The organism is Desulfosporosinus fructosivorans, assembly GCF_004766045.1.
GTDB classification, from domain to species: domain Bacteria; phylum Bacillota; class Desulfitobacteriia; order Desulfitobacteriales; family Desulfitobacteriaceae; genus Desulfosporosinus; species Desulfosporosinus fructosivorans.
In genome coordinates this window covers 115343-230685 of the sequence record NZ_SPQQ01000001.1, presented here as the reverse complement: position 1 = coordinate 230685, position 115343 = coordinate 115343, and the positions used below count along the sequence as shown (strand labels likewise).

102 protein-coding genes and 2 pseudogenes (1 of these 104 cut by a window edge) are annotated in these 115343 nt (G+C 44.0%); 22 read left to right on the top strand and 82 right to left on the bottom strand.

The annotated features are described in order from the left end of the window. Both E4K67_RS01045 and E4K67_RS01040 read right to left on the bottom strand, forming a co-directional pair. Positions 1-57: the start of an AbiH family protein gene (locus E4K67_RS01045; protein WP_243454292.1), read on the bottom strand. It extends 123 nt beyond the left edge of the window; 57 of the gene's 180 nt are visible here — the first part of the coding sequence; the start codon lies at positions 55-57; the stop codon falls past the left edge of the window. Then, positions 54-242 carry a cytochrome C gene (locus E4K67_RS01040; RefSeq protein WP_135544565.1) on the bottom strand — a complete coding sequence of 63 codons (189 nt, stop codon included), beginning with the start codon at positions 240-242 and terminating at the stop codon, positions 54-56. Before E4K67_RS01040 ends, E4K67_RS01045 begins: the two co-directional genes overlap by 4 nt. Positions 243-476: 234 nt before the next feature. Between E4K67_RS01040 and E4K67_RS01035 the strand changes: the two genes are divergently transcribed. Together E4K67_RS01035 and E4K67_RS01030 are read left to right on the top strand one after the other, a co-directional pair. Next, positions 477-860 (top strand): hypothetical protein, encoded by a 384-nt coding sequence (locus E4K67_RS01035; RefSeq protein ID WP_135544564.1) that lies wholly within the window; start codon positions 477-479, stop codon positions 858-860. 88 nt (positions 861-948) lie between these two features. Beyond that, the gene (locus E4K67_RS01030; RefSeq protein WP_135544563.1) at positions 949-1509 is read left to right on the top strand and encodes a DUF4352 domain-containing protein; all 561 of its coding nucleotides are present in this window, start codon (positions 949-951) and stop codon (positions 1507-1509) included. A 562-nt stretch (positions 1510-2071) separates the two neighbouring features. Here the strand turns inward: E4K67_RS01030 and E4K67_RS01020 are convergent. The 8 genes from E4K67_RS01020 to E4K67_RS00985 form a co-directional block, all read right to left on the bottom strand. Further along, entirely contained in the window at positions 2072-2347 is a 276-nt protein-coding gene (locus E4K67_RS01020) for a hypothetical protein (protein WP_158408363.1), read from the bottom strand. A gap of 676 nt (positions 2348-3023) precedes the next feature. Then, positions 3024-4745 (bottom strand): phosphoenolpyruvate--protein phosphotransferase, encoded by a 1722-nt coding sequence (gene ptsP / locus E4K67_RS01015; protein ID WP_135544560.1) that lies wholly within the window; start codon positions 4743-4745, stop codon positions 3024-3026. Positions 4746-4764: 19 nt separating this feature from the next. Further along, complete coding sequence (locus E4K67_RS01010) at positions 4765-5013, bottom strand: HPr family phosphocarrier protein (protein ID WP_135544559.1); 249 nt, start codon at positions 5011-5013, stop codon at positions 4765-4767. 50 nt (positions 5014-5063) lie between these two features. Beyond that, complete coding sequence (gene ptsG, locus E4K67_RS01005) at positions 5064-7049, bottom strand: glucose-specific PTS transporter subunit IIBC (RefSeq protein WP_135544558.1); 1986 nt, start codon at positions 7047-7049, stop codon at positions 5064-5066. Between the two features lie 133 nt (positions 7050-7182). Beyond that, positions 7183-8076, bottom strand: a complete 894-nt coding sequence (gene hprK, locus E4K67_RS01000; RefSeq protein ID WP_135544557.1) for an HPr(Ser) kinase/phosphatase — start codon at positions 8074-8076, stop codon at positions 7183-7185. A 211-nt stretch (positions 8077-8287) separates the two neighbouring features. Beyond that, positions 8288-10552, bottom strand: coding sequence for a YcdB/YcdC domain-containing protein (locus E4K67_RS30020; RefSeq protein WP_199242426.1), 2265 nt, complete (start codon positions 10550-10552; stop codon positions 8288-8290). Positions 10553-11001: 449 nt separating this feature from the next. Then, positions 11002-12276, bottom strand: a complete 1275-nt coding sequence (locus E4K67_RS00990; protein ID WP_135544555.1) for a permease prefix domain 1-containing protein — start codon at positions 12274-12276, stop codon at positions 11002-11004. Continuing rightward, on the bottom strand, positions 12263-12613 hold the full coding sequence (locus E4K67_RS00985; protein WP_135544554.1) for a PadR family transcriptional regulator: 351 nt from the start codon (positions 12611-12613) through the stop codon (positions 12263-12265). Before E4K67_RS00985 ends, E4K67_RS00990 begins: the two co-directional genes overlap by 14 nt. Positions 12614-13291: 678 nt before the next feature. On the opposite strand from E4K67_RS00985, the gene E4K67_RS00975 reads away from it, so the two are divergent. The 3 genes from E4K67_RS00975 (at position 13292) to E4K67_RS00965 (ending at position 16651) form a co-directional block, all read left to right on the top strand. Next, on the top strand, positions 13292-13789 hold the full coding sequence (locus E4K67_RS00975; RefSeq protein WP_135544552.1) for a hypothetical protein: 498 nt from the start codon (positions 13292-13294) through the stop codon (positions 13787-13789). Positions 13790-14060: 271 nt separating this feature from the next. After that, positions 14061-16046: a hypothetical protein gene (locus E4K67_RS00970; RefSeq protein WP_135544551.1), complete on the top strand. Its 1986-nt coding sequence runs from the start codon at positions 14061-14063 to the stop codon at positions 16044-16046. After that, on the top strand, positions 16043-16651 hold the full coding sequence (locus E4K67_RS00965; protein ID WP_135544550.1) for an ATP-binding cassette domain-containing protein: 609 nt from the start codon (positions 16043-16045) through the stop codon (positions 16649-16651). The genes E4K67_RS00970 and E4K67_RS00965 overlap by 4 nt, the downstream gene beginning before the upstream one ends. 306 nt (positions 16652-16957) lie before the next feature. Here E4K67_RS00965 and E4K67_RS30435 read toward each other — a convergent pair whose 3' ends face one another. From E4K67_RS30435 to E4K67_RS00940, 6 genes are all read right to left on the bottom strand, one after another. Further along, positions 16958-17161 carry a DUF6133 family protein gene (locus tag E4K67_RS30435; RefSeq protein WP_243454291.1) on the bottom strand — a complete coding sequence of 68 codons (204 nt, stop codon included), beginning with the start codon at positions 17159-17161 and terminating at the stop codon, positions 16958-16960. 103 nt (positions 17162-17264) lie between these two features. Continuing rightward, on the bottom strand, positions 17265-17498 hold the full coding sequence (locus E4K67_RS00960; protein WP_135544549.1) for a hypothetical protein: 234 nt from the start codon (positions 17496-17498) through the stop codon (positions 17265-17267). A gap of 43 nt (positions 17499-17541) precedes the next feature. Then, complete coding sequence (locus E4K67_RS00955) at positions 17542-17976, bottom strand: hypothetical protein (RefSeq protein WP_135544548.1); 435 nt, start codon at positions 17974-17976, stop codon at positions 17542-17544. Continuing rightward, the gene (locus E4K67_RS00950; protein WP_135544547.1) at positions 17966-18856 is read right to left on the bottom strand and encodes an ImmA/IrrE family metallo-endopeptidase; all 891 of its coding nucleotides are present in this window, start codon (positions 18854-18856) and stop codon (positions 17966-17968) included. The genes E4K67_RS00955 and E4K67_RS00950 overlap by 11 nt, the downstream gene beginning before the upstream one ends. Continuing rightward, the gene (locus tag E4K67_RS00945; RefSeq protein WP_135544546.1) at positions 18843-19196 is read right to left on the bottom strand and encodes a helix-turn-helix transcriptional regulator; all 354 of its coding nucleotides are present in this window, start codon (positions 19194-19196) and stop codon (positions 18843-18845) included. The genes E4K67_RS00950 and E4K67_RS00945 overlap by 14 nt, the downstream gene beginning before the upstream one ends. 352 nt (positions 19197-19548) lie before the next feature. Then, positions 19549-20847, bottom strand: a complete 1299-nt coding sequence (locus E4K67_RS00940) for an ATP-binding protein (RefSeq protein ID WP_135544545.1) — start codon at positions 20845-20847, stop codon at positions 19549-19551. A gap of 442 nt (positions 20848-21289) precedes the next feature. Between E4K67_RS00940 and E4K67_RS00935 the strand changes: the two genes are divergently transcribed. Then, positions 21290-21658, top strand: a complete 369-nt coding sequence (locus E4K67_RS00935) for a hypothetical protein (protein WP_135544544.1) — start codon at positions 21290-21292, stop codon at positions 21656-21658. A 508-nt stretch (positions 21659-22166) separates the two neighbouring features. Here E4K67_RS00935 and E4K67_RS00930 read toward each other — a convergent pair. The 11 genes and pseudogenes from E4K67_RS00930 to E4K67_RS00880 all read right to left on the bottom strand — a co-directional run bounded on the left by E4K67_RS00930 (position 22167) and on the right by E4K67_RS00880 (position 35804). Beyond that, on the bottom strand, positions 22167-25064 hold the full coding sequence (locus E4K67_RS00930; protein ID WP_135544543.1) for a DUF5301 domain-containing protein: 2898 nt from the start codon (positions 25062-25064) through the stop codon (positions 22167-22169). Further along, positions 25064-25423 carry a BlaI/MecI/CopY family transcriptional regulator gene (locus E4K67_RS00925; RefSeq protein ID WP_135544542.1) on the bottom strand — a complete coding sequence of 120 codons (360 nt, stop codon included), beginning with the start codon at positions 25421-25423 and terminating at the stop codon, positions 25064-25066. Before E4K67_RS00925 ends, E4K67_RS00930 begins: the two co-directional genes overlap by 1 nt. Before the next feature lie 356 nt (positions 25424-25779). Continuing rightward, positions 25780-25890: pseudogene (locus E4K67_RS31280) on the bottom strand (helix-turn-helix domain-containing protein); the annotation flags it as partial. 229 nt (positions 25891-26119) lie between these two features. Further along, positions 26120-27748 (bottom strand): cell wall-binding repeat-containing protein, encoded by a 1629-nt coding sequence (locus E4K67_RS00915; RefSeq protein WP_135544541.1) that lies wholly within the window; start codon positions 27746-27748, stop codon positions 26120-26122. Positions 27749-28027: 279 nt separating this feature from the next. After that, positions 28028-29248, bottom strand: a complete 1221-nt coding sequence (locus E4K67_RS00910) for an ABC transporter permease (RefSeq protein WP_135544540.1) — start codon at positions 29246-29248, stop codon at positions 28028-28030. Beyond that, complete coding sequence (locus E4K67_RS00905; protein ID WP_135544539.1) at positions 29245-29970, bottom strand: ABC transporter ATP-binding protein; 726 nt, start codon at positions 29968-29970, stop codon at positions 29245-29247. Before E4K67_RS00905 ends, E4K67_RS00910 begins: the two co-directional genes overlap by 4 nt. Positions 29971-30073: 103 nt before the next feature. Then, entirely contained in the window at positions 30074-31636 is a 1563-nt protein-coding gene (locus E4K67_RS00900; RefSeq protein ID WP_243454289.1) for an RND family efflux transporter, read from the bottom strand. A gap of 171 nt (positions 31637-31807) precedes the next feature. Further along, positions 31808-33340, bottom strand: a complete 1533-nt coding sequence (locus tag E4K67_RS00895) for a sensor histidine kinase (RefSeq protein ID WP_135544538.1) — start codon at positions 33338-33340, stop codon at positions 31808-31810. Beyond that, positions 33337-34026 carry a response regulator transcription factor gene (locus E4K67_RS00890; protein ID WP_135544537.1) on the bottom strand — a complete coding sequence of 230 codons (690 nt, stop codon included), beginning with the start codon at positions 34024-34026 and terminating at the stop codon, positions 33337-33339. The genes E4K67_RS00895 and E4K67_RS00890 overlap by 4 nt, the downstream gene beginning before the upstream one ends. A gap of 245 nt (positions 34027-34271) precedes the next feature. After that, on the bottom strand, positions 34272-34715 hold the full coding sequence (locus tag E4K67_RS00885; RefSeq protein ID WP_135544536.1) for a MarR family winged helix-turn-helix transcriptional regulator: 444 nt from the start codon (positions 34713-34715) through the stop codon (positions 34272-34274). Positions 34716-35021: 306 nt separating this feature from the next. Further along, positions 35022-35804, bottom strand: a complete 783-nt coding sequence (locus tag E4K67_RS00880) for a GerMN domain-containing protein (protein ID WP_199242425.1) — start codon at positions 35802-35804, stop codon at positions 35022-35024. A 312-nt stretch (positions 35805-36116) separates the two neighbouring features. On the opposite strand from E4K67_RS00880, the gene E4K67_RS00875 reads away from it, so the two are divergent. Both E4K67_RS00875 and E4K67_RS31275 read left to right on the top strand, forming a co-directional pair. After that, positions 36117-36857, top strand: coding sequence for a ZIP family metal transporter (locus tag E4K67_RS00875; RefSeq protein WP_135544535.1), 741 nt, complete (start codon positions 36117-36119; stop codon positions 36855-36857). Between the two features lie 248 nt (positions 36858-37105). Continuing rightward, a pseudogene (locus tag E4K67_RS31275) lies at positions 37106-37285 on the top strand (DUF3102 domain-containing protein); the annotation flags it as partial. A gap of 533 nt (positions 37286-37818) precedes the next feature. Here E4K67_RS31275 and E4K67_RS00860 read toward each other — a convergent pair. From E4K67_RS00860 to E4K67_RS00850, 3 genes are all read right to left on the bottom strand, one after another. After that, positions 37819-38094 (bottom strand): hypothetical protein, encoded by a 276-nt coding sequence (locus E4K67_RS00860; RefSeq protein WP_135544534.1) that lies wholly within the window; start codon positions 38092-38094, stop codon positions 37819-37821. Next, complete coding sequence (locus E4K67_RS00855; RefSeq protein WP_206752164.1) at positions 38069-38227, bottom strand: hypothetical protein; 159 nt, start codon at positions 38225-38227, stop codon at positions 38069-38071. The genes E4K67_RS00860 and E4K67_RS00855 overlap by 26 nt, the downstream gene beginning before the upstream one ends. Positions 38228-38397: 170 nt before the next feature. Then, a complete protein-coding gene (locus tag E4K67_RS00850) occupies positions 38398-39084 on the bottom strand; it encodes a GDSL-type esterase/lipase family protein (protein ID WP_135544532.1) in 687 nt (228 codons plus the stop codon). A 156-nt stretch (positions 39085-39240) separates the two neighbouring features. Here E4K67_RS00850 and E4K67_RS00845 point away from each other — a divergent pair, with 156 nt between their 5' ends. The 3 genes from E4K67_RS00845 to E4K67_RS00835 all read left to right on the top strand — a co-directional run bounded on the left by E4K67_RS00845 (position 39241) and on the right by E4K67_RS00835 (position 40802). Continuing rightward, positions 39241-39723 (top strand): YlbF/YmcA family competence regulator, encoded by a 483-nt coding sequence (locus E4K67_RS00845; RefSeq protein WP_135544531.1) that lies wholly within the window; start codon positions 39241-39243, stop codon positions 39721-39723. A 184-nt stretch (positions 39724-39907) separates the two neighbouring features. Continuing rightward, entirely contained in the window at positions 39908-40519 is a 612-nt protein-coding gene (locus tag E4K67_RS00840; RefSeq protein WP_135544530.1) for a hypothetical protein, read from the top strand. Then, positions 40494-40802 (top strand): hypothetical protein, encoded by a 309-nt coding sequence (locus E4K67_RS00835; RefSeq protein WP_135544529.1) that lies wholly within the window; start codon positions 40494-40496, stop codon positions 40800-40802. The genes E4K67_RS00840 and E4K67_RS00835 overlap by 26 nt, the downstream gene beginning before the upstream one ends. A 152-nt stretch (positions 40803-40954) precedes the next feature. On the opposite strand, the gene E4K67_RS00830 is transcribed toward E4K67_RS00835, so the two are convergent. Further along, positions 40955-41917 (bottom strand): hypothetical protein, encoded by a 963-nt coding sequence (locus tag E4K67_RS00830; protein ID WP_135544528.1) that lies wholly within the window; start codon positions 41915-41917, stop codon positions 40955-40957. A 115-nt stretch (positions 41918-42032) separates the two neighbouring features. On the opposite strand from E4K67_RS00830, the gene E4K67_RS00825 reads away from it, so the two are divergent. Together E4K67_RS00825 and E4K67_RS29575 are read left to right on the top strand one after the other, a co-directional pair. Then, the gene (locus tag E4K67_RS00825) at positions 42033-43013 is read left to right on the top strand and encodes a metallophosphoesterase (protein ID WP_135544527.1); all 981 of its coding nucleotides are present in this window, start codon (positions 42033-42035) and stop codon (positions 43011-43013) included. A 309-nt stretch (positions 43014-43322) separates the two neighbouring features. Continuing rightward, positions 43323-43484, top strand: coding sequence for a hypothetical protein (locus tag E4K67_RS29575; protein WP_158408358.1), 162 nt, complete (start codon positions 43323-43325; stop codon positions 43482-43484). Between the two features lie 98 nt (positions 43485-43582). Here the strand turns inward: E4K67_RS29575 and E4K67_RS00820 are convergent, their stop codons facing one another. The 3 genes from E4K67_RS00820 to E4K67_RS00815 form a co-directional block, all read right to left on the bottom strand. Then, positions 43583-44530 (bottom strand): DNA-directed RNA polymerase subunit alpha, encoded by a 948-nt coding sequence (locus E4K67_RS00820; protein ID WP_135544526.1) that lies wholly within the window; start codon positions 44528-44530, stop codon positions 43583-43585. A 238-nt stretch (positions 44531-44768) separates the two neighbouring features. Further along, complete coding sequence (locus E4K67_RS30995) at positions 44769-44897, bottom strand: hypothetical protein (RefSeq protein ID WP_274594818.1); 129 nt, start codon at positions 44895-44897, stop codon at positions 44769-44771. Between the two features lie 246 nt (positions 44898-45143). Next, on the bottom strand, positions 45144-46055 hold the full coding sequence (locus E4K67_RS00815) for a cell wall hydrolase (RefSeq protein WP_135545128.1): 912 nt from the start codon (positions 46053-46055) through the stop codon (positions 45144-45146). 363 nt (positions 46056-46418) lie between these two features. Here E4K67_RS00815 and E4K67_RS00810 point away from each other — a divergent pair, with 363 nt between their 5' ends. Beyond that, on the top strand, positions 46419-46751 hold the full coding sequence (locus tag E4K67_RS00810) for a hypothetical protein (RefSeq protein ID WP_135544525.1): 333 nt from the start codon (positions 46419-46421) through the stop codon (positions 46749-46751). On the opposite strand, the gene E4K67_RS00805 is transcribed toward E4K67_RS00810, so the two are convergent. The 5 genes from E4K67_RS00805 to E4K67_RS00790 form a co-directional block, all read right to left on the bottom strand. After that, positions 46717-46908 carry a hypothetical protein gene (locus E4K67_RS00805; RefSeq protein ID WP_135544524.1) on the bottom strand — a complete coding sequence of 64 codons (192 nt, stop codon included), beginning with the start codon at positions 46906-46908 and terminating at the stop codon, positions 46717-46719. The genes E4K67_RS00810 and E4K67_RS00805 overlap by 35 nt on opposite strands. Before the next feature lie 138 nt (positions 46909-47046). After that, positions 47047-47217 carry a hypothetical protein gene (locus E4K67_RS29570; RefSeq protein ID WP_158408357.1) on the bottom strand — a complete coding sequence of 57 codons (171 nt, stop codon included), beginning with the start codon at positions 47215-47217 and terminating at the stop codon, positions 47047-47049. Positions 47218-47288: 71 nt separating this feature from the next. Continuing rightward, the gene (locus E4K67_RS00800) at positions 47289-47831 is read right to left on the bottom strand and encodes a TetR/AcrR family transcriptional regulator (RefSeq protein ID WP_274594828.1); all 543 of its coding nucleotides are present in this window, start codon (positions 47829-47831) and stop codon (positions 47289-47291) included. A gap of 97 nt (positions 47832-47928) precedes the next feature. Further along, positions 47929-51057 (bottom strand): efflux RND transporter permease subunit, encoded by a 3129-nt coding sequence (locus E4K67_RS00795; protein WP_135544522.1) that lies wholly within the window; start codon positions 51055-51057, stop codon positions 47929-47931. Then, positions 51054-52313, bottom strand: a complete 1260-nt coding sequence (locus tag E4K67_RS00790) for an efflux RND transporter periplasmic adaptor subunit (protein ID WP_243454286.1) — start codon at positions 52311-52313, stop codon at positions 51054-51056. Before E4K67_RS00790 ends, E4K67_RS00795 begins: the two co-directional genes overlap by 4 nt. Positions 52314-52591: 278 nt before the next feature. Here E4K67_RS00790 and E4K67_RS00785 point away from each other — a divergent pair, with 278 nt between their 5' ends. Continuing rightward, positions 52592-53002: a YtxH domain-containing protein gene (locus E4K67_RS00785; RefSeq protein WP_199242424.1), complete on the top strand. Its 411-nt coding sequence runs from the start codon at positions 52592-52594 to the stop codon at positions 53000-53002. Between the two features lie 104 nt (positions 53003-53106). Here E4K67_RS00785 and E4K67_RS00780 read toward each other — a convergent pair whose 3' ends face one another. The 4 genes from E4K67_RS00780 to E4K67_RS00765 all read right to left on the bottom strand — a co-directional run bounded on the left by E4K67_RS00780 (position 53107) and on the right by E4K67_RS00765 (position 57608). Beyond that, positions 53107-53451: a hypothetical protein gene (locus tag E4K67_RS00780; RefSeq protein WP_135544521.1), complete on the bottom strand. Its 345-nt coding sequence runs from the start codon at positions 53449-53451 to the stop codon at positions 53107-53109. A gap of 333 nt (positions 53452-53784) precedes the next feature. After that, a complete protein-coding gene (locus E4K67_RS00775; RefSeq protein WP_243454285.1) occupies positions 53785-54024 on the bottom strand; it encodes a M domain protein in 240 nt (79 codons plus the stop codon). Between the two features lie 142 nt (positions 54025-54166). Further along, complete coding sequence (gene cshA, locus E4K67_RS00770; RefSeq protein ID WP_135544520.1) at positions 54167-55645, bottom strand: degradosome RNA helicase CshA; 1479 nt, start codon at positions 55643-55645, stop codon at positions 54167-54169. Between the two features lie 289 nt (positions 55646-55934). Further along, entirely contained in the window at positions 55935-57608 is a 1674-nt protein-coding gene (locus E4K67_RS00765; protein ID WP_135544519.1) for a S41 family peptidase, read from the bottom strand. 198 nt (positions 57609-57806) lie between these two features. Between E4K67_RS00765 and E4K67_RS00760 the strand changes: the two genes are divergently transcribed. Next, entirely contained in the window at positions 57807-59717 is a 1911-nt protein-coding gene (locus E4K67_RS00760; protein ID WP_135544518.1) for a cell wall-binding repeat-containing protein, read from the top strand. Positions 59718-59869: 152 nt separating this feature from the next. Here E4K67_RS00760 and E4K67_RS00755 read toward each other — a convergent pair whose 3' ends face one another. The 8 genes from E4K67_RS00755 to E4K67_RS00720 form a co-directional block, all read right to left on the bottom strand. Beyond that, complete coding sequence (locus tag E4K67_RS00755; protein WP_135544517.1) at positions 59870-61075, bottom strand: coiled-coil domain-containing protein; 1206 nt, start codon at positions 61073-61075, stop codon at positions 59870-59872. 110 nt (positions 61076-61185) lie between these two features. Next, complete coding sequence (locus tag E4K67_RS00750) at positions 61186-61404, bottom strand: helix-turn-helix domain-containing protein (protein ID WP_135544516.1); 219 nt, start codon at positions 61402-61404, stop codon at positions 61186-61188. Positions 61405-61544: 140 nt separating this feature from the next. Beyond that, the gene (locus E4K67_RS00745; RefSeq protein ID WP_135544515.1) at positions 61545-61946 is read right to left on the bottom strand and encodes a hypothetical protein; all 402 of its coding nucleotides are present in this window, start codon (positions 61944-61946) and stop codon (positions 61545-61547) included. 341 nt (positions 61947-62287) lie between these two features. Next, complete coding sequence (locus E4K67_RS00740) at positions 62288-63142, bottom strand: SLAP domain-containing protein (protein WP_135544514.1); 855 nt, start codon at positions 63140-63142, stop codon at positions 62288-62290. Positions 63143-63471: 329 nt separating this feature from the next. Beyond that, entirely contained in the window at positions 63472-63753 is a 282-nt protein-coding gene (locus E4K67_RS00735; RefSeq protein WP_135544513.1) for a hypothetical protein, read from the bottom strand. 257 nt (positions 63754-64010) lie between these two features. Beyond that, entirely contained in the window at positions 64011-68222 is a 4212-nt protein-coding gene (locus E4K67_RS00730; RefSeq protein ID WP_135544512.1) for a cell wall-binding repeat-containing protein, read from the bottom strand. Between the two features lie 513 nt (positions 68223-68735). Continuing rightward, positions 68736-70322 (bottom strand): N-acetylmuramoyl-L-alanine amidase, encoded by a 1587-nt coding sequence (locus tag E4K67_RS00725; RefSeq protein ID WP_135544511.1) that lies wholly within the window; start codon positions 70320-70322, stop codon positions 68736-68738. Positions 70323-70413: 91 nt separating this feature from the next. Next, positions 70414-72933, bottom strand: a complete 2520-nt coding sequence (locus E4K67_RS00720) for a S8 family serine peptidase (RefSeq protein ID WP_135544510.1) — start codon at positions 72931-72933, stop codon at positions 70414-70416. A 219-nt stretch (positions 72934-73152) separates the two neighbouring features. Here E4K67_RS00720 and E4K67_RS00715 point away from each other — a divergent pair, with 219 nt between their 5' ends. After that, positions 73153-75150, top strand: a complete 1998-nt coding sequence (locus tag E4K67_RS00715; RefSeq protein WP_135544509.1) for a cell wall-binding repeat-containing protein — start codon at positions 73153-73155, stop codon at positions 75148-75150. A gap of 109 nt (positions 75151-75259) precedes the next feature. Here the strand turns inward: E4K67_RS00715 and E4K67_RS00710 are convergent, their stop codons facing one another. The 3 genes from E4K67_RS00710 to E4K67_RS00700 form a co-directional block, all read right to left on the bottom strand. After that, positions 75260-75748 (bottom strand): PIN domain-containing protein, encoded by a 489-nt coding sequence (locus E4K67_RS00710; protein ID WP_135544508.1) that lies wholly within the window; start codon positions 75746-75748, stop codon positions 75260-75262. Beyond that, the gene (locus E4K67_RS00705) at positions 75732-76025 is read right to left on the bottom strand and encodes a UPF0175 family protein (RefSeq protein ID WP_135544507.1); all 294 of its coding nucleotides are present in this window, start codon (positions 76023-76025) and stop codon (positions 75732-75734) included. The genes E4K67_RS00710 and E4K67_RS00705 overlap by 17 nt, the downstream gene beginning before the upstream one ends. A gap of 188 nt (positions 76026-76213) precedes the next feature. Continuing rightward, positions 76214-77431, bottom strand: coding sequence for an ATP-binding protein (locus E4K67_RS00700; protein ID WP_135544506.1), 1218 nt, complete (start codon positions 77429-77431; stop codon positions 76214-76216). A gap of 442 nt (positions 77432-77873) precedes the next feature. On the opposite strand from E4K67_RS00700, the gene E4K67_RS00695 reads away from it, so the two are divergent. From E4K67_RS00695 to E4K67_RS00675, 5 genes are all read left to right on the top strand, one after another. Continuing rightward, the gene (locus E4K67_RS00695; protein WP_135544505.1) at positions 77874-78218 is read left to right on the top strand and encodes an EamA family transporter; all 345 of its coding nucleotides are present in this window, start codon (positions 77874-77876) and stop codon (positions 78216-78218) included. A 10-nt stretch (positions 78219-78228) separates the two neighbouring features. After that, positions 78229-79350 (top strand): GNAT family N-acetyltransferase, encoded by a 1122-nt coding sequence (locus E4K67_RS00690; protein WP_135544504.1) that lies wholly within the window; start codon positions 78229-78231, stop codon positions 79348-79350. Positions 79351-79728: 378 nt separating this feature from the next. Next, positions 79729-80553 (top strand): XrtA system polysaccharide deacetylase, encoded by an 825-nt coding sequence (locus tag E4K67_RS00685; RefSeq protein ID WP_135545124.1) that lies wholly within the window; start codon positions 79729-79731, stop codon positions 80551-80553. A gap of 155 nt (positions 80554-80708) precedes the next feature. Continuing rightward, the gene (locus E4K67_RS00680; protein WP_135544503.1) at positions 80709-80936 is read left to right on the top strand and encodes a type II toxin-antitoxin system HicB family antitoxin; all 228 of its coding nucleotides are present in this window, start codon (positions 80709-80711) and stop codon (positions 80934-80936) included. Positions 80937-80938: 2 nt separating this feature from the next. Further along, on the top strand, positions 80939-81169 hold the full coding sequence (locus tag E4K67_RS00675; protein ID WP_135544502.1) for a type II toxin-antitoxin system HicA family toxin: 231 nt from the start codon (positions 80939-80941) through the stop codon (positions 81167-81169). 158 nt (positions 81170-81327) lie between these two features. Here the strand turns inward: E4K67_RS00675 and E4K67_RS00670 are convergent, their stop codons facing one another. The 28 genes from E4K67_RS00670 to E4K67_RS00530 all read right to left on the bottom strand — a co-directional run bounded on the left by E4K67_RS00670 (position 81328) and on the right by E4K67_RS00530 (position 115272). Beyond that, the gene (locus tag E4K67_RS00670) at positions 81328-81831 is read right to left on the bottom strand and encodes a DUF16 domain-containing protein (protein ID WP_158408356.1); all 504 of its coding nucleotides are present in this window, start codon (positions 81829-81831) and stop codon (positions 81328-81330) included. A 306-nt stretch (positions 81832-82137) separates the two neighbouring features. Beyond that, positions 82138-83271 carry an ATP-binding protein gene (locus tag E4K67_RS00660; protein WP_199242423.1) on the bottom strand — a complete coding sequence of 378 codons (1134 nt, stop codon included), beginning with the start codon at positions 83269-83271 and terminating at the stop codon, positions 82138-82140. Between the two features lie 988 nt (positions 83272-84259). Continuing rightward, the gene (locus E4K67_RS00655; RefSeq protein WP_135544499.1) at positions 84260-84967 is read right to left on the bottom strand and encodes a glycosyltransferase family 2 protein; all 708 of its coding nucleotides are present in this window, start codon (positions 84965-84967) and stop codon (positions 84260-84262) included. A gap of 50 nt (positions 84968-85017) precedes the next feature. Further along, positions 85018-85428, bottom strand: a complete 411-nt coding sequence (locus tag E4K67_RS00650; protein WP_135544498.1) for a DUF2304 domain-containing protein — start codon at positions 85426-85428, stop codon at positions 85018-85020. Then, on the bottom strand, positions 85429-86739 hold the full coding sequence (locus E4K67_RS00645) for an ArnT family glycosyltransferase (protein WP_135544497.1): 1311 nt from the start codon (positions 86737-86739) through the stop codon (positions 85429-85431). It abuts the gene before it with no gap. 28 nt (positions 86740-86767) lie between these two features. Further along, on the bottom strand, positions 86768-89104 hold the full coding sequence (locus tag E4K67_RS00640) for a cell wall-binding repeat-containing protein (RefSeq protein ID WP_135545123.1): 2337 nt from the start codon (positions 89102-89104) through the stop codon (positions 86768-86770). A gap of 296 nt (positions 89105-89400) precedes the next feature. After that, on the bottom strand, positions 89401-90405 hold the full coding sequence (locus E4K67_RS00635; RefSeq protein WP_135544496.1) for an acyltransferase family protein: 1005 nt from the start codon (positions 90403-90405) through the stop codon (positions 89401-89403). Beyond that, positions 90402-91574, bottom strand: coding sequence for a D-alanyl-lipoteichoic acid biosynthesis protein DltB (dltB, locus tag E4K67_RS00630; RefSeq protein WP_135544495.1), 1173 nt, complete (start codon positions 91572-91574; stop codon positions 90402-90404). Before dltB ends, E4K67_RS00635 begins: the two co-directional genes overlap by 4 nt. Then, entirely contained in the window at positions 91574-93166 is a 1593-nt protein-coding gene (gene dltA, locus E4K67_RS00625; RefSeq protein WP_135544494.1) for a D-alanine--poly(phosphoribitol) ligase subunit DltA, read from the bottom strand. Before dltA ends, dltB begins: the two co-directional genes overlap by 1 nt. 21 nt (positions 93167-93187) lie before the next feature. Beyond that, on the bottom strand, positions 93188-93355 hold the full coding sequence (locus E4K67_RS31415) for a teichoic acid D-Ala incorporation-associated protein DltX (RefSeq protein WP_158408355.1): 168 nt from the start codon (positions 93353-93355) through the stop codon (positions 93188-93190). Further along, the gene (gene dltD / locus E4K67_RS00615; RefSeq protein WP_135544492.1) at positions 93318-94535 is read right to left on the bottom strand and encodes a D-alanyl-lipoteichoic acid biosynthesis protein DltD; all 1218 of its coding nucleotides are present in this window, start codon (positions 94533-94535) and stop codon (positions 93318-93320) included. Before dltD ends, E4K67_RS31415 begins: the two co-directional genes overlap by 38 nt. Continuing rightward, entirely contained in the window at positions 94532-94771 is a 240-nt protein-coding gene (dltC, locus tag E4K67_RS00610; RefSeq protein ID WP_135544491.1) for a D-alanine--poly(phosphoribitol) ligase subunit DltC, read from the bottom strand. The genes dltD and dltC overlap by 4 nt, the downstream gene beginning before the upstream one ends. A gap of 295 nt (positions 94772-95066) precedes the next feature. Continuing rightward, positions 95067-95732 (bottom strand): sugar transferase, encoded by a 666-nt coding sequence (locus tag E4K67_RS00605; RefSeq protein WP_135545122.1) that lies wholly within the window; start codon positions 95730-95732, stop codon positions 95067-95069. A gap of 601 nt (positions 95733-96333) precedes the next feature. After that, complete coding sequence (locus tag E4K67_RS00600) at positions 96334-97494, bottom strand: DegT/DnrJ/EryC1/StrS family aminotransferase (RefSeq protein WP_135544490.1); 1161 nt, start codon at positions 97492-97494, stop codon at positions 96334-96336. Positions 97495-97554: 60 nt separating this feature from the next. Next, positions 97555-98646 carry a glycosyltransferase gene (locus E4K67_RS00595; RefSeq protein WP_135544489.1) on the bottom strand — a complete coding sequence of 364 codons (1092 nt, stop codon included), beginning with the start codon at positions 98644-98646 and terminating at the stop codon, positions 97555-97557. Beyond that, complete coding sequence (locus E4K67_RS00590) at positions 98639-99883, bottom strand: O-antigen ligase family protein (RefSeq protein ID WP_135544488.1); 1245 nt, start codon at positions 99881-99883, stop codon at positions 98639-98641. Before E4K67_RS00590 ends, E4K67_RS00595 begins: the two co-directional genes overlap by 8 nt. A gap of 54 nt (positions 99884-99937) precedes the next feature. Beyond that, the gene (locus E4K67_RS00585) at positions 99938-101146 is read right to left on the bottom strand and encodes a glycosyltransferase family 4 protein (protein WP_135544487.1); all 1209 of its coding nucleotides are present in this window, start codon (positions 101144-101146) and stop codon (positions 99938-99940) included. Positions 101147-101189: 43 nt separating this feature from the next. Next, a complete protein-coding gene (gene wecB, locus E4K67_RS00580; protein WP_135544486.1) occupies positions 101190-102245 on the bottom strand; it encodes a non-hydrolyzing UDP-N-acetylglucosamine 2-epimerase in 1056 nt (351 codons plus the stop codon). Continuing rightward, the gene (locus E4K67_RS00575; RefSeq protein ID WP_135544485.1) at positions 102242-103738 is read right to left on the bottom strand and encodes an O-antigen ligase family protein; all 1497 of its coding nucleotides are present in this window, start codon (positions 103736-103738) and stop codon (positions 102242-102244) included. Before E4K67_RS00575 ends, wecB begins: the two co-directional genes overlap by 4 nt. Continuing rightward, positions 103725-105065, bottom strand: coding sequence for a flippase (locus E4K67_RS00570; RefSeq protein WP_135544484.1), 1341 nt, complete (start codon positions 105063-105065; stop codon positions 103725-103727). Before E4K67_RS00570 ends, E4K67_RS00575 begins: the two co-directional genes overlap by 14 nt. Continuing rightward, the gene (locus E4K67_RS00565; RefSeq protein WP_135544483.1) at positions 105062-105949 is read right to left on the bottom strand and encodes a hypothetical protein; all 888 of its coding nucleotides are present in this window, start codon (positions 105947-105949) and stop codon (positions 105062-105064) included. Before E4K67_RS00565 ends, E4K67_RS00570 begins: the two co-directional genes overlap by 4 nt. Next, positions 105939-107045 carry a DegT/DnrJ/EryC1/StrS family aminotransferase gene (locus E4K67_RS00560; protein WP_135544482.1) on the bottom strand — a complete coding sequence of 369 codons (1107 nt, stop codon included), beginning with the start codon at positions 107043-107045 and terminating at the stop codon, positions 105939-105941. Before E4K67_RS00560 ends, E4K67_RS00565 begins: the two co-directional genes overlap by 11 nt. A 68-nt stretch (positions 107046-107113) precedes the next feature. After that, complete coding sequence (locus E4K67_RS00555) at positions 107114-107971, bottom strand: N-acetyltransferase (RefSeq protein ID WP_135544481.1); 858 nt, start codon at positions 107969-107971, stop codon at positions 107114-107116. Between the two features lie 278 nt (positions 107972-108249). After that, complete coding sequence (locus E4K67_RS00550; RefSeq protein ID WP_135544480.1) at positions 108250-109293, bottom strand: Gfo/Idh/MocA family protein; 1044 nt, start codon at positions 109291-109293, stop codon at positions 108250-108252. A gap of 199 nt (positions 109294-109492) precedes the next feature. Next, positions 109493-110848 carry a nucleotide sugar dehydrogenase gene (locus tag E4K67_RS00545; RefSeq protein ID WP_135544479.1) on the bottom strand — a complete coding sequence of 452 codons (1356 nt, stop codon included), beginning with the start codon at positions 110846-110848 and terminating at the stop codon, positions 109493-109495. A gap of 16 nt (positions 110849-110864) precedes the next feature. Continuing rightward, positions 110865-112748: a polysaccharide biosynthesis protein gene (locus E4K67_RS00540; protein WP_135544478.1), complete on the bottom strand. Its 1884-nt coding sequence runs from the start codon at positions 112746-112748 to the stop codon at positions 110865-110867. Between the two features lie 119 nt (positions 112749-112867). After that, positions 112868-114004, bottom strand: a complete 1137-nt coding sequence (locus E4K67_RS00535; RefSeq protein WP_135544477.1) for an acyltransferase — start codon at positions 114002-114004, stop codon at positions 112868-112870. Between the two features lie 614 nt (positions 114005-114618). Continuing rightward, a complete protein-coding gene (locus tag E4K67_RS00530; protein ID WP_135544476.1) occupies positions 114619-115272 on the bottom strand; it encodes a hypothetical protein in 654 nt (217 codons plus the stop codon). Between the last annotated feature and the right edge of the window lie 71 nt (positions 115273-115343).

Genomic DNA, 115343 nt, shown 5'->3' with positions numbered 1-115343 from the left:
TCCTGTTGGAAGGCCATGACCAATATCAAATCCGTTCCCGATAATAAAGAGTTTCATTGATAGCTCTCCTTTGGGCAAACCTTCGGCAACACATCAAGAAAGTGCTTTCCAATAGCTTCTGCGTCATAATTATTTGCCTCACATATAAAACGCAGGCCGTCTAGGGTTAAACCGCGGCCATTATTTCTATCGTGACAAAACTGCTGATAATCAGCCATCTGGTTTTTTGTTAATTGAGCCACTTTTTTGCCCTACCTTTCGTCGAGATAAGCTATTGTCTGGTATTTTCTGTTTATAAGCTCGATAATGATTTCTTTGATGCCATGAACAATTTCAATAATCACCGCATCGCTCAGCCCTTAATGTCGAAGATGCCTTTTTTAATACTAATATTCCCTATTTCGCGCAATTTCGCAAGGTATTTATGAGATAATCAAGTTAACGATATATTAATATTTTGGAGGTTAAATGTTGAAATGAAAAGAAGTACAGCTTTGTTAGTCAGTTGGATTCTCGGTTTAGTATACGCGATATACATACTGCAATACTGCTTCTCGTCCGCTGCAAGTGCTACGACCCAGTCAGCTGCGACGGCTATAGGTGTTGGATTTGGTATCGCACTATTATTACCTCATGTTTTGATTGTTGTTCTTGCGGTATTTTTCAATATTTTAGGATGGGCTATAAACTTAAGATGGGCTGCTTTAACAGGAGGAATTCTTTATTGTGTTTCAGCACTGGCAATGATTATATATACTCCATTTGTGTTATTGCAAATTATTTTAAGTTTTATTGGCTTCGTAAAACTAAAGAATATCAATGAAAATAATGTTCAGGTTGTCAATACTGTTAACCACTAGCTATCTATAAGAACAAATTTTAAGTAAATACAAATATTTATTTTGTTACACTGTTTGCTATAATTTAGAAATATGAGGAGCGTGGATTATGAGAAAGTTAATAGTCGGGCTATTGATAATGGTAATGATTCTTGTAGTAGGTTGTGGTAGTCAAAGCAGTTCAAGTAATGTGAAGCAAAGTGATAGTCCACAAGTACAGGAAAAAAAGAATGATGAAAGTAAAAATGTTTCAGCTAAGAATTTAGCAATCGGCGAAAAGTTTAAATTAAAAGACTGGGATGTGACTCTAGAGTCATTTGAATTTAATAAAACTGTTACAAACAAAAGAGAAAGCATGTCTTCATCTACCGAAGATGGAAATAAATATTTAATACTTAGACTTAATGTAACTAACAACGGAACAAAAGCAGATGGCTTCATTAAAACAATAGATGGTGTATCTATTAAGGTTGTTTATAATGATAAATATGAATACAAAAATACTAAGACTTTATTTGATGGAGATTTAGCTAATGATTGGATACAACCATTGGCTAGTAACAAAGGGTTTACAGTTATTAAGGTTCCTGATAAAGTAGCTGATGATTCAGCGGGAATAAATGTGATTTTCCAGTTAAATGATCAAACTGCTCAAGTAAAAATACGATAGAAAATAAGCACCCCGAACGGGGTGCTTATTGATTCCCTCAAAGATGATAAGGAAAGAATCTGATTTTACTATGACGAAAGGCCCATCAACAAAACCATTCGATATAGTAGCCTTGTTGAATTTAGAATGCGGATGCAATATTGAACTTTTTTATCTGCTCAACTACCTGACACCAGATTTCCGAACCATAGTAGACCTCCGTAAGAATAATGCCAAATGTCTTAAACAATCTTTAAGAAATTTACGAAATATGTATGGGGCTGCAGCTGTATGAACGGGAACTAATTGCTATTGACAGCTCTAAATTCCAGGCGGTTAACTGACGAAAGAAAACGTATAACGAAGTAATTTTATAGAAAAAGCTAGTAATAATCGAAGAAACCATAAGCAATAATCTGGCTGGAGAACCCTTCAGTTGTTGATTATCCTTCAGTAAATCACTAAATCAATGCCCTCACCAAGCTTAGAGGGTCCCTCCGGCGAAATAGTCCCCGGCTTGGAACAATCCAAAACCGGTGACTATTCTTTTGTAAAGTTATTCTTTAATTAGCAGACCGGGACCTCATTCTACTTTGAAGCTCTTAGTCTGCAATAGCAGATCCTTATCATCGTAGGCAGTGATACTAACTGTATTTGACCCCTCTGGGCTGTCTAGATCAACATTCGTGTAGGTTATCTCTACAACAAACCTTGCATTCTCATAACTAAGTTCTTCTCTCCACTGTTGATAGTTATCCCACCAGTCCCCCAAACCTGAAAAGAAACCTGTACTATTACCCATTGGATAAGGATTCCCCCCCACCCATAACGGTAAACTTTGTCCTATTAGTTGCTCCATCAGCTTTACTCGTCCCCTGAGTATCGTAGTAAGTAAGACCAGAATTAACTATATGATTGATATCACTAACTAGTTTTGATATTTGCGATGATGGCGAAGGTCGTTGAACCGTAGTGTTATCTGAGCTCTGGTTATTTCCAAATAGCATACTACTTATTGTATTAACAACGCTTGATAAAAACCCACTATTACCTGCAGTACTATTATTGGAAGAACTTCCATTTCCCGAGGAACTACTACTAGAATTGCTTTTACCTTTATTACTCTTACTAGCTGACCCTATAGCTCGCACGACACTCTTCCCTACTGAAATAATAGTACTTAACCAAGAATGTCCTGTAGGGTCACTGTACATTATCGGTTCATTATGGCAGTACGTATACAAAATTTTTTATTGACTAGAGTACCAGTTAGCTGCCCAGGGTCCACAGTAGCTGTTTTACCACTTAATAAATCTGTTGCAGTTGCGTTTCCATAAGTAATCCTAGCCTTGACATTCTTATACACCTGCTTTTACGTTTTCTTTCTACATATATTTCCCCATTATTTCCTTCTTCAAATGGCAAAAAACAGTCTAAAACTTGCATTTTAGACTGTTTTTCTTAGCCGTGTTTTCACACAGCCCATTTTCGCGTTCCTTTCAAATTCTCTACTTAATCTTAGTAAAAAATTACTTTTAACACTGCATTTCTTGCTTCACAAAGTTCTCAATCTCAAGAGGGTTATCCATCTCCAAAACAGCCTCAGCAATTGAGCGTGCTTTTTTCATCGTCAGTTGACGAACTAAGGCGCGTGCCAGTAAAACCGAGCTGGCACTCATGCTGAATTCGTCCAGACCCAGACCGAGCAAAATTGGGAGTGCGGTTAAATCTCCCGCCATCTCCCCACACATAGCCACCCGTTTTCCTTCCTTATGCGCTGATTCAATTACGCTCCTAATCAACCTCAGTACGGCTAGATTAAAGGGCTGATACAGATAAGAAACCGTTTCATTCATACGATCGGCAGCCATGGTGTACTGAATCAAGTCATTGGTTCCAATGCTAAAGAAATCGACTTCCCGAGCGAAACGGTCAGCCATTACCGCCACTGCCGGGATTTCCACCATAATCCCGACTTCCATGCCCTTGTTAAATGGAATTGCTTCGGCAAGAAGTTCTTGCTTCACTGTTTCCAACACTTTATTGGCTTTCCTGAGTTCTTCCAGTGTAGCAATCATCGGGTACATCAACTTAATATTCCCATAGGCACTGGCACGCAAAATCGCTCTAAGCTGAGTACGGAAGATGTCTGTCCGGTCGAGGCAGAGTCGGATTGCTCGGTAGCCCAGAAAAGGATTCATTTCTTTAGGCATATCAAGATAAGGAAGCTCTTTGTCTCCACCAATATCTAGGGAACGAATGACCACAGGATGTTCCCTGCCAAACATCTCGGTCACTGATTTATACGCCTCAAACTGCTCTTCTTCCGAGGGAAGTGCTTCTCTGCCCATATACAAAAACTCAGTTCGGTACAGCCCGATCCCTTCGGCACCATTTTCAACAGCGGCCAATCCATCCTTAGGATTCCCAATGTTCGCTATAAGTTCAACCTGAATTCCGTCTGGGGTCATCGAAGGTAGCTGAACTAATTTCTTAAGTTCTTCCCGCTGTGCTTCATAACTAAGCTGCTTTTCCTTGTAGAGTTGGATCAAATCCTCTGTAGGGTTGACAATTATTTTCCCCTCACTTCCGTCTACAATGACGAACTCTCCAGACTTAATCTTCTCCATAATATCCTGCACACCCACAACAGCAGGAATCTCCATTGAACGGGCCATGATTGCCGAGTGGGACGTTCTCCCTCCGATATTGGTTACAATGCCGACTACCTTGTCCCTATCTAACTGGGCTGTATCCGAAGGGGTTAAATCATAGGCTACTAAAATCACCTTTTCTGTGATCTCAGACAAAGACTGGGTACTTATTCCCAGTAGATGCCGCAGCAACCGGCTGGAAACGTCCCGCAAATCGGCTGCCCGTTCCCGAATATAATCATTATCCATGCTGGCAAAAAGTTCGAGGAACTGATCCGTTACCGCTTGTACTGCCCATTCCACATTCCGTGCCTCTGAACGGATCATGTCCTTGATTGCTCCACTATATTCGGGATCTTGGAGCACCAAGATATGCGCTGTAAAAATCTCCGCTTCTTCAGACCCGATCGTTTGGCGGGCTCTTTCCTTGATCTCCTCAAGGTCCTGGGCAGCTTTCCTCAGTGCTTCTTCAAAGCGCAGTATTTCCGAGTCCAGGTTTTCTTTAGTAACCTCGGATTTTAAGACTTGAATTTGTCGATCCTGTAATAGAAAGGCTGGCCCCAAGGCATAGCCTGAAGCTGCGCTGATTCCAGTGTACTCCATCTCTACCCCTCCTTTTATGTTAGATTTCCAAAAGTTCGCCAATCGCTTGCATAGCTTCAGCTTCCTTTTCCCCTTGAGTTATGACAACGATTTCTTCCTTCGCTTCGATCCCTAAAGCGAGTATACTCATGATACTTTTAGCGTTCACTTTTTTATCCCCTTTAACCAAAGAAATATCACAAGGAAATGAATTGGCCTTTTGCACGAGCAGCGCGGCCGGCCTAGCGTGTAATCCCGAAGGACTATTAATAATAAATGTTTTTTTCATTGTTCAGCATCCTCTCCAAACTAATATTATACTTGACTGGGATCTAATTACTAGGTTCCCGGTTGAACGACACAAACTAAAGTTTTCCCCGCTTCAGCTAGACCTTTTTTGATTTCCAAAGTTCGGCCTTCTAAATTTGTAAACACAATCGGAGTAATAGAAGACTTGGCATTAGCCTCAATATAGGGTAAGTCCACCTTTAATAACGGAGTTCCTACGCTAACCAAGTCCCCTTCCGTCACCAACATTTCAAAGCCTTGGCCCTTCAGATTCACCGTATCTAGCCCGACATGAATGAGTATTTCCAGACCCTCTTCGCTCACTAAACCTAACGCATGTTTCGTCGGGAATGTATTATGGACTTTCCCTTTCACTGGAGATAACACCAGACCGTCAGAAGGCTTAATTCCAAATCCGTCGCCCATCATCTTCTCTGCAAAAACAGGATCAGGCACTTCGGCAAGGTCGATAATTTCTCCAGCAAGGGGTGCATAGATTGATATGGCTTTGTCCATTGTGGGCTTCGGAGGGACAGGTTCTGGTTTTTGTGGATTAGGTAGAAGCGAAGTTCCTGATATTTTTGCATCTTCCTTATCTCCCGTCCCCCCTGTACGGATTATTTCTTTCATTTCTTCCTTTAAGGAATCTGATTGGGTGCCGAAAATGGCTTGGAAATTTTCCCCCACCTCCAAGACCCCAGAAGCTCCTAAATTTTTGAGTTCTGCGATATTTACCAGCCCTGGATCTTTAACCGTAATCCGCAGACGAGTAATACAGGCATCAAGGGCAGTTAAGTTATCCTTCCCTCCAAACGCCTTAAGGATATTTGCTGCCTTACTCCCGGCAGAAACAGACTGGGCGTTCGTTTGGATTTCCTCCAGTTCTGAGTCTGATTCGCGACCAGGCGTCTTGAGATCCCATTTGCGAATCGCAAACCTGAAGATGAAGTAATATAGTACCCCCAGTAACAAGCCAAAGGGGACAACCATCCACCCATTGGTTGACAGCCCATAGTTTAAAACATAGTCAATTCCCCCACCCGAAAAAGTATAGCCATGTTTAACCTGAAGCAGATCCATAACGGTGAAGGAAAAGCCTGCTAATAAGGCATGCACTAGAAATAAGGGAGGAGCGAGAAACAAGAAGACGAACTCGATCGGTTCTGTAATTCCTGTCAACATGGAGGTTAACGCAGCTGAAATCAGCAACCCAGATATTGCTTTACGCCGATCAGCCCGGGCTTCATGAATCATAGCTAACGCTGCTGCTGGTAGTCCAAAGATCATGTACGGGAACAGCCCCACCATAAAGCGTCCTGCGGTTTTGTCTCCAGCGAAATAACGCGCCATCTCTCCATGAACCACCTGTCCAGTTGTGGGGTCCATAAAGCTTCCCATGGTAAAGTAAAACGGGGTTTGGAAGATGTGATGAAGTCCAAAGGGTATCAACAGGCGCTGGATAAATCCGAAAAAGAACGGACCAGACGCTGCATTCATAACCCAATTACTTGCAGCGTCAATCCCCTGTTGAATAGGCGGCCAAACATAGGCAAACACCACTCCCAGGATTACGGCGGCTACGGCAGTAATAATAGGCACAAAGCGTTTTCCTGCAAAGAATCCCAGCACAGGGTGTAGCTTTATGTTATAAAACCTTTTGTACAAAAGGGCGGCCACCAAACCAATAATAATCCCGCCAAACACACCCATATCGATAAAATGAGTCGCGCCTTGATACGGAAGAGCCGACTGAAAAGATTCTCCCATGTTGTCTAGGGTCTTAGTCAAGATGAGATAACCAATGACCGCAGCTAACCCCGCAACCCCTTCCCCTCCGGCCAATCCTATCGCTACCCCTACAGCAAAGACCAGAGGCAGATTTTCAAAGATGACTCCGCCCGCCGACTTAATCACCGGCATATTAAGCAAATCTGGGCTTCCGAAGCGGAGCAACAAGCCTGCGGCAGGTAGAACGGCAACCGGGGTCATTAAGGCTCGACCAATTTGCTGAAGCACTTGAAATGATTTTTTAAACATAAACCAAACTCCCTTTATCCAATTCTAAGATTCTCACTTCTATTAGTAGGAGAAGTGTTCCCTTTGGGATAGGCGTCTTTCGTCACCGAAGTCCCAATGTTCAACATTAATTGAAAAGGCCTACTTGTCCCCTCTAAGCGAGGCCTAAAACCTTGAGTGAGCGTATCTTTTCGTGCCTCAACCTGTTCTGCATCACAGCAACTTCAATAATAGATGCAATCGTGCGCCCCGGACGTACTGGAACGATAATCTTAGGAAGATAAATTCCTAAGATTTCCTCCGTTGCAGGAGGGTCAATCCCTAGACGATCATATTCCTTCCCTTCCTGCCATTCCTCAAGGTGCACAATCAGGTGGATATCTTTCTCATCCCGGACCGCACCTGCCCCAAACAAGGTGGTGACATCGAGAATTCCTAAACCGCGGACCTCCAGTAAATGCTTGATTCGCTCAGGAGCCTTCCCCCTTATGTGTTCTTCATCGACGCGACGTACTTCTACTGCATCATCCGCCACCAACAAATGACCGTTTTTAATCAATTCTAGGGCAACCTCACTTTTACCGATTCCACTGTCACCGGTAATTAAAACACCCACCCCATAGACATCCACCAATCCGCCGTGCAAAAGTGTGCTAGGTGCCAGGTGATTTGCGAGATAGCGAATAAGTAAGTAAAACAATCGGGTCGTTGAGCGTTCAGTGGTTAACAGAGGAATCCGCCTCTCACTGGCCAACTCGATCAATTCCCCTGGCACAGGTAATCCACGAGTCACAATAATACAGGGAACTTCTTTATCCATAACATTAGAGATATTGACACGCCGCGCGGACTCTTCCATTTGTTTAATCAGACCCAACTCGGTTCTCCCGTAGATCTGAATTCGCTTCGGGGTTAAATACGTTAAATAGCCAACTAATTCTGCACTTGGGCGTTTGATACTGTAATCTTCGATTTTCTTGGCTAACCCTTCATGTCCGGCTAGAATCTCAAAGCTGAATTCTTCCACCAATTCACGAACCGTGAGCATGCTTATAAATACCTCATCTTCCTCAGATCTTTAGACCTTTAGGCTTAGTTTTTACTGTTATGTCTAAAGAAATGTATATCTTTTAGTATATACCCTCCACTGCAATCTTCCGGAATATTCGGAATATTTACACATAAACATAAAAAAAGTAGGTAATTTAGCTAAATAGCCAAATTACCTACTTATCTTGTATCAATCCTCTGAAAGACAATTATTTCATATTAGAACTTTGCGGTTCCAATGCATAGGCATGGACCAGAGCATAGGCAGCTTCTGCTCTTGTAACACTTTGGTTGGGCTGTACAACATTCCCATCGATTTTCAGAATGCCCAATCCCCAGCTAAGCGCAATATAACCCAATGAATCAGGTTCAATCGTTGCTGCATCTGTAAATGGCAGAACATAAATTCCTTTAACTCGCGCCGATGGATCCATATCTATGAGGCGAATCATGATTTTTGACAGATCCATTCTACTCAATTCAGACTCTAGTTTCAAATCATCCTTGATCCAATCACGCTCTTTGGCAATTTTTAAAACATCCTCATCGCTCAAAACGCGATCTCGGTTATTACCTTCCGCCGTAAGCATCGCCCGCAAAAGCGATCCAGCGGTTATTTTTTCATCTGGACGGAAGGTCTCTCCGTATTCTCCAAAAGCTCCCGTCAGACCCATTATACCTATTTCCTTTTCCGCATAATTCCCTTGAATATCCGTATACTTATGGGATTTAGACCACTGGGACTGCGATTTGCCATACCAATCCATAGCGTCACCAGTTTTAGCATCAAGTATTGAAGGAATGTACATGTTATAGTCTATATTCGGTTGATAAACTAAGCGAGCTTCCTGCTCCCCATTCTGTTTGAAAATCGAGGTGTAGTTCAACGCCAATGGACGCATTTTCAAGAACTGTTCAGTTGCTTTGCTCAGAGGAAGTACATCAGTGGAACTTGGAAACTCTGAGTTAGTCCAGTTCATATTGTAATTGTTTACCTGTTTAGCAACCGTATCAACGGTTATGTTCATTCCGTTCCGTGAAACTGGAATACCGTTGACAACTCTAACATAGCTAAAGCTCTGGGTATTGAGAGGCATTTTACCTCTATAGAAGTCTTCTGAGTCCATCTTAACGAGCTTAAAACGCTCAGGCTGTATTTGTTCGAGAAAGTTATCTGCTATTTTTTGGGCCTCTTTACGAGTAACGGGCTTAGACTTGTCATCTGAGTTTGCCTCATTGGACATATAAAAACTGATTAGATCCCCAGTCTTAGCATTCACTTGAGCACTAACGAAACGGTTTTCTCCCATACTAGGAGACTGACTACTCCAATTTAAATCCCATAATTGTTCACTAGGGTTCTGCCAGTCTGTATTCAGGCCGGAATTTTGGAGAGTGAGTCCCTTAGGAATTTTAACCGCTTTCTTGACAATCTCAGCCGCTTCTGCCTGGCTGATTTGTTGGGAACTCTCCGTAGTGTCCTGACTAGCTGAAGCTTCTATAGCTGGAGAAGCGGCCTCCGTCGCTGTTGCTGTTACTCTTGTTGCTGTTGTTGCTGTTGTTGCTGTTGTTGCTGTTGTTGCTGTTGTTGCCGCCCACAATGTTGTAGATACAAACGAAGTCCCTGAGACACCACCAACTGAGCTAATGGATGTGTTAATTCCTACAGTATTAGGAATCACAGGCTCCCCATTTAGCGCATCGATCGCTCCTCCGTAGTATTTATCTTTCAACTGATACACGAGAAGCACACGTTGCGGTTCCCCCGTTTGAGGATTCGTGATTTGAGGAATAAAGTACTGCAATTCGAGCATCGGAGTATCTGTAAACACCTGAAGCGCCTTTTCCGGAGTGATAACCTTTGACGCCTCTGGAAACACAAGATCTGGTGTCCAATTATTGTTATAGTTATTAATTAACCCATTGTCTCCACTAACACTCACATTCACTCCGTTTCCAGGAAACGGAATACCGTTTACCATACGGATCCAGCGGAAATTGTAGGAAAAAGGTTGAGAGTTATTTAATGAGAAAGTCTCTTGGTTATCTTTTACAAGTTGCATTTCCGCTTGATGTTTACTTGCTAATTTCGAGACTAAATCAGTGGCTATTTTCTCCGCATCGCCTATGGATAGAACAGGTAGCTTAAAAGACGGCTTCAACGATTCCTGCCATTGATTAATGTTGATAATTTCTCCGGTCTTTACGTCGACCATTGCATGGAAACTTCCACCTGGTGCTTCGGGTGAATGCCAGTTTAGGGAATAAGTAGCCTGGTTGTTATACTCATTGTATCCCGTAGACATTCGTGAATATTTCTCTGGGATACTGAAATTATCCTTAACTATCTGCACAGCCTGCTCGACCGTAATGCCCGCTTTCTCACTTCCAAGGGAATTTACCGGATAAACTGCTAATTGTAAAAAGAGCATAAAAATCACCATAAAGTTTAAAGGTCGAATCCTTCTTAACAAATTTTCATCAATCCTTTCTTACCTTGCATTAGTGAAACGTTCTTTCCCCCTTTACCAATCACATTAAATAAGAATATTCCCGTTATTTGAATTATAGAATTATATATTCCACGCTTTCCAATATTCTCCTGCAATTTTTGGGAATATTCCCCTCATATATTTTGAAATCAATCAAAAGCCTAATTGATTTTTTGGAGTTATAAAGTATCTTCCTTCAAAGCCGCTATTACCTAAATGGCTTCCTGACGGTTTTACCTTTAAGTATGCCGAGAAATTTGCCCGGTTGGATAACACTAATGTTTTACCAGTACTTAGGTTTTTCGACTGAAAGCTTAGGCTTTTTAAATTAAAGTGTGCAATTTCCATAATTAGGACCATGGGAACATATGTTCTTTATAAAATGATTAAGAGGTTTTCCTCTAATTAATTGAGTGGGGGCGATTTTTTACTTAGGCTATTGGCGGATCATAAGGATTATCAAATCTAAGTGCTCCTGTCCTAAATACCGAAAGCATAAGTCCGATTAGCGCCATATTCACCACCGTCGCCGTCTTCCCATAGGCGATGAAAGGTAACGTAATGGCGGAGAAGAACGGAAAACCCAGATTAGATATAATGTAGATAATGGTCTGAAAGGTGAAGGTGAGCAACACAGCAGTGGAGATAAACAACCCAAGTATACTTGTCTGTTTGAAACTAAGGTAAAAGCCGCGAACAATGAAGGCGCTCAGCACGGTAACAATTGCGAAAAAGGCTATCCAGCCAAACCTGTATGTCAGATAGGCAAGCAAATATCTCTCGTCATAACTGAACGGGAGGACATTGTAAAGCGCGGAATCACCTTGTCCAAACAGCTTTGAACCGCGAAGAAGCGCCTTTATCAAGTTCGGGAGATAGTAGTACCCTATGCCGAGATGGTGTGTGATGCCCTCGATATATGTAAATATCAATGCCAATACTCCAGCCAATGCCGGCAAATTTGCAAGTATAAACCCCAATGCGGGTTTGGAACAAAACCAATCTTTAGCGATCGCAAGGTTCAACATGATCAGGCAGGATAGGAACACCAGAAATGTTTCTGACATAAGTGATCCCGCAAAGGGGATACTAGAGAGAATAAATGCAGCGATCAAACTTAACCCGATTCCCCAATAGCCCTTTTTCCTCTGAATATAAACAAAGGCGGCATACGCGATTGGCAGCAGCAAAACAACGTAATACAGATATTGGGGTGCGCCCTTAACGCGAGGTGATAAAACAAAAACGACCAGGGTCGAAAAAATTATTAAGACTTGGGTGAGTTTGGGGTATTTCCCAATTAACGAAAAATCAAAAAAGTAGACAACCGTCATACAGACCACGCCAATAGCAACCGCCAACAGAGAGCCGGGCAGCAGGGGGTGGCCAAATTCATTTACGGAAGAGACAAACATGCGGATGGCAAGACCGATCAAAAGGGCAACAGTCATGAGTATCAGCATGCTCCACTCAGGTTTGGGACGATGCGTGCGGTCAAGCGCCGAGCCGGTCTCCATTGGGTCGCCCATCTGAATAAGCGCTTTTTCAGTTGCTTCGTCGGGCTCCATGCCGCTGGATAGGTAGCTTTGAATCTGATCGTCAATGTGGTTTTCCAGTTCTCTGGCGATGACCGGACGGACCCTTTTCCATCTGATCTGGTTGCAGACCTTGTTAATATATTCGCTTACATTTTCACGAGAAGGCATAGCCCGCGCCTCCTCTCTGCAATACCTTTTCTACCGCTCCGGAATAGGCATTCCACTCGGCCTGCTTCTCGCGTAAAAGTTGTCGGCCTTTTGAGGTCAAATTATAATACTTTCTCACCCGCGCGCTGTCGGCGGTCTCTTCGTAAGAGCTTACCATTCCTTGTTTTTCAAGGCCGTGCAGGATAGGATAGAGAGTTCCTGCTTTTAGGCTGAAGGTATTGTCCGACCGCTTTGCAAGCACTTCGATCATCAGGTAGCCGTACATGTCCTTTTCTTCAAGCAGTTTCAAGACCAGCATAGTTGTACTGCTAGCAAGCAGGCTTTTGTTGACTTGCATATGACTCACTCCTATATATAGATTATCTATATAACATTATATATCGACGTCCTATACATGACAAGTGTTTTTTTCTGTTATAAATTAATGTTAAATTCACCCCGCGCAATCGGCGGCCCTGGTTGCCAAAGAGGGTCCCCCTGTTCTCTCGTTCGACCGAAACGACGCTTCACCTCGACGATGAAGAAAAGTCTTATCCGGCTGGTTCCCGTATAAAGTGATAAAGTCAGCCCGAAAATGACCGACAGGAAATAGGAGCGGATAACCTGTATAACCGAAGGACCTGTATAACGTGGAAGGGGTTTGCCGGTCCTTTCGCTTTTAGAATTTTTTTTAAAAAGGGCTGTGATTTTAGTGGATAAATGTAATGTATATGTATGAAGGGACAAATTCATGTGGCGTTCACCGCCCCCGGCAATGGATAGCAAAAGCTTGATCAGTCTTATCTGCCGGTTTATCAATCCTTCAAACTGCATTACAAGGAGGTTATCGGCTATGTAATAAACAAAATTTGTTAGGAAAAGGGTGAGTAATTTTTAAAAATTAAAAGGAGCAGTTTGAGCTATTTTGGGGGTATGCCTTATCCTAGCTACGTCGTAAACGGTGAAGCTAATGGAGTATTTGCATAGTCTAAATGCAGGAAATCTTTTTTACAATATCTAGAGGAGGGGTAGTCAGATGAAAAAGAAGATGATTAATTGTTCTTTGCTTTTAGTAATGGTTATTATATTATCAATTATACAGTTCACTGGATGTAGCCAAGAGAAATCTAGTGCGAATCAAATTGCACTATTAGATAAAAATAAAATATCAGTTATGTCGATTAGCCACGGCAATTCGGTCACAAAAGAATTTTCCGATAAAGAACAAATTGAAATCTTGCTCGATCATTTGGATGGCATTAAGTTTAGCAAGATGAGCATTAAGCAAGAGGAAGAAGTATTAGATAAAGGGAAGGTATTTAACATGGATACGACCTATGTAATACAGCTAATGGAAAATAAACAGGGTATTTCGAAAGCTGACATTGCAGTAATTTCTGAGAAGGAACTGATTTTAGCTGATAGTGAAACTATGGAGAGTACAAGAACAGTATCGTATATGAATCAAAGTGATGACTCTTCATTGAATGCAGTAAAAGAAATATATTCGTTAGCAAAGAAAGCAATGGAGTAAAAGGGTTGCCATCCGTGGCAACTTCTGAACAGGAGTGCCACACTTTATAGAAGTACAACATTCCGAAACAACAGTGAATTATTATAGTACTGCACAATAAGCTTCGTATTTGAATAATATATGAGCTTTCAATTCAATCAGATTGAAAGCTCATGTACTTTAGTTATAATATAAGTGAGTTTGAAGGTTCGGTTACGATATGTCGATATGGAGGCATTCTTTAGTTCAGTATTTGCCACAATTAATTTAATATAGAAGGGTTTTCTGTATTATGAAGAAATTAAAACTTATAGTCATATACTGGTTAATCACTATAGGCTTTATTTTTAACGGGGAATTGTTCATTCTTTATCTGGACGGCTTTCAAGAATCATATTACCAGTCAGGATTTGATTTTGTAAATCGGGAAGCTGTAATCGAGGAAAAAGAAGTCATCCAGGATTTTCTCAATGCAGGAAAGACGTACGATGTCGATTTCTTCTTTGTGGACAGTACGATTGTCTCGGCCTACAATAAACAGATAACCATATTCGGCACGCCCAACGCCTTAAAAAACCTGGAAGACAATGGTATTTTTGAAGGAAAGCATAACAGCCTTTTTATGGGAGAAACACAAGTTAGATACGCGGATTTCAGTAATATTAAGACGATGGAAAAGTTCAAAGACTGTTATTACATCGGCGATCAATCCCAACAGGAAACCATGCGCTTATTCAAAGCGAGCCTGGTAGGTAAATACGGAGGCGGCCTCCCTAAATTGTTTCGTTCCGATAAAGAGACTTGGCTGAATCTATTGGCGGTTTGGTCTATCGTTTTTGGCTTGATCTTGCTGCTAACGATTTATGAAATCATCAGCCTAAAGAAGGAGATCATGGTGCGGATAACCCTTGGGGAGGATGTCAGAGCCGTTTTCGGCAAAAATGCATTGGCCGATATCGGTATCCTGGTAAGTGCATTCCTTAGCGTGCCGTTCATATTAAGCCTATTATCCAATTCCAATGTACTTTTTAAAATTAAAGCCCTTGCCCTGTCCTTTCTGGTGTTCATGATTGCCAATACCCTGATCAACGCGGCCGTTTTGCGCGTTAACTTTAAAAAAGATATAGCGGCCAGACGCTCCGGCGGCGGACTGCTTACAGCCAACTATATCTTGAAAACCATGACCACCATACTCACCCTCATTGTTCTGTCCAGCAATTTCACGATACTGGCGCAAGGGTATCTTATGTATAAGCAAGGTGATTTTTTCTCCGAACATAAGGATTATAGTTACTATCAATTGAACTACAGAGTGGATAATCACTTAGGCAAAACAATATCAGACGACGACATGATTAATCAAGAATTCTATAAACGATTTCAAAACTATTCATTGCAATACAACGATTTGACCGCTAATTTCAGCAGCCCTTACCCTATTATCCTAATCAATAGAAATTCGTTCGAAGAAATATCAAGAGTGAGCAATGCCTTGTCAGAGGCGGTCAAAAGCGCCGATGATGATTATTATATACTGATCCCGTCCGGTATATCGGAGGATTCTCAGGAATATGCGATCGCGGAAGAAATATTCACCGTTTTTCTGGGACGAAATATTGATTCAAGTACTAAAATCAAAACCAAAGTATATGACGGCGATATAAGTCTAGTGGGCATTCATAATATGGGGAAGTATGTAAGCCGGCCAATGGTGAACCCTATCATATTATTCAATAATACGCTTCAACAAATTGATGAATCTCAGGCGGGAAACGATATGTACTATGCCTACAGTACGATGTACGATATCCCCGAACAGGACTTCAATAATTTCATCGCGGAGTATCAGCTGTCTGATCAAATCATGGTCAAATCCAATGCCCTGGATGTCTATGAACATAATTGGGCGATTATCGCACGCAATATGAAATTAGTCGTTATTTTATCGATCTTCTTGCTGGCGCTGGAAATCGCGCTGATCAGTTTTATTATCAAACTGGAGTATCAGTTCAACGCGATGGAACTGGCACTGAAAAAAGTACTTGGCTACTCGCTTTTTGCTAGGAATAGCCGGTTGATGCGCCTCACTTTCGTCGTTTTTCTGGTGAGCGTAATGCTGGCATTTTTGCTTAGAGGACTTTTGGGGATTGCCGAGGGGGCGGATCTCATCTGGGGAGGGCTTATTTTACTGGCACTTGAGTCAGTATTTATCGCTAAGAAGGCAGGTACTATGGAAAAAGCCAATGTACCTGCCATTCTAAAAGGAAGGGTATTATGATTGAAGGAATTAATATCACCAAAGAGTTTGATGGTCTGACTCTATTTCAAAACTATAATTTTCTCATCGAGGATCAGGAATTCGTATGCTTTTCCGGTGCCAGCGGAACGGGCAAGACCACATTATTAAACATGATTGGCTTAATCGAGCCGATTGACGCCGGCACGTTGAGAATCAACGGAATCGAGTACACGACGAATAAGCAAAAAATGGAGTATTTTCGCTCTATCGTCGGTTTTCTATTTCAAAATTTTGCGCTGATTGAGAGTAAAACCGTTGAACAGAACCTTGAGTTGATCAGGCGGGACAGCCGCACGAATTATACTATTGAAGAAGTGTTGGAAAGAGTCGGGTTAGAAAGCAAACTGAATAGTAAGGTTTATACACTGTCCGGTGGAGAGCAACAGCGAGTGGCGTTGGCTCGTTTATTTCTTAAAAAATGTGATATCATTTTAGCGGATGAACCAACAGGATCGCTGGACGCCAAAAACGCTCAAATAATTATGGATACTCTACTTTCGCTGAATGCCGAAGGTAAAACCGTCATTATAGTGACACATGATCAAAAAATTAAAGATAAGGCCCGAAGGGTTATCGAACTATAAATTTCGATTTGAACGTATGAAGAAAGGAGGTAGCATCACAAAGTAAGCAGAACACTGTGGATTATCAAGTGAAGAAGGTGAAGGTGGGGTGATTAGCTTGACCAGTTTTATTTCCAAACGGATTGTCTTGATGCTTATCGTAGTGATAGCCGTAGCAACTGCGGGAATACAAAGGGTACAGGCCTTGGTTTAGCTATTTCCCGTACAATTCTGGAACTATATCACTTTTCCTATGGGGCTTAAAATAGTGATCAGGGGGTAATATTCTGGTTCGAATTTGTTTAAATTAATAAAGCATCTGCTGGATCAAGGCGGGTGCTTTTTACAGTGCGCCCAACGTGTGGAACCAGCTTTTATTAAGAACAGCGCATAGAGTCCTGCAAGCAGCAAAGCTCTTAAGACGAAAGCCAATAAAATCTTAATGGCTTTCGTGTCCTTTGGCTGGACACGATATAATTCCAACCTCCTTAATAAGAGGTAGATTTTTTTGTTTACACACTGTAAAATCATTGTTTTACCACCTTTGTTTATGATTTTTGTGTATAAAAAAACACGACCAAACATTTCTGTTTAATCGTGTTAATTATCGAGTCATTATATTTGATTATTTCAGTTAGAAAAGTATGCCTCCATACATTGAATCCATAGCTTCGATAAACTTACCCCACTCAAGATTTATATTTTTTTCATGTTTTGTTAGATGATATTGAATTTTATAAATTGCTTTTAAGTATTTCCTATTGCTTTTACCTTTTTTATAAAGAAAATATAATAACTCATACATGTGTATTGCTTTTTGTTCATCCAGCGAAGTTTTTAATTCTTCGCAGTTTTTGATCAATTTCAAGGCATTGTCATCATGAGAGGCAAAATAAATTAAATTTTTGGTGCTAATATAGAGCAAGAGTTTTTACTTCGCCTCGATCGTCCTTATTGTCAAGTTCCGGGATGTACTTGGTATTTTGAGCAATTAGCGCTTCTTTAGTATTTCTAATGATCAATTCTTCTGGAGAAAGCTGACTGTCTTTGTGTAAAAAAAGCGTAGGCGGGATGGAAGTTAATTTTGCATGGACATAATCTCCAGCTTGTCCACTGAAAATTTCATCATTAACTGCCTCATGTATAGCTAAATTTTGAAAACAAGAAAAGAGGGGATCAAGCCAATTTGTTATCCAAAAAACCATGGGCATGTCTGGAACGTTGAGCTTGGAATCATTATATCGGTTAGGCAAGAGAAAAAAATTCGCATCAAAGGTAACGAGCTGATTGGGATTTTGCATGAGACTTAGGAAAGCCTCATTGACTTTATCAACTTTAACATCCATTTTTGGCGCCCTCTGCGAAAAGCTCATTGAGCTCTGCCGCATCTTCTTCATCAATTTCAAACGCCACTCCAAAATCTTCGGGGTTTTTTCCAAAAAGCAATAAGTCGTCAGCAAGTTGTGATTCTGATATGATGCCATCTTCGTAATTCCTAACCAGAATTTCAAGGTCAGCAGCCCCTGTACCCACTTTTCGAGTAATGTCATTTAACATTTTGAAATCATGTTCATTCGTGGTGAGTCCTATTTTATAGTACTCACCATCCGGACGGCGCTCTTCTATTTGATAAAGCCTATTATATATTTCTTGATTGATGCTTCCGGCTTCCAACAATCTTCTGACAATCGATTTATAGGGCAGCCACCACGTGCAGTGAATTCTGGCGATGAAGCGCAAGATAGTGCTTTGCTGTAGGTCGAATAGTTCAGATTTGTCAAATTCGGAAACAACAATTTTTTTAAAGGTATGCAACGGCAAGATAAACTCAGCTGCAAATTTATCAGCCAACAGCTCGGTGAGATCACCAGACTTATCCTCGTCATCACGGCTGATATGCCACTGATCTTTTTTGGCATAATGGTAAAGCTCATGGGCAATTGAAAAAATCTGTTTGTCGTAATAATCATTGGTATTTAAGCCAATAAAGTTAAATTCTATATCTGCATCTTTTGTGGTTAGAAACATAGCTCCAAAGGATCTGAGTCCATCATCCTCGATCGGATATTGGACTAAAGTAATGTGTTTCTTTTCCAACAAAAGGAGCAAATCATTGGCAATAGGGGCATCATCACTGCCTAATGAATTTCTTTGTTGTTTGGTCAACTCTACAATCTCAAACTCTTGTTTTTCTGTTAATGAAGGCAGGCTGCTATTGCTCTTCATATAATCTGCTCCTTAATACTTTTTGCTTTTTGAGAGTGAGCATCATTGAGAAAAGCTTTTCTATCCCCTCTTCTTCTTTTGGAGTTTTGGCTTGGCCGCGCATAGCAACAAACACATTTTGAGTTTTATCCTCTTCAATTAATTCTTGTATAGAAAAGTTGAGAGTTTTGCTCAGAACTTCCAATTGTGCAATAGAAGGGACAAAGTCTCTACGTTCGATCCGGCTGATCAACATCCGATTGATGCTTGTTTGATCCTGTAAATCCTGTTGAGACATATTTTTTTCTTTCCGCTTTTTAATCACTAATTCTGATAACTTATTTAAAGATATCTTTTCCATAAGGATCCCTCCTTTGACAATAAAATATATATTGGCTGAGTAATACATTTTATGCATCGGTATAGTATTATGATACTATTATTATCAATTTGTGTCAATAAATATACCTTACCATCTGAAATTTAATATGAAGATAATAATAATATCATTGATTTCGCCTTCAAACGGGTTCCTTTTTATTGCTAAGAACAATTGCCCCCTTAACAAATCATCTTCATCCTTAATGAAGAATAGGGGCCATATTTTTTCTGGATGGAATCTCTGTTTTCCTCAAACTCGCCTATAGCAAAGGTTGCTTGAAACCGTCGTTGAACGTGACATTGACCGTCTGCGCGGGCCGCATGTACTCCGCTCATAAGTTGCGCAACGTTTCAATAGCATACAGCGGCAAATTCAGCAGCCAATCCTCACGCTTGTAATCCGCCATGGATGTACGGATGGACAGCTTGGGCTGAAACTTCTCCTGATACGTTTTCAGGCTTTTCGCCTTCAAATTCGTTTCAGCCTTCACCTCAATGGGGATCACCGCGCTGCCGTCATCTACAACGAAGTCAATTTCCGCGTTGCCGCGGTTGTTCGTCCAATAATAGGTTTCCAGCCCCTTGAGGGTTATTAACTGTTGCAATACATACTGCTCAGTCAGCGCACCCTTGAATTCCTTGAAAAGCTCGTTGCCATCCAAAAGTGTAGCTTGTTTCAGGCGCACCATGCTAGAAAGCAAACCAACGTCAACCAAAAACAGCTTAAAGGCTTTCAAATCCTCATAGGCTTTGAGCGGAAGGCTTGGCGCATTCACGCGATACACCTTATGGACTAGGCCGCAATCGGCTAGCCAAAGCATGGCCTGTTCATATTCTTTCGCCCGTGCGCCTTCTTTGATAAGTCCGTAGATGAATTTTTTATTCTCCTTGGTAAGTTGGGCGGGGATGCTGTTCCAGAGCATCCTGATTCGCGGCACAACGTCATGGGGTGCATGTTTAGAAAAATCCTGCTCGTAGGCGTCAAGAATGCGCTGTTGTATTTCCCGCACCTCGACAAAATCTTTATTTTGGGAAAAGCTATGCACGACCTCCGGCATCCCACCGACATAGTAATAGTATTTGAGCATGTCGATATACGTTTGCTTGAAGGTGGTCACCATAGCAAAATCACCTTTTTGCAGCAGCTCCGCATATTGACCGTTCCCCATCGCGGTCAAAAACTCAGTGAAGCTCAAAGGATACATATTTAAAAACTCTACCTTGCCTACAGGGAATGACGTGCCCTGATGCAAGGCAACACCCAGGAGTGAACCGGCACACACGATTTGATATTGTGGCGCATCCTCATTGAAGTATTTCAGCGCAGTCAATGCTTTCGGCACTTCCTGTACTTCATCGAAGATGAGCAGGGTATTCGCTGGATCGATCTTTTGACCGGAGTAAAGCTCCAGCCCTATCACGATACGCTCCACATCCAAATCGGATGAAAACAAATCCTTCATGCGCTGATTATTGTCAAAGCTGATGTAGACGGTTTTATCAAAGGCAACCCTGCCAAACTCCTTCATCAGCCACGTCTTGCCAACCTGCCTTGCGCCGCGAATAATGAGCGGTTTTTTGTTTCGCTTCGCTTTCCACTTATACAGGTCCTCTATCGCTGTTCTATACATGGTACATCACCTCACAAGATGAGTATACCCCATTCTAACAAAAATTACAGCGATATTTTGTAGAAAAATTACACTTTTTACAACCAAAGTCCGTTTGCCTCGTCAATAAATAGGGGAATCGTGCGATGCCAACTTAATTGCTTGCGTGTCGAATATTGCAATCTGCAATTTCTGACACTCTTTCTAAAGATTAAAGGTTATTTAGTCCTATCTGTCAAATATCCATAATATTTACAATTTACAAACGGAGGCATTGGAGGTATTTTTGTTGTCACATAAAGAAGATAAAGGTTATTGGCGATTCTATACCGGTGTATTTCCTCGAAGGAAACAATATTTCAATAGCAATTAAGCATGCTGATGGAACTATCTCTATTGACAAATTTGATATATCAAAAGAAAAACCAGTTAGAATTGATCATGAAGCTAAGGAGGTAAAACAATGAAAAGGAAAAAATCTAAAATTGCTGCGTTAACATTAACATTAATCCTATTGTGTTCAACAGCTGCTTATGCTTACACGTTGAGCGGTAGTAGTAATATCCAAACTAGTGTATCATCAATTGATGGTACTTCAATTACAAAAACTAATGCAGTTTGCGATGAAGTTAAAGTAGAAAATTGGTTATATCGAGATGATACTTTTGTGGACAACGAATATGAAACTGCTTCTGGTTCTACCTATGCACAAGCAATTTGTATTGCCCTGAATCTACCAGGGTTACAATACTGGCAACTTACTGCTAAACATGAATCAACGCTAGATGGCGCTACGAAAAAAAGTAGTAGCTCTAAAAGTGTATCTTATTAGGGGGAGTACCAGCGTAGCTGTCACAGACTTGAATGGACCACGACCAAAAAATCCCAAAGAAGCCTTTTCTCACACCACCTTGTATGCGGATCCGTTCTGGGTGGTTCCTAAAGGTTGCCGAAGTTCCGTATATCGATGAAGTAAACACCAACCCATAGTATTGTCTAAATAACCCACTCCTATTAATTATGAGTGGGTTATTATTTTACGTAACTTTAACCTTCATCAATATAAATAGGCTGTTACTGATGCCGTTTGACATTCAAAGACTGAAGGCCGTAAGCTGTCCGGCGGTATTGCTTGAACAATCAGAAGCGCTAATTACCAGCAAAACTGTAAAAATAATAATTGGAATGATTAATTTCCGGTTATTCAATTTGCTCATGGCGATAGGAAGACCTCTTTTCCTTTATATAACATGATAAAACCGATTGTTATCATCGTTAAAAGCTCTCAACGCCCATACACTTTTCAACTGTCTGTCATATATTAAAAGCCAAGTCGATTTTTATTTCTTAGGGTCAAAACCATTATATACATTAAAAATCCACCTGTAACCATCTTCGGCAACGACATCCAGTATGGATGCCTTTGCGCCCAAACTTTCCGCCTTTATTGCCCCATGTTTTTCCGGAGTAAGGACCTTTTGTTCATTTTTATCTTTCTGATCTCCTGTCGGAATCACCACAGCAACTCCCTGTTGTGGGTCGTTCTTCAGAGAGCCAAACAAAACAGTATATCCAAAATCCTTACTTATCCACTCATTTGTTATCTCAACATCACTGTGGCTTGTTATAAGATCGCCACTTAAGCTGTCGACAATTTCGGCTCCGGCAGAATTTTGGGAGTTTGTATCTTCCGATGCGTTTATATCAAACAACCTGTATATCCTATCACCGCGTACATAGGTAAATGTGCCCAGTGTCCAGTCGGAGGTATGGAGATATCCATATTCACCCGTGCCGAATTTGACGGCATTATGACTGCAATGCCCAAGTTGTTTTGAATCAACCACATCTTCAATTGGAACAAAATTGCTGCCAAATCGATCACTCATGCGTTCATAGGGCATTTCTTGCAGGGTATTGTCTGAAACGGTATAGACGTACATATTATTACTGCTCATGCGATGGAGTTGCACAGTGTTCCCATCTGTGCTAACCGTAACATCACAGTAATCGTCACCCTGTATTGCAGTACAATTAAGCGGTTTTAAATCCAAACTTCGGATAATTTGAAGCGACTTGAGGTCATATATAAATAGACCGAAATAGCCGTGGAAAATCAGCATGTCGTCCGAAGCATAATCCAATTCTGCCATCCCAATAGTATCAATACTCTGCTCAGGTGACCATCTGACGGCAAGCGGTTCGAGTGACGTCTGCTCTGCTGCATAGGGTGTGAGGCCCTGCCCGCCGCCGCCCGTACCGATGCTTATAATTTCAAACTTATTTTTCTCGATATGCCTGACTCGGATCTCCAGAGAATTGTCGGTCCAGATTCCCTTGCCTTTTGCGCCGCGTGAGGGATTTACATAGCTCTCGTTATCGGTGGTAAAATCATAATTCAGGGAAACGCAGAACTCATTGATATTGCCGGCCACAACAGAGATGTGGTTGAGCTGATAAGCTGCGATCCGGTCGCTGACCGGCAGGTTGCCGCTCGTTAAGGTTGCCATATGGGCATCAAAGGCGATTGTTCCGAGCCTTATGAGGTCTGTTTCCGAGCTGGTGAAGGTAAGCCCGGACTGAGTTCCAGTGTCCTGGCCGGAAAGGATCGCCGCGATGGCCTGCATCGTTGCCGAGTTGATTTTACTGATGCGGCTGTAGGGCTTCTCGAGATAGCTCTTATCAGCTTGGCTGTAAACATAGTACGTTATCGTCTGACTATCTTCAAAGTGCTTGAAATCGATGCGGATATAGTCAGCTACGGGAGGTATATCGTCAACAGTCGCATATGGTTTTTCCTGATCACCGTTCAGAACCATAACCGACATACGCTTAATAGCCTCCGTATCCGTGACGGTAACAGAGGCGGCAGCTTTTCTATCCTTATAGTCGGTCAGGACTATGTTCTGAACATGCCTACTTCCCAATAAGGTTACTTCTTCCATGGCCTCGTAATCCTCTTCTGGAATATTGTAATATCGCTTCTCATCGCCATACACCACAAGGGCAAGGGAAGGATCGGAAGAAAAAAAGCAAATACTATGATCAATGGCATCTGGAATAAACACTGCAATCGTGGTTTCCAGTTCTTCGGACGGGGTTATGAGCTTTTTGCTCCAGTCGTTTTCAGCATTGTCCAGCCATTTAGCCAGTTCAGAACCCGACACATAGGTTGCGCCATATTCAGCCGAAGTGACTTCGATTTGCTTAATCTCGGAAATGAGAGCAATAAGATTAGCGGGTTTCAAAAATGACAAATCAGGCTCATCGTCAACAGGGTTCACCAGCAGGCCAATTCCAACGGTGATTACGGCGACGACCGCCACAGCCATCATCCAAAACCTGGGTTTTCGATAATTAAGCACATTTTTAATTCTGCCCTTCACGTTGCCCTCTCCGAAGGCAAGCGGACTGCCATTCAGGATGCGCTTTCCGGTTGCCAGGGATAAAAGCGAAGCGGCATAAGGCTTTTTGATCTCGCCACCCATTTCCTTGATCACTTTCTCATCACAGGAAAGTTCCATATCTGCACCCATCAATACAAAGGCAATCCACACCAGAGGATTGAACCAATGAAGGCTCAGAACCATAAAGGCAAAAGGCTTTATAATATGGTCAAGCCTGCGGATATGGGTTTGCTCATGGCGGATGATATAGCTTTTTTCCTCTCTCGTCAGTCCGGTGGGAATGAAAATTCTCGGTTTGAAAATGCCAAGCACAAAGGGTGTTTTCAGGTTATCAGCCTCATAAATGTTCTGCTCGAGATTCTGCGCGCTTTTCAAGCGGTTTTTCAAAATCAGTACCGAAGCAATACTGTAAATCAGCATCGCCATGATGCCGAAAAGCCACAGGAACGTAGCTATCGCCATCGGCGCTTCCAGCGGGTCGGCAACTGTCTGTTCACCACCCTGGGGCAGGGTTTCATTGTTGACTTGGCTGATACCTGGAAGCGGCAAATCCACCTGTGGGTTTGCCGTGTGAACGATATCGGTGGGAATATAGGTGATGCTGCCGTTGGTTACGGCTGGAGAATGAAAGATGCCCAAGAGCGAAAAGTCCGTGGAAAACGATATGGGACAGAGAAGCCGAAATAATACGACCGCCCACAGCGCATAGGAAAATACTCTCGGTGCTTTTTTCAGCGGCAGACGGGCAAGCAGCACTAGAACGATAACAATCCCCGCAGTAAGACTCATATTTAGAATTATTGGAAACAGCGTATAGCACCACATAAGCATTAACCTCGGTTCTCGTCGATCAGCTTTTTCAGTTCTTCAGCCTGACGGTCGCTGAGCTTTTTGCCGCCGATAAAGGCCGTCAGGAATTTGGGTAGTGAACCTCCAAAGGTATCCTCCACAAAACGCCTAGTCTGCTTTGCGTAAAACTCATCCTTTTTTAATAATGATGTAACAACTGCATTTTGATTTTGAAAGATACCCTTTTCACATAGATTTTTTAGAACCGTATAAGTAGTAGACTTTTTCCACTCCATTTCTTTTTCACATAACTTTACCAACTCGCCGGAACCGATTGGTTCATGCCGCCAAATCATTTCCGCAAATCTCGTTTCGCTCTGTGCTAATTTATACTCTTTCATGGTAATCCCTCCTTAGTCTATATAGTATAGACCTGTGATTTCAGTCTATGTTATATAGACCTGTTTGTCAATATCAGCACGTTCAATATTGAAGGGGTATTAGGGGCTTTGCCCCTAACAAGCGAATTTTAGGAGACAAAATTCAGTGTTTGCTTGTTGCCTGCAACACAAGACAGCGGTCTTGTGTTGCAGGTGGGTTACGGTGAGCATGAGAGGCTTGCCTTTCACACTTCGGTTATGTTGGGGGGGCTGTAGGCTCAATCCCTAGCTCCATTGTATTCATCGTCGCTTCTCTCCCTCTTTGTCCCTTTAAAAGTCTATAAATAAAAAAAGTGCTGTCCGCACTTTTTTTAAAACTATAGTTTTTCATCAACTAGCCAGGTTATGAAATGATCAACCAGTTTCTGCTTTTTCTCATCACACAGCTTGATTTTTTGATTAATTTGGGAAAGCAGACTGTCATTCGTAAGCTCCCGACCCCAAATACGGGGCAGCGCACAGGGACGTGCGCTGCCGCCATTGCGCCAAGGACGGCGCATATGGCACGATAGTCTCCGGTGGAGAGTATCGCCGAAGCCGCGATCCCAAAGGAATACCTATCGGCGTAGGATGTACCCCGCTCCCCAAAGAAGGAGCTTGAACGGTTAGTTTGCTCTGCGTCGTAAGCACGAGCGCGGTGTCACACAAGTCCCTCCTCTATCGCTCCAGCATCTCCTGAAGCTCTTGTTCCAAATCTCCGGAGACTCCTCTATCGTTGCCCACCACTACCGCCTTGGGAATATACCCTTTATTGAACAATAAAAAGTAGTTTAGACTCGACGGCAGAGTCTGTGGTTGTGTCATTGCCACAAATCCTCCAGTTTTAGCCGCCAAAGCAGCTGTTAACAGAGCATCTGCATAAGGTTTTCCGTAACTGACATCATCTTGTCGAACCAGTCCAGATGTGAAATAGAGAGGGGACTGGGGCTTTTGTGTATTAAAGAGATTTTGGAATATTACACTTTGAGTATCATAGCGATCGTTGCCGCCCCAGCGTTTGACCGAATAATTGGCGCGTAATGCATCCTCCACTGAAGTGCTAATGACCGCCGTGCCACCTAATAGGACTACATTATTCACACCAAGGTTTGCCATGGCCTGAATTGTAGATGCGGGCAGCTGATCCCGATCCGTAAGCAAAATAGGACTTCCTTGCTCAGCAGCAAAAGCACTGATTGCGATAGCATCTGGTATTGCACTTCCATTGGCAATATATACGGTATGGGTAGAGTCAATCCCCACACTAGCGGAGATCGAAGAGGCTGTATCATAGCCTTGTTGCCCGGCTATCCGAGTAACATTGAACCCCTTCAAGCTATCTTGGACACTCTGAGAAACGGCCACTGTTCCTCCAACGATGTATATGTTCTGAGCACCCAAGTTTCGAATCTCTGCTAACGTCCGTTCATCTAAGTTGGAAGAATCCGTCATTAAAATCGGAGCGTCGAGCTTTTTAGAAAGCGGAGCCGCTGCCAAAGCGTCGGAAAATTGATCATCTCGTGCCAAAATTACATTTGTTGCACTCGACCAACCTTTCTTGGCGATCTCGACTGAAAGCGCCACGTTATCAGAACTTTGTGATCCGATGCGATTACCCGCTGTATAAGCTGGACTAACGGGTATTGTCCCAATGATCTTTCCACTAAAGAGAATATTGACGTTGCCCTCTTTTAATGGAGTTATATCAAGCATAAACGTTCCGTCATTTAAGGTCGTATAACTTTGAGTTGCTGGACTTGCATCAACATCCGCTCCATCTACAGTCACTGATCGTTGTTGCAAAATATTTCCCTCTGAATCTGTAACCTTTACACTTATCGAGTTTTCCACGTCAACCATGAGTGAACCTGTTACCGTGGTTTTTGCATCGAGGACCTTGATGATCCCAGTTGCCGATCCCTTGTCCGGGGAAACAGCACTAACCTTGAGTGTGTAATCTCCAGGGGTATATAAGGTTACATTGGAAATATTGTAATAACCAGCACCTCCCCCTACGGAATAATGTGTCTCTTTACCGTCAGGATCTGTAATGGTCGCATTGACCGATCCCTTGAAAAGCTTACTAGTTGGAATCCGATTTAACTTTAAATTAACGGTAGTGGGTTCCCCGAGAATCAAGGTAGAGTCTTCAGCAGCTACAAACTCAAGCCCTCTCAAAGTAGTATAAGTAGAGTTAGTATCTTCATCGTCAGTAGCAGCAACCGCCACCCCTGGCATCATTCCGATCAGTAACATGAACATCATAAGGATACTTAATACTGTCTGAGTCTGTCTTTTTTTCCCCACGTTATTATTTCTCCTCTCTATTTTGCAGTAACAACTATTCAGTGCAAGCATACAAGTGTCGAGGACGGTTCTTCTGACTTGCATCGCATTCCGTTCGCACATGTGTGCAAGTCGGGGACGTTTCTTCTATCCGACTTCCTTGCCCAGTCTCTGACAGGATTCACTGAACCTTATCTCCCTAAACAGCTTTCTTGTTCCTTGAGAGTGAATGATGCAAGTCCGAGAACCGTCCCTCTTTCTTGCACTCGTTCTTGCATGTTCTTGCACGTCTTGGATTATTTACTCGTACCTTAAGGCATCAATAGGGTCCATTGCAGCGGCTTTTCTTGCGGGGAAGACTCCGAAGATAATGCCAATTGCGGCTGAAAATCCGAAGGCTACCAACACGGATGTTACAGAAATACTGGTCTCCATCGATAAGGCCTTCCCTGCAAGACTTGATCCTCCATAGCCAAGGGCAATACCTATTCCTCCCCCTAAGGCACTGAGTACGACCGCTTCGATCAGAAACTGCAGTAAAATATTGCTCCCTTTTGCCCCGATCGCCTTACGGATTCCGATTTCTCGGGTTCGTTCCGTAACTGATACAAGCATAATATTCATGATCCCAATTCCTCCAACCAGCAAGGAAATCCCCGCGATGCCACCCAAGAGCATGGTCAAGGTTTGAGTTACACTGGTCATGGTTGCTAACATATCCGCCTGATTTTGAACTCTGAAGTTATTTTCTTTGCCCTCCTGAATCTTATGGGTTTTTCGCAAAGCAGCCGTAATATCATCTTGTGCTGTTTGCATTTCAGCCTCTGAAGAGGCTGAGACTAAAATACTGCGCACGGTCTTTTTACCGATTAAGCGGGCCTGAACTGTTGTAATCGGTGCTGTAATCATATCATCGCTACTCTGAAACCCAGTAGATCCTGTAGCAGTTGTTACCCCAATAACTTGGAAAGGTACATTGTTTATTTTAATAATTTTCCCGATAATGGTTGCATTCGCATCCCCCATGAGATTTTCCACAACAGTCGGGCCTAATACAGCAACTCTGGCACTGCTATCCACGTCCGCTTTCGTAATAAAGCGGCCACGAGCCATTGAGACATTTTTAATGACTTCATACCCTTCTGTAGTCCCATTAATACTGGTTGATGTATTTCCAGATCCTAAGACCACTTGAGCACTAGCACTTGAGGTTGGGGCGACTGCTTTGATGGCTGACCCAAGCGTCGAAATCTTTTCAGCATCATCCATCGTGATAGATGCTGAGCTGCCTGCCCCCCCGTTAACCCCTCCAGAATTTGACTGACCAGGGCTGATCGTCAGAAGGTTCGAACCCATGCCTTGAATCTGGGAAGTAATCGACGCTGTCGCCCCATTCCCAATTCCGACCATGGCAATAACCGCTGCCACTCCAATGATAATCCCCAACATCGTCAAGGATGAACGCAGTTTGTTCGCCCGCAGAGCTCGCAAAGAAACCCGAATACTTTCCAAAAAATTCACTTTGCTGCTCCTTCCTCAAGAACCTGGGCCTGGGCCTTGCGCTGATTTTCTACTATTTCATCCTTTTCTATATGGCCATCCCGAAAACGCACAATCCTTTGGGTAAATTCAGCGATTTCCGGTTCATGCGTCACGATGACAATCGTGTTTCCCGCAGCATGTAGTCGCTGAAAGATTGCCATTACCTCTTCACTTGATCGACTGTCAAGATTTCCGGTGGGCTCATCTGCTAGGATGATGGAGGGACTTGACACGAGGGCTCGGGCGATAGCTACTCGCTGTTGCTGCCCACCTGAGAGTTCTTTAGGACGGTGGTGAATTCGATTGCCAAGGCCAACTGATTCTAAGGCAGTAATAGCACGGGCTCGTCTTTCTTTACTTCCCACACCCGCATAGAGCAGAGGAAGTTCCACATTTTCTATCGCTGTCGTCCGGGCGAGAAGATTAAATCCCTGAAAGACAAACCCAATCTTGCGATTGCGAATGACGGCCAACTCGTCGCCGCTAGCCTTGGCTACATCGGTTCCGTCGAGACAATACTCCCCTTCTGACGGGGTATCCAAACATCCTAAAATATTCATCATGGTCGATTTTCCGGAACCAGAGGGTCCCATAATCGCCACAAACTCGTTGGAGCCCACGTGAAGATTTACTCCATTCAAAGCGGCAACCTGAATATCCCCATTTGCATATATTTTTTTAATTCCTTTGAGATCTATCAAATAACACCCCTCCTAAGTTCACTCTAAGGGTAGGTTTGTTGAATTCTTTCTGGTTTGCCTTGCTTACCCTTCACTCTGCCCTGAATTACACGACCTGAACTTACTACGGTCGAGGAGTAGCAGCAGCACCACCGCCACCACCACTTGTTGCTCTAGCTCCGCCGCCTCCAAGACTAAATCCTGAAGCCGCTTTGGCTGTAACAGCAGCGCTTGTACCTGTCACAACCTCTTGCCCTTCCGTTAATCCACTTTTTATTTCTACATTGGTCCCATCATCCAAACCGACTTCCACCGTGACAGTTTTCACACCCGCATTCGCCATAGCCTTCCCAGCGTTGGCGTTTGTTTTCGTGCCTGCTTGAGGGGCTTGCTCGCCTTGAGCCTGTGTGGCACCCTCAACACCTGCTGACTCAGGTACGATAACCTGCTTCTTACCTCCTACAGTTTTAATCGCCTCACTAGGAACTGTCAGAACATTACTGGCCTCCGCCACTACAATATCAATATTGGCATTCATTCCGGAGAGAAGTTTTTCGCTGGCCTTATCGACCGCCACTGTGACTTTAAAGGTTGTAACATTGGAAGCGGTTGTCCCTTGAAGGGCAACTAAACTCACACTCCCTGTACTATGATCATCTGGGTAGGCGTCCAAAGTTATATCTACTTTCTGTCCTATCTTGACCTGAGCAATATCTGCCTGATCAATCGTCGCTGCCACTTCAAGATTACTCCCCGTGCCCGCAGTTGGCGTGATCGTGATCATTGAGTCGTCAGTTGTGTATTGGTACAGTTGCAAGCCAGAATCGATGACCACGGCATCTGTCGGTGCCAATATTGTGGCTTCTGCTAATTTCGCGTTCGCACTGTCAAGCTGAGCCTGTGCTTGGGATATGTTCGCATAAGTCGATTGCAGATCAGCTGCTGTTGGACCATCCGCTTGTTCCTTAACTTTGTATTGCGCCGACGTTAAATCCGCCTGAGCTGACCGATATTGTGCTTGCGCAGAAGCTAGAGACTGAGCCGCTCCTCCATTTTGAGCATTCTCTGCGGTCGTGAGTGCAGCCAACGCTTGGTTCAGCGCTGTAGTCGACGCAGTGCCACTTTGTTGTTGTGCCTTGGCTAAATCATCACTAGCTTGTTTAACATTTTGCTTGGCTAGTAAAACCTGGTTGTTTAAGTAACTCTGATCTGTGTTCTGTTCGGCTGTGGTTAAATTCTGCTGTGCAGTGGCTACTCCCTGCTGAGCTTTAGCAAGTGCCGACTGAGCTTCTGCCTTTGTTTGGGCGTTAAATCCATCTTGAAGAGATTGAAGTTTAGCTTGAGCAGTCATTAAGTTGGCTTGCTGTTGCACGACGGTCGTTTTAAGAGCCGCATCATCAATTCTCGCTAGAACTTGCCCCTTTTTTACTGAATCTCCATCCTTAATATTCAGTTCAACCACCTGTCCATTGTTGGAGAATTGTAAAGGAATCGAGTGAGGAAAGTTTACCGTTCCAGTTGCGGTAATTACTTTTTTCACATCTCCCATTTTGGCTTTCGTCGTGGTATTAGTAGTTACGGAAGGTTTAGCCGTAACGTTTGTATAGGTCCAATAACCGCCTCCCAGGACCATAAGACTTACTACTCCGATGGTCACCCATTTCTTATTCAGCCATTTTTTGTTCATGCGCTTACTCCTTTTCACCTTTTTACAAGCCCACTGCTTCTTTCAAGATATTATATTGTTCAAATATTTCTTGCCTAATATATCACAGCTATATGATGAAACAACGACGGAATTATCAAGATTTTGTCAGGAATTCGTCTATACTAAAACTAGTTCCTTAACACCTATCTTTCACTTGATGGGTAATGAAATCCTGAAACAACTACCCTCACCTTTTTTACTTTCCACTTGAATAACCCCACCGTGTGCCTGAATAAACTCTTTAGCAATGGCAAGTCCTAAACCCGTTCCACCATTTTCCCGCTCTCGCGATTTGTCCACCCGATAAAAGCGATCAAAAATATGCTCAAGTTCTTCCTCTGGAATCCCTTCTCCAGAGTCTACCACCGTCACTCGGACCCAACCATCTGATCGCACACTGCTAGTGGTGTTTTTATCTTCCCCGCTGTTCCCCGCTTCCGTTTTTTGTGTTTTTTCACCTTTACGCCGAAAGACATCGAGCAAACGATGGGTTGATTCGTCAGGGATCTCACCCTCTTCAACAGGTTTTCCTGTCTCGGCTAATAATACTTGAAGAGATCCTCCTGGGGGTGTATGTAAAAGCGCATTCCCAATTATGTTCACAAATACCTGAGTTAAACGATCTGGGTCGCCAATCACTTCAGGCGCATCCCCTACAACATCGACCTTCAAGCCCCGTTCCTCAAATTCTATGGCGAACTGCTCGGTAATTTTCTCCACAATCTGTCTGAGATTGACGGCTTGCAAGGCCATCGGCAGTTTACCAGCTTCCGCCAGACTCAACTGTTGGAGATCTCGTACCAAGCGAATTAGTCTCAGAGTCTCATCCTGAATAGGTAGGATCGTTTCCGGTGTTGACGGAAGTACCCCTTCCTGAATTGATTCCAGTTTTCCGAGAATAACCGCCAGCGGCGTGCGCAATTCATGGGCGATATCCGCAACCATATTACGTCTTACTTCCTCATTACGGGTCAATTGCTCTGTCATCCGGTTAAAATCCTGAGCTAATATGGCAATATCTCCGTTTCCCTTCACCTCAACTCGAGACGTGAGATCCCCTTTTCCCACTTTTCGAACAGCATACATGAGATGATTTAAAGGTTTCGTAATGTGACGGGTCAACAAAAGTCCTAACAGTAACGCCACTAAGGACGTGAGAGTTAAGCCGATAAGCATCGCTTGAATAATCGAGATTCCAATGGTTTTCGCCAATTTACCATCCAGGGATAACTTAATATTCATGGCCATGGGGTGTTGATCTGGCCAATAATGTCCCACCAGTTCGTCATCTACTTTAATTTCCTGCCATTGTTTCTCTATTATAGTGTTTAGCGAAAGTTCAGCGAGAGGTTTACCCAGATCTTTACGAGCTGAATCCACAATGACGATATCTGCTTGGTCGAAGACTAAATAGTGTTGTGGCTCACGGGACGGACGTCCAAATTTCGGGTCTAGCCCCTCGGTGATCTTCACAACATAGCCCTGCACCCCAACCCAACTCCTTTGGGACTCGTAGTAATCAGTTAAGAGCTGTTTTAAGCGTTCTCCAGAGGCTTGTTGCACGTAGGATTCAGCACGCGTAACTAAGGCTATCGATGATACCATAGCTATGGATATAAAGACGATCGACATGAAAATAACCATGCCAATGAGTGCCATAATAAATTTTCTTCGAAGGGTCATAGCCCTTCTCCAAAGCGATATCCAACACCAAACACCGTCTCCACATATTTTGGTTCACTGGGGTTATCTTCTATTTTTTTACGTAAATTTGAGACATGCGTGTCAATGGATCGTTCATAGTAGAGGTATTCCTCCCCCATCGCTTGACGCAATAGTTGAAGTCGGCTATAAACCGTACCCGGACGAGTCGCCAATAAATGGAGAATATTAAACTCAGTAGGGGTTAGGAAAATTTCCTGTCCTCTTTTGGACACCTTGTGGCTCGTGACATCGATGCTCAATTCCCCTCGGATTAGGATCGAAGCAGGTGCATTTTCTTGTGCCACCCCAGAGGAACGCCGGAGCACAGTCTTGATTCGCGCCGCTAATTCTCGCAGGCTAAAGGGCTTAACAATATAATCATCCGCCCCAAACTCTAGTCCAAGGACTCTATCTATTTCCTCCGACTTGGCGGTCAGCATAATTATCGGGATCGTGCTCGTCTCACGCAAGCGTCTGCACATTTCCAAACCACTCATTCCTGGAAGCATCCAGTCCAGGACAACAAGATCTGGTTTTTCACGCTCGATGAGCTGCATACCTTCTGTTCCATTCAGCGCCGTCAAGACACTAAATCCTTCCCTCGAAAGGTAGTCTCTAACAAGGGTCAGTATTTCTGGTTCATCATCGACTAAGACAATTTTCATTTACATTCATCACTCCTAATTAGGTAAAAGGCCTAAGCCGTTGAATCATCCTCACTAGTTTAGGCAGATTCCACCACGATTCTTTTTAATAAGTATACCGCTTATGTTTGGGATGTATTTAGGAAAGTTCACAAGATTTTATGTAGATTCCATATTATAAAGAAAACCCTCACTTAACATCTCCTAAGTGAGGGTTTGATCTCCCAACTATTATTGTAACTCCATCCCGATGGGTGGAAGTGTCTTTACGACCTTTTCAACTCCATCCGATGTTCCAGAAGCTCCAAGCTACGCATCAATTCCTCATATTCTTCATCGGTATAATCTTTAATAACTTCGCCGATAAAGCTCTGACGTTCTGCAATGACCTCATTCAGAACCTCTTCTCCTTGAGGCAGCAAGTGCATCCTGACCACCCTTCGGTCTTTCTCGTCCCGAGCCCGTTCGACAAGCTTCGCTCGTTCCATCCGATCCGCTAAATCAGTCGCTGTACTACATGCCACAAACAAGTGTTTTCCCAAATCCCCCATCGTTAGAGGTCCAAATTCTCGAATGGATAAGAGCGCATTAAACTGAAGCGCAGAAATCTCCCTGCCAATCAGAATGGATCGACCGCGCCTGAACAAAATGGTGTTTGCACGTCTTATTGTCTCTTCTAACTGTTTTGGCAAATCTTCGGTTGGTGCCATCTCTAACCCCCTCCATCCCCATTATAATCCTATTCTAGCATAAAAATAGAACTTGTGGTACTTGCACTGTTCGTTGCTCTTACCAAAGGGACAGCTACTTCCCTAAATGCAATTGGATACTTGTGTGACACTACGGCCCGGGCTAGGAACCAAGAACAGGCCGTCGGAGAGTTAAAGAAGAAATGCAGAATAGGCTTTACGCCTCTCCTGCATTTCTTCTTTAACATAAACATAGGATTCAAAATCTTTAATTGTTTCTTCCCAACCCAGAGGGTTCTTCCCAGCCCAGAGGGCCCACGTTCACTCTTAGGTAGAAGTCGGAGGATAATTAAAAAGGTTGATTGAGCTTGGTGATTTAGAAAGGGCTCCGTTATTAGTTTTACTAGGCGCTGTAATCCCTAAGCCGGCATTTCCTGTTTCTGAGCTCGGGATAATTGGGTTTGTTGGGGTTGTTGGGTTTGTGGGGTTTGTGGGGTTTGTTGAGGTAATCCCCTTTACTAAGCTCGATTTATTGACCAGCATTGTGGCATCGAGTGTCCCATAATTGGTCAGTGGTTTCCCCTCGATTCGAATCTGCACTTGTTTAATTGTTGAAAACTGTGTCAAGGTGTTAACAAGCCCATACAAAGCAACTTCTGGAGAAACTTTTGAATTGGGTTGAAGAAATTCTTTACTTAAGTCAACAATGCCCACATTTTCTTTAATGGCAATCCCAAGTAGCACTGTATTCGTGGGAACTAAGGCCTGCACTGTCGTTCCTTTTTCTGCAGGTCCTTTTAACCACTCTGTCACGGTTTCCTTAGCTAAACTCAAAGTCTTGGGCAATATTCGCTGTTCCTTAACCAAAGACTTACCTGTCGAATCTGCAAAATACAGTACGATCGTCTTTGGATCTGAAGAGGTTACCCCTGTTGAGACTGTTGTCGCGTCCGGAAGGGATGCAGTTTTATCCCCACCGATGAAATCCCCAAATGATGTCGTAGCTCCATCCTTATTCACTAACGTTTCCAGTGTCCCACAGCCTCCAATAAAAACGAGGCTGAAGAGAACAACCCCCATGAGAAAACTTTTCCAAATTCGCACTTTCATAATTTTTGCTCCTTCCTCAGTTCGATATCCGATCATCGATACTCGATGTCGAACATTTAGCCCCTGAATAAGTTCAACTAAACTTCAGTTAATCACTGAGTAAGTTTCCTTATCCTCACTCTAAACCTATGCTTTGTGCTTAAAAATAGTACAGGTTCTCATCGCCTATCCTATGTATTTTAGACTAAAACAGACAGCCCTTTTAGTGAAGATCTGTCTGAATAAATTCCGGGCATTTATATTTTATTTGTATAAAGCACAGCTTCGAGCCATAAATATGGGTATCGTTAAGATTATTGAAAGGAGCCTGTCATGCACGACATGTACGAAATTATCTGGACTAGTATGATTGCTGGACTGGCGACAACCTTTGGTAGCCTACTTGTCCTCTTGTTTGGTAAGCCAAAGGAACGCGTTCTTGCTTCCCTCTTGGCCGGAGCGGGCGGAGTGATGCTTGCAGTCGTGAGCGTTGATTTGCTTCCTAATGCTTGGAAGATCGGCCCACCGCTCCAAGTAGTCTTTGGCTTTGCCTTAGGCCTACTCTTTATGTACCTTGCAGAAATTCGCCTAAATGTACCCAATAACACTCTCCCCCTGTCCCGACGTCAACGCCTAAAAAGGACCGGACTTCTCGTCGCAACCGGGATAGCCTTACATGATCTCCCGGAAGGCATGGCCATAGCAGTCAGCCAAGAAGCGTCCCCAGGCCTTGGCCTACTTATCGCCTTTGCTATCACCTTGCATAATCTTCCCGAAGGGATGGCAACCACAGCACCCTTAAAAATGGCTGGAATCCGTTGGTGGAAAATCCTTCTCCTGAACATCGGAATCGCCTTTTTCACCCCCCTCGGCGCCATGATCGGGCTCCTAGCCCTCGAAGGAGTTCAGAATTCCCTAGCCTTCTTCCTTGCCCTCGCCGCAGGCGCCATGAGTTTTCTAGTCTTCGCAGAGCTAATACCCCTCTCACGCGAACGACACCCCCATTACGCCCTGCTCGGCGGAACGATCGGATTTATCTTTTTTGCTGTAATTAGCATGCTCCACTCTTCCTGAACCGCGCCTCATATTATTTAGAAAGGTTAATCATGACCACCCGCTTAGCGGGTGGTTTGCTCTAGCCCTATAAGGGCATGGTACAGGCTGAGTCTTAAGATTTTCCGACTTAATATCCAAACTCAGACTTTGGGCAATTAGACAAGGGAGAATTGGCGCTATAGCCCTCACGCTTGTCCGGGGCTCGGCATATCCTATAGCAGTATCTGAAAATACATTCCGTAAATGGATGGGCAGCCAGTCTAAGGATGGAAATTTCCAACAGGACGCCTGAGCAAATCACGTCCGAGATTAACTTTATCAAGGAACAAAGCTGCAAAATGCTGCTTAGCAACGCCGTTGAGATCGGACGGCGTTTGACGGAAACCAAAGAGCTGGTACCCCATGGGGAGTGGCGCAAATGGCTGACTGAATCAGTGAGTTACTCCCCGCGTCGGGGAAGAGAGGCCAAATGGTGCATCGATGCACCATTTGATTTTAACTTCATGGGCACGGTTTTTGACGCAAAGGCTGTTTTTCCATGCACATAGTTATTAAGACACCACCCGTAAACCCTTGCGAAGTCTAGACTTTTCCATAAATTGGCAAGCCCTATTTATGATAGACTTCATAGGGTAAAGGGGTACCCCGAAAACTTAACTTTCAGATACGTTAAAGAAAACTTGGCTGACGCCAAGCCTTCAAGCGCCGGTGACCACCTTAGTTGCACTTATACTTTCAGAAAGTATGAAACTAAAAGTTAACGGGCTCGCGGCACCAAGAAAGTTCGCCCTACCTTCGCCAGCCTTAGTAGTAGTATGGACAAAATTTTCATTCATCAGTGATGCCGCGCAGCGGCATGGGGGTCTGACTAGCACAAAAGGGGTAGACCGAGCTTTCGGTCTACCCCTTTTCAGATTATCATTCAAGACTTTTGCATCCAAACACGTACTCAACAGCCACTCAGCTTAATAATTCAAGCTTAAGAACCGTCCTTCAAACTTGCGCTTTCCGCGCTTTCCGCTCTTGCCGCTTTTTCCGCAACGCGGAAAACAGGCCATTCCCCAGCTAAGAACCGTCCCCAAAACTTGCAACTCCTGCGACACCCTCGCCGCTTTTTCCGCAACGCGGAAAACAGGCCGTTCCCCAGCCTAAGAACCGTCCCCCAAGCTTGCAACTCGTGCCACCCTTGCCGCTTTTTCCGCAACGCGGAAAACAGGCCGTCCCCCAGCCTAAGAACCGTCCCCCAAGCTTGCAACTCGTGCCACCCTTGCCGCTTTTTCCGCAACGCGGAAAACAGGCCGTCCCCCGTCCCCCGTTCCTCCCTCGCGTCTCCCAGCCAGAGGGTCCGCGCTCACACGCTCCGACGCCTTTGCGGTCGTCGTAGCCAAACTCGGCTTTAATCCTCTTTCATAGGCAGGGCGGGAAACAAGGATGTTTCCCGCCGGCAACGGCCAAGGATGGCCGATTTGCCGGGAACCCTGCCCTCCCCAAAGAAAGGATTAAAGCCCTAGTTTGGCACGACGAACGCAGGGCCCGAGGAGGTGTGACGCGGACCCTCCTACTTGAGCACCCCTGCCGCATATTCTCCCATCGCCTCATACCCTTTGGCATTGGGATACTTTCCGCCTTCAGAGGATAAACCGCTTAAGTATTTACCATCTGCATCAAACAATACTGTTGAAAAGTCTAAGGTCAAGATATCTTGCTTCTTGGCGTACTCAATCTCCCACTCCCGAGTGTCTGCAATAGCTTGCTGAACACTAGGGTATCCGATCGGGAGGGCCAGTATTGGAATAATGTGATTGGCCTTTGCCTTCTCCACTAGTGCTTCAATATTTTTTTGAACCTCAGCGAGGGGCACATCCTTAAGCGCATCCCCTATCCCTGCGAAAATAATGACCCGGCCCGGTTTCTCTGCCACCACATCCGCATCGAAGCGGGAAAGTAGATCTAGCGCAGTCTGGGATGATTTCCCCTTATTGACCACTGAAACCTCGAGCCCATCTGCCAAGTGCTGAGTCCAGGAACGCTTTGCGTCCAGCGGATATCCTAACGTAAACGAATCTCCTAAGGCGACAATCTTTGTATTAGTGAGAACCACTGGATTAGTTACCACAGCTCCTGTTTTTCCTACAGGTTCTTTTTCGCCCCGCCCCCATAAGCCAAAAAAACCAGCGACCAGCACGATAAAAGCAAGCACCGCAGCAACTTGAATCAAACGTATCTCTAATCGATATGTTCGCATAAAAATCCCACCTCTCTTTTTAAATAAAGATTCTACACCATTCTCCACTTTCCTTCTTCACAACTATAATCTTATTTTCATCGATCTCCTGGAACCCATCATACACCAGTATGCCTTTAATCGCATATTTTGTATAAGGATAAAGGAGGTGCCTCTATGAGTTACATCGACAAGGCCCGCGAATTAGGAGCGGCCCTGTCTCAAACCCCTGAAATTCAAGGATTAAAAGCTGCAGAAGCTTCCATTATGGCCGATCCTCAAAGCCAAGAAGCATTTATCCAGTACCAGGAGAAAGAGCGCGGGTTGGTAACCACTCAAATGCTCAGTAAAGTTGTTCCTGAAAAGGAATCTCTAGCCCTACTTGATCTTAAGGTCCGTCTTATGAATAAACATCCTCTAATCAAAGCGTACTTTGTTCAGCAACAAAAATTCGAAAAACTTATGGCCATGGTAAACCTAACCTTAACTACAGCGATGCATGGCATGCCCTCGGCCAATGATCTTCCCATCCCAGAAGAATTAAAAGGCATGGCCCAGCAAATTCTTGACAGAATCGGTGGGGGAGACTCTATTGAGAAGATGCAAATCTCGCCAGAAATGTTAAAAGGCATTAAACTCCCACCTGGCTTCAACCTGTAATAGTGATATAGAAGAAGGAAGTGTTATTGAGAAGTGCGAGTCAACGGTTATCAGGGACCTAGTCTCGTTAACGATATCACACATCCCGTAACGTTCATAGCGTTCCTAATTGTTAGCATCTTAGGAGTATGGGTAACGCTTCGCACTTGGTTTTGATGAAATCTATTGAGAAAGGAGATTCGCTGTGATTAACCAATATGCTCCCCCGCTGCCAGCGACTCCTTTCTCCTTTTCTATCATAGTAACCAGCCCGATCCGGCGAGACTTGCAGTTTAGTCCGGTCAGTGCAATGATTTTTCCCTTGGCATCTATTGAACTTCACTTTGCCTCAATGATTATCGTTGGTTTGGATGTATTGATGTCGTTTCTTTTTAAAAGAGCATTGGCTCATCCTCCGAACCTAGAACGCGCGGCTTCAAACCTCTATCCTGTAACCCTAACCTTAGGACAACTGAACCAGCTTGTGCAATCTGCTATCAAAGGACAAGTTCCTATTCCTACACCAGCTTCACCTGCACCAGGGCAAGGCTTCGGACCTGTCGGTCCGGATGAGCCACTTTTTCCTGACAATTTAAGTGTCTCCTTATTTGTAACCGCTCCGTTTGTGCCTTTTGACGGAAGCCCTGATACTTCATTTACTGTGCCATTATTTGAAGTGCCGGGAGCACCCGGTAACCTGCTTATCGCACTCGGTTTAATGATTGCCCAGTTCTTTGTTGAACGAGCCGGAATAGGAACTCCAAATGGCACAGGGGACGGAGGGAATGCCAATGCCGTTGCTAACTCGACCCCGTAATCCCAGAGTTCCTGTGATTGTACCGAGCCCCCCATCCCTACCGCGTGGATGTTCCGATCCTAAGTCGGCAGAAACCTGGGATTATAGTTTTAAGCGTCTTGTTCCACTTCTTCAGTCCCCGCCCGTGGGAGCGGGTATTTTGGCGATGACCTTGTTCTTGTCTATCAGCTTTTTTTCTAATGTCCTCTTAGTCCAAACAACCATGGCGACACTCGGCATCACAGTGACCCTAGGAACGTTTGGGATCCTTGCCCTAGTTTTACTCATCTTGTTCTTCCTCTAACCTAAAAAGCGCTGACCAAGGATGGTCGAGTGTTCTGCTAATTGCAAACAGCAGAAGGGTAGATAATTCTTGCGATTGAATTACCTACCCATTACCTTGTTATATTACTTTGTGAAAGAGTTATCCTTTATATCAACTATAGTTGGACAAGTTCACTCCGGGTTCGTCGGAGGAGTAATATTTGGAGGTAGTGCTGTACCGGGGGCCACGCCCATTTGGTTCAGAGATTGAAGAAGTTCTGGACTCATTGGGGCGACTTCCGAACTTCCCGCTGGTTTCCTTCTGTTATTAATGAATCCGGATATCTTTCCCCAAACAGTCGTTGCAGTATTTTTCATCGGATTTAAAAATGCCATCATTCCTAATGGCTCTTTGACTTTCAAAATAATCGGGCCTTGTGGAGCCTGCCCGAGCTGGGCTGGATTTTCCACTGAGATTACGACACGACTGTAATGATGAAGTGGAACCTGACTTTGGAAATGAGCCCGATAAACTCCATTCCCAACTGGCCTTAAAACCCCTACCAAGAATCCCGTCTTCCCCTTGTCGTCCACCAAATAAGACGCATACATCCCCGTTTGTCCTTGTCCTAGAAACGTTTGTGGTGGTGGAAGATTGGCAACCAGAAGAAAACTATTGTCTGGCGAGATTGTAGCCACACCATTGCCTATAATCCCTTGTTGGGCAGCCTCCAAAATAAGTTGACGCGCTTGAGCTTGATAATATCCTTGGTTTTGGTTTTGATTATATCCCATGACTTGATTATATCCCCCCTGATTATGCCCTTGGCCTTGCCCTTGCGAGTACATTGAGCCTTGGTTGTATTCACTCTGTTGCGGGGGGATAAAGCCTGTGCCTTGAGCAGGTGGAGGGGTCTGGTATGGCATCCCTTGATGCGGCGGTTGCTTTGCCCCTATAAACCCTCCCCGTGAGTTTTGGATTTGCCCATCTTTTTGGAAAAAGCCACTCGCTTTTAGTCCTGATCCCAGCGTATTGCGAATAGCACCCGGAGAGTATCCCTGACCTAATTGACTATTAGGTAACTGCATAGGGAACCCCTGAGGTCCAAGTGTCTGATACGGATTATTTGGCTCATCCCCACCGAACTTCACCATGCTCCCCTCCTTATTTAATTTATTTTAATGTAACTTTATAACATGATATGATAGCGTAAATAGAAGGGTTCTGAATACCTCATGTAGGCAAACTATAATAATTGAGGAGGCAACCATGCCACCGCTAACTAAAAACATATCCCGTCGAGGCTTCTTTCGTAGAATCGGCGGATTCATAGCAAACCATTGGCTGCTTTCTACACTTCCTGTTGGGGGTTTAGGGGTTCTCGGCTATGCCAAACATGATACCCTAGCTCTAAAAAGGGAACATTGGGATTTGTTTTATCCCAATCTCCCATCTTCCTTAGAAGGAAAGACGATCTGCCAACTCAGCGATTTGCATTTGGAAACCCTCCAGATCTTACCTGAAAGCATCGAGCAGATTGTGATGGCTCAAAAACCGGATTTACTCGTAATCACTGGAGATATCGTTTCCACCCGAACGGATCTAGATAAACTAGAGATCTATTTGGGAGGACTTACGGCCCCCTACGGGAAATTTGTTGTCATGGGCAACAACGATTACAGCAACCTTTCGAACACCCTTTTCAAACGATATCTTCAACAATTTCAACACTTAGGTTGGACCCCCTTACTTAACAACGCTTCCTATTTATCAGACCTTAATCTCTGGATCATCGGGGTCGACGACCCTGCTACCGCACATGACGATGTGGATCTAGCTTATAAAGAAGTACTCTTATCTCAATCTCTATCTCAACCTCAATCTCAATCTCAATCTCAATCTCAATCTCAATCTCAACCTCAATCTCAATCTAGTCCGCCCTTTCGCCTCGTCTTGGCTCATTCCACAGATTGTCTTGATGATGTAGCTAAAAACGGAGCAGAACTTCTCCTTGCCGGGCACACTCATGGAGGGCAAATCCGTTTACCTGGATTTGGGCCTCTTATCACCAATACCTATTTGGGAGATCTAGGAGTCTACGAAGGGTATCATGTGATTAACGGTATTCCTCTTTACATTAATCGGGGCATTGGGGAAAGCATTCTACCCATAAGGTTTAATGTCCCCCCAGAAATCGCTTTTTTTACCTTGCACCAGGGAAATTCCCAGGCGAACCACCAAACATTTTAGATGTCTTGCATCTTTTTAAAGAGACGGCTAGCCATGTCTAAAATGGTTATTATTAATGTTAACCGTATCGCAACAAGAGCGGGGATTATTTAGGACCTAAGACAAATTCCATATTATCCATTATATTCATATTATGAATTATCTCTGGTAAAGGAGGAAATCGAAATGGCATTTGGTAATGAATCCGCTGTCTGTTGTGATCAAGGAAAAGGAATTGGTGCAGGAATCGCGGCTGTTGTTATAATTATTCTTCTGCTTATCGCAATGGGTATTGTATTCTAAATTCGCAAATTAGAAAGGTGGAAATTTTTGATGTACGGAATGGGTCAGGTTAAAATGGGTGGAGCTTGTTGTCCTACCCCTGTTGCTCCAGTTACTGGATATGGCTATGGGGGTGTTAGTGCAGGAATTGGTGTAGGAATTATCGCTATTGCTATCTTGATTCTTATCGCCTTAGGAGTCATCTTCTAAAAATAGTAATACAAGTGAAAGGCTATCACCTCTGCGTATGGTGATAGCCTTTCACTGATTAATGCCAATCTGAGTGAACTTTCCAACTAAAGTTGAAACTACTCCTCTTCTTCTGCACGAAACGTTAATCCTAATTCTTTAAGTTTACATTCCACCTCTTCTATCGACTTGCGGCCAAGGTTACGCATTTTAACCATGTCTTCTTCCGTCTTTTGTGTCAAATCTTCTAACGTATTTACCCCGGTCCGCTTCAAAGAGTTGTAGGCACGAACAGATAGCTTGAGATCCTCAATTGGTATGTTAAGAATTTCTTTGGCCTTCTCTTCTTTTTCTACAATAGTTTGAACATTATCGGAGATATCGCTGCCCCGCATAAAAAGACTCAGATGATCATTCAGGATTCCGGCTGCCGTACTAATAGCCTCCTCCGGCGAGATACTGCCATTAGACCAGGCTTCAAGTGTTAACTTGTCATAGTCGGTAATTTGGCCGACTCGGGTTGCCTCAACCTCGTAATTGACCTTATAAATTGGAGCAAATAGGCAGTCAATGGGCATAGCTCCGCTGGAATCTTCTGTCGTACTATTCTTGTCAGCTGAGATATAACCCTTCCCTCGGTTTACAATCATTTCAATAAATAAACGGCCACCTTTATCCAATGTGGCTATTTTCAATTCTGGGTTCATAATTTCAATATCTGGGTCGGCGATAATATCTGCGGCAGTAACTACCCCTCTGCTCTGAGACTCTAAGCGAATAACCCGGGGTTCATCTGTATAACCCTTCAAGGTGAGGGACTTTAAATTGAGGATAATGTCCGTAACATCTTCGCGAACCCCCGGTATTGTAGAAGACTCGTGGAGTACTCCTTTGATTTTGACCGATGTCACTGCTGATCCTGGAAGAGAGGACAACAGGATGCGCCTTAGAGAATTCCCTAAGGTAATCCCATATCCCCTTTCAAGAGGCTCAACAACGAATTTAGCATAGCAGTTGTTATCAGAACGCTCAATACACTCGATTCTTGGTTTCTCTATTTCCAACATTAGTAGGCCCCTCTTCTCTTTTAATAATAAGTTCTTACGGAATAAGTTCTTAGGTGCTAATCAGGATATAAATTTATACTGCTCCTCACTATGGAGGTACACCCATTACTACTAATGTACCCACGACCCAGTTTCGCTAGACATTACCCGGTGGGATATATAGCGGTCACATATTCTACACTGCCATTTAATCTTTCCAACAATCAAAGAAGCAAATACCCAACTTGAGTATTCGCCTCTAGCCCTTTGTTTTAACTACCGTCTTAGGCTTAGTTTTAGGTTCTTGATCGTTAGTCCCAACGTGTAACGGTTCCAGCCCTATGTCGACTAGAATAGCTTCAATGATATACCTTTCTTGTTCTGTCATACTCTCTCCTTCTGTCTTGGGTTTCTGGAGCCCAATTTGTTCAGCTAATTTCTATATTAATTGTAACTGCAAGCAGGCTATCAGAGAAAGTAAAAGTTTTGTAATAAAGTGTAAAGATTTGTAGGATATTCGCTAGGGAACCACTCCCACTTGTAGATGTGGGAGTCTCACGCTTAGATAAAAAGAGCCAAAAATCCCGCAAACGATCATTGTTGCGGGATTTTCTTCAGGAAAACTTCATTTCCCTTAGATACTAAACGTATGGTTCCCGATTCGTTTGACGACGGCTCGACTCTTGATCCAACGATCTGTGGCGATACTTGGGTTGAAGTAAAATAATGCTCCGTTCGTCGGATCCTGGCCAGCTAATGCTGCTTCTGCAGCCTTATACGATTGATCATTGGGGTCTAGATGAATCTGCTTGTCATCTACTGCAGTAAATGCTCCTGCTTGGTAAACGACCGCGCGTATGGTTTTTGGAAAACGTGGGTCTTTCAAACGATTCAGTACAACAGCTCCAACGGCTACTTGTCCCTCGAAGTTTTCTCCTCGAGCTTCACCATGAATGACACGGCTTAATAGTTCCACGTCCTCTTTGGAGACCAAACGTCCTAAGCTGCGAGAGAGGATTTGGCTTTCAGTCCCTATGGAAGGTGGTTTTAACACTGCCAGTTTCTGAATCTCGTCTATTACCTTAGGAACATTTAAGGGAAGATCAGGCTCAGGTGTTTCTCGGTTTACAAAGATTTCGAAGGTTGGAATTATTGACTTTTGCAATTGAGTACTGCTCGCTTGAGAGTATAAGGATTCTACCTGGACAATTCGTCTCCTTAAAGCATTTACCCACCACGATCGTGAAGGCTCAATTGGGTAATCCGTCAACATAATATCTTCAATTTTTTTAGGTTTCTCCTCCAGCACTCGGCTCGGGACCCATAAGGATTGCCCTTCTCTGATGTTGTTAGGGCTTTTGATTTTGTTAAGCTTTACAATTTCATCAACTGTCGTTTGATGGCTTTGTGCCAGTTCCCAAAGGGTTTCTCCACGCTGTACCACAATACTAATATTCTTATTTATTTTTATTGGATCACCGGACTCATTGGCGCTTCCTTGCCCTAGAGCAGGAAAGATGCAGGCTTGCCACAGAAACAAGCACATCATCCCGCACAAGCAGATTGCGGAAGATTTCCGACATCGTCGGTCTGGTAATAAAATACAAATCACCTCTTAAAGTTTAGACTATTTCTAGTCTTTCCCAATTGAGGTGAGTTTTATAACAACACAATATTAAAGGACGCTATTTATTTGACTTCATTGGGCATATCCAAACAAACATGTACATATATTTGAACGGACTAACAAAGAACCTTGGCGATCGCTAAGCTTAGTTACGGTCGCCAAGTCTTAGTTAGGCTTGCCGAGATTCAAACAGGATGTATTAGATATAAAGCCGCAAAGGATGGCAAGTCGCCGTGACGGTCAGAATGGCCATAAGCATTAAGTGAGGTGTGGCTGATTTTTATGAAGACTTTAGTTAAGAACTTCTTATTATCTGTTACTGCCCCAGAACGACCGCTGCTCAGCGAGGCAGAACGCTTGATCTTAGAAATTGAAGAAGCGAAAAACAAGATACACTATGCTTGGAATCACTTTGAATACGCAGCCCCAGAGTACGTAGAACTTGCGGTGCTTGAGCTACTCTTAGCGGAAACTCATTATAGTCTTCTCAATAAACGATACCGTATAATGCAAGGCCTTAACAAACCACCTTTTTCTTTAGATGGGCACCTTCATCATCATGCCTTCTATGGGGCACTCTTCAGTACTTCCCCCCATTTATCGCATAAAGCTTGATGGTGGGTGTTTCCTCTTCCAATTCAGGGCTAGGAATATCACAAAGTTCGTTATCAACATTATCCATATTTTTCCCGCAGTATGGGCAATCCCAGTTCAGCCCACTATAGGCAGAGTATGATCGCCCTTTACAGTGAGGACAGGTTCTTCTGTTCACACAGGTCTACCTCCTTGAATTATTTTCACTTATCGATAGTCTATTCCACTAAAATGAAAATAATCCTTTACCGAAATATCCTTATAATTCCTGTAATAAATACAGCAATCGCGTGTTTAGTCTAATATTTTCAAACTTTTACCATTCTTTCTTGTAAGTTCTTGGTAAAACTGTTAATTTTGCTATAGTAAATTTAATCTTTATTAAATTAATTTCAAAACTTTTTTGTTTTTCGCCATAGTTGAACCCCCAAAAGTAGCTCAAGACTTTAAAAGCTGTCTGTCTACTTTTGGGGGTTTGCTTATCCACTCGTAAGACTCTCACCTGTGAAGTGGGAGCTCTTGATGTTCTATTTTGGTTGAACGAGTTCACAATTTGGACTATCTCAGTCCCTTCAACATTAAACTCACAATCGCCTGATGATCAATTTCGCCTAAAGGACGAGGATCAAAAAAGACGCGTTGCTTACAAAACTGATCGAGTGTCCCCATAATACAATAGGTTGCCAATTCTTCATCGAGGTCGGGGCTAAACTCGCCTTTTTCTTTCGCTACTCTGACCATCTCTGTGTAATGTTCCATAATAGCCACTTGAGTTGCAAGGTGATGAACACGCACTTCTTTCGAGAGTAATTTAACCTTCATGGCTATTTGCACTAAATCCATATGACTGCTCAAAAATTCTGCATTAAAGCGAGAGCAGTTTACGATCTTTCCCTCGATGGTATCCCCTTGATCTATGCTGTCCTTCAGCCCTTGGCGAAATTTCTCGATACTGAATTTCATTATTTCTTCAAATAATTGTTCTTTGCTTTCAAAGTACTCATATACAGTACCTTTACCGATTCCAGCTTCTTTGGCAATGTTCTCCATTTTCGCGCCGTCGAAGCCATGTACAGAAAAAACTCGAATTGCAGCTTTAATGATGTCTTTGTATTTTTCTTCTCGTGCGCCCGTAATATCATCTCCTTAAATTACCCAATTGGGCATTTGAGGCTCTTTCGAGCCTCAAATCTCACCTTTAAACTGAGTGCGAAGTTTGTGTCGCGATGCGTTTTTCCTTTTTCCGCTTCCTAGAATCTCGAATGTCTTCAAATATCGTATATATTACAGGCACTAGTAACAAGGTGGAAACCGTAGAGAGCGTGAGTCCAAAAATAACCACCACTGCCATCGGAGCCATTGTTTCTGAGCCTTCTCCGATACCTAAAGCCATCGGCAGAAGACCAAGGATGGTTGCGAGTGTCGTCATCAGAATGGGTCGCAAGCGAATCGGCCCAGCATTTTCGATAGCCTCTTCCCGTTCCTCTCCTCGTTCTCTACGTTTGATAATATAATCTACCAAGACAATGGCATTACTCACGGCAATACCTACTAATAGAATTAACCCAATAAACGAGGGTACGCTTAAGGTGGTTCTGGTAATGAATAGACCCAGCATCCCACCAGAAAAGCCCATCGGCAAGGATAAGATAATCGTAAACGGATGTAATAAAGACTCGAACTGAGCTGCTAAAATCATGTATACAAGCAGAATCGCCAGGATTAGAGCGAGCCCTAAATCCTTAAACGAGTCCATAAGCTCTTTATTCTCTCCGATTACTTCATACGTGTACCCATCAGCAATCTGATACTCCTTTAACTTATTTTCAATATCCGTCGTGATGCTCTTTAAATCTCGATTAATAATCTGACTTGTGACATGGATTACTCGGGTCTGTCCCGTACGCTGAATCATCACTGGACCACGTCCCATCTCCACCGTAGCCACTTGACTTAGCGGAACTGTGATTCCAGAAGGTGTGGGAATCGGAGTCTGCCCTAAATTCTCAAGACTCGTCTTAAACGTATCGTCCCCGCTCAGTACGACATCGATTTCTGTCCCTTCATAGCGATAGCGTGTCGCAGTGGTTCCAGAAATAGTTCCCTTTACCGCCTGAGAAATCTGAGCAGCCGATAACCCGAATTGAGTAGCATTCAAACGATTGACCTTGACTACGACCTCCGGAACTCCTTCCGTCATGCTCGTTTTAACTTCGCGAGTTCCATCAACCGTAGCAACAATAGTCTGTATCTCAGTTCCAATCTTCTTAAGTTGATCGAGCTCTTCTCCTTTAACAGCAATGTCAATAGGGGTTGACGAGCCCCCCATTTGCATAGTATCTGTAATCGTAACCGCAATCTCGACACCAGCCATGTCCTTCGTTAAAGAACGAATTTCATCACCCACCTGTTCAACACTGCGATCTCGAGCGTTTAAATCAACTAATTGAATACTGATTGAGCCAGAATTTGTGGTATCCCCTCCGAATGAAAGCCCTCCGCTCCCCCCAATTTGGGTAAAGGCCGTTTCAATCTCGGTAATCCCTTCTATCTTCCCCTCAATCTCGGCAACCACCTCTTCTGTGTGCTGAAGTTTTGCCCCATCCGGCAGAGTAGCGTTAATAGTTAATTGCCCAACATCGGACGCGGGCATGAATTCTGCTCCTAAACTGAGAGCGGAAGCGCCCGAAATAACAAAGACAAGCGTCGCAATCACCATAACGGTCTTACGATGATGCAATCCATAGTGCAAAAGCTTCTTATAAGTCGCTTCAATTCGCCCAAACAACCTGTCAAACCAGCGGCTAAAGCGGTCAACTGCCCCCTTAACTCCAGTACGCCCCTCAGGAATAGCTTCCGCTTGCATAAGCTTCGCGGAAAGCGTCGGAACTAAGGTCAACGACACGAGAAGTGAAGCCATAAGAGATATGGCGAATGTCATAGCTAATTCTCGGAAAATAGTAGCCACGATGCCTTGAACAAAGACGATCGGGAGAAAGACAGCGACCGTGGTCAACGTGGAGGCAAAAATAGCCATCCCAACCTCGGACACCCCTTTAATAGCAGCATCGACTTTAGAGTATCCTTCCTTGCGATGTCGATGAATATTCTCCAAGGCCACGATATTATCATCGACCAAGCGTCCCATTGCCAGAGTCAGTCCCCCGAGGGTCATCATATTAATCGTAATCCCTGCAAAATACAGAACAGCAAAGGTCGCCATCATGGCAATTGGAATCGCTGTAGCGGTAATAAACGTTGTTCGGATATTATGGAAGAAAAGGAACACTACCACAATGGCTAGAAGCCCACCCATAATAGCCTCGTTTTCGACGGTTTTAATAGATTGCTTGATTTCAACAGACTGGTCTAGCACTGTATTAATTTGGAGGTCAGGGTATTCTTGGGCAAATGCTACGACGGCAGCATTGACCCCATCTGATACCGCAACAGTATTCGTTCCCGATTGTTTTTGGACCGAGATACTGACACTTTTTTCACCATTCGATTTAGAGATCGCGGTAACGTCTTTATGTTCTAAACCTACATCCGCAATATCCTTTAATCTGATCTGCCCTCCACTAGGCAGAGGAATCAAAAGCTCTTTTATTTCATCCAAGGATTGGAACTCGCCCGTTGTTCGAATCGTGAGTTCCTGCGTGCCCTTTTGAACCTCACCCCCTGGGGCATTGAGGTTTTCTGAACCAATCAGCAGGGCTAAGGAATTGATGGTTAGGCCATAGCCGTTCATTTTTTCCAGATGGGTTTTGATTTTAATCTGGTCTTCATACCCTCCGACAACCGAAACAGAAGCAGCCCCGGCCACCCGCTCAAGCTGAGGTTTAAGCTTATCCTCGGCAATAGATTGCAGCTTAGCGAGGTCCGCATCATGTCCACTAAGGGTCAGAGTAACAACAGGCATCGCACCTAAGTCAAGCTTCATGACCATCGGCGCCCCAGCCTCAGAAGGCAAACTACTTTTAATCTGATCAACTTTCTCCCTCATCTGGAGAGTTGCGAAGTCCATGTCAGTACCGTTCTTGAACTGCGCTATGACAACGGAGCTCCCCTCAGTGGTTTGAGACGTAACCGTATCAATATTTTCTACTGTAGAAACGGCCCCTTCCAAGGGATTGGTAATGAGCTTCTCAATTTCCTGAGGACCTACGCCAGAATACTGCGTCACAACAATCGAAACAGGAACTTCAATGTTCGGCAAAAGATCGATAGGCAGCCGGGACATGGAAATACCACCCAAAAGAATGATAACCAGCATTGCCATGATGATTGTGACTGGGCGCTTAACCGATACTTCAGCTAGCTTCAAGACTCTTCCCCTCCCACAACCTTCACCTTGTGGCCATCGGCAACTAACGTTTGCCCTTTAATGATCACCTGGTCCCCCTGAGTTAACCCCTTGAGGATTTCGATATCTACCCCCGTATCTAGACCCGTTACAACCTCTTTAGCAACGGCCTTATCCCCGTCTACCACATAAACAATGGTCTTATCGTTCTTCAGAACGACCGCCTCACTCTTAATGGCCATGACGCCCGCCTTCTCTTCGGTCGTAAGTTGGACTTTGACAAACATACCTGGCTTGATCAAACCCTCAGCATTGGCGACTAAGATTTTGACGGGATAAAGATGGGTTTTCGGGTCAGAAGAAGGCCCAATATTATCGATCTTGCCTACAAAGCTGCCCGCTGACACTGTGGGAACCGTGACCTGCACAACATTTCCCTGAGTCAGGCGATTCACCAAATTCTCTGCCACACTGATGGTAGTATACAGGCTATTTTTATTCGTAAGGCTCAGCGCTGATTGCGCGCTCGTGGCCATGTTTCCTACTGTGACATTGACCTGAGAGACGACTCCGTCAACTGGTGCAGTTACGACAGCATTATCTAAAGTCTCTAAGGCCTGATTATATCCCACCTGCGCTTGGTTGAGCTGGGCCTCTGCCATCTTGAGAGTGCTGTCCGAAGTCTGTACTTCGAGCTGTTCGAGCTGACTGGCAAACGACGATTCAAGTTCCTTCAACGTTAGTTCCGCCTGGTCGAGTTGAACCTTCGCTACCGCTCCAGCATCATAAAGGGCTTTCGTGTTCGCTAAGTTCTGCTTAGCATCTGTGATCTTTTCATTAGCGAGAGCTTGTGTACGTTCGAGAGAGGTTTTTCCCGTATCCCATTGTTCTTTGTTCTTCTGATAACTTGCCTCTGCCAATTGAAGCGAGGCCTGCATCGAGCCCACTTGTTTTTCAATATCGGTGGCGTCCAGTCTAAAAAGGACAGCCCCCTGGCTAACGTAGTCCCCAACTTTCACGTTGACCGACATAACTTTCCCTGCAACCTCTGGAATCACGGAAACATCGGTATCGGAAGATATCATACCACTGACAGTTGCCGTATTGACGAGCGTCTGCATCCCAGCCGCTTCCACTTCTACAGGGATATATTTTTCTTCTACTACAGCAGTGGGTTTACCCGAACTACACCCTGTCACTACTCCAAAAGCCATCAATACCGCAAGTAGAATCACGATCTTTCCCTTTTTACCCGTTTTCCCCATCTTCTTTTCCAAGCCCTTTTCCCTCACTTAATTAAAATTTGTATGTGTGCATCCATAGAACTCTGTGTACCTTTTTTAACAAACGAGAACCGACTGTTCGGTCACCCTCTATTTATACATTATATCTCAGTGGAAATCAATCTTTTAGGCCAATATTTTCAACAAAGATAATCTGAATTATGTTCCAGAAAATGCTTTCATAGTTCTCTCTATAAGCCCATACCCTTAGACGTTTTGTTGGCAATATGATAGAATACATCAAGTGTGTTAATAAAGAAAGGAATGATCTTATGCTAAAAATGCACAAAGCTCATCGGACTACTAATCTCAGCACCATCGCAGTGGCGGCCCTCGTTGGAGGCCTAGCTGGGGCTGTAGTCGGCCTAATGTTTGCACCTAAAAGCGGGAAAGAGTTACGTAATGGGATTTATAAAAAAGCCGACGATGCCATAGAACACGTCGAGGACGTTACATCATATCATGCTGAAGCGATAAAACAGCAGGGCACCGATCTGGTAGGTAAAGGCAAACAATTAGCTGAAGATCTCCAAACCTTTATTCAAGAATCCCTGAAAATGAAAAAATCCGGGTATATACCCATTAATATTGCCAAGGATGCACCAACAGAAGACTCGCTCCAAACCGAACTTGAAATAGATTCTCCAATCCTTGTTCCGGAAATTCCGCTTCAAGAAGAATAATGAGTAGTAAATAGAGTGATTAGTAAGGGCACGAAGTATCGTGCCCTTACTTTATTGGCTTAGATTATTGAGGGGCACGATAAAATCGTGCCCCTTATTTGTCATTAAACGTCTTTCTTTTCTCGGCCACGAATCTCATTCCAGAGCTCGATCACTTGTTTGGCCGCCAACAAAATGGCTGAAACAAAATGCAACGGATTTTTTCTCAGATCCTCAAGACTAACCGCAACCTCATTGACAGTACCTCCCAGCTGCTCCGTGGTTTGTCTGGCAAGGTTGGTCATAGCTTGCACATCATCAAGCATACTCGGCAGATGAGTATTAACAACTTTGATCGACTGCTTTGCTTCATCCGTCAGTTTGCGGATCGAGCGCACCCAAAGCACCAATTCAATGCCCAACACCCCTAAAATGATGGTGGCCACGAGTATACACACTTCATAAATCATAAGCTATCCTCCATTACATGTTTACTGTTTATCGTTTATCGTCTACTGTGTATCGTCTATCGTCTACTGTCTACTGTGTATTGTCTTTCGTCTTTCCATCAAATTCACATAGCCAAATCTAAATCAAAATATATTCCAGTACCAGTACCAGTACCACGAGGATTCTGTCTTATCTCTTCAAAGTACTAGGTCGGACATCACTTTAAATACAAAGTTCGACACCTTACAGCCTTTATCCTTCGCCACTTCGCAGAAAGTTCTTTCGAAAGAAAAAAATGCCCTTCATGGAAGGCATTTATATGCAGAATCATTATATTGCTAGTATGCTTCATTTTATATCGCCTTCCGTGCTGTAATTGCATTCCCTACGGCATTAATCGTTCCCTCGGTATGACTTACCTTAAACTTTAGATTATCAATTTCGGCCCCATGCACTAGATTATTATGTTCTATAGCCTTAACAACTAAGAATATTTCATCTTGTCTTGACTCTAGTCTGTCAAGTCTTGTCTCTATGCCATCAAATCTCTTGAGTAAAAGCCCGAACATTTCTTTAATCTCTTTTTCCATCATCTCACCGCCCTCCACCCTTCTAAATTATACCATCTCTAGTATACCTCCTCAAGATGAAAATTCTAAAAAAAAGAGAAGGTGAACATTCTCACCTTCTCTTACCGAACTTTTATGAAGTTTGCAACTTCATAAGCAAGTTCTTTTATCCGTTTCTCTTATTATCTCTACCCCGTTGTGCTCCGGCAGCGCCTCCACGCACATCATTGCCTTTGCGTCGAGCCCAAGTGTCCGTCTTCTGTCCATAGCCGTCTCGATTGTAATTCCCCTGTTGAGGTCTTACATTGTTGCCCATGCTTCGTCCCCGCATAGGTGCAGATTCGGTCAAACGAACTTCAACAGCTTCTGGTTCCTTGGTTATGATTTTCAAAGCAGCCGATAGAAGGGTTACTGAGTCGTTTTCAGCCAATAACTCTTCTGCTACTCCTTTATATTTTTCAATATCCTCTTCAGCGAGTACGCGTAAGATTTCATTCATAGTCAAGCGTTGTTGACCCTCAACTGCTTCAATGATTGTCGGAATAGGCTTCCGTACAATCCTCCGCTTAATAACCTGTTCAATGAGTCTAAGCATACCCATCTCACGCGGTGTTACTAACGTAATAGCTAGACCTGATTTTCCAGCACGACCCGTTCGGCCGACCCGATGGACATAACTTTCCGGATCTTGTGGGATATCAAAGTTAAAGACGTGGGTCACTCCACTGATATCTAAGCCCCGTGCCGCCACATCAGTAGCAACTAAGACTTCGATCGTTCCATCTTTAAACTGACGCAAAACACTGTCTCGCTTGCTCTGGGTCAAGTCTCCGTGAATTCCTTCTGCAGAATAACCACGCTTGCTCAAGGCCTCAGAAAGTTCGTCCACGCGACGCTTAGTTCTAGCAAAAACAATGGCCAAGTCCGGTGATTGGATGTCTAAAATACGTGATAGGACATCGAATTTTAGCCGTTCTGATACTTCAACATAATGTTGCTCTGTATCCGACACTGTGACTCCCATTGCCTTAATACTGATCAGTTCCGGTTCTTTCATAAACCGCTGAGCAATATTTTGGATCTGTCTCGGCATAGTCGCCGAAAAGAGCAAGGTCTGACGTTCCTCGGGAATTTCCTTGAGAATCGTTTCGATATCGTCCAAAAAGCCCATGTTCAGCATTTCATCTGCTTCATCCAAAACAAGGATTTTAATATCATTAAGGCGAATTGTCTTTCTCCTCATATGGTCCATCAGACGTCCTGGTGTAGCTACAATAATGTGAGGGCGTTTCTTCAGTGCCCTGATCTGCCAGTCGATTCCTTGTCCACCATAAATGGGCAAAGCATGAATCCGCTTGTATTGCCCAATCTTGTTTAATTCCTCAGCCACCTGAACCGCGAGTTCCCGCGTAGGAGCCAAAACAATCCCTTGAACTTGTTCGGCATGCTCAAGGATTCTCTCAATTAAGGGAATACCGTAAGCCGCTGTTTTCCCTGTACCAGTTTGAGCCTGTCCGATGAGGTCCCGTCCTTGCATTGCTGTAGGAATAGTCTTTTCTTGAATTGGGGTTGTTTCTTCAAACCCCATGTTGATGATTGAACGAATAACCGGTTCACTTAATCCCAAATCTGTAAATGTTGCCAATTTTTTTCATACTCCTTTTTTTATGTTGTTATATTATTAAGTTTTCCAAATGCGTCTCTATCTATAACCTGCGCAGAAAAAGTTTCTATCACTGCGGAAACAGACTATCTCGCGATCGCGCGTGAGTCTCGCCAACGAGGCAAAAGACGCTTGTGGCACCCAACTATATATTATAACACACTATTATACATTTATACACTATATATATTAATTAATCCCCCTTGCAACGTAAAAATCAAAAAGGCCTCTCGCCCTATTAAAGGCGAAAGACACTTTTTGTTTTGACAGACTAGTTTCCCTTTACCTTCTCCTCTAAATCCCACAGAGCCCAACCATAATCCGGATCTCGGAGGCCCGTCAGGTGTGAATTACTCGCTTTTCCTTGAATCTCAATGGATTGAATCTTCGAAGTACCCGCACCTTCAGTCCCTTCGATGGTATGGGCGACCGCCACGGCGCCTTCAGTCATGCCCACACCTTTAACGTCATGAATTGTCGGGTGGATGATTAGCCAATAGGTTGTATTCGGATTCAAGGCCACGTTCGGAATTACTTGCGCCTCGGATATCCCAAGGGTTTCTATCTTTGTAGGTATTCTTTCACCCGTAGCGCTGTCAATCAGTTCAAGACTGGTACTATTGACACTTTGCCAATCGACTGCACCGTTAAAGAGCACTGTGAACTTCTTATCGAGGGGTATCGACGACAATTCACTAACCTTAAGATAACTTGGATAATAACGCGCATAACGATCTGATGGTTGATCGGTGGGCAACGAGTTCACTGAGTTCGCAAGTTCCCCCCAGGCCTCCCAATAAGCTGTCGTTCTACCTTTGACAAGGGCCTCCGTTGCGTCGGATAACATCAATTCGGCTGCCTTTAGTGAGTCCGCCTGCTTTATTTCCACATCGGGAGTAACCCCAACCTTATTGATTTCATGTCCAAACGGGGAGTAAAATCGGTCAATCGTCATTTTCAGTACACCCTTGTTCGCAAGAGTGAACATACTCTGGACCGTCCCCTTTCCATAAGTAGTGGTTCCTACGAGTTTCCCCTTTTGATGATCTTTAACAGCAGCTGCTAAAAGTTCTGAAGCACTGGCGCTGTTTTCATTAGTTAAAAAAATAACCGGTTGGTTCAGAATAAAGCCGTGATCTTGTGCCTTATACTGCTTAACAGTACCTGTGCGGTCTTTGATGCTAACGATATCATTTGGTCCGATGAAATAGCCCGCCAAGTCAAAGGCAGAACTTAAATATCCGCCCCCATTATCTCGTAAATCCACAATCCAGCTATCGACATTTTGGCCTCTTATACGATTGACCACCATTTCGAATTCCGTCGCTGTATCACTTCCAAAGGAATTCAGATCTAGATAGCCGATATGTCCGTCTAGTACGTCTCCTGTCACAGTAGGTTCTGAAATCTCCCTACGTTCAACGCTCAATTTTTTGGTCACGATTCCTTGCTGCACACTAATCTGAACCGTACTGCCCTCAAGACCGCGCAGGATGTTCACTGCTTCATTCGAAGATAGCCCTGCCAGCGATTTCCCGGCTGCCCGCACAATCAAATCTCCTGCCTTCAGTCCGGCCTCCTCAGCTGGCGAACCAGAAATGACAGATACCACTCTCACGCCGTCCTCCTCCATATTAATATGGATTCCGATCCCAGTAAAGTGCATATCTATACTCCCCAGAAATTCCTGATATTCCTCCGGAGAGAAATACATGGTGTGTGGATCTCCCAGCCGTTCCAGCGTCTCGTCCACGGTCGGGGCGTTTAATACCTCAGCTGAAACAGGGTCCACATATAGATTTTGAAGTAACGTACGGATTTCTGGCAAAACATTGACATTCGCGGCCAGGACCGACGTCGAAGTACTCAGCAATAGTGTTAAGACCAACATAAGGTTTAGAAGTATATGACCGACTGCTTTTTTTCTTAAAAATCTTGTAGGCATCTTGTCTATAGTCTCCCCTCTAGAGTTACAAATTCTACTCTAGTTAAGATTCGACACGCTACTGGATTTACCTTTGCCTTGCTTAGAAAATTCTCCAGGGAATTTGTTCTTAATTCTAAGCAGAAATGAGGATTTCTTTAACAGAAAGAAGGATTTCTGTCAATAATTCTAGAAATATACGGTAAAGGAGGAGTTTACGTGACATTTATAAAAAAATACTTTTTTTTAGTTTTTATTCTGGTTAATCTTCTGATATTCGCCGACACGCCAATGGTTAACGCTTCTACATCTATTAACCGCATTGCAGGCAATGACCGCTATCAAACGACTGTTGCCATTAGTCAAAGTGGCTGGCCCGACGGAGCAGCTACTGCCATTCTTGCCTACGGAGAAAACTTTCCAGATGCCTTAAGTGCTGGACCATTGGCGCATAAGTACAATGCTCCAATTCTATTGACCGACTCCTATAGTCTGAATGAAGATACAGCCCAAGAATTAAAACGCCTTAATGTTAAAAAGGTCTTCATTGTCGGTGGCACTGCTGTCGTCTCCAAGGCTGTGGAAATGAAACTTTCCTCGATGAGCATTACCTCTGTACGGCTAGCTGGTCAGGATTGTTATGAAACGTCCTTAAAAATAGCCCAAGAAGTCGGTATCACCAAGGGAGTGTTCGTAACAACCGGTCTTGATTTTCCGGACGCTCTGTCCATAGCCCCTATAGCAGCGGCAAAAGAAATGCCAATCATTCTGGTTCCCCGGGATGAACTTACTAAAATACAAAAAGATTTCTTGAGTAAGAATAAAACCAAAATCGCCAATAGTTACATCGTCAAGGGCTATTCCGAAATAAGTGACAATGTGGTCAACCAATTTCCTAATAGCGAAGTTATTAGTGGTTCTGACCCTTACGAAAGGAATATCAACCTTATCAAACGATTTGCTAGTGATCTCGATTTAGACACAATTTATATTGCCACTGGTGAGTACTTTCCAGATGCGCTTGCCGCTTCGGCTTTAGCTCAAAAGGGGAAACACGCCCTTATCCTATCTAAACGTGACACCATTCCGAACTCAGCAATTGCCTTCATTCGCTCAAACATTATTTCTGAATTCAACATCTTAGGCGGAAATAGTGTGATCAATGAGTCGATTGATTCGACGCTCAAGGAACTACCCGCTAGGATCGACTCGGTTTCTAATGTTAAGGACAGTGTACAAGAAAAGCAAAAATACGATCCCCCTAAGACCGTAATCGTTACAAAGACGGATGGTTTAACCGCGGAAGTCCCTGTGACCTGGAGTCTTTCCTCAGTGAATACCCTCCATGCGGGGACCTATAAATTCGAAGGAACGATAAAAGGTTATAGTGGTCATGTTTACCTGAACTTGACGATCGATCCAATCGTCTCGAAAATCCTTCCTATTTCTGCTGAAATAATTCTTGGTGACTCCTATAGTCTTCCCGATACAGTTGACGCAACCATGAGCGGTGGTACCGTAAGCACTTTTCCTGTTACTTGGAGCAGCAATATTGTCACTTTAAATAAGGTCGGCAGTTATACCTTCCAAGGCAAGGTTGAGGGCTTAACCCAAACTGCAACTTTAACCCTAAAAGTGTCTGAAGATGCCAAAATAGATTTTCCTGATGAAAGATTAAAATACGTTATCGGCAAAAAGTGCGGGAAAAGCCGATCTGAGGCAATCTATAGGAGTGATGTTCTTGATATTACCATCTTGATCTCAAAACGTTCAGGGATCGAAGACTTGACTGGCTTGGAGTACTTAACGAACTTAAGAACCCTCGAACTCACCAATAATACCATAACTAAGATTCCTAACCTTACAAAGCTGACCCAGCTTAATACCTTGAAATTGAGTCATACTGAGCTCACGGATATCAAAGCATTAAAAGGTTTAACATCCCTCACATATCTTGACCTATCCGATAATTATATTGAAGATTTTACAGTACTAAAAGATTTCATAAACTTAACCACGCTTTATTTAGACGATAACGAGCCCGAATCAGATGACGATAATTATACGCCCGATTATAGCCCAGTAAGATCATATTATAAGAATCTAAAAAAGAAGGATTTTAGTTTGTAAACATTGTCGGGATTTCAACGAACTTTTGCCTATAAAAAGAGTCTTTCGCCTTCATTTTGAAGACGAAAGACTCTTTTTGATTAATCACAATAGTTTCCCTTTGTCTAGTGTCCAAAGGTGCTAGTTCCGGGTCGGTGGACCCGTGGACAATTTTACGCCTGAGGCATACCTTTCAAAAACCATTCATAACTGTTTTTTGCGTTAAATAGTTCGATCTGCTTTGTCTTCACTGCATCCTCTTGAACCTGATAATTCGTAAATGCACTATCCATGTCCAACTTTGAAAGCATACCTAAACTCATCCTTATTTGAGCCTCAGTCAGGGCCACTTTTTTATCCGCAAGGGTCTGCTCGGCTAGTCGAAGATCACTCTGCTTCTTGGTGATGTCGTCGAGCATCGAATTATAATTTAATCTCAAGGTATCTTTCAGCTGTGCAAGCTCTAGGGTTGCATTCTCCAGCTCATAATTTGTCGATTTATACTCTTTCGACGAGCCACCATGATCCTTTTGAGCACTCGCAAGAGCGGATTGTAGGATCACAATCTGTTGTTCCTGCAATTTTATAGCATAACTATTCTCCTGAGCCATTTTAAGATCGGCATCTTCATCTTCAATGATTAATTCCTGATCTACAATAGGAATACTCCCGATGACTAAGGTATTCTCCTGATCGTTGAGCACATTTTTCAATTGACTCTCCAGAGATTCCCGCTGGAATTCAATACTTTCAAGGTTGGTCTGCAGATCAACTATCTTAGTTTTTAGATCATTCATAGCATTATAGGTTATCATACCCAGACTCTCTTGCAATTGCAAAGTGGTCAGTTGGTCTTCAAGAGTCTTTATTGACAGAGAAATGTCTGCGGAATTTAGATTCAATTGATTATAAGCAACAAATATACTTTCTGCGAAACGTGTCTGAGAATCATCACTCATCGAAGCCTGCAGATCAGCCATCGCTTCCAAGGTAGGTTGATCAATGATATTTCTCTCTGCTAGCTTGATATTAGCAAGTAAAACTCGTTTTTCTGCACCTAATTGAATAATCTCAGCAAAATCAGCTGAATCCCTTTGATCATTAACATCTTCTAAGTCATCCTCAAGCTCTCTAATAGTCTTTTTAAGATCTGTGGAACTAAGCTTACTTTGCAGTCTTTTGTTGACATTAATGTGAGCCTCAATATTCTGTTCAGCGATAATACTTCCAATATCTCCGAAGTTAATTGTTTTCGAATCTGTGGTGGCTGTGGTGCCATCTGTGGTGGTGGTGGTGGTGTCAATGTCAGCGAAAGCCATAATAGGTTGCCCTAAAAGTAACATAGTTGACAATAATGATGCTCCGACTATTTTTTTCATATGTAATCTCCCTCTCTTAAAACCTATGTGCTTATTGTAGTTCACAATTTTTCTGATGTCAAATGTAATTAGAGGTAATCCAATGGCTCACTGAATTCACTCATGTATGTTTAAAGCCATGTCATATTGTCCATGTAGTCTCCCCTTAGAATCGGTAGGAGTTTAGCTTTCAGCGGTTCTGGTAGGTCTTTCAGCCTTTGATCATCGATCTTCAGGATATCCACTGTATCTAATTTAAGTTTGTCAGCTAGTTCTTTAGCTGTTAGGTTTCGATTTTTTCGAAGCTCCTTAATTGTTTTCTTATCCTTGAACTTCAATCCAAAAAACACGCTAATTCCCCTTTTCGCAATGTCATCCCCAACTAGCACGAATTGCCGTCTCTCTTGTTCTATTATAAGCTATTACTATGAGCTGCAAAAGAGCCCTTCGCCACATTTATAGGCGAAAGACTCATTTGTTTAAGTGTCATTTATTTCAATGTAACCTGCTTTAACTTTTTCCCATCTTTGACAACAATGATATCAATAGTTCTATCGGGATATTTCTCTTTAATAACCGCACTGTATTTATTGATAACTTCGTCTGCCGACAGTTCCTGCTCATTATTAATTGCAATATCCACGTTCACAGAACGTTGTTCTCCTTCTACCACTTGAACCATTACCTTTTCGATTCCCTTTTCTGCTTCCAGCTGTTTGGTTAGATCAGCATCAGTTTCTAATTTAGTAGTCGATTGAGGTTTGACTTCTTTCGATTCCGTTCCTGAATTGGGAGTGTTCTTATCCTGAGTTGATTTAAACCCCGAACAACCTGTTATCAAGAACAGTATCGTTATAACACCTATAATCGGTAACCATTTATGCTTAGACATTGTATGCTTCCCCCTTCCTATCCAGTTCTAGGGTGAGTTTAACAGATACAATCTCAAATGTAAAGTTACAAAGCTACTACATGAGACTTGTTTGAATGAGTTACGTCAGTTACGTAGAACTGAACCGTTCTGTCTAATCTGCCATCCTCTAAGCAGGTATTGCGAACGTCTGCTAAATTCTCCATATGTTTCTGAATTTCCTATTAAAAATATATCTCCAAATTACAATCTCACACTACTTTGTTCGATGAATAGAAATAGCCTCACGTCCGTTTGTCGGAACGTGAGGTGTCTACAATATAACCAAAACGGTTCAATCATGATGTCCTAAATTTAGTACATCATTTTACGACACTGACATGCCAACTTAATAAATCGATATCTCTATCTTGTATAACCTGGCCAAAGTCAAATGTCCACAATATAGCCTTATATGGTTCAATAGCTAAGCTCTTGACATCGAATTGCCCACGAGCTATCTCTTCCTGATTAGCATCAAAAACAACTAAAGGTATTTGCTCAAAATCTATTGGCTTATCTGTGGAATTTCTGATTATTACAGTAGTTAGCAGATCGTTTTGAGTTGTAATCTTTGCACAAAGTGGTGAGAAATTCACCTCACCTGGCTTCATCGGTGGAAGTTTCGCTAAGATCCGTTCTAGATCTTGCTGTTGGCTTACTGGTAAATTCTCAGGCAACGTCTGATATTTAAATTCAATGCTTTGGGGAGCTTTAGCTTTACCTTTAGCTTTACCTTTAGCTTTACCTTTAGCTTCTACGTCAAAGCATACCTGACATCCTTCAGGAATATCTTGAGAATAAATATTATCTGGATGAAAGCGAACAACGCAGGCCTTTTCCGAACCAGCAACAACCTTACCTACAATCTCTCCGCCAAACGTTTGCCGCGCTAGAACTTTCCTATCTGAATCTATTAAGACTAAAGGCAATCTCTTAAACTTTAATCTCTGGCTATATCCATTGCTAATAAAAAAACCTACCAATAGTGCCCCATCAGCAGGCGAAACGCTTGTAAGTTGGATGCTGACTCGACCTTCATTAACTGCGGATGGTTGTGGTTCAAATAACTTTTCTTCAAAATTCTGCTCCATTTGGTTTTCTTCAATGGTATCCTTCTTTGAAAACTCAGAATCCGGATTCGCACCTCTTTTGGCTTTGTTAAAATCTAACAACATAACTTATATCCTCCAATGTTTATAACGTAATTTATATTATCTCATATCTTGAAGCATTTTACCACTTGAAGTATATATGGATTCTGTTATTGAGGCGAGGTTGCCCAGAAAAAACTGCTTTGATCGCCTAGGAACCCCCTCTCTAAGCAACGATTAATTATTATATTAATACATAATCGAAGCACCTAACTCAACTACATTTGGAAGTAAGTTTTTGCGCTTAGGGAATAGCACTTAGGCTTCGACTTCAGAACAGTTTCAAACTTGGAACAAGTTGACTTATACCAAAATGGAAGCAAAATATATGCCGTCATAATTCATTATGTTCTTTAGTATACGGTATCCACGATCTTGAGTACGTCTGCAAGCAATGAAGGACTGAACCCAGTTTCAACACAAATTATCCATTTACCACACTTAAGCCTAACTTCGCTCATGGAACGTTCCTCGTTTACCATCGTTACATTAGCCCACTGTTGCGGTTTATGTTGGCCTTCCCGGTTGAGCTTAGTTGCCCAGGTAACATACCGACTATATTGAATACCCTTTGCTGTAATTCCACTTGCCCTGCATTCTGCGACGAGCGCAGCCTGCTGTTCTCGCTTGGACATTTTTAATACCTTCATTCCTAGTCTAATGAATGTATTTTCTCATAGTTAGAGCAGAGTGACCATGCACCCGTTTATTAAGCGCTTACTACACTTTTGCATTTGGTTTCCATCCTTTATCCTAGGAGACACCAAAAGAGCCTTCCGCCTAATCAAAGACGAAAGACTCTTTTGTCGAATTATCACAATAGTTCCCCATTGTGTAACATCCTTAACCCCCGGGGGGAAGAAGCCGCTAGGCTACTTCCCCCGAACAATAATTAGTCAACTAAAGTAACTACTTTTTGAGCTTTAACTGTTGTTTTGGTATCTGATGTTGCTACTACTGTAAATGTACCTGCGACGGTAGTAAGATCATCTTCAACTGATACTACACCTGTTGATGTATTGATAGTGACTCCAGCAACAGGAGTTAGTAAGCTCCAAGTTACATTTTCAGATCCCATCACGTTACCTTCTTGATCTTTTACTACTGCAGTATAAGCTTCTGTTGTAGCTGCAGCAGGACTAGTCGGAATTGTGATACTCGCTGTACCAGTTAGAGTAACGCTAGTTACTACTTTTAATACTAGTTTAGCTGATGCTGCATTCAGTGCACTTGTCTTAGTTACTATTTCAGCATTTGTTGATTCTGGAAGTGCTTCAGCAGTAATCAGAGCTGCACTAAATAGCGTGAAACTAGCTACTGTATAATCAGCTTGGTTTGTTTTTGCAGTTGCAACAGTAGCTTTTGCAGTGACTAAGTTAGCGGCTCCTGATTCTACTAATCCTGCTATCGCATTGTTTATTGCAGTTGCTTTATCTGTCTTATTTACCGTTGTTACTTCTGGTAATGCTAAAGCTGTAGTTAATGCTGTCCAGCTAGCTACTGTGTAGTTAGCTTGAACTTTAGTTGCTGCTGCGTTCTTAGCTGTTGCTAGTGCTGCTGCTGCTGCTAATTCTGCTTTAGTTTTAACAATCTTAACTGTAGTTGCAACTCCGTCTACTACAGTTACAACTACTTGATCGCCACCGCCAGCTGTTAACCCTGCGACAACATTCGAGTCACCTACTGCGAGAACGTTTCCAGCGTTATCTGTTAAGATAGTTTTTGCATTTAGGAAGTAAGTGGTTTTGCTATCAACAATAATTGAGGCACTATTAATAGTGGTTACAAGACCTGTAGTAGCTGCTGGTGTCGATGCACTAGCTCCGATAACAAACAACTTAGCATATAAGCCAGTTTTTGCATCTAGTACTACCGTTACATTAGTCTCACCGCGAAGATCGCTTAACGATTCTTCAGTGATGTCAGAAGTGTCTGTAGCATCAAGTACTAAGCCGTTGTCAGCAAGTTTGTACGTAGTACTACCAACTTTTACTGTCTTGTTACCAACATCAACTCCGTCAGCAAGAACGCTCCCTGGGACTACACGACTAGTGTAATTAGCATCGATATCATGACCAGATCTAGCAAATCCTTTTACTAACTCAGCATTGTCTTCTTCAAATTCAAGGATTACTACTTGACCTTTAACAATATCGTTGGCTGTAACTTCATCTACTTTTAATGTTTTCTCTGCTCCACCAGCGAATACAGTAACACTAACGATTTCGTCATCGGTATTGCGAAGAACTTTAGTTACAACTGCTTCATCATAGGTCATATCATCGCTAGTTGTACTATCGTACCAAATCGCTACTACTTCGGCATCATCATTAAAGATGTAAGTTCCATTATCGATTTCTGAACCCTCGTAGTCGCCGAAAGCTGAGATGACATAGTCATCTGCATCAGTAGTTTTACCATCTTCTGTTGCATCAAACATAATTGTGCTTGAAGTTAACTTCTTACCATTAATATACTTGTCACCAGCTTCTACACTATTAGCAGCGGCAATTGTGCCTGTGCCTACTAGCGCTGCATCGGTGCTAAAGAATTCCAATTCCTCGAGATTGCCGTCATCATCCAAGTGTAGCTTAACTAGGCTACCAGCGTCAGCTTCATCTGTGAACGAGATATTTACGTTAGCTTTTGGAGTGGAACTATTGTCTTTTAGGACAATACGGTCATCTTTAGTATCAGCATCAGTATCTTCTAATACTGCTGACCAATCACTGTCTGCACCAGTACCGTTATCGATATCGTATTCTTCACCATCAACAGTAATGGTATCAAAATCTTCTAAATCCATGTCAAAGGATAGTTCATCGCCCTCTTCAGTTAAGGCTTCGATCTCCACTTTGTCTCTAGCTGATGCATAACCTAAGATATCTTCGGTTAGAACTGCCACTTTGGTGTTACTTACAACATCACCTAAGTCACCAGTGATATAGAGTACGTTTCCTGCATAATCACCATAAAGTGCTACGTCTCCAGCAGCTTGAAGCTCTTCTGCTGCATCAGAGTCTACATCTGCAACTTCGCCATCTTCATTGATGTAAACTGCTCCGCCATTTTCATACTCGAATACATCAGTGTCATGGATATAGTCATAGGTTTCTCCGCCTACTTCGATTGAGCCATCATAGACTTCTTCAATCTCACCAGATGCAATTTTGTTATTCATAACTTGAGCATAACCATCTTCATCATCTGCATCTATGCTATAAAGTAACAAATCACCTTTATCGAGATCAGCAACATCAATTACTTTTCCGTCTTTTACGATAGTAGCGTCTTCAGCGTCGAATCCACCGCTTCCATCAATTCCAACAACTTCGTCTTCGTCGATAGAATCAACCACTAAGACGTCTTTTAGTGAATATGCACTAACGAATTCGATGTCTCCAGAAGTGTCAAAGCCAATTTTGGCAACGTTAAACTTGTCACCAACGAAGTCCTCAACGTCTTCTTTTACACCATCTACATAGAAGGCAAATTTTTCTTTTGTGCCAGTGTAAACTTCTGTTGAGATATCATACTTCTCGTCTTCTCCAAGAAGTTTGATCTCATCATCAGCGGTCACTTCAATGGAATCATATTTTGCAGTTGAAGTTAAAATTTTGTAATTAACTAACTCGTTATCTCCATTGTACCAAACCTGTACGAGTTCACCCATTGCAGCTTGATAATCAAACTTAAGACTATCAGGTACATCGAGAGTTACCTTCGCACTAGCATTATCGCCTTTATCGACATAAGCTACAATTTCTTTATCGCCTACGTTGATATCCTGCACTCGGACTTTCAAGGAATACGGACGGTTGAAGGTAGCTGTCAACATTGTCCCGTTAGCATTTACGGTAACAATATAATCTTGAAGATATTCAAGAACTTCTTCAGAATCTTCTTGTGCATACAATTCAACAGTTGCAGTTAGTCCGTTAGAAGACATTACCACTTCTTTAATACCATAACGGGCCATTGTATCAGCGTTTTTAACCGTGATATCTGAAGATTGAAGTCCAGTTACAGGTTTGCTGAAAGTAATTTCCAGGAACTTGTTAGTATCGTCAAGTGCACTTATCGAAACAATTGACAACACATTGGAATCAGGTGTTACTTCGCCTTTAGAAATTCCAACGCGTACACTTTCAGGAACAACGAATTCGCCACCGAGAGCTGTAACAACAGTGCTCGCAGAGGATTTGCTGAATGTGAAAGTAGCTACGGCAGGAACGGTCTTGCCATCTGTGAGAACGATAGGAGATTTGGTGTCAGCTGCAAGTGCTGCACCAGCAAGTGCATCGATAGCAGTTACGCCGTTTGCAACGAAGACATTGTCAAAGCTAAGGGCAGCTGCGAAGTCTTGGATTACTTGGTTGTTGGTGTCATATGCTGTCATACCAAAGTGACGAGTAGCGCCTGGGAATTGTGCTTTGACTGCATCACTGATTACGCCTGTTCCACCAATTACGTCTGTAGATGTAATGTTAGCCGTCAAGAAAGCTTTTACGCTAGCAGGCACTGAATCTTTTTCAGTTAAGAGAATTGGTTGACCTGCAGCGGAAGCGATTGAAGCAATGGAAAGAGCATCTTGGTTCAACCAACCGTAAGCGACTGCAACTTTAGATACTGAAGCGCCGAGTTTCACCATTTCTTTGGCAATGTTGACTGAAGTGTCGAAACGATCATTTCCGCCAAGGGAAACTACTTCAATACCCATACCTTTGAGTTCAGTAACAACTCCTGCACTGATGACTGCTGTTCCACTGGTCACATAAACTTTCTTAACAGCGAGTTTAGTAAGTTCAGCTTTGGTGTCAGCATTCAAGGTTGCGCCAGGTCCTTGTAGAAGGATTGGAGCTTTCAAGAATTTAGCGAGTGGGCCAGATGTCAATGCATCAACCATTCCATAAGAAGCTGAAGATGCAAGGATTGCTGTACCTGTCCAGCCTGTTTGATCAGCGATTTTTACTGCTGTTTGTTCAGCAGTTGTACCTGCTAAGCGAGTTGAAACTGTACCTGCTGCAAATGCGTTAAAAGGAACTAGTGAAAGGGCCATACCAGCAATAGCTAATGAGGCTAAAGCTTTTTTAGTTTTTTTCATGTAGTGAATATCTCCTCTCGTCTTTTGGATCTCTTTTTCTTTCTTTTGGTGAACGGTAACTCTGTTTACAACCTAGGACGTCTAGTAGTCGTCCCTCACCCCCCTTAAAATGTGTAGCACAATCTTTAGACATTGCGCAATATCTAAAAGCATCCACAGAATAAAGTGGGAGCGTCCCCCCTAAGGATGATTCCATCATCCCTCCTGTGGCGTACTCGTTAGAACGCATAATAATGAGGAACCCATAAAAGGGTCTGTATTAGCTATATGTATTCTACAAGATAGCCAATATTCCTTCTTTCTGTCCCAACTTTTTTTTCATGGGCCTCAATATATTTGACCCTTCGGACAGGATCTCACCAGTACTCATTTAGTTTACACTAAAACTTACTAGTTTTCCACCTTTAGTCAAAAAATATACTAACTTTCCGAAGGAATACTAGAAGTATAGCATGGAGTTTGCTTCTAAATGTTAATATCTTGTGGGATTTTGCTACATATGTTGTTAAATTTCTAATATCCTTTGTATCTCAGAATCCCTTGATAGACTCCAAGGGCTGCTTTTTGTATGAAATCTGGTGTTCCTAGAAGTTGTTCTTCTGTCGGGTTGGAAATAAAACCAATTTCTACTAATACCGCGGGCATCTTAGTATTCTTAATGACGTAGAACGCCGCATCCTTTACGCCCCGGCTATTTAAGGAGACCGCCTTTACCAACTCACTCTGTATGCTCGTCGCTAAGTCCTTCGACTCGTCAGTCACTGGACTAGCTGAACTATAGTAGGTCGTTATCCCTCCTACATCAGGATTACTGAACGCATCGTTGTGGAGGCTGATATAAAGATCTGCGTTCTGATCGTTTGCGATCTTTACCCGAGCCTGAAGGTCTGAAAGCTCGGAGTACGTTCCTTCTGCTGGGGTAACATCCGTGCTGCGTGTCATGATCACTTGTGCTCCGGCCGAGCGCAACAACCCTGCGATACTAAGGCCGATAGCCAAGTTGTTTCTTTTCTCATAAGTCCCTGCTGGTCCAATAGCTCCTGTGTCGGGTCCTCCATGTCCAGGATCAATGACAATGGTTAGGCCTGCTAAGAGGAAATCGGGCTGCACTGTACCTTCCAGAATACCTTTGACATTATCTGTGAGGACTGCTAGTCCACCGACAATCACGACCTTCGTGGGAACATCCGTTGGTTTGGACAACACGGCATAAGTTGAGCCTGGTAAGGTTGTCCTTTGGGCCATAACGATTCCCGCACGTTGCTTGGCCGCTAGCCCCCCTGCTGCCAGCGCATCGGGGAAGTTCTCGCCAGTTACCAAGTACGTTGTTCGAGCTATCAATGTATCTCGAGCAAACTCATAGACATTTGACGCCGTCTCATAGCGGTCGTTGCCAAAAATCCGTTGTACATCCTTCACACTGCTTAGGCTAGCACTGGATACGACGGCTTCTCCGCCAATAACGATTGTCTTGAGATCCCCTTTTTCTTGCAGGCTATTAATTGCTTGCCGAGTCGTCTCAGGCATCTTTTTGGCGCTCGTCAGAAGGATTGGAGTCTGAGTTGTGCCTGCGTAGGCTGAAATTGAAAGCGCATCTGGGAATTGTTCCCCGCTCACTAGGATAATTTTCCCTTGGGCTCCGACGCGTTCTGCGACTTTTTGAGCGGTTTCAAATTGATCATAGCCTGCTATGCGTTCGGGTTCACCTAATCCTGCATTTCGGATATCTGACACAACTTTAGGGGTTAGAGCGGCCTCCCCACCTAAAAGAATGACCTTCTTGGCACCAAGCCGTTTGATTTCCTGCAAAACCTTTGCATCGACTCCGGACGCTGGGGTAAGCAAAATGGGTGCATCCAACTTATGGGAAAGCGGTGCCGCAACGAGGGCATCTGGAAAATGATCACAATTAGCCAATAGTACTGTATCTGCTTGCTGCCAACCTATTTTAGAAACTTCAATTGCAGTATCTATTTGGCGCACCCCGGATATCCTGGACGTTTCTAGGCCTAGGGAAGCGTTCGCGGGATTCTGGAATCCAAGTAAGAATCCGAGACCGAATACTAACAACCCTATGAGTTTCCATTTTATCTTTGCCACACAGTAATCCCTCCTCAATACAGTCTACCTGTATGCTTTCGACATACTTCGCCGATGTCCTGCCTAAAAGACTAGGACTTTCGTCCTAATATTATTGAACCCAAGATTCCACGGTTTGTACGACATTTTCTGGCAAGGCCATGACTCCTCCGAACGCTTCTACCTGTCTGCCCTTCCAGGAATTCAAGAGGGTGGACAAACTCCTAGGAATGGCCGAATGGGTCGGTACTAATACCACCATTGATCCGTAATAAGCCGCACGAACAGCCCCTGTGAGAGCATCTGGGTAATTTTCCCCTGTGGCGAGTTCTAGTTTAACGGTTGTGGGCGGATAGGCTTGCAAGACGGCTGCCGCTGTGTCGTAAGCTGTATTTCCGCTGATCCGCTTAGAATTGGGTAGGTTTTTCGCAATATTAGCACCTACCACACTGGTCCCTCCAATGACTAAGGTTTCGGTCACTTTGAGTTCCTCTAGAACATTTTGGGACTCCCTAGATAAGCTTGACAATTCCGTGAGTAGGATGGGAATTCCCTGACGAGCAGCCCAGGCGGAAATGACTAAGGCATCCTGAAAGGAACGCACACTGGCAACGACGGCCTTCCCTTTGGTGCCAAGTTCCCGAGCAATGGCTACTGACGTTCCTTCAGCCGAGTAGCCGGCGAGACGTTTGACATCATAGGTCTGGCGAAGTTCTGCTTCAATCCCCGAAGACAGGGCAGCCGTACCTCCAAGGAGGTAAATGGTTTTCGGAGCCAGTCTTTGTAGTTCTGCTCGTACTCCCTCAGTGAGCCCAGAGTTTGGGGAGAGAAGGATCGGAGCTTGGAGTTTATAGGCAAGAGGTGCACCAGCCAGAGCATCTTGGAACTGATTCACTTGGGCGAGAATAACGGTATCCGCGCCGGTTGTATAGGTCGCTTGAGAAATCTTTACTGCCGTCTCCTCCGCCGTGACTCCAGCCATTCGCTTGTCACCTATACTTTCCTGCGGTGTACCTACGGCATAGATTCCACCTTTATAGAGCCCAAGCCTAGCCTCTCCACTTACAATCTCTCCGCCAGAGGCAAGCCAACGGGAACCAGTCCAGCGATAAACAACTCCTCCTAAATCTGCTTTAAGGGAAGGATCGTTCACTTTAAAAGAAAGCATTTTCTGTGGAGTTACGCTTCCCCAGTCCATCTGAAAGACTGAGGTTAAAAAGGATGCCCCATTTGGTAAATTGGCAGGAGCCGGGATAGTCTTCACCGCTACGTCAGCGGAGCTGACAAACGCTTGCGCAGGTATTGTTAAAGTCAGCTGTGTAGAGCCCGCTGAGGCTTGAACAGTTCCACCCAAGGCACCTACTGAAGTCGACGCCGTTTGGTCTTCTTGAATTTGGTTAGCTAGAGTCAAGGCTAGTTTCACATCTACAAGCCCATAACCGTAGAGAGGATCTCGTCCTGAAGCGCCTAGATCTTCTACCCCCGCTTCCATAACTTGGATCACTTGGTCTCGAGACCAAGCTGGATGTTGACTCCAAATCAAAGCCGCTTCTCCTGAGACGAAAGGGGCGGCCATGGATGTTCCACTCACAATAGCGTATCCTGCCCCCGTACTCTTGCTCCACCAGGTACTGGTGATAGAATTCCCCGGCGCGACCAGATCCACTTCTGAACCTGTGACTGAGTAACTGGCCACGATGTTGTCTTGATCAGTTGCTGCTACTGCCAGAACATCCGGGTCAGAGGCAGGGTAACTCACCCCGGGATTTTCTTCTTCTAGAGGGTCATAATTTCCTACAGCTGCGACCAACAAGCACCCCTGATTATAAGCGTAGGCAATTGAGTTTCTTAAAATATCTGAGGAGTGCGATCCATGTTCTGTGCCAACGCTTAAATTAATGATCTTTGCCCCGTGATCTGCTGCCCAGACTATTCCTGCAGCGATCGCATCGTCATACCCTTCTCCCACGGAATCCATGGCCTTAATCGGCATGATTTTAGCCTGATAGGCTACACCGACAATACCTACATCGTTACGCGCGGCAGCGGCGATTCCTGCGACGTGGGTTCCGTGTCCATTGTTATCTCGATTAGCACCTGGTGCCTCACTCTCTGTGATGGCATTGTAGCCTGAGACTAAATTGTCCTGTAAATCTGGATGGCCTAGAGCTACGCCCGTATCGATCACGGCAATTGTTATCCCCTGACCTGTTGCACCCAAGCCCCAGGCTCCTTGTACGTTGCCGCTGACCATAGACCATTGCTCCTCGAATAGCGGGTCCTTCGGTACAGGTAATCCTGAGGCATTAATTGTCCGGCGATAGTTTTCCTCAGCGTCAATTATCCCCGGAGTCTTCTTCAGCGTCTCTAAGACTTGTTGCACATTTGTAGTTGTACCTGTATTTCCTTTAAATTCTAGCGTTGCATAATTAAGAGGGCCCCGGCGTACAACCTCCACTCCAAAATCTTGAGCGACCGCATCTACATTTACCCCAGGGGCTAAAGAGATGATGACTTGAAATGGCTTTGCAGGTAAGGGAGCTAAACCTAAGTTACAAACCGTCAGCCCCATAATTAATAAAGTTACAAGCCCATATTTCGCTTTAATAACAATCTTCCTTCTAATAAACATCTCTAACACGTCTCTTTCTAAATTATTAGTATCAAGACGTTATTCGACAATTAATCCAACTTTCCTTTCTTTTTTTAGTCGTGTAGTTGTGAAGTTCTTGGGGGCTCGTGCGCACTGTTGGATATTGGAAATTGCGATTCTTCATTTATTGGGAGGATTTCGCCTCTTTTCAAAGAATAACTGTATGAAGACAAAACATAAATGGAGGTAACGGTATTAATGAATTTTCTTAAAAAAGCAACTAGTATCTTCTGCGGTTTAGCCATTGTTTTAAGCCTTGTACCTTTACACCCGCTTAGTGTACAAGCTGAAATGACTGAATCGGTCACTGATCGCATTTATGGGAATACGCAGTATGATACTGCGGTCGAGATCTCTAAAAAAGGGTGGGATAAAGCCCATGTCGCTGTGCTGGCGACTGGAAATAACTTTCCCGATGCCTTAACTGGAACCGTTCTGGCGCATAAAGTGGATGGGCCTTTGCTGCTTACCGAATCGGATCACTTAAATCCTGCTGTTTTAGAAGAACTCAAACGCCTCGATACACAAGAGGTGTATCTCCTGGGTGGGACAGTTGCTTTGAACAGTACCATCGAGGATGCCCTCAAGGCACAAGGGATTTTGCCGCGGCGTCTCGCGGGCTGGGATCAGTACGGTACGGCTGCGGCTATTGCTAGTGAGGTGACTCCGAGTTCTACGCAGGCGTTCTTGGTCAACGGGGAACATTTTGCGGATGCCTTAAGTATCTCGTCTTATGCAGCTGCTAAAGGAATTCCGGTCTTACTCACGCGAAGCGATTCACTTCCTCCGGAAACTGCTGAGGCCCTGACTAAAATGGGTGTTCAGGAAGTGACGTTGATTGGCGGTAAGGCCGTGATTAAAGATGCGGTTGAAGCACAGCTGGCCAACCTCCCACAACCTGTCAAAATCAGCGCGCGATATGCGGGATACGACCAATACGAAACAAACACTACTGTTTTAAATCAATTACCGTTTGAAACTTCCAACGTTTATGTAGCCACGGGCGAAAACTTTCCAGATGCTTTAGCGGGTGCAGCTCTTGCTGCCAAGGATAAGGCGCCCATCCTTTTACTCCCCCATGCTCAATTAGGTGCTTCTACAACCGCCTACCTCAACCAAAAACGCGCCTCTGGTGCGGCCTTTACAATTTTCGGGGGATGGGGCATTATCGATTACAAACTAGAAAGTGTCATTCGCACTGGGGTTGCCCAACCGCGAATTTCTCTTCAATACACCCAGGGAGGTTTAACAGGTTCAGGGGGAATGCTCAGTCAGCTTCAATCCATACCTGCACCGGCTACGAATTATGCAGATATAATTGCGCCAAGCTGGTATTACCTCGATGATACTGCCGATGGTAATGTAACTGGAGGATGGGATGTTAGTCCGAGTGATTATGCCCAGTTCACAGCCTCTGTGCATAATCGAAATTTGAAAGTCCTTCCGGTCATTCAATCTTCTTGGACTAGTTCGCAAGCCGCTGATACCGTACTTTCTTCTCCAACTGGCCGTGCTAAATTACTGAGTCAGATTAAAGACCGTATCCTTAGCACCAACGCCGACGGAATCGTCATTGACTTTGAGTTCATGAGTAACCCTACCGGCCCCTATCTCACTCAGTTCATGAAAGAACTCTATGCCGAACTTCACCCCTTAAATAAGTTAGTGATTCAAGCCGTCATGGCCCGAACCGGCTCGGAGGCTTGGCTCGCTGAGTTTGACTACTCTGCCCTGTCTCAACATGTGGATTACTTGAACATTATGACGTATGACTACAGCCACGGCTCCCCTGGACCCATCGCCCCAATTGACTGGATGCGTAAGGTTTTACAATATACCAGTGGTCAAAAGGTTGACATGCAAAAAGTTCTCCTCGGCCTCCCCTACTACGGAGTAGACTGGTCAACTACGGACTCTGGGGCCACCTATAGCAGACGTGCTGACGGAATGGCGGAGCTGTTAGCGTTAGCCAAGGGCCCAGTGCAACGAGATTCATCTCAGATTCCCTATTATAATTACACCGATGCCTCAGGCACGCATACCGTTTATTATGATGATGCACAGAGCTTGAATGCCAAAATGGAATTGCTTAACCAATATAGGCTTGGCGGAGTCGGGGCTTGGTCCCTGAAATGGTCTCTGGCCCCTGCAAGCTCTAGTGCGATCTTCCCTCTTATGAAGCAATATTTGCGATAATAATCAACTCTACCTCTACTTTTATTTAGGGATGCTGTAACGAAAGATGCAAAAAGCCGTTCACTGACTAAATAACAGTGAACGGCTTTTGCGATCTCATTGATTTCTATTAGCTATGAGTATTGAGTTCTTCTTTGACTTTTTTCCTGACTTCCTCCGTAAATCGAAAGCCATTTTTCTCTAGTTTTTCGAAAGTATCATCAAGGTTAGCAATTAGCCCCTTCTTTGCAGCAAGGCCCAAAATACCTACAGTGCCCATATGTTTGATTTCAGAATTTCTGGCAACTCTCCAGGCTTTCTTCTCGTCCAGTAAAAGGTAATCTGCTCCTATCTCCTTGGCCAGAACAATAGCCTCTGCTTCCCCACGATCCAGATCTATTTGCAACATAGAAACAGCTAGGTTATTTTGCACCTCCATTTTTATTATCCAAGAAGCATTGGAAACCTCCTTTACCCCCGGTCTCCCAGCTCCATCCAATACCACTTCATTGTATACTGCGCTAGGTACTATTATCCTACTGAATATGATGTGCAAAAGGTCTAATTCATTAATCCTAGACAAAGCAATAAGAGGAGTTGAGTTAGAGACTATTTTCATGTTCTATGAACTCCTTAATTGTGGATAAATCTTTCTCTAACTCCTGCACATCATAGTTAATGGGTATATTGTGACTTGCTAAAAAATCTAAGAAATCTTGCTTAGATGCATTTGCCAGTTGAGACGCCTTGCCTAAAGATAGACTTCCGTCGGCATAAAAGGTAGCCGCAATTCGTTTTAGAGCCTCAGCTTTAATTAACGTTTGCGTGAAATTTCGACTATTAAAAAATAACTCTTGCGGCAATTCAAATTCTATTTTAATCGTTTCACTCGACATGTTTTTCTCCTTCCGCACTAATTAATTTTGTAATATTATACCATAAATACTTCAATATCTCAACTAATAACCTATCCTTGTGCGCTATGTGTTTATTTCAAATAAATTATTTATCGACTAACTAAGTAACAGTGAACGGCTTAATTTTGCTCTAATTCGTAATTTTAAAGCACAGGGTAGTGCACTCCTCAATATTCCTCCATCAGCAAAAACTCGGCAATATTTTTATGCTTGACACCCTCAATATTGTCATGCCAAAAATCCTCCATTGTAACAACATATTTTGGATAATGGTCTCTTATGCCCAGCAATACCCCAAATTCTCTTGCTACTGTTGATTCTTCGGATAATTTATAGGCTACCTGAACATAAACTTTTTGTTCTTTTTTTTCTGCTACGAAGTCAATTTCCTTATCATCAAACTTTCCAACATACACCTGGTATCCTTTACGTTTCAGTTCTAGGAAAACGATATTTTCGAGAATTCCGGATATGTCTCTGTCCTTATATCCCATCACCGCATATTTCAAACCTTGGTCACCAAGAAAGTATTTCTCGTTGGTTTGCATAACCGCTTTGCCCCTCAAATCATACCTGGGAACACGGTAAATGATAAATGCACCTTCCAGAGCATCTAGATAGTTATAAACTGTTTCTATATCAACCTTTCTCTGCTGATTTTTGAAATAATCTGCTACCTTCTTGGGAGAAAACATATTCCCAATGTTTTCAAAAACGTATTTAACAATTCTCTCTAATAGCTCAATATTTCGTATGCGATTACGCTGGACAATATCCCGCAGGATTGCGGAAGCATAAATATCCTTGATGATTTTATAGGCATCCTCAGGAGAATAGTCAGCTGTATGAATAATAGGGAACCCTCCCAGTCGCAAAAATCGGATAAATTCTTTTTGAACATCTGTGATATCTGTTCCAGTAAGAATCTTTTTAAAATCCAGATTTTCTTTGAATGATAAAGGAGTTACATTGATTTCAATATATCTTCCCGCTATATAAGTGGCAAGCTCGGATGATAATAATTTTGAATTGGAGCCGGTAATATAGATATCAGCCTTAAAATCCACTAGCATGGAGTTGATAGCTTTTTCCCAACCCTTAACCTCTTGAATTTCATCTAACAGAATGTAGTATTTAAGTTCATTTATGATTTTTGATTTTATGAATGAATATAGGCTTTTGGCATCATCTATATCAGAGTACTCCATTGACTCGAAGTTGACATAGACGATATTATCACCACTAATTCCACGTTGCGTCAGTTCGTCTTGCAACATCATCAAAATTGCAGATTTACCACTTCGTCTAATACCAGTCAGGACCTTAATCAAGGGTTTATCAATAAATGGTCTTAATTGCTCTAAATATAGTTCTCGTTTAATCATGGCGATCACCTCCATACTATTAGTATACCCTACTATATGTAGGAGATAAACATTGTTTTTATGGTTATAACCTTAAAAACAATAGAATTAACTGTCTTACGCGGTATACTGTATATACCCGTAGTTAACTAACCGGTTCTTTACAACTTTGTAATATTCCTGGTACGAGAACTCAGAATGGATAAAGAAAACTAAGCCGAGCGCTAAGCCTTCATGCGCTAGCGGTCGCCTTAGTTGCACGTATGCTCCTGAAAGTATGAAACTGAAAAGTACTACTTTCTGCCTAGTATAAAGAAAACTCGGCTAGGGCCAACCTTAAGGGGCTGAGTAGTATTTAAAAAACGCCCTCCTTGTCTTTGTTCTTCCTTAAATAGGCTTGCTTAAAAACACTCAAATTGTATAATATTATGAAAGCAAAACTAGAAATTATGAGGTGGCCTATTTGTTAATCTTACTGACTATTTGTAATTCCGTACTTATGGTGACAGGCCAAACGCTTTGGAAGCTGGGGGCAACCGGTAAAGAAGTTCACAGCCTAGGGCAACTCCTGCGCCTTTTTCTCAGTCCGTATGTCATTGCAGGTCTTATGGTCTATGCATTTTCCTCAGTTCTTTGGATTTATATCTTAAACAAAGGCGACCTGAGCTATGTTTATCCTATTCAGAGTACGGCCTTTATTTTCGCTCTTATAATAGGAACGACGATCTTTAAAGAACAACTCACGCTCACGAAGGTCATTGGAGTTCTCGTGATTTGTCTTGGTGTTGTTATTATCACACGAAAGTAGGAAGCACGCGATGTGGAAAGCGGTTAAATATCGACCTGAGGACCTAGTGGAGACTAGCGAGATGACCAGAGAGTACTATGGAGAATCCTGGGTTTCCGACCCTGGATTCTTGAAATGGCAATATGAAGATAATCCAGCCGGCCCAGCGGTGATTCAGTTGGCCCGGGATCTGGACACCAACCGGCTTGCTGGTCAAAACGTTGTTATCCCGATGCGTTTTAAAACGGATAATAGACCCATGAACGGCACCCTCTGCTTAAACATTCTCACTCGGGAAGCCTTTTGTGGACAAGGGATTTTCACAGGGTTAGCCGAACCTGTTTATCAAGACTGTGTTGAACAAGGCTTGGAGTTTTGCTATGCCTTTCCCAATCCTAACTCCTACCCTGGCTTCATTCGAAAACTAGGGTTCACCGATTTAGGAAGCGTCCCCCTTTTACTCCGTCCCTTAAACCCCAAAGCCTTAGTCCAAAAAAAGTTGGGTTCCTTACTTGCGCCTCTGGTCCTGCCCTTCCATCTACTCTTCAGCGTGAAAGACCCCTCCAATGACCGCTATGAAATCTATCCGCTCTCTGCCTTGAATCTCTCCGAGTTGAATGCCTTCTGGACTAAAATACAACATAAATACCCGATCATGGGAATCCGTGATGCGGACTATCTGCGCTGGCGCTATTTTGACATTCCCCTTCGTGACTACCAACTTTACGGAGTTCGCCAGAAAAACAGTTCCGACCTCCTCGGGTATATTGTCGGGCGTTGTACGGAAGTGGATGCAATGGCTTCTGGCATGATCGTCGACTTTCTGATCGACCCTAGCCACCCTGCCGCAGGAAGCCTTCTCGTTAATCGTCTCTTGCGCTTCTTTGTGGACAACAAGATGGATCTAGCGGGTTCTCTGATGATGCCCCACACTGAAGAAGCCCGAATCCTCAAAGCTAACCGATTCTTTACCTGTCCTAAAGCTTTAGAACCTCAACCCTTCCGACTTGTTTACCGCAGGTTTAACCCCCCGCTTGCAGACAAGAACGCTAAGATGAGCGTAAAAGTGAATGAAAAAGAAGAAAATAATGATGATTCATTCCTACAGTTAAGTCACTGGTTCTTAACCATGGGAGATTACGATGTCATTTAGGGGTGAGTTAAGGTAAGGGCACGATGCATCGTGCCCTAATCCTTGGTGAATATATCCATATAACTGCGATAAACATAAACCTTCTTTCTCTTTCCGTTGCTCAGACTTGATAAGATACCTATTTCAATCAGCGTATTGGCTAATTCCACTTCTGGTTTTAACCAGTCTACCGAATCTATGATTCATAGAGTAATCTCCTTAATGTTCATTTCACTCTCTTAAATGATTATCTCAAAAATTAATCCCCACTTCAGGCTCTTAAATGAGGATTAAAGGATTTTATAAGTAAATTTTTGTAATTTTAGACCTAAGCTGGACGAAAATCCAGGGTAGAGGCCCTGTGCATTCTGCCCATACTGAATGAAAGCGGGATTATCTATGCAAAATATATTAACCATTGACTTAGAAGAATGGTTTCACGCCAATTATCATGATGACGTATTTGATCCGCAGAAAACGTATGAAGTGCGTATTCTCCAGAACACGGAACGTCTGTTAACTCTATTCGACGAATATAAAGCCAAAGCCACCTTCTTTGTTCTCGGTCACGTCGCTGAACAACATCCCCAACTGATCCGTGATATTGCAGCCTCAGGACACGAAATCGCGAGCCACGGCTATGCGCATCAACTCATCTACCAACAAACACCGGCGGTGTTTAAAGAGGACGTTAGTCAAGCAAAAAAACGTGTCGAAGATATCATAGGTAAACAGGTTAAGGGATACCGAGCCCCTTCCTGGTCCATCACTTCCAAATCCCTCTGGGCCTGGGAGGTTCTTCAAGATTTAGGCTTCCTGTATGATGCCAGCGTCTTTCCGATTGAAACCTATCTCTACGGCTTGCCCTCTGCGCCTCGTTTTTCCTACCATCCTGAGTCAGGCGGAAGGACCCTCGATCTTCTTGAAGTCCCTTCCTCAACTGTACGAGTCTTAAATAAGAATATCCCCTTTGCTGGCGGCTTCTATTTCCGCGCCCTTCCCTATCCCCTGATTGCGCAGTGCATTAAAACCGTCAATAAAGAAGGCCACCCAGCGATCGTCTACCTCCACCCTCGCGAGATCGACCCCAGACAGCCTCGGCTCACTCTCAGTATGAAAGAAAGCCTTATCCATTATTACGGAATTAACGGATGTGAGAACAAGTTGATACGCACTTTGAAGAAGTTTGAGTTTACTTCGATTGAGGGGTATTATAGGCTATAGGCACGTTGTGTTCTGTTCTTAACATCAAAAATAGGGTGTTGCGACTTTAGAATAGGCGATTAGGAATAATATGGTAATTTTCCTTAATATTTAGTATACTATAGTTAATGTATTTTTGATCTGGCCTTACCTATTTTATTAAAGGGGGTAACCTTATGAAAAAATATAATTTTACGGTGCTCATTGAAAAAGATGAAGATGGAGGGTATATTGCGACTGTCCCAGAATTAAAAGGTTGCCATACCCAAGGAGATACGATCGCTGAAATAATGGCAAATATTGATGAAGCAATCAAATTGTGTTTAGAGGTCCATGCCAAAGACGGAATCCAAGTCTTTAATCCGAACTTTATCGAAGCTAAACAATTTGAGTTGGTTATCTAACCATGAGCAAATTAACAATCATCTCATCCAAAGAAATGGTGGCAATCCTAAAGCAATTAGGGTTTGATGAGATACGACAAACGGGTAGTCACAAATTTTTCAGCCACCAGAAAGATGGCAAGAACACCGTCATTCCTATGCACAACAAAGATCTTAAGCGCGGACTGATTAAAGCAATCCTCAAGGATATCGGGATATCCGATGAAGAATATGAGGTGCTCCGGAAGAATTAAGCACTTACCTAGTTATGTCCCCACACTGTGAAAAGTGCAGCTATAGCAACCTAGATACTCCGCCTGACTGATTTCCATTATAATGACAAATTGTTCTGTAAATAAAGTGCGACATCGCAGGATTCTCCTACGATCTCGCACTTTATTTACACTTATTTTCACTTTACAGATTTAAGCTTTGCAAGGTCACCCCAATTACTTGCTGTGATTATCTCAACGTTTGATAAGTCTTTTCTAATTGCCTTAATTTCTCCACTTATCTCTGCTATATTAAACGACATTTTATCGTGTTCTGCTTTATTGACTTGGGCTAAGTGTTCCAACGCCTTTAATATCTGTGTATTTTCTTTAATCTGACTCCCTTGATGATCTACCTTCTCGGATAACTTATCGATCTGACTTCCTTGGTTGTCTACCTTCTCGGATAATTTATCGATCTGACTCCCTTGGTTGTCTACCTTCTCGGATAACTTATCGATCTGACTTCCTTGGTTGTCTACCTTCTCGGATAACTTATCGATCTGACTCCCTTGGTTGTCTACCTTCTCGGATAACTTATCGATCTGACTCCCTTGGTTGTCTACCTTCTCGGATAACTTATCAAATTTGTGATCCATATCGTTTTTAAGACCTTCAATAGCCTGAAGAATTTTTTCTTCCATTCCTATCCCCCTCATTCTATCTCAGTAGTTAGTCAATTATATCATAGCCAGTTGATCAAATCATCATGGATGACATTTATCATGGACTAGCGAAAACTTGCTGCAAATTAATTTCAAGGTCAGCGAAGACTCTGCTCTTCAATTGGCTATCCTCTGTGAAAATGCCAGGCTTGCCATATTGACGGTCATCTCCTAAATAGAAAACCATAACCGTCTGATCAATGGGGTGAACAATCCAGCGCTCATACCATATTATACCATTATGTATTAGGCTAATCCACCGTAGGGAGCAATCTTCTGTTAGTATTAATCCAAATCAATCAACGCTATATAATTATCAAAACTCCATAACACATAGAGAGGTATATTGAAGAGACCCTCATCATAACGAAGATTAGCTAGTGACGTGCGAATGGCAAGTTTCGGATCATATTTTTCCCGATAGACCTTTAGGCTACGCGCTTGTGTATTTCCGCTCGCTTTTACCTCTAAGGGGATTACCCTTAAACCGTCAGAAAAAACAAAATCTACCTCGGCAGTGCCCTCAGATGTCCAATAATAAATAGTTCTTATACTATGCAACGAAGACAACTCCTGAAGAGCATATTGTTCAGTAAGTGCACCCTTGAACTCCTCAAATATTCTAATACTTTGTGTGATCGCCTGTGGTGAAAGCTCACTCATCACTCGTAATAGTCCAATATCAAGATGATATAATTTAAATGCCTTCAAATCCTCATATCCCTTTAATGGTAATGCTCCCTTTTTTATTCTACCCACTCGCCTAACTAGTCCACTGTCCAGAAGCCAAAGAAGTGCGTCCTCATATTCTCTTGCTCTTGCACCTTCCTTGACCAACCCGTAAATAAACTTTTTGTTTTCCTTGGCCAGCTGTGATGGAATACTGTTCCATAGATATCTAAGCTTAGGCACTATAGAGGATGGTGCATGTTTTGAAAAGTCTTGTGTATAGGTTTCAAGGATTGCAAGTTGTTTCTCCTCTACCTTGCTAAAATCTCGTTCATCAAGCCATATCTGAACTGCAGCAGGCATACCTCCAATAACAAAGTATAGCTTTAAGAAATCATAAAGTTTATCTACAAAAGCTTGTGGTAGCGGGGCAAGGTCTGATTTTCTGATATATTCACAAAGAATCTCCTCGCCGTTAGCTATTAAAAATTCCTCAAAGGTTAGTGGTTGTAATGTTAAAAATTCTACCTTACCCACAGGGAATGATGTTCCTTTATGAAGTGTAACCCCCAGCAGTGAACCAGCACAGCAAATAGGATATTCGGGTGCGTTTTCCGCAAAGTATTTAAGTGCTGTCAAAGCACGAGGAATTTCTTGCACTTCATCGAATATTAGTAATGTTTTTTCAGGGATGATTCTCTTGCCATGCAACGCTCCCAACATATCAATGATTCTTTGAGGTTCAATCACTCCCTCAAATAATTCCTCCAAATTTGAGGAGGCTTGTCCCAAATACGAAAACGTTGTCGTATTTGGGACAAGCTTGGGTTGTATAAAATTGAAAAAGCGGTCCACAAATAATAACCTTCGGACAAGCAAAATCATAGAACTAGCTTGTCAGCGGCGCAACGAGCATCCGCGTGCAGAAAGCGCTCCTCCCGTCGAGCCCAGCCCAAGGAGCGCCTTTCTACCAAGCGCCCCCGCTCCCCCGTGCCCCCGTTCCAAACTCCGGAGGAGCGCTTTCTGCTAAGCGGATTGCTTTAGTGAAGCCGCGGTCCAGACAAGCTCCGACGGTTCGCGTCCCGTAGCGCGCCGCAGGTTCACATGCAGAACATCCCTGAGGTTTCGGACGCGCTCGCGAACCGTCCAGCTTGTCAGCGGCGTAACGAGCATCCGCGTGCAGAAAGCGCTCCTCCCGTCGGACCTAGCCCCAGGAGCGCCTTTCTACCAAGCGTCTCCGCTCCCCCGTGCCCAACCCCAGGAGGAGCGCTTTCTGCTAAGCGGATTGCTTTAGTGAAGCCGCGGTCCAGACAAGCTCCGACGGTTCGCGTCCCGTAGCGCGCCGCAGGTTCACATGCAGAACATCCCTGAGGTTTCGGACGCGCTCGCGAACCGTCCAGCTTGTCAGCGGCGTAACGAGCATCCGCGTGCAGAAAGCGCTCCTCCCGTCGGACCTAGCCCCAGGAGCGCCTTTCTACCAAGCGTCTCCGCTCCCCCGTGCCCAACCCCAGGAGGAGCGCTTTCTGCTAAGCGGATTGCTTTAGTGAAGCCGCGGTCCAGACAAGCTCCGACGGTTCGCGTCCCGTAGCGCGCCGCAGGTTCACATGCAGAACATCCCTGAGGTTTCGGACGCGCTCGCGAACCGTCCAGCTTGTCAGCGGCGTAACGAGCATCCGCGTGCAGAAAGCGCTCCTCCCGGCGGGCCCAGTCCCAGGAGCGAGTGTACAAAAAGCTCCTTCTATTCGCGCCAAATCCTACTCATCATCGAGTTAAGTATAATCGCCAAACTCACCTTAAACATATAATACCCGCTCTTAAACGGAGTAATAGACGAACTTCCAGACAACCGCGCATCCATCTCAACCGAAATCTCTATCACCCTTAATCTGTTCTTAACCAAGGTTACAATCGAATCGGGTTCAGGATAATCTGTAGAATAATGCATAGACACTACTCGCAGAGCCTTTTGATTATAGGCCCGAAATCCGGACGTAGGATCTGTATACCTCTTGCGAACGACGGACTGAATTGTCTTACTGAGGAAATAAATCCCGAAGCGCCGAGGCCAAGGCGATTTATACGACGTTTTCACTAAAAAGCGAGACCCAATCGTGACATCCGCCTCCCCGATAAGTATAGGAGCTATTAATTTCTCGATTTCCGCTGCTCTATGCTGCCCATCTCCATCAACTTGTAACGCCACATCATAGTGATTCTTCACAGCATAAAGAAACCCCGTTTGGACTGCGCCTCCAATTCCAAGGTTAACTGGCAAAGAGATTACCTTCGCCCCATGCGCACGTGCAACCTCTGCGGTTTGATCAGTCGAGCCATCATCTATAACGAGCACATCGAGCCAAGGTGCAGTGCTTTTAAGATTCTGAACAACGCTACCAATGTTATCTACCTCATTGAGGGCGGGAACTATCGCTAAAATTGTGTTCATAGTATTTCGTCATACACGTCCTTAACAAGGAGGGCACGATCATCGTGTACCTACTCGTGTTTTTCAATGTGAGAGCTCGAAGTCGTGTTCATCCCCCGTTTTCCCTCTTCGGGGCAGGACATCGTTCTCTCATTAAATTCATCCTCAAGAAGGGCGATCCGTTGAACCAAAACTCGATTGTTAGAACTTAACTTAGAAATTGCTAGGGAAAAATGAATACATAAGACAAAAACTAACACCCCAAAAACCACGAAAATCGCGGAAGGGGCATAATAAATTCCCATCAAATCGGCTAAATACTCTATCCCGTTTTTCCAAAGGGAAAAGAAGATCATGCCTAACCCTGCAACAATCCAAATCAGAGAATACTCAACGGCCAAGCTTCGACGCCGGACTTTTTCTACGATAAATCCGGTTACAAGTACGCTCACAATAAAAACGACAATTTGAACGCGTGTCATTTAGGCCCTCCTACCTTTTCGCCTCTTGGCGCTTGATAGTTTTGCTATACCCTTTAGGGCTATAACCACAACTAAAGATCCCAAGAGGATCATCGCCGGCATCACTGGCAGGCGATAGCGAGCGCCAGGTACCACCGTGATCATACTCACGATGAAACTATAATAGATCGTAAATAGCAACAAGAAACTGTATTTCCTTAGATATATTAAGCTCAAGAATACTCCAAGCAATCCCAATAACAGATACCATTTGTCCAGGGTATACCCCTGCATCTTATAGAATTGTCCGTCATTATGAGTAATAGGTTGCCAGAAGAGGTTCTTTTCTTTGTCTAGTGTCCGCTGCAGAAACTGGATAGGATGCTGCAGAATATAAGACATACCTAATTGTTTATATTCCTTTTCTTGCTCTAAGATCGGCAATTTTTCAATACGGGCTTTTACTTCTGGGTCATAGCTTGGTTGAGCAAAATAGAAGTACTCGTCAGTAATAGACAATGGGTTATTACCTACGTAAAACTCATAGGAACCATAATTTGAGACCGAAATAAACTGATGGTATTTTATCTCGTTGCGGATCCACCAAGGACTCATAACGACAGCCGTCATCATTACGATGATAGCGAAATCTCGCAGAGCGATTTTCCAACGCCAACGCTGGGTCCACAAGATCCAAAAACCCAAGACCGGGAAGTAAAGCAACAGAAACGGACGCACGAGATTAGAAATCCCGATGGCTGCCCCTAAGAGCAGGAGAGTCTTGATTTTTGGCCGATTCCACTCTTCGGCATAGAGAGCCGAGAGATATAGGAAAAGCGAGATTGAAAAAACAAAGGTCGCCTCTGTGAGGACATACATTCCCCAAAACGCAAATAAAGGATAGCCTAGGGTCAACCCATAGGGGGTCCAAGCATACCCTTTACCAAACAAGAGTTCCCCGGCTTTATAAGCAAACACCGCACTACCAGCACCGAGCACAGCGTGCAGAACAAGGATGACCATGCCGTAACTTTTAAAGCCAAACACTCCGTAGACCAAGGCTAGGAGCATGGGATAAACTGGGCCTACCACATAATCCCGTGTTTTGGCAATTGCCCTTACGACCCCGTCATCCCCCTGGACGAAATTCAGCGTATTCATAAGCCCTTTGCCCTGAAGAAAATTCTCGGTAATGTTGGAATAGAGAAATCCATCGGGAGAAATATAGTAGCTTACATTGTACGATTTAATATAGAGAAGCTCTGCGATTAAGGCGATAAGAAACAAGAGTAGTGTTAATTTATGCCGTGTTAGTCTATACCATTTATCCAATGCCGTCCATCCTCTGCCAATTAGGGGATTAATGAGCTAAGATATCCCCTATAAGTTTCTCGTTATTACTACAAATTACCCCTGTTCCACCTAAAATATATGTTTTGGTTGTCTTGCCGCTTAAACTAGTTAAGAAGGCTTGAGTATCCACATTGACGCCCTCTTTTGGGATTAAGAGCATGGGACTCCCACTTAGCGCTGCAAAAGCACCACCAGTTAAGCCATCTGCAAAAGTTTCTCCCGTGGCGATGACGATTGATTTGGGATCTTGGTTAAAATGCTTCACAATTTGTAACATCGTATCATATTTTGTTTGCCCAGCCAAGCGTAAGGGGCCATAGCTTGCCAGAGCACCTCCCGCGCTGTCAAATGCAGCGGAGATGGCAAATTTCCCTCCAACAATATAAGTCTTAGTGACCTTGAAGTCTTTTAATACTTGTTTGGTGGATTCGGGTAACGTTCCCTGGTCTGTTAAGAGGATAGGAATTCCCAAAGCTGCTGCTGGGGCAGACGCTGATAGGGCGTCTGGAAAACTTGTACTCGATGCTAGGATCACCTGTATGTTGGGGCCGATTTTCCTGGCAATCGCTGCCGCTGTATCGGCTGCCGTGTTACCAGAAATTCGCTCGAACGTAAGATCAGCTCCAACAATCGCGTTAGTAACCGTCTTAGATATCGCGCCTTCTCCACCAATGACGTAGACTTTACCGCCCGGGGCAAGTCTTTTCAGTTCTTGTAAGACGACGTTATCAAGCTTACTAGTCGACGTTAAAAGCAAAGGTGCTTTGAGTTTCTTGGCTAGAGGGGCCGCTGCCAAAGCGTCTTGAAAACGGTCTACTCGAGCAAGCAGTACAACGGGGGAAGACTTGTCAGCCCACCCTTCTTTAGATATCATGATCGCCGTGTCTTCAGCCCGCATCCCCGCTAGACGAGTAATGCTCACTGCATCAGGCTGGTTTGTAGTTGGCGGTGAGGTTGGGGGTGGAGTTGTGGGTGGGGTTATGGGTGGGGTCGAGGGTGGATTTGATATGGGTGTACAGGTTTTTTGGTAGCCTATTTTAGCCCGTTCTGTAAGGGCAGCATCTAAGATCGGCCCCTGTTGTACTGTTAAATAGTATTGAGCAGCACTGGCGTTTGCGGAGTCGGTCCCTACCAAAGCTAATTTATCCGCTTCAGCTAAGAGTTTAACATAGGCGCCAAGCAGGCCCGTTTTTGCCTGTGCCACGAGGTTGGCATCCGAGTTCTGCCCCAGTAACAAGATACAATAGTATTGAACAGCGCTTGTAAGAGAGCTCCCTGTTCCTGCGAGAGATAATTTATCTGTTTCAATTAAGAGTTTACTGAGTGAACTCTGCAGACCAATTCTGGCCCGTTCAGCAAGCCCCGCATTAAGGCTCGGACCTTCTAGGACAGTCCAGTAGTATTTAGCTGCCGTGGCGTACGAAGAATCTTTACGCTCAAGGGCTAAAGCATCCGCTTCCTCTAAGAGTTTGCTATAGGAGCTAAGGATTTTCTGTGAGACAGTCGCTTTATCCGTGACTAACGGGCTATTAAAGGCGGTGTTATAAAATCCTAAGGCATAATACGAACCCCAGCGAGCATAGTTCTGCCAATAGTCCCCATTGGCTGCATCCGCACCAGGGCCCCCGCCGGACGAAATTAAGAGATTCCCGTCGATCACAAGGTCCCCTGCATGGGTCGGTGAAGGCGTACTCCAGCGACTTTGGAGGCTGGGAGGATTTACAGGAGGTAAAAGATCTTTGGAGATTTTTGTGGCTCCTGGGGCGAACTTAATGGCGCTATTGTACTTTTGTCCCAAAAGACTAAAGACCGAGTCCTGATAAGCAGGTTTAGTCGTCGCGAAATTCGGGTTATTTCTGGCACCCCAACTATTATAGGCCCACACGGCAAAGTACCAGTTTTCTAAAACGTTGCGGTCTCCGTTTCCAATCTTGGGGTTTGCTCGCCACTTCTGGTTGAGCATTTGACAACCCACTTCAATATTATAATCGATATCATTCTTGAGTCTCTCGATGGTCACTGTGTCCGTGGAATTATAAGAAGAAATTTGCATAATCCCAATTCCGATACCATCATAGCCGATTAAAGGTTGATCGGTTAACGGTTGTCCCGTCGTTGGATCGAGTTTATATTGCTTCCACCCGCTCTCCATCCAAACAACGGCTTTGAGGAGTGCAGGTGGTATATTGTACTTATTAGCCATAACCTCTAATTTTTTGCCAATTTCATTGTAGTAAGCCGTTTGATCAACAGCCGCCATAGCTGGTCTGGCCGGAATTAGCTGTAACATAAAGAGCCCAATGATCAGTACTGCCATGATCTTCCTGTAATGACGTGTCTTCATACTTCCTACCCCATCCTTTCCATACCCTAAGTCATATACTTCATTCCCTTCCTTATTCGACACGTTAGGAGTGAGTTCCTCCCCAAAAACTAGGAATCGACCGCTACAAAACTACAAAAGCTTCTCTAGTTAACTCATTGTGGTTAACTAGAGAAGCTGATTTTACAAGAATTGAGCAAGAATTGGGGACGGTACTCGCCCTTGCACCAAAGGCCCCCTAGCTTAACCTCTACAATTGACTAGCCAAGCTTACCAACAGAATGAAGTAAAGATCCAAAAAGATTAGAATCAGACCTTTAGCTACCTGAAAGATTTTGCCCTGGTCCACTTTTTCGATTCGTATGTAGGCTGAGTGTGAACCCCTTTAACAATAAGGCGATTAGCTTTTTTAGGAGCAGACTTGATCCTATCAGGATTATAAGATAGAGACCCAAAGACAAGAATTTGTTGGGCAGAATATAAGGAATACCGAGCCTGTACATAAAAACTGCCTCAAATAAATAAATTTCAAAGGAAATCGAACCTATGAAACGCAGGAGCCGTGAGTAAAGACCACAGCGCTCTATAATGATCATCAGAGACAGGATCGCTACCGAAAAGCTGAAATTGGAGACCATATAGGGTCCTAACCCCAGGTCATTATTTATAACATTAATGTTATAAACCCAGAAACCCAGAAGTCCAAAGAGACCTAGCCCAACGTTCACAATTTTCTCACTGAAGCCCGGCTGACGGAAAAGGGCAAAGAGTGCTCCGAGCGGAAACATGAAGGAGTGAAGACCCCATTGCCAATACACTTGTTCAGTGAAGTTCATTTGGGAATGATATCGGAAAAGATAAGCAGCCCCAAATAATAATCCAACGCTTAGGATATTCGGCAGCTTAAGACTAAAGATCAGATAGTAAATTAGGTACCACATCAAGATAAAGGTGATATACCACATCGTCGCATCCATCGTCAACTGCAAATCGAACCCTACTAAAGAAAGTACAATTGTTTTCAAAGAATACATTTTGCCTTTAAAATAATCAAGCATAAGCCATAAAGTAGTCACTAGCGCATACGGGAGCATTACCGCGCGTATGCGCCGCACAAGGAAGCTCTTATCCATGCCATTTTTTAAAAAGGAGGTTGTCAGTCCATAGCCAGAGAGGATCAAGAAAATCCCGACGCCCTCTGCCCCAAAATAATTAAAGGTGTGGTTCGAGCTATCAATGAACTTGGTTACAAAAAGGTGCCCTAAAACAACTAAAATAATGGCAATTCCCTTTAATTGTTCTGTCGACTGTTTATTTATCATACAAGGCGTCCAGAGAAGATCAAGAAACCAAACATCACAAAATGAAGGGTAACTAGAATGGCGAGCAGGTCCCACATCGGTCCTTTTCCCCAAAACTTCCAGGTTCTGTTCTTGCGGTCCAGAAAGTCAAAGCTGATCATTAGTCCCGCATGATAAAGCCCATAGAGGATATAACGGAGATCGATTCCGTGCCATAATCCCATAATTCCAAAAAGCAGGAAGTACCCTACGTACGGAGCGGTGTAGCGGTTACGAAAGCGCTTTTTCTTAGCTGAATCGAGGACAAAGCGCATATAAATGTAATCTCGGAACCAAAACGATAGCGAGATATGCCAGCGGTTCCAAAAGTCCTTAATATTTTTAGAGATGAACGGTTTGTCAAAGTTCTCGGGGGTTTTAATGCCCAACAGATAACTAACCCCGATGGCAAAGGCGCTGTACCCTGCAAAGTCAAAGAAAAGATAAAAACTATAGGCGTACATGTATTGAAACGTCGGCAGGAAGCCAAAGGCGTGGTTCAGCGGATCAAGCCAATACTTATTGATTAGATAGGCAATGATAAATTTATACAGAAAGCCTCTAAAAATGTAATCCAGTCCATGGACAGCCAGATCCCCGTATTCCTGCCGGGTAAGAGGTTTATAGAGATCCGTAATAAAACGTCGGTAGCGGTCAATAGGCCCGGAGGCTAGAGTGGGGAAAAACAGGACAAAGCTGATGAAATCTAAGAAGCGAATGTCTTTGATCAACCCATCGCGGATTTCTATAATGATCCCTACTGTACGAAACGTTAGATAGGAGATTCCTATAAACCCGATCACAGTTTGCCAAAAACCCAGAGCGATAACACTGGGGTTTAATTTCACACCCACCAGAGGCAGAATGGATAAGACAATCATCAGATAAAAGACACCGACTTGGTTTTTCCCGTTTTCCCTTGACCTATAGGCCAAATAGAGCCGAACGAGAATCCACTGAAATAGGAGATAACCCACAATCTGATAGAGTACGTCCAGCGGACGTGCGATGTATTGCAGCATACCTAGCGTAGAAAGTAAGATCCAGGCGGCTCGAACCCTACCCGTTGCTCCAAGAATCCCTAGCAAAACGGCTGGGACTAGCGGTATCAGTAAATAGATAAAGAAAGTAAAATTTTCATACGGCGTCATTATAGTCCTCCTAGTAAAGCACGTCGGTCTGCCTTACCATTCGGCGTCATGGGCATTTTCTCCAAGAATTTAAACCGGCGCGGTATCATATACTCCGGCAAATGTTCCCGCAAATTCTCCTTCAAAGCAAGAACTGCCTTGAAGTCATCCTCCACAGGCTTACTCACCGTAATAAAGGCCTGTAAATACTCTACTTTGCCTCGACGTTCTATAGGTAAAACCACGGCATTATCTACGCTCGGGATTCTTCTGAGATTTTCCTCGATTTCTCCTAATTCGATCCGGTAACCATGGAGTTTAATTTGAAAATCTAACCTCCCCTGGTAGAAGAGGAGTCCTTCCTTAAACAACCCGGCATCCCCCGTCCGGTAAGCTCTCCAAGTCACGCCCTGTTCTTGCCAGGTGAAAAACGCCTTCGTCGTTTGCTCCGGATTGTTCAGGTAACCGACACTTACATTGGGCCCAGCGATAATCAGTTCTCCTGTTTCTCCATCGGATAGCGCCTCTGGTCTGTGGGGCAAACTCCCGTTCCCCGACGCAATCTCTGCTGCTAATTTATCGCTATCGCAAATCAGGACCTGAGCATCTTGTTTAGCCCGACCTACTGGAAGTGGGTTAAACTCACTCAGAATGTCCGGGGTGATCGTCAGAGTAGTTACTGCCACCGTAGCCTCGGTTGGTCCGTAGAGATTTTCCACCTTGGCTCGAGGAAATCGCTGGATAAGTTTAGAGGCACAATCATGGGTCAGAATTTCCCCGCAGAAGAGAAAGTGTTTGACGCGTGGCAGGAGGGTATCCTTAAAGCTGGGATCCATTAAACATACCTCGGCAAACGAAGGGGTTGATACCCAGTAACTAACCTCAGACTCTCCAAAAGACCCAAACAGTTCTTTAGGGTGGGCAATTTGGTCCTTGTCCACACTCCACAGAGTCCCCCCCGTACTTAAGGACATATATAAATCCATCACAGAAAGGTCAAACGAGAACGGGGCCTGATTTAGAAAGACCTCGTTTCTTTCTTCAGGAAGGTATTCCGAGTTGACCCAGTTCAGAAAACTCTCTAAGACTCGCAATGTAATCTGAACCCCTTTGGGTACCCCAGTACTGCCGGAAGTATAAATTATGTAGAATACTTCATCAAGTTGCACCTGCCAAGAAGACGGCGGAACCTCCAACCGATATCCACTGAAGATACTGTTCTGCCCACCTAAGGAAATAGAATCTTCGATGCTAACGCTTGTGGCGACGATCTCTTTCGGAACAAGCTGCGGGGAAAGAACTACTCGTGCACCCGAGGCTTCGATTATTTGCCGTAGACGTTCCGTCGGCACGGACGAATCCACAGGTATATAGGGATAGCCCGCTTTGATACAAGCGATAAATAATACCAACATCTCATTTTCTTTATGTCCGTACACAACTACAGGGGTTTGACGGGCGATACCCTGAGCAAGGCTCAGTTCATGAAGCCAAAGCGCAGCAGAATCAGATCCATTTTCTAAGTCAGCATAGGTTAAGGTGGTATCTGCATGCCGATGTGCCACCCGTTCGGGACATATTCTAGCCCATTCATGGATTTTCTCGCTAAGCATAAAAACACATTCCCCATTCACCTAGAAGTTATTGTAAATAAAAGGAGCCGCGGTTTGCTGCTTCTGTACTAAATAGAGAATAAACAAACCCAGCAGGATGAGGTAGTAATAGGATACTCGTCCTACCCATAACAGAGTGGGGTTCCATGACTTAGGCCCCTTCGTGATAAAATTGGTCCAGCGCTTCATCGACATACACCCATCCTTTCCACCCTAAATGCATAATATCCTGCAAGAAGTAAGGATCATGTTCATGATCTCCAAAATTGGCCACCTGGAAGCCCTTGTCTCTGACCATTTTCTCGATTCGAGCATAATAAGCATCGCGTTCTTTAACCGGAAAACCAGTGTAATCGTACCAAGCACCATTTACTGGCACAATAATGAACATCGGTTTAGCTTTCCCCTCTTGGAGTATTTGTAATAAAAGTTCGAGGTCCTGATATTCGGGGGATGGATATAAGGCCGCATTGGAGGCTGAAGCCCGATTATTGGCCAGGTTAGGTAAAACATACTCTGAGTAATATGTATCCATAATATCAAATTGGTTATTTTGAGATGCTGCTTTCCCCTGTCCGATCGCCATATCCTTCAATTTTAGCCACGAGGGAAGCTCTTTTGCGCTAATTGTGGCATTCGTTGTAATACTTGCTGGGCTAAGAAGTCGAGAATAACGAATAGTTTTAGCTGCGTCGATGACTTCAAGCGCCGCCATTTCAACTCTTCCCTTAAGCTCTAAATTTATGTTCTGGAGATTTCTCTTCTGACCTGGGACTGCCTGTTGAATAAGTAGTGCCTTAAGAGTAGGCTGTTCTTTAAAACTGTCTGGAAAAGCCAAGAGACGCTCTATCAATTGAGCTTTGGTCTGTCCCGACAAAGAGGAATTAAAAATCATCCGATAAGCATGGAGTGGAGAAAAATTCTGATTAAAGTACACCGGAGTAATTCCTTCTGGCGTAAACCACTGAGCAGAAACGATGACGGCGACCTTCTTGTCCTTTAGGGAACCTCCCAGCGCCGCCATATTTAAAGCATGAATAAGATCTTGGGTTCCACCTCGTCCCACAAGAAAGGGGACAAATCCAGTGGGTTTTCCGTTAAAAATACGGGACGGATGAAACTCCGAAATAGCCGAAAATTCCGAAGACCCGTAAACCGGAAGGATATCTGGAGAATTCAAGGCCCTTTTCTGCAAGATCATGCCCTGAAAAGACACAGATGTTTGTGATCCCCCGATGGTTTGGGTAACTCCTTGTTTGAGCCATAAACGCTCCACAATCTGTTGGCTTAACGGGCCCATCCAAACTATTGTTATCGAAAAGAGGAGGCCGGCAATGAGCATCGGCCATAGACGATTTCGATTGTTCATGAAGAACTTCGCTCCTCCAAGTATGCAATAATTTTATTGGCAGTTTCCCATTCCTCACGTTCCATCTCTGTCGGAGCCACTTCAATCTCAAGCTGCTCATGAATAGCCACAAATAATTCAATGATTCCAAAAGAATCAAGCAAGCCGTTCTTAAATAACTCCAGATCTGGGTTCCGCTTTATTTCATCTGTGCCACAAATATCAGTTAGAATATCAAGAATTTTTTCTCTTATCAAGACTGTTCCTCCTCTATTGGGGGCACGATGCAATATGCCCTGATCTAAGTTGGATGCAAGTTAGGGGACGGTTCTCTCGACTTGCATGTATGTAAGTTAGGGACGCTTCTCTCGACTTGCATGTATGCTGGCCTCTAAACTTCTGCGCAAGTTGGGGACTGTTCTCCCCACTTGTATATATGCATGTTAGTGACGGTTCTCAAGACTTGCATGTATGCAGTCCTCTAACTTCCTCTGACTTCTGGTCTCAGTCTTCTGATTTCTGGCTTCTGAGCTCTGATCTCTGTCATCTATCTTAGTACGCCCCTTTGCCAGAGAACACGACAGAAAAGGTTTTCCAGAGAATCACTAGATCTAACCAAAAACTCCAACGCCTGACATAGTCCACATCATAAGCTAGAGTTTGTCCCAAGGTCAATTCACTCCGTCCGTTCACTTGAGCCAATCCAGTGACCCCGGGCAAGACGTTAAGACGCAGCCGTTGTTCCGGCGAATAGTGTTTTACAATATCCGGGACTTCAGGACGAGGCCCTACAAGACTCATATTCCCACGTAAAATATTAAGTAGCTGTGGCAGTTCATCCAAACTGGTTTTACGCAAGAACCTCCCACTGCGTGTTATCCGGGGGTCATCCTTCTCCTGGAAAACGAAGTTTTCCAAGTCGGTTACTTTTTCTAGCTTTGTCTTTATTAAGGCGTCGGAATTTTGAATCATTGTCCGAAACTTATAAATGGTATAGGACTTGCCCCCCCGGCCCACACGTGTTTGGGTGAAAATAGCTGATCCCGAAGAATCCATGCGAATCCACAGGACAATGAAAAGCCACAACGGAGATACGATCACAAGAAGAACAGCCGCAACTAAAAGGTCAAGCAGCCGCTTCAGAATAAGTTGCCCTCGAGAATATTCAAGCTCTTTACTTTCCGTAGAAATCGCAGAAGCCGCAGATCTCTGTCCCATCCCTTTATCTCCCTTCTTCATGATGTACTCCCTCGTTAGTTTGGCCTGGACACGCACAGAATAAAACGTCCGTGAACGGAACCTCCGTCCTTCTTCATCAAGCCAATGAGGCTTTGTTTGCAACAAGAGAGTGACTTGCGTAAGCAGTAGCCAAACTTCGCCTCAAACTCAGGCGTAGGCGGGACGGAGCACAGGACGTGCTCCGCCGGCATCCGAGACAGGAGTCGAGTTGCCGAGCATCCCGCCGGAGCCCGAGCTTGAGACGTTAGTTTACTTGCGAAACGCACAGAATAAACGTTTGTGAACGAACCCCCCCCGTCCCTTCTTCATCAAGCCCAAGAGGCTTTGTTTGCAACAAGAGAGTGACTTGCGTAAGCAGTAGCCAAACTTCGCCTCAAACTCGGGCGTAGGCGGGACGGAGCACAGGACGTGCTCCGCCGGCATTCGAGACAGGAGTCGAGTTGCCGGGCATCCCGCCGGAGCCCGAGTTTGAGGCGTTAGTTTGGCCTGCGAAACGCACGGAACGAACGCTTGCAAACAAAGCCTCGCCGTCGTCGTCTCCAGTCGTCTCCAGTCGTCCCAGTCGTCGTCCCAGTCAGGCTTACCGTCGAAAACGCTCCACAATTCCCTTCACAGCATTGATGACATCTTCCGTATCTTGCGAAGTCATCTTTGGATAAAGTGGCAAGGAGATAATACGTTCAAACGTCGTTTCCGCCTGTGGGAAATCTCCTTTTTGGAAACCAAACGTATCTCTATAGTAGGGATGCATTGGGACGGGAATAAAGTGTACACTCGTTCCAATCTGTTCCTTCTTTAATTCTTCGATAAACTCAGTTCGGTCAATGGATAGCATCTCTAGGTTTAGTTTCAGGATATACAAATGCCAGGCATGGCGGGCGTAGTCTTTTTCGACTGGAATTTCTAGTTCGGGCATTTTACCGAACTCTTCGTTAAATCGCTCGGCTATTTCTAGGCGAACTCCCTGCATGCGCTCGAGCTTTGCAAGCTGAGTTATCCCGAGTGCTGCTTGGATGTCGGTCATATTATATTTGAAACCGGGATAAAGAACTTCATAGTACCATGAACCCGACGCCGAATAGCGATTCCAGGCGTTCCGGCTCATACCGTGTGAACTCATAATCCTGATTTTCTCAGCCAGAGCATCATCGTTTGTGGTGACCATACCACCTTCTCCAGTTGCCAGGTTTTTCGTGGCGTAGAAGGAAAATGCGGTTGCATTAGCAATTGAGCCAATTAATTTCCCTTTGTACTTAGTATAAACGGCATGGGCCGCGTCCTCAAGGACAAAGAGATTGTGTTCCCGGGCGATGTCCATAATCTCATCCATCTCACACGGATGTCCAGCCATATGTACCGGAATAATTGCTTTGGTACGGGGCGTTATCTTTTTACGGATTTCGTTCACATCGATATTCATGGTCACTGGGTCGATGTCTGCGAAGACCGGTGTTGCTCCAGTATGAATAATCACGTTTGCAGAGGCGGCAAAAGTCATCGGTGTTGTAATCACTTCATCCCCGACACCTAGTCCAGCGGCAATTAGCGAGAGATGTAACCCCGCCGTACAGGAGTTCACAGCAATCGCATGTTTTACTCCTACATACTCTGCAAACTGAGCTTCGAACTTGTTAGTTTTTGGACCCTTAGTGATCCAATTTGATTTAAGACTATCCACCACTTCGGCGATATCGTCTTCTTCAATAAGAGGTATTCCATAGACTAGAAATTCTTTACGCATAGGGTTAACAATCCTTTCAAACCAAACCATTGAGATACCTACAATTCTGCTTCGAAGCCATCAAATATGAGCACGAAGTACTCGTTCATATACGAGTTCCATTTGGGTTACGTTTTTTTGCCAATCGTAGTGTCTAAGCACATGCGCTCTTCCTTTTTGGCCCATTCTATCCCTCAGGGCAGGATCCTTAATTAGATGTTCCATCGCCTTACCTAATTCGGAAATACTTTCTGGGGGGACAATCAAACCAGTTTCTCCCTCCACAATCACTTCCGTCAGTCCTCCAACCCTGCTGGCAATCACTGGACGGGCACAGGCCGATCCTTCTACAGCCGTTACGCCGAAGCTTTCCTGCCGGGAAGGGACAACCACCACATCCACACTTCGATACAAATCAGCGACGTCGGTATTCGGAAGTCGCCCCAACCATTCAATACAGTCGGCAACCCCTAGCTTCTCTGCTAAGCCCTCTAAGGCCCTTCGCTCTGGACCTTCCCCGGCGATCCGAAGCAGTGTCTGGGGAAAACGTTCATGCACCTGAGAAAACGCCTCGATCAAAAGATCTAGCCCATACACTGAGTGAAGGCCTTTGGCAACTCCAAACACAACGGGAGTATCTGTGACCCCACTTTTTGGCGGGGGTACGTGTTCTCCCGGCGCGGGAGAAAAGTAAGTCGTATCCACTCCAAAGGGAATAATCTCAACACCTTGTTGCAGACCTATATATCGGTGCATTTCAATAGCCATAATGTCACTGCTCGAGCACAAAACGTCCGCATGACTTAGAATCCATTTTAACAGACTTTGATGTAAAAACGAAATTCGGGGGAAAGAAAAGATGTCACTGCCCCAAGCAGAAATAATGAGCGGATGCCTTCGAGTCAAGGCTCCGAGCAATCCAAAGCTCGTCGCGTAATGAGCATGGATTAAGTCTGGTTGAATCTCTGCGACCTTTTTCCTTACCCATGCCTGGCGTAATAGTACATCCACCTTGTCCCCGGCCAAGCGAGGAATCAGATGAACCTTCACCTGGGGGAGCTCCGCGGGCAGGAAACTTAAGATGTCTACCTCCCACCCTCGTTGTGACAAGGCTATTGCCCATTTTTCAGTATGAGAGCTAGCTGCATTGGCTAATAAACAAAGTTTAGCCATTCCAATCTTCCCCCCATGATTTCCATTGCATGGCTAGGCTCAATCCCCAAAAGGCCCAAATCATAGGATCTTCAAAGAAGCGACCTTCCCCCTGGGAACTGAGCCAAACCACGAAAACACTAATCAAGACTGCTTGCGCATAAGCATTCATCTGATTCAACACTCGCAAATTCATACCCGCTAAAATAAGGAGAAAGGCAAACATGCTCACAATCCCGAGAATTCCCATCTCTGCAGCCACAGTGACCAGGCTGGTATGTGAGCGCATGACGGCATCACTCCAGGGCACAATGTAATGGTATGGATTTTCTAGGGCCCACTGAAAGTTTCCCAACCCAACTCCCGTCAGTGGGTTTTCAATAAACATGGCCCAGCCACCCTTAATTAGGTGTTCTCGCTGTCCAAGGGCACTAATTCCAGTGAAAAGTGTTTCGAACCGAACCCGGATGCTCGGGATCAGATAAAGAGCAACAACTCCCAACGTTCCCAGGCCCAGGGCACTCCAACGCGTTCTCCAGTGTTTGGCAGTTCCGATAACCAATATAAAGAGCCCGAAAAGCAAAATGAGCCAAGCTGTTCGCGAAAAGGTAACCCCTAAGGCCGCTACTTGTATAAGAAGGGCTAGGGCAGTCCCGATGCGCAAAGGCCATTCGCGCCGTAGGAGGAGGAGCACTGTCCCTAAGATGGAGATGTTCAGATAACGAGCGAAGATATTTGGATCTATGAACGTTGAGTTCACTCTCCGCACACCAGAGGCTATGTCATTTATGCCTCCACCCCAGATCCATTGAGGGCTTATGTATTGAATCAACCCTATAACCGCAGTAAGCGTGGCCATAACAAAGATCATCTTAAAAACACGCTCAAAAACCGTCTTGCGGTCTGCGCCCAAAGCCACACTTATTCCGACTGCGAAGAGGACAAGTAAACGCATACCTTCAATGATTGTTGTCCTTGGTTGGAGGGCCATCGTCAGTGAGACGAGGGCAGCGATAAACAAAGGAACCACCGCCCAGATTAAAGGGGCCCCAGCTAAGCGTCTGAGGGTCTTCCCTATTCCGTCCTGCACTAAACGCACCGCTCCCCAGGCAATGAGGAGAAACATGCCAATGCGCAAAAAGGTTAAGGTGCTCGACGTTTCCGAACCGCTTTGATACGGTGGAAACAGTACTTTACTGATATCCCATGGTACCAAGGCAAAAAACAAGGGAATAAGCCAATCACTCCATCGTTTCACACATTCACGCCCTCTCTTTGAACTAGTTTACCCACTGCACTGCCTCGAACTTACCTATTTTAGTTCTTGGAGCCATTTACTTACAATACTGTCCCAAGAATAATGTTCTTCTACATAACGTCGTCCGTTTTCTCCCATTGACTTTCCCTGATCACTTAACTCATATAGGGAACGGATAGCCTTAGCCATCTCTATAGGATTTTCGGGTTCAACGGTAAGTCCCGCGCCCGCCTCCTTAATCAGCTCTACGGCTTCCCCTTCTCCACTATAAATAACAGGGACCGCACAACCCATAGCTGGAAACATCTTAGAGGGACGAGCCCCTTCAAAGAGCTTTAGCTTCTTTAAAGGTATGATACTTCCGGCAGCTAAGGATAAATAGCGTGGCATGTCTGTCACTGGTTGAAAGCCAAGAAATTGTACATTCGTCAATTTCATCTCTTCTGCCATCACCTCGAGCTTCGGCTTTTCCGTCCCGTCTCCAAGAAAAAGGAAATGATAGTGTGGCTCGGAACTTAAAATTTTTGCAGCCTCCAATATTGTTTCCAGTCCCTGAGCATAACCCATTGTTCCAGTATAGACCAAGACAAATTTATCAATTAGCCCTAGTCTCTCCTTCATCTCCTCATCTGGAGGAAGTGAGCGGAAGAGCTCAAGGTTGACCCCATTCGGTAAAAAGGAGATTTTCTTAGCCGGTATCCCCCGTTTTAACCAGGTATCTCGAATTCCTAAGGTCACTGCGGAAAGTTTCCAGGAACGATTGTAGAGCCAGGTTTCTAAGGCCTCCGTCATGCGAATCATCGTTTTGTTAGTAACCAATCCTAAAGCAACAGCAGATTCAGGCCAGAGGTCTGAGACATTAAACACAAGCTGGGCACGTTTAATCCGACTTCCGAGTACGGCGGTCATCCCCAGAAACAAAGGGGGGGACTCGACGAACAGGACATCACAGGGACCTGCCTTTAAAATTCCCCATAAAGAGGAAAAGGTAAACGAAAAGTAGTTTAAAAGACGTTTCCAAAAATGCCCCCGTTGCACGGGATAAACCCATGTCCGGTAGACAGTTAACCCTTCTACTTCATCCTTCATAGACCAGTATCCTCGATACTTTTCTGGAATAATCCCGGAGGGATGATTAGGAAATGCAGTGACGACAACAACTTCATGCCCCTGTCGTTGTAAGCCTTTTGCCAGTTCTTTGAGCCGAACCTGGGCAGCCCCGGTTTCTGGGGGGAAGTATTGGGTTAAGATCAAAAAACGCATTAATTTCAGTCCTTTCTAAGAGGAAGCAGTGGGTGTTTCGGTCTTAACGTTCCAGCGCAGTTACGAATTGCTCAGCGGCGTGACCATCCCCAAAAATACTTGGACGATCATCTGGAGGGGTAAACGACTCGACCGCATCTAGAATTTTTCCTTCATCTGCGCCAGTTAAGCGGTTCCAGCCCACTTCGACTGTTTCGACCCACTCTGTTTCATCCCGCATAGTGATACAAGGGACACCAGCAAAGTAGGCTTCTTTCTGGACCCCACCAGAATCGGTAACTAATTTCAAAGCGTGTGCTTCAAGTGTAATCATATCGAGATAACCGACAGGTTCTATGACTTTAACCTGTTCAAGAAGGGAATTAAGCCCCAATTCTTGTACAATTTTGCGGGTTCGTGGATGGAGGGGTAGGACAACGGGTTGGGAAATTTGAGATACTGCTTTTAGAATTTGGGTCAAACGTGTCGGATCATCAGTGTTTTCCGCACGATGAATGGTACAGAGGATAAAGGACTTAGAGGTCAAGCCAAGTGTCTGGAGAATGTTTGACTTTTCCTTGGCCAACTCGAGGTTATAAAGAAAAGCATCATTCATAACATCCCCGTTTTTATAGACTCCTGCCGTTATCCCCTCTGCAGTCAGGTTCTTCACTGCTGTTTCAGTCGGGCAAAAAAGCCAGCTGGAAAGATGGTCAGTCAGCACTCGATTAATCTCTTCCGGCATTCTGCGATTGAAACTTCGCAGCCCCGCTTCGATATGGATCACTGGGATATGAAGTTTCGACGCAGCCAAAGCCCCCGCTAGGGTAGAGTTTGTGTCTCCATAGACCAAAAGGGCATCCGGATTTTCCGTTATCAGTACTTCCTCGACTTGTTCAAGAATTGCCCCAGTTTGGGCACCATGTCGTCCTGATCCGATTCCTAAATTATAATCAGGTCGAGGAATGTGTAGCTCCTCAAAAAAAATTTCAGACATGTTGGCATCATAGTGCTGTCCGGTATGGATCAGGATTTCCTGATGCTGGGTTCTCAGTACCCGGGAAACTGCTGCTGCCTTAATAAATTGGGGTCTAGCCCCTATAACGGTTGCAATTTTCATAGTATATCAATATCCTTTCCAGTTTTCTCGTTGCTTATTTGAGAGACTGAGATAAGCATTGCCCAGAGTATCCAAAGTAAAGGCTCCTCGTATAAACGCCCTTCCCCTTGCGCGCTGATGAAAACCGCTATGACCCCGGCAACAATACTAGCACTCAGGAAACGTAGGCGTTCGCTGCTAACCGTGCGGGAAATATCCCACCCTCTCTGGATAGTCTTACCAAAAAGGAAGAAAAGGACCGTAAAACCTACTAACCCGGTTTCTGCCAACACGGTGACGACGGCAGTGTGAGACAGGGAAACATAAAAGGTAGAGTAGGGATTAAAATAGGGATAGATCGTTGTAAAGGCAAGTCCAAAGCCTCCTACTCCAACACCAACCAATGGATGATCCCTGACCATAGCCATTCCCGATCGCCACAGGTACTCTCGGATTCCTCCGGAGGCACTCAATAAGCCAGTGCGTAAGCTTTCAAAACGAGCCATGATGACAGGATTTAAAACAGCAGCCGCAACAACGGCGAGCACCATAAGCACCATGGCGGAAAGTGTCAACTTGCGCCGGGGGATGAGAACCACAAATATCAGCGATGCAACCCCTAAAGCCAGAATTCCTCCGCGTGATCCAGTGATTCCCAAGGCTGCACCTTGTAGCATAATAGCGCCAAGTGGCACAAGGCGCGCTAACCAGGAAGTGCGCCGTTCGAGTTCTGCCACTGAAAATAAGAAGGTGACCACCAGGAAACGGCCAAGAATATTTGGATCGGCGAAAGTGGCGTTGGCGCGTCGGTTAATAACAACGGCTGGGGTCGCACTAAAAAAGTATTGCGCCGTAAGATACTCTCCAATGGCAATCAAGCCTAGAACACTGCCTAGAGCAATTAGAATATATCCTAAACGCTGCAGATCTCTTTCATCTTGAATATACGTTACGGCCAGGTAGAGGGTGATAATCAAGGAAAGCAAGCGTATGGTTTCCGCAAACGAATGGGCAGGTGCAATAGAAAAGGCCGTTGAAAGCAAGTAAACGCCTAGAAGCATGATCGGAAGCCACAAGAGGGCATCTGTCTTAAGACGTTTCCAAACCTTGAATTTATCTTTCAGGGGTGACCAGTAGTATCTTTGACTCTGCCAAAGGTCACTTAGCCAACGCAGGCCGAGTACCACTTGGGAAAGCCGAAAAAAGTCCAATATCGAGACGTTGAAGCCGGCTACTCGCTCGGGTAAGCTGTAGGCTGGTATAAACATTTTTGACACCTCAAGAGGGAATGTGACGATGAGGACTGCCGGAAGCCATCTAGGACGTTTTACCGCAATCCAGACAACCGCCCAAAGATATCCCAGGGTTATCAACGTTGATGGATAATAGATCCAGCGGAGGATCATATATAGCCACAATAGCGTAACGAGGACTTCGAGAATTAGGAGCCAACGGTTTTCATCGCTCCAGCTTTTCTTATTGGGGTTTGTCTCGCTTCGATTAATCGTCTTCATCTTGGCCCTTCCTTCCCCTCGACACCCATTTATTACTGGCTTGCTTAATAAAGGACGTCATTTCTCTAATATCCTCTCGCGTAAAAATCAAAACAGTTATGAGCCTTTCTCCGCTTTCACGGCGATAAAAGGCATAGTTCAGAGCAAAGAGTGATAGGTAAACCAAACTCGAGGCGATGGAAGCTCCTATAATGCCCCAGAGTGGGATGAGTGTAAAATCGAGGATCAAAGTGAGTACGACCGTGATACCGGAGGAATAACTCGAGTAAATAGGCTTCCCACGGGCCATTAAATCGCCTGAAAGCACTACGGACCCGCTCAATGCCACAATTCCTGGCAGTAATAACAGCAACGGATAATAGGCCCCACTAAAGCGGGCCCCAAAGAAGAGCAGGATTAATGGGTAAGCGATTAAGGCCATTCCAAGCGCAGCAAGAAAGGTCAGCATTAAGGTTAAGCGCGTAACTTTCGGAGTTAGAGAGAATGTAAGACTGTCTTTCCCCGAAGCAAGTTTGGGAATTAAGGCGGTATTGACCGCATTGCCCAAGTACCCAACCATTTCGGCGAGGGTCACTGCCGTAGCGTAAAGGCCTACCTGAGATAAGGGTAAAAAGCCAGTGATAATAAAAAGATCGAGACGATAGTTGATGACCATCATCACATTGGCTAAGTAGGACTTAGCCCCATAGCTCAGAGTTTGCCGTATGTACGACGTGCTAAAGGTGTGGAAACGCCAGCGGACAATTTTGGCCATATCTGGGAGCATGTAAAGTGTGGTCAAAATATTACCAGCCACCCAGATTCCAAAACCCGTGGTCACTGTTAGACGATGAAAGGCCGCTGCAACCGCTACACCTAGAGAGAGTACGATGAATTGGATCATCAAGGCCAGGTTGTATTTGCCGATAGAGTCCATTCCCCAAAGCACACTCAACCAATACAAATTAAGCAGTCCGAATGGTATTGCCAGCAGAATAAGCCGAAGTTGCAGGGGGGTTACCGCCTGCATGTACCCATCTTTTAAAAAATGGTAACTCACGCCGACACCTACGACCATCACTGTGCTTAAGATAATTGCCATGGCTAGTGAACTTCCCACAGCCTTTTTTCCATCTTCAGGATCTTTGGCAATATAGTAGGTATTGGCATAATTTAACCCTAAGCTGCACAGCGGTACTAACACGGTAGGGATCTGAACGAGAAAGGTGTATAATCCCTTTCCCACGGGGCCCAATACCCGGGAGATGACGATTTGACTTACCATGGAAAAAACAACCCGTCCGATCGTTCCTAAGAGGGTTAAAAAACTATTGCGAATAAAGCTCATGGTGTCTTACCATCATCCGACTTCTCCGCCAAGACATTCGGGTCCACGGTCTCTCTTGTCACGGCAATACTTGAAGGGAATACGGAAGAATAGTGAACTTCGAGGACATTTCCAATTTTCACCAGTTCCTTCTGTTCTTTAGTCAAATAAAACGTCCAAGTATATTTGGCATTTGTTTTAGGAGACAAGGTTATATAATAAGGATATTTTTCGAAATCGAAGTTTCTTTCCAGTTCCAGCCCTTTGATCTTGGTTGTTAGCCAAAGATCACTTATGAAGCCCTTGGCTACTTTTTGGGTATTGGCAACTGGTTCGACAACACTCTCCCCAGGTGAGTGATAGTCTACATGAACGCTGTTTAAAGTTTTAAGAGTTGTCAATTTGGAGTTATCTACAATAAAGCGCTGAACAGTGTCGTCTGTTAAAGAGTGCACAACACAGTAGAATTGGTCATTATTTTTCGGGGAAATTCTCTCTAAAGAAATAATTTCCCCATCCATTGTCTTCTTCTCTGGAGAGATGGTTGTCATATACGATGTGTAGTTGTCGACTCCAACCCATTCTACCTTTTGGCCAGGGATTGGCGTAGTCGCTGGGGTAACGAAGGATATCAGGTTTTTTCTGCCCTGTGGTGTATCTACCTCATATACCGTACCAACGAAGAAGAAATGCCTCACATCAACAAGCTGGCCTTGACCGATCTTTAATTCACCGTTAATAAAACGGGTAGCCCCACTCTGTGCTTCCTGGATTTCTTTTTCTGTAAACGGCCCTTTAACTTGTCCGTAGGCCATAAAGGAGCCTAGCAGTACTAGCAGAAAGAGACCGATCAGAATAAAATTACCCGGGCGAAACACCCCTAACTTCCTGACTTTATTTTCCACAATATACCCCTTTGATTACGTCGCATATTTCTTCTTGGGCTGCTCGCGACAGCTCCGGATAAGCTGGAATGGCAAGCGCTTCTTGACAGGCCTTCTCTGCAACTGGGAAGTCGCCCTCTTGATATCCTAAGTTATCGAAGGCATGCTGTAAATGCAAGGGGACTGGATAATATACGGCACAAGCAATACCGGCCTTTTTGAGCGCCTCCATAAGTTCTTCGCGACGTAGTGAGCGCAGCACGTAGAGATGATAGATTGACAAGGCCTGCGGATCGCGTCCGGGCAGAATAACTGGGAGGTCTTTCAACAATTCGTCATAAACCTTAGCCTTTTCACGACGAGCTTCATTCCAACCGTCTAGATAACGCAGCTTAACTCGCAAAATCGCAGCTTGAAGCTCATCAAGACGGCTGTTATACCCTATTTCGTCATGATAATATTTCACTTTACATCCATGGAAACGAAGCATCCGGAGTTGCGCGGCTAAGTCTTCGTCATTTGTGACGATCATGCCAGCATCTCCATAAGCTCCTAAATTTTTGGTTGGAAAGAAGCTAAAGGTTGAGGCATGTCCTATTGAACCCGCTTTTTTACCTCCATACTCTGCCCCAATCGCTTGGGCAGCGTCTTCAATGACTTTTAGGTCATGGCGTGCTGCAATTTCCATGATTTTTTCTACATCCAACATCTGACCAAAAATATGTACTGGGATAATTGCTTTTGTTTTAGAGGTTATTTTTCCCTCGAGCTGGGTTATATCCATGTTCAGGGTTACAGGGTCAATATCTACGAAAACTGGCGTTGCTCCAACCTGAGCGATGGTTTCTGCTGACGCGAAAAACGTAAACGGAGTGGTGATCACTTCATCTCCTGGGCCTATGCCGAAGGCCTTCAGCGTCAGCACCAAAGCATCCGTACCGTTGCCTACAGCAACCGCTTCCTTCGTTCCACAGAAAGCAGCAATTTCCTTTTCTAATGTCTTCATTTGTGGGCCTAGAATATAAACTGAAGAATTCAGCACATTTTGAATGGCTTCGTTAATTTCCTCTTTTATCGTCAAATATTGAGCCTGAAGGTCTAGTAGTGGAATACGCATAGTTGATCAATCCTTTCCTAAGTCAATTAGCACGTTCGTGCAAGTCGAAGAACCGTTCCTGAACTTCGTTACTTTTCTGGAGGAAGGAGTTCTTCCTCTGGAACTGCTCTAAGGTCTTTGGCTGGGAAACCTTTTAGGACGCGTTTTTCTGTGGTGTCTTTGGTGATTAAGGCTCCTGCCGCTACGAAGGTTTCTGGGGCTACGTTTATACCTGGTAAAAGGATAGCTCCTCCGCCGACGCGGGCGCCACGCTGAATAGTTGCACCTTTGATTGCTTTAAAGCGTTTTTCGGTACGCCCCATATAGTTGTCATTTGTCGTCGTGACCATAGGTGCTATAAACACTCGTTCTTCAATTTCCATATAGGCGGTAATATACGAACCCGTCTGAATTTTTGTGAACGAGCCAATTTTTGTATCATTTTCTACCGCAACCCCACTACCGATGACTACGTTCTGTCCTATCGAGCATCTCTCTCGCACTAAAGCTCCGTCCCCGATAAAGGCCGAGTCGGCATAGCTTGTCCCTGCATAGAGGACGACCGAGCACCCGATTGTGTACCCATTTCCCATTTGAAGAGGCGACAAATCTGCCTGTGCTTTAACTGTACTCGTAGCTGCAGCTTTTGGCAAACGCCCGATCGAAGAGTTGCTTCCGACAAACCCATCCTCTCCAAGTTCAACTTGCGGATAGATGGTTGTATGATCCCCTATACGAGTACGAGCGCCTAGGTGACCCCTTGCCCCTATACTGACATAGTTTCCAAGCACACTTCCTGCACCTACGCTAGATCCGTCTCCAAGGACACACCCGACTCCCAAAACGACATTTTCCCCGAGCACGACATTTTCTCCGATCACACAGAAAGGTGCGATTGAGGTGCTGGTCGGTACGGTGGCACTGGGGGCGATCATCTGATAACTCATTAATAGCTCCTCCTTAGTCTTCGAAGGTCTTCTTGCCAGCTTCGTTCTTATCAGCATCACGGGGAGTTTGATTTACAAAAGAGAACGACTTAAGCGAGTAGCTTACCAAACTTCGTGAAAAGCCGGCAGCGGAGACGAGTTGGAAACAAGGATGTTTCCAACCGGCAACTGAGCCAAGGATGGCGAATTGCCGGGCACTCGTCGGAGCTGGCGGCTTTTCGCGTTAGTTTGGTCTACGCGGCTTCAGGAGCGAACGTTGTAAATCAAACTCCCCCGTCCTACTCGACAAGTGGAAACACAACTGGCTCCTTCGTCTCCTGGCATTTATAGATAGCTAAGATAATTTCCAGCGCTTTACGCCCTTCTTCTCCTGGGATTGCTGGTTCCTTATCTTCTCGAATCGCATGAATAAGATCTAAAATCAGTTCTCTATGTCCAAAGCCGTAGACGTCCGGCGGATTCCCTTCCTGTCTGGCTAGAATCTCTTTTTTCTCTTCCACGCTGTCTGGTAATTCCCAAACTTCAATTCGGTTAACGGCTATTCCTCCGACGATGACTGATCCTGTTTCACCGAAGACGTTTAGGGTCTCTTCAATGTTAGTTGGATAGATGGTTGAGGCTGCCTCGATAAGTCCGATAGCGCCGCTTTTGAACTTGATAACGGCTGCTCCCATATCCTCCATTTCAATCTTGCGCATAAAGGTAGCCGTATATCCAAAAACAGACTCCACTGGCCCAAAGGTCCATTGTAAAAGGTCGATGTTATGAATGGATTGATTCATGAGTACCCCGCCGTCTTGGAGTTTAGTCCCGCGCCAAGGGGCCTGAGTATAGTAATTATCATTTCGATTCCAGCGAACGGTGGCCTGTCCATGAGTTAATTTACCAAAGCGGCCATCTTCTAAGGCTGTGCGCAGGAGTTTAATGGAGTCGTTAAAACGGTTCTGATGTATGACTCCTAATTTAACGCCGGCTTTGTGGCAAGCCTCTATCATTTGATCAGCAGTTTTCAAAGTCATAGCCATTGGCTTTTCGACCAGTAAATGTTTGCCTGCTTCTGCTGCTGCAATCCCGATTTCGGCATGTATTCCACTCGGAGTTGCTATGGTGACGACATCAATGTCGTCCCTCTTGAGCATTTCCATATAATCTGTGTAGGGCTCTGCTCCATATTTATCGGCAAAGGCTTGAGCTAGCTCTGGCACAATATCGCAGACTGCGACGAGTTCTGCCTCAGGAAGAGCTAATATCGACTCCGCATGTTTCGGGGCAATTCTCCCGCATCCAATGATCGCAAACCGAATCTTTCTTTCTTCGTTCATGTTCATCAACAACTCTTTTCTTTTTTCTTAAAATAATTCACTTCAAGAGACTTCCACTTCTATAAAAGCGGCTCCTCCCGACAAATGTTTTAAAATGAGATGGGATATCGTCTCAGGTATATAGGTTTAAGGGGAATCTGCCGATTCCCCTTAAACACGTTTTCTCTATAAGTCTCGACTATCGCAATAAAAACGTGCTTTAAATTTTAACAATCTTATTACGATTTTCTAGGACGTTTTTGGTGGCATTGCGGGTATCCACTACGAGCTGGGCCTTGGCAACAACACGTGAATAATCAATATCACTATGATCTGTGAGAATCACTACACCATCTGCGGCTGCAAGTACCTCATCCGTTAAAGGTACACTCTCTAGGTGGAGAGTACTGCCACCGTGCGGCTCAATGACTGGAATAAATGGGTCATGATACGTGATATTCGCGCCCTGTTTACGCAAGAGTTCTATAATCTTTAGAGCTGGGGATTCGCGCATATCGTCGATGTCTTTTTTGTAGGCTACGCCGAGAACGAATATTTTAGAGTCCTTTAAACTCTTGTTTTCGCTATTTAGCGCACGAACTACTTTATTGACAACATAATATGAAACCTCTACGTTAATTTCTCCGGCAAGTTCTATGAAACGAGTATGGAAATCATATTCTCGTGCTTTCCAAGTGAGGTAGAATGGATCAATGGGTATACAGTGCCCACCTACACCCGGTCCTGGATAGAAGGTTTGGATGCCAAACGGTTTTGTTCCTGCGGCTTCAACAACTTCCCAAATATCAATCCCCATTCGGTCACAGAGCATCATTAATTCGTTGACCATAGCGATGTTGACAGCCCTGTAGGTGTTTTCAAAGACTTTGGTCAGCTCGGCAGCGGCAGGTGAAGAAACTGGAACGACATTAGTGATCGTTTGGATATATAAAGCATATGCGATCTCTAGGCAAACTGGAGTCATCCCTCCAACCACTTTAGAGGTGTTTTTCGTGCTAAAGCGTTTGTTACCTGGATCGACACGTTCCGGTGAGAAAGCGAGGAAGAAGTCCTTACCCACCTTAAGTCCTGCCTGTTCCAATAAGGGCAGAATAACATCCTCGGTAGTTCCTGGATAAGTCGTGCTCTCTAAGGTGATTAATTGTCCAGGATGGAGATACTTTACAATTGTTTCTGTGGAGATTCTAATGTAAGAAATGTCTGGATCACGAGTAACGGTTAGGGGTGTGGGGACACATATAATTACAACATCACATTCGGCTAGTCGGGAGAAATCCGTTGTTGCAACCAAAAAGCCTTTGTGCACCACATTTTGAAGATCTTCGTCTAAAACGTCTCCAATGTAGTTATCCGCTGCATTGACGCGTCCAACACGTTCGGCATTAATATCAAACCCAATCACGGGGAATCCGACCTTGCCTTTTTCTACGGCTAGGGGGAGTCCTACATACCCTAAACCGATTACTCCAATTTTTGCTTCGTGCTTTAGTATTTTTTCCTTAAGAGCAGCAGCGACAACGTCTTCGCTGGTAATTACGTTCTTAACGGTTATCATTTAATAACTCTCCTCCTTATTGATTGGCTACTACTTTTGTGTCCTTCTGACGAAAGGTCGGAATGACGGTCTGCAATAATTCAATGACTTCATCTCGCGTCAAATAACTTCCACGCTCTCGAACGATATGCGTTAGCTCTTCAAGGAGTTTAACGTCAATAACGTTCGGTTTCGCTACGAAAATTCGGCTGTGTTTAGTTGAGGTGATTCCTTCTTCGGCCGTTAATAATTCCTCAAAAAGTTTTTCGCCCGGCCTAATTCCAGTAAATTGTATCTTAATATCGACATCAGGTTCGAAGCCCGAGAGCCGAATCAAGTCTTTTGCCAGATCCACAATCTTTACAGGTTTCCCCATATCTAAAATAAAGATTTCGCCACCCTTGGCCATGGCCCCTGCTTGAATGACTAATTGGGCCGCTTCCGGGATCGTCATAAAATAGCGCACCATGTCAGGGTGTGTTACGGTTACTGGACCACCTTTGGCGATCTGTCTCTTGAACGTCGGGATGACGCTTCCGCTGCTTCCTAAGACATTTCCGAACCGAACCGCGACAAACTTAGTTTTGGAACGACGATCTAGGCTTTGAATCAATAATTCTACGGTTCGTTTGGTTGCTCCCATTACGCTTGTTGGGTTGACTGCTTTATCTGTGGAGATCGAGACAAAGGTTTTCACTCTTATTTTATCGGCTGCTTCTGCCAAGTTTTGTGAACCAATTAGATTATTTTTCAGGGCTTCTTCAGGATTTCGTTCCATTAAGGGGACATGTTTATGTGCTGCAGCGTGGAAGACAACACCAGGCTTGTATCTTCTAAAAATAAGGTCCACTTTCTGACGATCTTTAATATCCAATATTTCCGTTATGTAGTCGATTCCTGGGTGCTCGGCACGTAACTCCTGTTCGATATCAAAGATGCTGTTTTCTCCATGTCCAAGTAAGACAAGTTTCCCTGGATTAAACCTAGCAATCTGACGGCAAATTTCCGAGCCAATAGAGCCTCCCGCACCAGTAATAAATACCGTCTCTCCGGCAACATAACCCGCTACTTCTTCTAGATCCACACAAACAGGGTCTCGACCCAACAAATCCTCCACTTGAATCTGTCGAATCGGGTTGACATTCATATCTCCGCTAATAATGTCATAGACACCGGGCATAATTTTAAGCTCGACTCCAACTTTTTCACATATTTCCACGATTTCACGCACGGAATCCCCTGAGGCAGAAGGCATAGCAATAATAACTTCATCTATATTATAACCGTTTACAATGCGGACAATGTCCTTACGTGTACCTAAAACTGGAATGCCAAGTAATTGTAATTTTTGTTTTGAATGATTATCATCAATAAAACCAATCGGCCGCCCATCTCGATAATTGCGATTTTTCAATTCTCGAGCTGCTAAGACACCTGCGTCGCCGGCCCCAACAATAAGTACCTGCTTCTTCGTACCAGGAACGTGGCGGTCATACGTGTTTTCTTGTAAGATTCGCCATATAAAGCGCGAGCCTCCAATTAAAAACACCATAGCAAGCCAGAGAAGCACTGCAGCCGTGTGTGGCATTCTAATATAAGTTAAAGTAGCCGCATTCATTAAACCGTAAAGATAAACCGCCGCCACAGTTCCGCCCGTTCCGACGCTTACTGCATACACAATTGAGAGTAACTCCCCTGTACTTGCATACTGCCAAAGCCGATTATATAGCCCGAAAACATGAAAGACTGCGATATACAAAATAGTTGCGATTACTGCTGTAACATAGTATGTATGGTAATATTCTAAAAAAGCGCCTTCACCGAAGGACTCTAACCGCAAATAAAAACTGCCGAATGCTGCCAGGTTGATTAACATAGCATCAATCAGCATTAAAAATAACGTCCGTTTCCGTAATATCACTTAGCTCAGCCCCTTCTCGTTCCCACCTGTGCGTAAACTTTATCGTTCTAAAGTTTACTACAACTTACTAGGATTTACAACACTCACCTGTGAAGCAAGGCACTAACAATCAAATTTTGTCATATTCTAATCTTACTTTTTGGGTTCCTACGACCGATGATATAGTAACTATACGGGACGTAACTAAGCAGCCTTACAACCAAATAGCTGAAAACGACGGTTGTTACAAACACGATCGGATAAAATGCCCAATTGTTATAATCGATAGCATTGTTTTTGAGGATCTTTATGGCATATTGATTGAAGAAAATGTGGATTAAATATATACCAAAGGAGTAATCCCCAATTCTATAGATCACTTTTGCAAGGAGACTCCTTTTTTCTACAAGGCTTGTTGCAAGATTTAATAACAATAAAAAGGTTGTGATTCTTAGAACAGGATAAATAAGTTCTGAACCGATAAAAAAGTAGGCTGGTATAGAATAATAATCATAACCCGTCTTTAAGCCAATAATTATGAAAAAACTAGCTCCGATGGTTAAGGCCAAAGACGTTATTAAGTAGACTAGAGTTAGGTGCTTAGAAGCCTTCGTTAATTGATTGGAATTGGAATCAAAATAATCGACAATATAAATACCTAATCCAAAATAGAACAAGAACGACATAAAATTCAGCTTAATGAAAGGAAAAGAAGACGAGTGTAAACCAACCATCCATAGGATCTGCATTATTAACAACATGGCAATCATAACTTCTGCTCTGTCGATGCGTTTGCAAAGATCGTAGATTTTAATGATGATCGGATAGAGAATATATAACTGGATTATTATTGAAAAGAACCATAGATGATAAGAGGCATTAGCATGAACGAGATTATTCAGCAAGAGAGCGAGATTTGCGCTTAGTGGGTTACCTTGCATAACTGCCCAATTATTAAATAGTGTATATAGTATAGAAAATATCAGGTATTGAGGAATAATCGAGCGTATTCTCTTTTTGTAAAACTCTGTTAATGAAAAGTTCGAACGATAGTTCCTTGCTAAGACAACCCCTGATATTAAAATAAACAAGGGTACTGCAAACTGGGAAAATACATCTGTCCATAAATTCACTATTACTAAGGTGCTATAACTCTTAATTTCTGTGAAATAGCCTGTTGTATGTATAGCTATGACTGCTAAGACGCCAAATCCTCTTAAATAATTAATTTCCTCAATGGTTTTATGGGCCATATGAACTATTTTCTTTTGATCCATGTTCTGCCTATTCCCTTCTTAATAGCACGCCTAGCCCTTGGAACTGTGAACTGGTTCAACATAAAGTTGAACATCGATATTTGGAGAAACATTCTGACCATGTTCCTTGCTGATAAATAGTTCTGCATAAATTAGGTCTACATAATAGTTACAACGGACCCTACTACGAAGTTTTATATTTTTCAGTTCACCGACATAATTCTATCATACCCCTTCGTTTTCGCAAATAGAAAACTTGTCTAGTCTAACCCATCCCTACAAGATCTGGTCACGATGGCCGTTCTTATACAACAAAAAAACTGTTAGATATACTTTCTGCCCTATCACGAAAAAAGACTACCTTGTCGTTAATCAGAAATAAAATACCCTATAGCGTAGACTTTTTTAACTGTCTACGCTATAGGGTAACTTTTAAAATCGACGGTAGTCCTCTTATCATCCAACCGTGAGACTCCCACTTTGAGGGAGTGGTACCCCCTTGATCCGCTTTTAGTGGGGGTAGCTTTCTCCTTCGCCGCTAAGTGTTCCTTTTGGGATAGGCGGTTCGACGAAACCATCCACACGAGGGTTTCGTCACCGAAGTCTTGATATTCAACTTTAGTTGAACGAATTTACTACTGGATTGAGTTCTCTCCTGTGATCAGCCAGCGCGTATTTTGTTTTAGCATATTAACGCGGACCTGAACGATTTGTTCATGTTCTTCTCCAATGGAGGTTTCATCTGCCAGGTTATAATCCCTTGCTTTGTAACGGTAATCCACTCGAAGTGTGGCAGTATTTGCATCTGAGCTTTCCAAATCAATCTGGTCAAAGGTTATTTGGGTGACATTTAAACCTACGCCTTGAGCCAAAAATTCCTCCGCTCGTCGTGCATGTTTTTCCAATAATTCTCCCGTATAGGCTTTGGCTAGTTTGAGACGAAAAGTATTCATATCCGCTGATTTCCAAGCCCCAAAGAAAATACCGATATCCTGCTTATAGTCTGCTACGATTTGTTGTTCTGCCTGATCTAAGACTGTATCTGGATTAGCATTATACAAGGCTGCATTTGTATCGGAAAGATGATCCTGAATCATGTTCGGGGATGGTAGGGTTTGCGTTGAGTCGTTTACCGTTCCGGTGACCGTTTGAATGTTCTCTTTACCACGCAATTTGGAGATAAACGACCCTGGAGAACCTGGATTGGCGAGCATAGATACACCTAGCGTACCAACTATTACACCAAGACCTAAAGCAATTGCTCCAAATAACAAATTCATTTTACGCATAAAGACCAAAATCTCCTTCAACTGGTTTTTATTACTAGCTTGACCAGCAAAAGTGGATTTTAAACCTAATT

What these genes read in the sequence shown, in the direction of transcription:
- E4K67_RS01035 (WP_135544564.1), top strand. Translation starts at nt 477, where the DNA reads ATGAAAAGAAGTACAGCTTTGTTAGTCAGTTGGATTCTCGGTTTAGTA.
- E4K67_RS01030 (WP_135544563.1), top strand. Translation starts at nt 949, where the DNA reads ATGAGAAAGTTAATAGTCGGGCTATTGATAATGGTAATGATTCTTGTA.
- E4K67_RS01020 (WP_158408363.1), bottom strand. Translation starts at nt 2,347, where the DNA reads ATGGAGCAACTAATAGGACAAAGTTTACCGTTATGGGTGGGGGGGAAT.
- ptsP (WP_135544560.1), bottom strand. Translation starts at nt 4,745, where the DNA reads ATGGAGTACACTGGAATCAGCGCAGCTTCAGGCTATGCCTTGGGGCCA.
- E4K67_RS01010 (WP_135544559.1), bottom strand. Translation starts at nt 5,013, where the DNA reads ATGAAAAAAACATTTATTATTAATAGTCCTTCGGGATTACACGCTAGG.
- ptsG (WP_135544558.1), bottom strand. Translation starts at nt 7,049, where the DNA reads ATGTTTAAAAAATCATTTCAAGTGCTTCAGCAAATTGGTCGAGCCTTA.
- hprK (WP_135544557.1), bottom strand. Translation starts at nt 8,076, where the DNA reads ATGCTCACGGTTCGTGAATTGGTGGAAGAATTCAGCTTTGAGATTCTA.
- E4K67_RS00990 (WP_135544555.1), bottom strand. Translation starts at nt 12,276, where the DNA reads ATGCCTTCTCGTGAAAATGTAAGCGAATATATTAACAAGGTCTGCAAC.
- E4K67_RS00985 (WP_135544554.1), bottom strand. Translation starts at nt 12,613, where the DNA reads ATGCAAGTCAACAAAAGCCTGCTTGCTAGCAGTACAACTATGCTGGTC.
- E4K67_RS00975 (WP_135544552.1), top strand. Translation starts at nt 13,292, where the DNA reads ATGAAAAAGAAGATGATTAATTGTTCTTTGCTTTTAGTAATGGTTATT.
- E4K67_RS00970 (WP_135544551.1), top strand. Translation starts at nt 14,061, where the DNA reads ATGAAGAAATTAAAACTTATAGTCATATACTGGTTAATCACTATAGGC.
- E4K67_RS00965 (WP_135544550.1), top strand. Translation starts at nt 16,043, where the DNA reads ATGATTGAAGGAATTAATATCACCAAAGAGTTTGATGGTCTGACTCTA.
- E4K67_RS30435 (WP_243454291.1), bottom strand. Translation starts at nt 17,161, where the DNA reads ATGATTTTACAGTGTGTAAACAAAAAAATCTACCTCTTATTAAGGAGG.
- E4K67_RS00955 (WP_135544548.1), bottom strand. Translation starts at nt 17,976, where the DNA reads ATGGATGTTAAAGTTGATAAAGTCAATGAGGCTTTCCTAAGTCTCATG.
- E4K67_RS00950 (WP_135544547.1), bottom strand. Translation starts at nt 18,856, where the DNA reads ATGAAGAGCAATAGCAGCCTGCCTTCATTAACAGAAAAACAAGAGTTT.
- E4K67_RS00945 (WP_135544546.1), bottom strand. Translation starts at nt 19,196, where the DNA reads ATGGAAAAGATATCTTTAAATAAGTTATCAGAATTAGTGATTAAAAAG.
- E4K67_RS00940 (WP_135544545.1), bottom strand. Translation starts at nt 20,847, where the DNA reads ATGTATAGAACAGCGATAGAGGACCTGTATAAGTGGAAAGCGAAGCGA.
- E4K67_RS00935 (WP_135544544.1), top strand. Translation starts at nt 21,290, where the DNA reads ATGAAAAGGAAAAAATCTAAAATTGCTGCGTTAACATTAACATTAATC.
- E4K67_RS00930 (WP_135544543.1), bottom strand. Translation starts at nt 25,064, where the DNA reads ATGCTTATGTGGTGCTATACGCTGTTTCCAATAATTCTAAATATGAGT.
- E4K67_RS00925 (WP_135544542.1), bottom strand. Translation starts at nt 25,423, where the DNA reads ATGAAAGAGTATAAATTAGCACAGAGCGAAACGAGATTTGCGGAAATG.
- E4K67_RS00900 (WP_243454289.1), bottom strand. Translation starts at nt 31,636, where the DNA reads ATGAACAAAAAATGGCTGAATAAGAAATGGGTGACCATCGGAGTAGTA.
- E4K67_RS00895 (WP_135544538.1), bottom strand. Translation starts at nt 33,340, where the DNA reads ATGACCCTTCGAAGAAAATTTATTATGGCACTCATTGGCATGGTTATT.
- E4K67_RS00890 (WP_135544537.1), bottom strand. Translation starts at nt 34,026, where the DNA reads ATGAAAATTGTCTTAGTCGATGATGAACCAGAAATACTGACCCTTGTT.
- E4K67_RS00885 (WP_135544536.1), bottom strand. Translation starts at nt 34,715, where the DNA reads ATGGCACCAACCGAAGATTTGCCAAAACAGTTAGAAGAGACAATAAGA.
- E4K67_RS00880 (WP_199242425.1), bottom strand. Translation starts at nt 35,804, where the DNA reads ATGAAAGTGCGAATTTGGAAAAGTTTTCTCATGGGGGTTGTTCTCTTC.
- E4K67_RS00875 (WP_135544535.1), top strand. Translation starts at nt 36,117, where the DNA reads ATGCACGACATGTACGAAATTATCTGGACTAGTATGATTGCTGGACTG.
- E4K67_RS00850 (WP_135544532.1), bottom strand. Translation starts at nt 39,084, where the DNA reads ATGCGAACATATCGATTAGAGATACGTTTGATTCAAGTTGCTGCGGTG.
- E4K67_RS00845 (WP_135544531.1), top strand. Translation starts at nt 39,241, where the DNA reads ATGAGTTACATCGACAAGGCCCGCGAATTAGGAGCGGCCCTGTCTCAA.
- E4K67_RS00835 (WP_135544529.1), top strand. Translation starts at nt 40,494, where the DNA reads ATGCCGTTGCTAACTCGACCCCGTAATCCCAGAGTTCCTGTGATTGTA.
- E4K67_RS00830 (WP_135544528.1), bottom strand. Translation starts at nt 41,917, where the DNA reads ATGGTGAAGTTCGGTGGGGATGAGCCAAATAATCCGTATCAGACACTT.
- E4K67_RS00825 (WP_135544527.1), top strand. Translation starts at nt 42,033, where the DNA reads ATGCCACCGCTAACTAAAAACATATCCCGTCGAGGCTTCTTTCGTAGA.
- E4K67_RS00820 (WP_135544526.1), bottom strand. Translation starts at nt 44,530, where the DNA reads ATGTTGGAAATAGAGAAACCAAGAATCGAGTGTATTGAGCGTTCTGAT.
- E4K67_RS30995 (WP_274594818.1), bottom strand. Translation starts at nt 44,897, where the DNA reads ATGACAGAACAAGAAAGGTATATCATTGAAGCTATTCTAGTCGACATA.
- E4K67_RS00815 (WP_135545128.1), bottom strand. Translation starts at nt 46,055, where the DNA reads ATGTGCTTGTTTCTGTGGCAAGCCTGCATCTTTCCTGCTCTAGGGCAA.
- E4K67_RS00810 (WP_135544525.1), top strand. Translation starts at nt 46,419, where the DNA reads ATGAAGACTTTAGTTAAGAACTTCTTATTATCTGTTACTGCCCCAGAA.
- E4K67_RS00785 (WP_199242424.1), top strand. Translation starts at nt 52,592, where the DNA reads ATGCTAAAAATGCACAAAGCTCATCGGACTACTAATCTCAGCACCATC.
- E4K67_RS00780 (WP_135544521.1), bottom strand. Translation starts at nt 53,451, where the DNA reads ATGATTTATGAAGTGTGTATACTCGTGGCCACCATCATTTTAGGGGTG.
- E4K67_RS00775 (WP_243454285.1), bottom strand. Translation starts at nt 54,024, where the DNA reads ATGATGGAAAAAGAGATTAAAGAAATGTTCGGGCTTTTACTCAAGAGA.
- E4K67_RS00765 (WP_135544519.1), bottom strand. Translation starts at nt 57,608, where the DNA reads ATGCCTACAAGATTTTTAAGAAAAAAAGCAGTCGGTCATATACTTCTA.
- E4K67_RS00755 (WP_135544517.1), bottom strand. Translation starts at nt 61,075, where the DNA reads ATGAAAAAAATAGTCGGAGCATCATTATTGTCAACTATGTTACTTTTA.
- E4K67_RS00745 (WP_135544515.1), bottom strand. Translation starts at nt 61,946, where the DNA reads ATGTCTAAGCATAAATGGTTACCGATTATAGGTGTTATAACGATACTG.
- E4K67_RS00740 (WP_135544514.1), bottom strand. Translation starts at nt 63,142, where the DNA reads ATGTTGTTAGATTTTAACAAAGCCAAAAGAGGTGCGAATCCGGATTCT.
- E4K67_RS00735 (WP_135544513.1), bottom strand. Translation starts at nt 63,753, where the DNA reads ATGTCCAAGCGAGAACAGCAGGCTGCGCTCGTCGCAGAATGCAGGGCA.
- E4K67_RS00730 (WP_135544512.1), bottom strand. Translation starts at nt 68,222, where the DNA reads ATGAAAAAAACTAAAAAAGCTTTAGCCTCATTAGCTATTGCTGGTATG.
- E4K67_RS00720 (WP_135544510.1), bottom strand. Translation starts at nt 72,933, where the DNA reads ATGTTTATTAGAAGGAAGATTGTTATTAAAGCGAAATATGGGCTTGTA.
- E4K67_RS00715 (WP_135544509.1), top strand. Translation starts at nt 73,153, where the DNA reads ATGAATTTTCTTAAAAAAGCAACTAGTATCTTCTGCGGTTTAGCCATT.
- E4K67_RS00710 (WP_135544508.1), bottom strand. Translation starts at nt 75,748, where the DNA reads ATGAAAATAGTCTCTAACTCAACTCCTCTTATTGCTTTGTCTAGGATT.
- E4K67_RS00705 (WP_135544507.1), bottom strand. Translation starts at nt 76,025, where the DNA reads ATGTCGAGTGAAACGATTAAAATAGAATTTGAATTGCCGCAAGAGTTA.
- E4K67_RS00700 (WP_135544506.1), bottom strand. Translation starts at nt 77,431, where the DNA reads ATGATTAAACGAGAACTATATTTAGAGCAATTAAGACCATTTATTGAT.
- E4K67_RS00690 (WP_135544504.1), top strand. Translation starts at nt 78,229, where the DNA reads ATGTGGAAAGCGGTTAAATATCGACCTGAGGACCTAGTGGAGACTAGC.
- E4K67_RS00685 (WP_135545124.1), top strand. Translation starts at nt 79,729, where the DNA reads ATGCAAAATATATTAACCATTGACTTAGAAGAATGGTTTCACGCCAAT.
- E4K67_RS00680 (WP_135544503.1), top strand. Translation starts at nt 80,709, where the DNA reads ATGAAAAAATATAATTTTACGGTGCTCATTGAAAAAGATGAAGATGGA.
- E4K67_RS00675 (WP_135544502.1), top strand. Translation starts at nt 80,939, where the DNA reads ATGAGCAAATTAACAATCATCTCATCCAAAGAAATGGTGGCAATCCTA.
- E4K67_RS00670 (WP_158408356.1), bottom strand. Translation starts at nt 81,831, where the DNA reads ATGGAAGAAAAAATTCTTCAGGCTATTGAAGGTCTTAAAAACGATATG.
- E4K67_RS00655 (WP_135544499.1), bottom strand. Translation starts at nt 84,967, where the DNA reads ATGAACACAATTTTAGCGATAGTTCCCGCCCTCAATGAGGTAGATAAC.
- E4K67_RS00650 (WP_135544498.1), bottom strand. Translation starts at nt 85,428, where the DNA reads ATGACACGCGTTCAAATTGTCGTTTTTATTGTGAGCGTACTTGTAACC.
- E4K67_RS00640 (WP_135545123.1), bottom strand. Translation starts at nt 89,104, where the DNA reads ATGAAGACACGTCATTACAGGAAGATCATGGCAGTACTGATCATTGGG.
- E4K67_RS00635 (WP_135544496.1), bottom strand. Translation starts at nt 90,405, where the DNA reads ATGATAAATAAACAGTCGACAGAACAATTAAAGGGAATTGCCATTATT.
- dltB (WP_135544495.1), bottom strand. Translation starts at nt 91,574, where the DNA reads ATGACGCCGTATGAAAATTTTACTTTCTTTATCTATTTACTGATACCG.
- dltA (WP_135544494.1), bottom strand. Translation starts at nt 93,166, where the DNA reads ATGCTTAGCGAGAAAATCCATGAATGGGCTAGAATATGTCCCGAACGG.
- E4K67_RS31415 (WP_158408355.1), bottom strand. Translation starts at nt 93,355, where the DNA reads ATGAAGCGCTGGACCAATTTTATCACGAAGGGGCCTAAGTCATGGAAC.
- dltD (WP_135544492.1), bottom strand. Translation starts at nt 94,535, where the DNA reads ATGAACAATCGAAATCGTCTATGGCCGATGCTCATTGCCGGCCTCCTC.
- E4K67_RS00605 (WP_135545122.1), bottom strand. Translation starts at nt 95,732, where the DNA reads ATGGGACAGAGATCTGCGGCTTCTGCGATTTCTACGGAAAGTAAAGAG.
- E4K67_RS00600 (WP_135544490.1), bottom strand. Translation starts at nt 97,494, where the DNA reads ATGCGTAAAGAATTTCTAGTCTATGGAATACCTCTTATTGAAGAAGAC.
- E4K67_RS00595 (WP_135544489.1), bottom strand. Translation starts at nt 98,646, where the DNA reads ATGGCTAAACTTTGTTTATTAGCCAATGCAGCTAGCTCTCATACTGAA.
- E4K67_RS00585 (WP_135544487.1), bottom strand. Translation starts at nt 101,146, where the DNA reads ATGCGTTTTTTGATCTTAACCCAATACTTCCCCCCAGAAACCGGGGCT.
- wecB (WP_135544486.1), bottom strand. Translation starts at nt 102,245, where the DNA reads ATGAAAATTGCAACCGTTATAGGGGCTAGACCCCAATTTATTAAGGCA.
- E4K67_RS00575 (WP_135544485.1), bottom strand. Translation starts at nt 103,738, where the DNA reads ATGAAGACGATTAATCGAAGCGAGACAAACCCCAATAAGAAAAGCTGG.
- E4K67_RS00570 (WP_135544484.1), bottom strand. Translation starts at nt 105,065, where the DNA reads ATGAGCTTTATTCGCAATAGTTTTTTAACCCTCTTAGGAACGATCGGA.
- E4K67_RS00560 (WP_135544482.1), bottom strand. Translation starts at nt 107,045, where the DNA reads ATGCGTATTCCACTACTAGACCTTCAGGCTCAATATTTGACGATAAAA.
- E4K67_RS00555 (WP_135544481.1), bottom strand. Translation starts at nt 107,971, where the DNA reads ATGAGTTATCAGATGATCGCCCCCAGTGCCACCGTACCGACCAGCACC.
- E4K67_RS00550 (WP_135544480.1), bottom strand. Translation starts at nt 109,293, where the DNA reads ATGAACGAAGAAAGAAAGATTCGGTTTGCGATCATTGGATGCGGGAGA.
- E4K67_RS00545 (WP_135544479.1), bottom strand. Translation starts at nt 110,848, where the DNA reads ATGATAACCGTTAAGAACGTAATTACCAGCGAAGACGTTGTCGCTGCT.
- E4K67_RS00535 (WP_135544477.1), bottom strand. Translation starts at nt 114,004, where the DNA reads ATGGATCAAAAGAAAATAGTTCATATGGCCCATAAAACCATTGAGGAA.
- E4K67_RS00530 (WP_135544476.1), bottom strand. Translation starts at nt 115,272, where the DNA reads ATGCGTAAAATGAATTTGTTATTTGGAGCAATTGCTTTAGGTCTTGGT.